This is a genomic window from Ensifer sp. 4252 (assembly GCF_050434565.1).
Taxonomy (GTDB): Bacteria; Pseudomonadota; Alphaproteobacteria; order Rhizobiales; family Rhizobiaceae; genus Ensifer.
Genome location: NZ_JBNDIU010000001.1, coordinates 57,672 through 171,430 on the forward strand (window position 1 = coordinate 57,672; position 113,759 = coordinate 171,430).

Genomic DNA, 113,759 nt, shown 5'->3' on the forward strand with positions numbered 1-113,759 from the left:
CCTTGTAGCCGCCCACCGAGCGGGCAAAGTAGTTGTAGATAATAACTGCCGGGATAGCTGCAACGAGACCGATTGCGGTCGCCAGCAGTGCTTCGGCAATACCGGGAGCAACGATCGCCAGATTGGTCGTCTGTGCTTTGCTGATGCCGATGAAGGAGTTCATGATGCCCCAGACGGTTCCGAACAGACCGACGAACGGGCCGACGGAGCCGATCGAGGCAAGAATGCCCGTTCCGCTCGTCATCCGCTTGCCGGCGCGAACCTCGATGCGCGTCAGCAGCGAAGCGACGCGCTCCTTCAGACCTGCGGCCGGCGCGTGATCGAGCACAGCCTCCGAGCGCACCATCTCGTCGATCGCAGCGGCAACCATTTCCGCAGCAGGGCCGGACTTGCCGTCGAATGTGGACTTAAGCTCTGCCAACCCGTTTGCAGCGGAGAGCTGACGGACGGCGCGGCTGAGACGTGCCTTGGCGGCGAAGAGTTCAAACGACTTGACCACGAAAATCGCCCAGGTGATGACTGAGGCAAGCGCCAGCCCGATCATCACAGCCTTTACCACCATGTCGGCAGCAAGGAACATGCCCATCGGCGAAAGGTCATGCGGCAGAACCGGATTTGCCGCAACTTCGAGCGGTGCTTCGACCGCTTCTGCTGCGGGCGTATCAACCGATACAGCCGGTGTTTGTGCGCCGGCTTCAGACGCGGTGGCCGGAAGATCGCCGGCAGTCGGCTGCCCCTCGGCGGCCGGTTGAGTGGCAGCGGGCTGCGCGGTCGAGGGCTGAGAAGCCGTCGGCTGCTCGCCCTGGGCTACAGCATCGACGTTGGCCGGTGCCCTTGCTGGCGGTTCGGCATTTTGAACCTGACTGACCACGGGAGCCGTCGTTTCGGTTGAGGTTGTAGCCTGAGCAAATACGACCGTTGAGGAAACACCACACGCCAGCACCAATGTCGCTGCCGCCAACAAATTCAGCTTCGATCGGGTTCGGTTGGGCATCTTGTTCCTCGCGTACTGGTCCGTTTTGCCATCACAAAAATCACAGGGCGGCCGGAATTTTGGCCACCTCAACGTGCATTGGCCGCTCTTTACGACAAACTATGACCGAAACACAAGGATTTGTGGAGTATAGAAATCAAGAATAATTTCGGGCCTTCATTTCGGTCCCGGCCGTCAAAGGGCCGGTGAGCCATCGACGAAGCCGTCGCTTCGCCAGTCATAGGCGCGGTGACGCCCCCATGGGCGTTGCAGCGACGTGAACGACGTCTTGAAGCGCATTTTCGGATGCGCATCGCCGGCAACCGGCTCGGCGAAAATCTCGATCGCACCTGCCAATCGCAGCAGGCGTCCACTCAGGATCCGCGCGTGGCCGGACGAACAGGTCCGCTCGGTGAAATTTCCCGGAACGATCAGCAGATCGACCTGATTGCACAGCACCTCAAACAGGTTTGGATTCTCGACGAGAGCAACCGCCCAGCCGGCATGGCTTCGGGCGATGCACCATTCTTTCTCGCGGCAAGAAAAGACATTCGGCGACGCTTGGCTGAGCGTAGAGTTGATATCCTCACGGATAGCGGCGGCTGTCGCTGCATCGATGGCCCTCGTTTGCGCCTTACCGGACTGCCGTTTCGCCTCGGGATAAAGCCCATCAGCGACCACCGCTTGCGCGGGCATCGGAGCGACGTGGCTCTCGACCGCCAATGCTCGCTGCCATTGAGAGAAAAGGAAATCGGAGGGACGATCCCGGTTCGTCGCAATGGCGGCGTCGGTGACCAATCCGACGAGACGCCCATCTTCCGATACCACGATCGCCGGCAATTGCCTGTCTTCGAACGCAAGGCACACCAGTCCGGAAAAACAGGAGCACGGCTCCGAACCCAGCCAGCCAAGTGCGCAACACACATAGAATAACGCCGCCGGCAGCGATAAGAACGAATGCCAGCGGCCCGACGCGGCCGGTCAGAAACTCGCCATCGAGCGACGTGACGAAGCGGGCGATCACCAGCATTCCATCAAGACCCCACGCCATGACGACAAGCGGATACTGCTCGAGGCCGAAGGGCATCAGCAACATGGCAAACAGGCCAAACGGCATGATCACAATACTGATCAGCGGCGCTGCGAGGATATTGGCAATCAACCCATAGGCCGGCAGTCGCTGAAAGTAGGCGGCGGAATAGACCGCCGTCGCAAGACCACCGATCAATGAGGTCGCAAGAACGCCGATAACGAAACCCGTGAAAAGCCGCCTGCCCCACCAGCGCCCGGCGTCTGCCGGCTCTTCTGCTTCCGCACGCTCGCGCCAGCGTGCATAGCCAGCAACCAACGCCAGCGTGGCGGCGAAAGACATCTGGAAGCCCGGCCCCGCAACGGCAGATGGCGTGATCACGATGATGACAATCGCAGCCAGCGCGATATTTCTCAGGCTGATCGACATGCGGTCGAAGAAGACCGCTACCAGCATGATCGAAATCATGATCCAGGCGCGCACGGCGGATACGGCTCCACCGGAAATCAAGATGTAAAGGAAGACCATTGCCAGCGCGCCCGCAGCGGCAACCTTCTTGATCGCGACGCGCTGCGCCAACCCGGGAACCGCACTCAAGACGGTACGCGCTCCGATCAGAAACGTGCCTGCGGCAAGCACCATGTTGAGACCGGAAATCGCCAACACGTGCGCCAGGCCAGCCTGTCGCAGCATCTCGACGGTGTCGCGACCAATCGCTCTTTCTTCCGCCGTCACCAGGGCTGCAGCGAGCGCACCAGTGTCGCCACCGATTACAGTGCGGATCCGCTCGCCAACGCCCTCGCGCATTGAGGCCAAGCGTTCTGTCATCTGGGCCCAAAGCGAGCGGTCCGCCACCGCTGCACCACCATCGACTAGCGGGCTGCGCGGCGCACCGTAGAAATAGCCGACGGCGCCGATCTGCCGGAAATAAGAATCGAATGCAAAGTCGTTGAGCCCCGGCAGAGCTGGTCCGGAAGGCGGCGAAAGACGGGCCCTGCCCTCGATCGCTGCCCCGATCGCCAACGGCGCGTGCGGGCTGCGCGACAGCACGATGGCCCTCAGCGGTGCACGGCGCAACGTCGGCTTCGTCGTTTGCTCGATGAGGATGCCGTAGCGCCAATGTTCGCGATCATTCTTCTCGCGCGAAAATACCTTGCCGCGCAGGTTCGTCGTTACCGGTCCATCGAGAACGATGGTGTCGATGCGCGATGTCTCGATTGCCGCAAGCATCATTCCCGCCGTGAACAGCCCCGCTGCGATCACCGGCGCACGCAGGGCGCGCACACAGACGTTGAACAGCAAGGCGGCTATTCCGAAAACGCAAAGCAGCAGTGCAAGTTTGACGAGTCCGAGGTCATAGGGCAGCGAGAGCCACGTCAGCACGCCTGCCGCCAAAAGGACCGGAACGAACACCAATCCGTGGCCGAACGCCGATTCTTCTTCGACCGCGTCACGCCAGGATGCAGCAATAGCCTCACGTCGGAGGCGTGCACGCACGACCGCAGCACAAGATTTCAAAAAACGAAAACCGATATTGCCGCGTGCATTCGCAGGCGTTGCAGACATACCGCCGGTCGAAACCGGGACGGGTAGTGACGGAGCGACACGATCTGCATCCTGCATCAAAGACCGGACTTCGATCTCGCTCATCGTTCGACAACTCTCCCCCAAGCCAGTCGCGACGGATCATGCAACCAACAGCGCTCAACCGCAACCTGAACGCTATCTGCCGAAAAAAGCGGCAAACCTATATTGAATGGTACCGCACCATCCCGCTGACGATCATTGATCCCGTTGGACATATTGCTCTAACGTGCGATTATTGCGTCGCCATATGCACATTTTCGCATCGCACAATTTGCCTTTCGTACAGCTTGGCAGCCGAAAATAAATCATATAGCAAATTCGCAACGTTCATTTTCGTGGCATGTCTCTGTGCCACGTTGCCATAAGACGGAGGGTCCCATGACAGAAAAAAGCGCGGTCGTAACACTCGATGGAAAATCGGCGGAGCTACCAGTGCGATCGGGGTCCATCGGTCCTGATGTGGTCGATATCGGTTCACTCTACAAGCAGACCAAGATGTTCACCTACGACCCGGGCTTTACGTCGACGGCGTCGTGCGAATCCAAGATCACCTATATCGACGGTGATGAAGGCGTGCTCCTGCATCGCGGCTATCCGATCGAGCAGCTCGCAGAACATGGCGACTTCCTGGAAGTTTGCTACCTCCTGCTTTACGGCGAACTGCCGACGAAGGCACAGAAGGCTGACTTCGACTACCGCGTCACGCACCACACCATGGTGCATGAGCAGATGTCGCGCTTCTTCACCGGCTTCCGTCGCGACGCGCACCCGATGGCCGTCATGTGCGGCTGCGTTGGCGCGCTTTCTGCCTTCTACCACGACTCGACCGACATCACCGATCCGCACCAGCGCATGGTCGCGTCGCTGCGCATGATCGCCAAGATGCCGACGATCGCCGCGATGGCCTACAAGTACCATATCGGCCAGCCCTTCGTTTACCCGAAGAACGATCTCGACTACGCCTCGAACTTCCTGCGCATGTGCTTCGCCGTTCCGTGCGAGGAGTATGTCGTCAATCCGGTTCTGTCGCGCGCCATGGATCGCATCTTCATCCTGCATGCCGATCACGAGCAGAACGCTTCGACCTCGACGGTTCGCCTTGCCGGTTCGTCTGGCGCCAATCCGTTCGCCTGCATCGCCGCCGGCATCGCCTGCCTCTGGGGCCCGGCCCATGGCGGCGCCAACGAAGCTGCGCTCAACATGCTGGCCGAAATCGGCACGGCCGACCGCATTCCGGAATACATCGCCAAGGCCAAGGACAAGAACGATCCGTTCCGCCTGATGGGCTTCGGCCACCGCGTCTACAAGAACTACGATCCGCGCGCCAAGATCATGCAGAAGACCACGCATGAAGTGCTCGCAGAACTCGGCCACAAGGATGATCCGCTCCTCGAAGTGGCGATGGAGCTCGAGCGTATCGCGCTCACCGACGAATACTTCGTCGAGAAGAAGCTCTACCCGAACATCGACTTCTACTCCGGCATCACGCTGAAGGCGCTGGGCTTCCCCACCACCATGTTCACCGTGCTGTTCGCGCTTGCACGCACCGTCGGCTGGATCGCCCAGTGGAACGAAATGATCGAAGATCCGGAACAGCGCATCGGCCGCCCGCGCCAGCTCTATGTCGGCGCTCCGCAGCGCGACTACGTGCCGGTCTCCAAGCGTTAAGCGTCAAGCGGAAATCAGAAAATAAAAAAAGCCCGGTCAGAGATGACCGGGCTTTTTGTTTTGCAGGTAGGAGAAGACGATCTCGGCGCCCAATTCGCCCGGCGGTCGGCTGGTCGCCATGCGCTGCTGCACAACTGCGTAGCCGTCGAGCATCGATGCGCGCTGCGCTGTCGGGCCGGACAGCCGCTCGACCCAGCGGGTCAAGGCACCCGGACGAATGCTCTGGTTGAAATACTCAGGCACAATCGGGAAATCGGCGATCAGATTGGGAAGCGCCCCGCTCCAGATACGGATGCGGTTGTGCAGCAACCGCACAAGCCAGTCGGCGTCATAGGTGGAGACGACGGGAACGCCGGCAAGCGCAAGCTCGAGGATGACCGTTCCCGACGCGGCGATTGCCGCATCCGCCTTGTCGAAGGCAGCCCATTTTTCGGTGGCTCCCACCGATATTTCCGGCTGAACCGTCCAACCGGTCGTGATCTCGCGCACCAGTTTTTCCTGGCGCGGAACCGTCGGCAACAGGAAGCGCACGCCGGGATGCCGGCGAGCGAGCTCCTCGGTCATCTGCCCGAAGATCGGTAGCAGCCGCTTGATTTCGCTTGAACGCGACCCCGGCAGAAGCAGGCAGGAGGAAACCGCGTTGCCACTGGCGTCGTTCAGTCTTTCTCTTCGGCTGGCGCGGACGGCAAGCACATTGGCATCCGAGGCAAGCCGATGACCGATATAGGTCGTCGACGGTCCTTCAAGCTTGCGCATGGTCTCGGGCTCGAACGGCAGCACCGCCAGCACATGATCGACATAGCTGCGCATGCGCGGCGCGCGTTCCGGTTTCCAGGCCCATACGCTCGGGCAGACATAGTTGATGACAGGCAGGTTCGGCAGCGCAGCGCGGACCCGACGCGCGACACGATGGGTGAAATCCGGACTATCGATGATCAGCAGGGCATCGGGGCGCGCAGCGATAATGGCATTTGCCGTCTGGCGGATGCGCAGAATCAACTTTGGCAGACGCGCCAGCACTTGCGAGAAGCCCATGATCGACAGTTCGGAATAATCAAACAGCGATTTCAGACCTTCGGCCTCCAGGCCATCGCCGCCGACGCCGACAAGTTCGATATTGCCACCGCTCTGGGCGCGCAGTGCGCGCACCAGATCTGCGCCGAGCAGATCGCCCGATACCTCGCCGGCAATTACCGCCAGCTTATAGTCTTGTCCGCTCATGTCTTTCCCCGGCGACCGCTCCGCTCGACCCCAATGACAAACAGCCCCGCGCGGTTGGCAGCCTCGATCACCTCAGAGCGCTCGAGCACCAGGGCGCGACCGGCTTCTACGGCTATTCCGGCAAGCCCGGCTGCGACAGCGCCGGCGACGGTCGATGGTCCGATCGATGGCAGATCCGCGCGCAAGTCCTGCCCCGGCTTACAAAGCTTGACCAGAACACCACGCCGACGCGCGGAGACGCGCCCTTCGGTCTTGAGTGTCGCCACCCGCTCCAGCATCGCATCGGTGCCCTCGGCGCCCTCCAGGGCAACCACGCGACCACCGACGGCGATCGCGCCCTGCCCCACGTCGAGCTCGCCGAGCGCGTTGGCGGCAGCGATGCCGGCCTCAACGTCGCGTCTGTCATCGTCCGATGGAGCGATAGCGCCAATCGGCCCTGGATCGGCCAGAAGGTTCGGAACCACCTCATGCACGCCGATCACGTGGGCGCCGCTTGCTTCGATGAGTTGCATCGCCATGCGCAAAACAGCGTCATCGCCGCCGGACACCAGCGTCTTCAAAACGCTCGGCACTCTGGCGAGCGTTTTCAGCGTGGGGCGAATGTCACGCCATTCCGGTCTACGACGAACCCAGCCCGAAAGCACGACGCGGTCGATGCCTTCTTCTTTGAATGTGCGACTAATGCCCGAAAAATCACCAATGGCGAGCACACAGTGATCGAACCCGATCCAGTCGCTCTCTTCCGCTTCACGCGAGAGCGCAATGACGAAGGGGTCTTCTCCACGGGCGCGGACGGCCTCGGCGACATAATGCGGCAGCGCTCCGCCGCCGGCGATGATCGCGAGCCGGCCGCCATTTGCTGCGCGGCTCGCCGTGGCCGACATCACGATCAGGCCTTGCCGCGACTTGGGGACGACAGTGCCCTGTCACTTTCGGCAGCGATGAAATCGAGGATCTCGATGACAGGTGCACAGTCGGCATAATCAGCGCGAATGGCGGCGGCATTGGCGCGAACCGATTCTGACCCCTCGAAGATCTGCTTGTAGGCGCGGCGAACCACGTGGATCGTCGCCCGCTCAATGCCCGCCCGGGTCATGCCCACAACGTTCAGCCCGCTCAGGACACCGGGATTGCCATTGAGCATGCCATAGGGAATGACATCGTAGCTTACGGCGGATAGACCGCCGATGAACGCCTGCCGGCCGATGCGTGTGAACTGATGCACGGCACAGCCGCCGCCGAGGATGGCGCGGTCCTCGATCGTCACATGGCCGGCCAGCAGCACGTTGTTCGACATAATGATGTTGTTGCCGAGGCGACAATCATGCGCCACATGCGAATAGGCGAGGAACAGATTGTTGTTGCCGACAATCGTCGCACCGCCATATTCGACGGTTCCCGCATTCATCGTGACACCTTCGCGGATCGTGCAGTTGTCACCGATCTGCAAAGTGGTGTCGATCGTGCTGTGATGCACGCTTTGCGAATCTCCGCCGATGACGGCATTCGGGAAAATCTTGGAGCCCTTGCCGACCGTCGTGCGACCGGCGACGACGACGTGGCTCGCGAGCTCCATATCGTCTCCAAGAACGACCTTCGGCCCGATATGGCAAAACGGGCCGATTTTGACGTTCTCGCCGATGACCGCCCCATCTTCGATGATCGAGGATGGGTGGATCTTCGCTGTTGATGCAATCATGTTTAAGCGTCTTCCGTGCTGACTATCATCGCGCCGATATCAGCTTCCGCGACAAGTTGCCCGTCAACTTTTGCGTCACAATGAAACTTCCAGATATTGCCGCGCTGTTTCTGCTTCACGACATGAAACTCAACACGGTCACCCGGAACAACCGGCTTGCGGAAGCGCGCATTGTCGATGGTCATGAAGTAGACGAGGTTGGTGCCCGACGCGGTCTTGCGCGCGCAGATCGCGCCCGCCGTCTGCGCCATGCCTTCAATCAAAAGGACGCCCGGCATGATCGGCTTCTCCGGGAAATGGCCGGTAAAGTGCGGCTCGTTTGCCGAGACGTTCTTGATGCCGATCGCCGAATTGTCACCGTCAATCTCGATGATCCGGTCGACGAGCAGGAAGGGATAACGATGCGGAAGAAGCTTCAGGATCTCCTGAATATCCGCCGTACCCAGAACCGTTGCCGCCTCACTCATTCGTGCCACCCTTCTTTTTCTGTCTGTCACTTGCGCGCAAGGCCATTTCGGCGACATCGCGCAGGAAATCGCGCATGGGGCGCGCTGGAATACCGCCGTAGCGTTCGCCCGCAGGGACGTCGCTTGCAACGCCGCTCATCGCGGCAATCTGGACGCCGTCACCCACAGTGATGTGACCGTTGACGCCGCTACCGCCGCCGATCATCACGCCGTCACCAATCCTGGTGCTGCCGGCGATGCCGACCTGGCTGACTATGCCGCAATAACGGCCGATGCGGACGTTGTGGCCGATCTGTACAAGGTTGTCGATCTTCGTGCCTTCACCGATGACGGTGTCGTCCATCGTGCCACGATCGATCGTCGTGTTCGCGCCGATCTCGACATTGTCCTGAATGATCACACGTCCGACCTGAACGATCTTGATCATTCCACCCTTGGGGCCTGGCGCGTAGCCGAACCCATCCTGGCCGATCCGGGCACCCGGGTGAATGATGACACTGTTGCCGACAAGAGCGCAGAGAACGCTTGCGCCCGCGGCGATCGTGCAGTCTCGGCCAATGCGAACGCCTGGCCCGATAACGACGCCTGCGGCAAGTCTCGTTCCGCTACCAATTTCGGCGCCGGCCCCAACCACTGCCATCGGCTCGATCTCCACACCCTCTTCAAGACGTGCAGTCGGGTCAACGAAGGCCGCCGGCGACACACCGGCAAGGCTGGTATTGCGCGCCGGGCGCATGGCAGCCTCGTGCAACAGTGTACCTGCCAGCGCGAAGGCCGTATGCGGCCGCGCAGTCAAAAGAACGGGAATGTGAGACGGTACGAGCGGGGCGATCGTCTTGTCGCAGATAATCGCGGAAGCCTGGCAGCTTTCCAGCTCAGCACGGTACTTGCGCGAAAGCATGTAGCAGACGTCACCGGGCCTTGCCCGATTCACAGGAGCTACGGAGTGGATAGCGCGATCTGCCATCGCGCCATCCGTCAAATCCGCCCCAATTTGATTCGCCAGGTCACCCAGACGGATCCCTTGATGGGGCGGAAAAAACCAATTCTGTTCCATGGACACTCCAGAACGATCTACTTTTGGCAGTTCTGGACTGCTTCTTTATCAGAACGAGGAGGAAATACCGAACTTCAGGTTCTGAACCCGGTCGAAATCTTCCTTCGCGATCGGCCAAGCGTAGTCGACACGCAGCGGACCGAACGGCGATGCCCAGATCAAGCCGATACCAACGGACGCCCGCAGCGACGAGTCGTTACCCTCTACCGTTTCCGACGGCAACATTGCGACCTTGTTGCTGTAGAGCGTACCCGCATCGGCGAAGACCGCACCGCGGAAACCGCTGTCACGCGGAATACCCGGAAGGGGGAACGTCGCTTCGGCCGAAGCAGTGAAGTACGTGGTGCCACCAAGCGCATCGCCCGTTGCCTGGTCGCGCGGACCGATACCATTACGCTCGAAGCCGCGAATATCGTTGCTGCCGAGCTGGAACTGGTCGAAGACCTGTAGATCGCTGCCGGTTTCGAAGATATGGCCGGCACCACCGGCGAGCGAAGCAATGATGTCCGCCTCGTCGTTCACGGTGTAATACCACTTGGCCTTACCGGTGACCTTGTAGAAGTCAGAGTCGCCACCGAGGCCGGCGAATTCATGCGTAAACGTCGCCAGGATACCGTCATGCGGCAGCTGCGCATCATCGAGCGTGTTGTAGGTGATCGACTGCGATACCGACGAACGGACCCAGTTGCCACCCTCAACCGCTCGCACGTAAGGCGATGACAGCTCGGCAACATTACCGCTATAGTCAAACTGCGTGAGGTTATACCGCAGCGTGGTCGACAGGTTCTCGGTAATCGGCGCAGCTACACGTAGGCTGAAGCCCTGATCTTCATAGCTGTAGTTGTCGTCATCAAAGTCGTTTTCGTTCTTGAAGACGTCGAAGCCGGCAGCCAGACGATAACCAAGGAAATACGGCTCGGTGAACGAAACGTTGTAGGTACGGCTCTCATCGCCGCGACCCGCCGCGACGCGAATGTACTGGCCACGACCCAGGAAGTTCTTTTCCTCGATCGAGGCTTCGACGAGGAAGCCACCGCCACTGCCAGCAGAATAGCCGGCGCCGATACCGAACGAACCGGTCGACTGATCCTGTACGTCAACGATAACCACGACGCGGTCTGCCGCACTGCCCGGAGCCGTCGAGATATTGACGGTCGCGAAGTAGCCGAGAGCCTCAAGGCGACGCTTGGCGCGCGCAACCATTTCCTGGTTGAAGGCATCGCCTTCACCCATATCGAACTCGCGGCGAATGACGTAGTCGCGAGTTCGGGTGTTGCCGCGGATTTCGATGCGCTCGACATAGGCTCGCTCACCTTGGTCGACGAGATAGTCGACGGCAATCGTATGATTGCTCAGGTCGCGGTTACCACGCGGCGTCACGCGAGCAAACGGATAGCCAGCCGAAGCGACGCGCTTCGAGATCTCGCTCATCGTGTCCTGAATGTCCTTGGCCTTGTAGACCGAGCCTTCGCGGCTGAGCACGACACCCTTCAGCGATTCAGCATCCACACCTTCAACCGTCGATTCGACAGTCACTGCACCAAAGTCGTAGCGCGGACCTTCTTCGACGGTGATCGTCACGGTGTATTCGTTAGTAGCCTCGTTAAGAGAGGACTCGGACGAAACGACCTGGAAGTCGGCATAACCACGGTTGTAGTAGAACTGACGCAGCAGCTCTTCGTCAGCGCGCAGCTTGTCCGGGTTGTAAACGTCCTTGCGGGTCAGGAACGAGAAGATACCCGATTCCTTCGTCGCAATAATGGATTGCAGACGACCATCGCTATAGGCTTCGTTGCCAACGAAATTGATCTGCGAAATCTTGGTGCGCTCGCCTTCGTTGATGACGAAAGCAAGATTGACGCGACCTTCAGCGATCGGAACGACCTGGGTCGTTACGGTAATATCACTGCGACCGATCGCGGCGTAGGCGTCTCTGATCGACTGAATATCCGTTTCGACCGTCGCTTCGCTGTAGGGACCGAGCGGTTGCGTACGGACGATGCCCTGAAGCTTGTCGTCCTTGATCTTGCGGTTGCCGTTGAAGACGACCTGGTTGACAAGCTGATTCTCGCTGACAGTAACGACAAGCGTACCGCCCACAACATTGATGCTGACGTCGGAAAAGTAGCCCGTCGCGTAAAGACGCTTCACGGAGGCATCGATTTCAGCGTTGCTGAAGCTCTTGCCAGGGACAATCGTGATGTTCGCACGAACCGTTTCAGCGCTGACGCGCGTGGCTCCGCGGACTTCAACACGACTGATGGTCGCGGCCTCTGCGACGGAAGCGCCTGCGAGCAATCCAACACCAGCGCCAGAAACCACCATACTCGTGGACAGCGCAAACGCCGACACCGCGTTCAAAAACCTTGAACCAGCTTTCATGTTCAAATCTTACCTTTTCCCAACGTCGCGCGGCAATTTCGTGCCGACTCCGGTCACGGTTGCCGTTTTACCCGCTTTTCCCATACAAGCAAGTCAGCTCGTTAATTTCTGTTTACTTCAATTCGAACCGTGGCTTAACGGCCACTACAGATTCGAGTTATCGTAAACAAATCCTTGCTGGACAAGCCATTGAAATCCAATCGTTCACAGTATCGGTCGTCGTTCCCCACAGACGCTCCCCGGCCGAACGCTAGCCAAAGAACATCGAAATGTCGTTCCAGGTCGCAAAAACCATGAGCATCAGCACCATGGCAAAGCCGATCCGATAAGCGACATCCTGCGCAGCTGCTCCAACCGGCTTTCCGCGCAAGGCCTCAACCGCATAGAACATCAGGTGGCCGCCATCAAGCACCGGAACGGGCATGAGGTTAAGCAATCCTATGGAAACTGACAGGACGGCCGCAAGCTGCAGCACGGCAGCCACACCCAGTGTCGCCATTTGGCCCGAGGCCTGAGCTACACGGATCGGACCGCCAAGCTGGTCAGCCTTCATACGCCCCGTAACGAGATTCGCCAGATAATCGAATGTACCGGTAACGATGTGCCAGCTTTGCAGCGCGCCCTGCCCGATGGCCTCGATCGGCCCGTAGGTCACCAGTCGGAAATTGCCGGCATCCTGATCGGTGACGATACCGATGATTCCGACCTCCATCTTGTTGCCGAACTGGTCCGATATCTCGGTCCGCTCAGGCACCATCGGAAGATCCAGGAATGCACCGTCCCGCTCGATCCGGATCTTGATCTCCAGCTCTGGCCGCACGCTGACATAGCGGCGAACGTCGTCGAAGGTTGCGACCGGCGTTCCGTCGATGGCGATCAACCGATCACGCGGAAGAATGCCGGCCTTGGCGGCGGCACTGTTCTCTTTCACCTGAGCGACGACCGGGTCGGCCACCGAACGTCCGTAAACGGCGAAAAGAACAGCAAAGATGGCGATGGCAAGGATGAAGTTGGCGATCGGACCGGCCGCAACCGTCGCTGCCCGCTTCCACAGCTTGGCCCCCAGGAAGGTCCGGGACCGCTCTTCGGGCGAGATCGCCTCCAGCCGTTTGTAATCCGGCGTGCTGGCCGCATCCTCGTCGCCATAGAACTTGACGTAGCCGCCAAGCGGTATTGCGCAGAATTTCCACCGGGTGCCATGCTTATCGGTCCATCCAAGCAGTTCCGGCCCGAAGCCAACCGAGAATGCAAGGATCCGAATGCCCGACCAGCGGCCAACGAGATAGTGTCCCATTTCGTGCACGAAGACCAAAAGGGTCAGCACCAGCAGAAAGGGAATGATGTAACCGGTCACGAATTGCAGGGCATCAAGCAGATATGTCATGAACTTTCCTTAAGTGCCTGCCGGCAGCATTACAGGCCGAGGAGGACCGACCCGAAGGCGATCTGACGCCCCTCGCTGAGCACATACTGTATCAGGACCAGGACCAGCGTGGCGATGCAGGCAAACACCAAACCGTCGACCCGATCCATGACCCCACCATGCCCAGGAATGAGATGGCTCGAATCCTTGACGCCGAATCGGCGCTTTATGAAGGATTCGAAGAGGTCTCCGATCTGGCTCGCAACGGAGAGAACCAGCGCCACAGCCGGGACACGCAGATCTTGCAGCGGAAAATATGCCATAAAAACGGCAGTGCCGGCCACAACGCCGGAAATCGTCCCGCCGATGGCGCCCGACCAGGTTTTGCCGGGCGAAATGCGCGGCGCGAGCTTCGGGCCGCCGATCGCCCGACCGACGAAATAGGCAAGAATATCGGTTCCCCAAACGACGGCGAAGACGAACAAGGTGGCGATCAGACCGGCCTGGTCAACCCCGCGCAGGGCCGCCAGCGAGATACCGGTCAATCCTGCATAGACGATGCCGCCGGGCAACCACCAGCTGCCCTTCTTGAGCGACACCCAAAGCACTGCGATAACGACCGCAATGAGCAAGGTCGGCAGACTGTAGCCGATATATCCGAAAAGAATGAGCGCCGCGATTATCGCCAGCGACAGCCAACCGAAGGCATTGCCCTGAAAATCACGCTCCGGCAGACCGGTAATCGTCGACCATTCGTAGTAAACGAGCAGTGCGATCAGGACCGAAAGAAGCTGGAAGGCCAAACCGCCGAACCAGGTCGCACCGAGGGCGACCGCCGCGAGCACCACTCCCGAAGCGATGCGAAGCTTGAGTTCTGTTTGCATTACGAACCAACCGCTAACGTCGGCTGCGCCAGACCGCCGAAGCGACGCTCGCGGCAGGCGAATTTCTCGAGCGCGGACAGGAACGTCTCGCGCGTGAAATCTGGCCAGAGCTCCGGAACGAACAGCAGTTCCGAATAGGCGCCCTGCCACAAAAGAAAGTTTGAAAGCCGCTCTTCGCCGCTGGTGCGAAGAATGAGATCCGGATCGGGAATGCCGGCCGTATCGAGCGAAGCGGCGATGCGCTCAGGCGTGATGTCCTCTGGCCGCAGGCGGCCTTCGGCAACTTCGGTTGCCAGGCGGCGCATGGCGCGCGTCAGCTCGTCGCGCGCACCATAGTTGAAGGCGATCACCAGCGTGATGCCGGTATTCCCGCTCGTTGTCTCCTCGGCCTCGATCAGCAGAGGCAGGATGTCACCACGCAGGTTCGAACGCTCCCCGATGATGCGGATACGAACGTTCTCGCGGTGCAGGTCCGCAAGGTCGCGGCGAATGAAGGCCTTGAGCAGGCCCATCAGATCGGTGACCTCGGCCTGTGGCCTGTTCCAGTTTTCCGACGAGAACGCGAAAAGCGTAAGATAACGGATGCCCGCTTCTGCCGCTGTCTTCACCGCGTCGCGAACCGCTTCAACGCCCTTGCGGTGTCCCATCGTGCGCGGCAAACCGCGCGCATTCGCCCAGCGCCCGTTGCCATCCATGATGATGGCAACGTGTTCCGGAACGGTGATCGGGATGAGATTTTGCATAAGGCGTCCGCGAAAGGAGACTCAGATCAAGAGCAGATCAGACCTGCATGATTTCCTTTTCCTTATCGACGAGCAAGCGGTCGATATCGGAAATCGTTTCATCGGTCATCTTTTGCACCCGCTCCGACTGAGCACGGCTGATATCCTGCCCGATGTCGCCGTCCTTTTCGGCTTTTTTCAGGTCGTCCATGCCATCGCGACGAACGTGCCGAACGGCGACCTTGGCCTTTTCGGCATAGTCGTGAGCAACCTTGACCAGCGACTTGCGGCGCTCTTCGTTGAGTTCCGGCAGCGGGATGCGCAAATTCTGGCCGTCGATGATCGGATTCAGGCCGAGGTTCGATTCGCGGATGCCCCGATCGACGGCGCCGACCATCTGCTTGTCCCAGACCGAGACGGACAGCATGCGCGGTTCCGGCACGGTGATGTTTGCCACCTGATTGAGCGGAACGCGCGAGCCGTAGGCTTCGACGGTTACCGGATCGAGGACATTCGCCGACGCACGGCCGGTGCGCAGCGACGCAATATCGCTCTTGAATGCGGAGATAGCGCCGTCCATGCGACGCTTCAGTTCCTTCAGGTCTACACCTTCACTCATGGCTGGAAACTCCCGTTCTGTCTTTCATCGGCCGATAGCCGTCTTGCAGCTCTTAATTGTCGGTAACGATGGTGGCGCGGCCGCCACCCGTCAATATTTCAGCGAAGCCGCCCTTCTCGTGGATCGAGAAGACGACGATCGGAATGGCATTCTCGCGTGCGAGCGCCACTGCCGCCACGTCCATGACCGCGAGACCCTTTTCAAGGACCGCACTGTGGGTCAGCCGGTCGAAACGCGTGGCCGTCGGATCCTTCTTCGGATCGGCCGAATAAATGCCATCGACCTGGGTGCCTTTGAAGATCGCCTGTGCGCCCATTTCGGCGGCGCGCAGGGCAGCGGCAGAATCGGTAGTGAAGAACGGATTGCCCGTGCCGCCTGCAAAGATCACAACGCGTCCGAGCGACAGATGGTAGAGCGTTGCGCGCTGCGAGAAGCTCTCGCAGATCTCCGGCATTGCGATTGCCGAGAGCACCACCGTGTCGATGTCGAGCTTGCGCAAAGACGTCGCCAGCGCCAGCGCGTTGATGACGGTCGCCAGCATGCCCATATGGTCGCCGGTTACCCGATCACCGCCCTTGGAGGCAACGGCCACGCCGCGGAAGATGTTGCCGCCGCCAACGACGACGCCCACTTCGACGCCCATGGCGCGAGCTTCGGCAATGTCCGCGGCAATGCGGTCGGCAACCGCCACATCGATACCGAAGCCCTGGCTTCCCATCAGGGCTTCACCGGAGGCTTTGAGTAGAACACGCTTGTAGATTGGCTCGGCCGACATCATCGCTCCTGAACAGATCGGTACGCGTGCGCGCAAAAAGGCGCGCTGCGTATAAGGACATATTGCGCTACCCGGTTTCAACCGCTGCAGAGCATTTTCCGGCGGGTCCGGCGCATTGACGAAGCCGGATACACGAAGGGCATCGCGTTGTCACGCGATGCCCCAAGGTTTTCCAAACAAGGGTGAAGAAATCAGCCCTTTGCGACCGCCGCAACTTCGGCTGCAAAGTCCGTTTCTTCCTTCTCGACGCCTTCGCCGAGCAGAAGACGCGCCATGCCGGTCACTTCGATCGGAGCGCCAGCGAGCTTTTCAGCATCCTTGACGGCCTGGCCGACGGTGATTTCCGGGTTCATGACGAAGGCCTGCGACAGCAGGGCAACTTCTTCGAAGAACTTGCGCATACGGCCTTCGACCATCTTTTCGATGATGTTGTCCGGCTTGCCCGAAGCGCGCGACTGCTCGATGAACACGTTGCGCTCGCGCTCGGCGACAGCGGCGTCGACTTCGTCGGCGCGGATTGCCAGCGGGTTGGTGGCAGCAATGTGCATGGCGACCTGACGACCGACCGAGAACAGAACTTCCTTGTCACCGACCGACTTCAGAGCGACGAGAACGCCGAGCTTGCCGATGCCGTCGCCGGCAGCGTTGTGGATGTAGGTGGCAACGACGCCATCTTCGACCTTGAGCGCGGCTGCGCGGCGAAGCGTCATGTTCTCGCCGATCGTGGCGATCGCGTCCTTGATCGTCTCGTCGACCGACTTGCCGGTTGCCGGGTAGTTGGCATTGGCAATGGCTTCAACAGAACCGTCGGTGCCGAGCGCGACGTTGGCAACGCCACGAACGAGTTCCTGGAAGGCTTCGTTGCGAGCAACGAAGTCGGTCTCGGAGTTGACTTCGACGACAACGGCCTTGACGCCGCCGCTGACAATACCGATGAGGCCTTCAGCAGCCGTGCGGCCCGACTTCTTGTCGGCCTTGGCGATGCCCTTGGCACGCAGCCAGTCGATCGCAGCCTCCATGTCGCCGTTGGTTTCGGCGAGCGCCTTCTTGCAATCCATCATGCCTGCGCCGGTCTTTTCGCGCAGTTCCTTCACCATTGCTGCAGTTACACTCATCTTTTTGCCTCTTTGTCTGTTTGGCTGGCGCGCTGCCCGCAAGTGGCGCGGCACCAGGAGGTGTGGCAGGGGAATGGCTTGCGTATGTGACACCGTGATGAACGCGCCCACCGCGATGATACCCGGGGCGCGGATCGCTGGCCCAAGCCGCTTCATCCCTCGCTGAAAAGAACAAGGCCGTTCAGACTTTTCATCACAAACGGCCTCGCCCCGACATTAGATTGGTGCGGCGGTTCTATGCCCGCCGCGCCTTGATCAGGCTTCGGAGGCTTCGTCGAGCGCCGGCTCGATCATAGCTTCAGCCGATGCGCCGAGATCGCGGCCCGATGCGCCCTGCTGACGGGCAATGCCGTCGATGGCTGCACGAGCGATGAGATCGCAGTAAAGAGCGATCGCACGCGATGCGTCGTCGTTGCCCGGGATCGGGTAGTCGATCTGGTCCGGATCGCAGTTGGAGTCGATCACGGCAACAACCGGGATGCCAAGGCGCTTGGCTTCGTCGATTGCGATCGATTCCTTGTTGGTGTCGATGATGAACATCAGGTCCGGTGTGCCGCCCATGTCGCGGATACCGCCGAGAGCGCGGTTGAGCTTTTCACGTTCGCGCTCGAGGTTCAGGCGCTCCTTCTTCGTGAAGCCCGAAGCTTCCGAAGCGAGGATTTCGTCGAGCTTGCGCAGGCGCTGGATCGAGTTCGAAATCGTCTTCCAGTTGGTCATCATGCCGCCGAGCCAGCGAGCATTGACGTAGTACTGGGCCGAACGCTTGGCAGCGTCAGCGATGATTTCCGAAGCCTGGCGCTTGGTGCCGACGAACAGGACGCGGCCGCCGTTGGCGACGGTGTCGCTGACGATCTGCAGGGCGCGCGACAGCATCGGAACCGTCTGTGCGAGGTCGATGATGTGAACGTTGTTACGATCGCCGAAGATGTAGGGCTTCATCTTCGGGTTCCAGCGATGCGTCTGGTGGCCGAAGTGAACACCAGCTTCAAGCAGCTGGCGCATGCTAAAATCAGGCAATGCCATGCCTTTTCTCCTTTTCCGGTTGAACCTCCGCGAGACGTCGAGCTCATCTTTCGAAAAGCCCACCGGCGGAACGATCCGGATTTCTCCCGGAACATCCCATGCCTCACGTGTGGAATGGGCAGCCCCTTACCGGCTACTGCCCGACAAATCAAGACTTGAAGTCTGTTTTTGTCATATCGACTACTTGCATTCTTCCGATTTGAAGACTTCGAGATCGGCAAGCTTCCCGCTCAGCACGAAGTCGCCGTAATCCATCGTCAGGTCGCGGGTGATGCCGTTTTCGTAGAGTTTGAACGACATGCGGTAGATCGGCAACGCGTCGCCGCTGTTGTCGTCGTTGAAGTAAGAGATGGTGACCGGCCAATAATTCTCAGTCCCGAGCTTGCCGGCCTTGCCTGCATCCGGCTCATCGGGCGTCGGTTTACGCGACTTGCCGACGAAGGTCGAGGTGATCAGCGTCTTGTCACCCGAATCGGAACCATCGAAGATCCGTGCCTCGAAGAAGCTCTCGCCCTTCTTGGCGCGATCGATGACTTCAACCATGTGCTCGGTCGGAAACCGGCTTGCTGCCAGTTCGACCTCGCGCTTGTCCGGCGCAGTCAGTTCGACCTTGACGCCAGTCTTGTCGTCATGGGCCGTGCCGCGCACTTCCTTGTCGAGCTTTTCGTCAGTGAAAGAGCGGGTCAGAAAGCGGAAGTTGCCCGACTTCATATCCTCATAGGTAGTCGTCTGCTGGTCGGTCATGCGCGTTTCTTCGCCGGTATTCACCTGCGTCACGAAGCGGAAGCTGACTGTATACCCTTCGCAGGCCGATCCGTTGAACTCGTAGACCATGCGGCCGTACATGCCGGAAATACCCGAGCGGTCGGATGCGTCCTTGAGTTCGAGATCGTAGACCGCCCGATGCGGCACGAGGACACTCGCGCTCGCGGCACTGACGCCCGAAACCGTCATCACCGCGAAGCAGGCGCTGCCTAAACTGGCGAGACCGAAGCCTTTACGAAACATCCGTTTCCTCCTGTTGGACTCGCCGGCAATGCTATAAACAAGCTTCGGCAGAAGCGAGGCGTCACCACATTTAAATGCCGCGTCCCGCTGCGATCCGGTCTGAATGCCGGATTTTAACACAAAAGACAACAACGGAGCCTTCCATGTCCGCAGAGATCGAAACGCGCCTCAAGGACCTTGGCGTCACCCTTCCCCAGGCAGCAGCCCCAGCGGCGAACTACGTGCCATACGTCATCAGCGGCTCGATGCTCTACATCTCCGGACAGCTGCCGATGGAGGGCGGAAAGATCGCCGTTACCGGCCATGTGGGCAAGGACGTTGACGTTGCAGGCGCCCAACGCGCAGCCGAACTCTGCGCCATCAATATTCTCGCGCAGGCCAAATCCGCGCTTGGCGGCGACCTCGGCCGCATCCGCAGGCTGGTCAAGATCAACGGCTTTGTTGCCTCCACGCCAGAATTCATCGAACAGCATCTCGTGCTCAACGGCGCCTCCAACCTGCTTGCAAACGTCCTTGGCGACGCCGGCAAGCACGCGCGCGCTGCCGTCGGCATGGCCGCCCTGCCCTTCAATGCCGCCGTCGAGATCGACGCGGTCATCGAGATCGCGTGATCGGGTGCCGGGCATGACGGATATTTCCTGGCTGAAAGCTCAGCCGATCGCCCATCGCGGCTATCACGACATGAACAAGCAGGTCTGGGAAAACACGCTTTCGGCGTTTTCCCGTGCTGCCGATGCCGGCTTTGCGATCGAATGTGACCTGCAATACACCGCCGACAGCGTGCCGGTCGTCTTCCACGACGACGACACCGAGCGGCTGTGCGGCATCAGGGGTGACGTGCGATCGAGGACGGCCGGAGAACTCAGCTTGATGTCCATCGGCGGAACCAAGGACAAGGTGCCAACGCTGTCGCAAATGCTTCGGCTCGTCAAAGGACGCGTACCGCTCGTCATCGAACTCAAGGGGCGCAAAGACGACGACGAGGGATTTGCGGCCGCCGTCCTGGAAACGCTCGAAGGCTACAAAGGCCATGTCGCCCTCATGAGCTTCGACCATTGGCTGCTCAAGGATCTGAAAGCGCTCGATGCGCCCTATCCGCTCGGGTTGACGGCCGAGGGGGCAAGGCCGGAGACCTTCTTCGTCCATGAAGAGGCCATGCAACTCGGGCTCGACTTCATCTCCTACCACTACGGCCATCTGCCGAACCCGTTCATCACAAAGGAACGCACGCTCGGCCGAACGATCATCACCTGGACCGTTCGCGACAAGCAGGCTGAAGAATATACCTATGCCAACGCCGATCAGATGACCTTCGAGGGTTTCGACCCGCGGGAGGCATTGATTTCCTAAGCTCATGTCCGACGCCGTTACCATCCGCATAGAGCAATCCTTCTCCGCGATACCGGCGGCGCGCTGGAACATGCTTTCCGGCGCGACAAAGGGACCGTGCGGCACGGTCTACAATCCGTTTGTCTCGCACGCCTATCTCTCGGCGCTGGAGGAATCGGGCTCGGCCACGGCCAAGACCGGTTGGCTCGGTCAACACCTGCTGATGGAAGGCGCCGACGGAAGGCTCCTCGGGGCACTCGTGTGCTATCTGAAAAACCACAGCCAGGGCGAATATGTCTTCGACCACGGTTGGGCGGATGCGTTCGAGCGTGCCGGCGGCCGCTACTATCCCAAGCTTCAAGGCTCGATTCCCTTCACGCCCGCAACCGGACCGAGGCTGCTGACGGTTTCGAGCCAAGACGGCTCGCCCGTACAGGACGGGCTTGCGGCAGGCCTGAAGGAGCTGACACGGCGGCATGACGCCTCATCGGCGCATGTGACCTTCGTGCGCGACGTGGAGATACCGGTTTTCGAACGGGCCGGTTTCCTGCATCGTACCGACCAGCAGTTCCATTTCCTGAACGAAGGTTATGGGACCCACGGCGAATTCCTCGAAACGCTTGCATCCAGAAAGCGCAAGGCCCTGAAGAAGGAGCGTCGCGCCGCACTCGAAAACGGCATCACGATCGACTGGTTGACCGGCAGCGATCTGACGGAAGCGATCTGGGACCAGTTCTTCACATTCTACATGGACACCGGCAGCCGCAAGTGGGGGCGCCCCTATCTCACGCGCGCCTTCTATTCGCTGATCGGCGAGCGCATGGCCGACGACATCGTGCTGGTGATGGCACGACGCAACGGCCGCTATATCGCTGGCGCGATCAACTTCATCGGCGGCGACGCGCTTTATGGCCGCCACTGGGGCTGCATCGAGGAGCACCCCTTCCTGCATTTCGAAGTCTGCTATCACCAGGCCATCGATTTCGCCATCGCAAAGGGCCTCAAGCGGGTCGAAGCCGGAGCGCAGGGCGAGCACAAGCTTGCCCGCGGCTACATGCCGGTCACGACGCATTCAGCGCATTACATCAGCCATCCCGGCCTCGCCCGGGCGGTCTCGGACTATCTCGTTCGCGAACGGAGGGATGTGGAGGAGACGGCTGAGTTTCTTGCCGAGCACGGCCCTTTCCGCAAAGGTGAGCGCCAGGACGATTGAACCGCTCTCCGGCGTTGGCCGGATCCAATCCAAGAGGAAAAACAATGAGCGTTTACGACACCAACAACATCTTCGCCAAGATCCTGCGGGGCGAGATCCCGTCGCACCGGGTCTACGAGGACGACGCAACGATCGCCTTCATGGATGTGATGCCGCAGGCTGAAGGCCACATACTCGTCGTCCCAAAAGCCGCTTCCCGCAATCTGCTGGATGCCGACGCTGCGAGCCTGCCGGCACTGATCGCCGCCGTTCAGAAAATCGCTGTCGCAGCCAAGGAAGCCTTCGACGCCGACGGCGTGACGATCATGCAGTTCAACGAGGCTCCCGCCGGCCAATCCGTCTTCCACCTGCACTTCCACGTCATCCCGCGGCGCGACGGAATTCCGCTGAAGCCGCATTCCGGCACGATGGAAGATGGCGCGGTATTGGCCGCCAACGCCGAGAAAGTGCGCCAGGCGCTTTAAATGCGAATCTGACGGCCACACCAGCGGCCGTCACCGACTACGGATTGATCTCTAGAAACCCAGCCACCATAGCCCGACGGCCAAGGTGGCAATGGTTGTCGCTATTCCGATTGCCGGTTTGCGACCGAGAAGGAAGAAGGCTGTTGCCCCAATCGCGACGGCTCCCAGGCGCAGCCATAACGGCGATTGCTCAAGAACGCCTGTCGGATAGAGGATGAGTTTTGCAATGACGGCTGCGACGAGCGCAGTCGCCACCGCCCTCACCCAGTTCAATGCCTCGGAATCGTCGCGCAGCCGGTTTCCGGCGATGACACCCAGCCAGCGCCAGATGTCGGTCGCGAGCCAGCCGGCGATCGCGATGAAGGCGTAGGCCCACCAGCCGTCCTGCCAGGTCATGCGCCGATCTCCCGGCGACGGCGCCAGAGCCGCTCCACCGCCCAGGCCAGCGTGCCACCGCCGACGCCGGCAAGCAGGATGTCGAATTCGGGGGCGAGCCAAAAGAACAACGGACCGGCGACCAGACCGAAGAGCAGCGCGATATAGACGACCGGATGACGTGCGGAGTGCCAGATCGAAGCCAGGAAGTAGATCGGCGTCAGGAAGAACAGGCAGCCGGCGACGATCGGCGGAAAATCGGCGACGAAGTGATAGACGACGGCGACCAGCACCATATTGGCGACCACCAGCGTGATGCCGAAACCGGCGAAGAAAGCGACACGCTTCTCGCGAGGCACCGCCTGCACCTTCTCCATCGCAAAGACCCAAGCCGTGATCGCAACAAAGTGCGACAAAAACAGCAGTAGCCATGTCGGCGTTTTCGCCGTGCGCAACTCCGGAATGAGTGCTGCAACCATCGGCATCAACCGGACAGACGAAAGCGACACAGCAAGGAAGGCAGCCGCCAGACTGGCACCACTCATCATCGAACTGACGAGAATGACCTTGGCCGGCAGCGCCCATACCATGCCGGTCATAAAGACGACCTGCTCCGGTGGAATCCCGGCCTGAGCCGTCAGGGAACAGAAGCCGACGAAGGACAACATGAGGATAAAGGCCGGAAGGCTGAACAGGCCACGCATGCCGGTCAGAAACCAGACGACCGACGACTGGTCGTTTTCATCACTCTTCATTAGCCGTTCCGGAGTTGTCTTCATTCAGAAAAACGCTGCCGGATGTTTCCATCCGGCAGCGCATAACATCGGGTCCGATCGGACTACTTCTTACGTGGCACCTTCGGCACCGTCTTGCCCTTTCGCGGGCTCGCCTCGCTGGCAGCCTTGCCGTCGGCATCCGAAGACGACTTGGTTGCTACCTTCTTCGGCTTGGCCTTCGGTGCCTGTTCAGCCCCGACGGCTTCCTTTTCCTCGGCCTTTTTCGGCTTGGCGCTCTTCATCGCCGGGCGTGTCACTTCCGCCTTCGGCTTGATCGGCGCGGTTTCCGGTACGGCATCGAGCAGCAGCCCCTTGGTTCCGTCGGCCTTCGTGCCGATCGTCACGCGCAGGACGCCACCCTTCTTCAGCTTGCCGAACAGAATTTCGTCGGCGAGCGGCTTCTTGATGTGCTCCTGGATGACGCGGGCGAGCGGCCGTGCACCCATCTTCTCGTCGTAGCCCTTCTCTGCAAGCCAGGCGATCGCATCGGGCGCCAGATCGAACGTGACGTTGCGTTCGGCGAGCTGGGTTTCCAGTTGCATGACGAACTTCTGCACGACCTGATGGATGACCGGAGTCGGCAGCGATGCGAACGGGATGACCGCATCGAGACGGTTGCGGAACTCGGGCGTGAACAGGCGGTTCAACGCTTCCTCGTCCTCGCCGGTGCGCTTGGATGAGCCGAAGCCGATCGCAGCCCGTGCCATTTCCGAAGCGCCCGCATTGGTCGTCATGATCAGGATGACGTTGCGGAAGTCGATCTTCTTGCCGTTGTGATCCGTGAGCGAACCATGGTCCATGACCTGCAACAGGATGTTGAACAGGTCCGGATGCGCCTTCTCGATTTCGTCGAGCAACAGCACGCAATGCGGATGCTGGTCGACGCCGTCAGTCAGAAGACCGCCTTGGTCAAAGCCGACATAGCCGGGAGGTGCACCGAGCAGCCGCGATACCGTGTGCCGCTCCATATACTCCGACATGTCGAAACGCAGCAGCTCGACACCGAGCGACGTTGCCAGTTGCTTGGCGACTTCGGTCTTGCCGACGCCCGTCGGGCCCGAGAAGACGTAGCAGCCAATCGGCTTGTTCGGTTCGCGCAAGCCCGCGCGGGCGAGCTTGATCGACGAGGCAAGCGCCTCGATCGCCAGATCCTGACCGTAGACGACGGAGCGCAGCTCCTTCTCCAGGTTGGCCAGCACCGCTTCGTCGTCCTTGGAGACGGTCTTTGGCGGAATACGGGCCATCGTCGCGACGGTGGCTTCGATCTCCCGTTCGGTGATCAGCTTGCGGCGCTTGCTGACCGGCAACAGCATTTGCGCTGCACCGGATTCGTCGATCACGTCGATCGCCTTGTCCGGCAACTTGCGGTCGTTGATGTAGCGGGCCGAAAGCTCGACGGCGGCCTTGATCGCCTCGTTCGAGTATTTCAGGTGATGGTAGTCCTCGAAGTACGGCTTCAGGCCCTTCATGATCTCGATCGTATCGGCGATCGTCGGCTCGTTGACGTCGATCTTCTGGAAGCGACGCACCAGTGCACGGTCCTTTTCGAAGAACTGCCGGTATTCCTTGTAGGTCGTCGAGCCGATGCAGCGGATCGCACCCGACGAAAGCGCAGGCTTCAACAGGTTCGACGCATCCATCGCGCCGCCCGAGGTGGCGCCGGCGCCGATGACCGTGTGAATTTCATCGATGAACAGCACGGCGCCCGGATAGTCCTCGAGCTCCTTGACCACCTGCTTCAGGCGCTCTTCGAAATCGCCGCGATAGCGTGTGCCCGCCAGCAACGTGCCCATATCGAGCGAAAAGATCGTCGCGTCCTGGAGGGCTTCGGGCACCTTCTTTTCGATGATGCGCTTGGCAAGACCTTCGGCGATCGCCGTCTTGCCGACGCCGGGGTCACCGACATAGAGCGGATTGTTCTTGGAACGGCGGCAGAGAACCTGGATCGTGCGGTTGACCTCGGCGTGGCGGCCGATCAGCGGATCGATCTTCCCGGATTTCGCCTTTTCGTTGAGGTTGACGCAATAGGCCGTCAGGGCATCCTGCTGCTTCTTGGCGCTCGCCTCTTCGTTTTCACGCGCAGGCTTCTGCTCGGATTCGTGTTCCTCGGCGCCGCGCACCGGACGTGCCTCGGAGCTTCCCGGCCGTTTGCCGATACCGTGCGAGATGAAGTTGACCGCGTCGTAGCGCGTCATTTCCTGCTCCTGCAGGAAATAGGCGGCGTGGCTCTCGCGCTCGGCGAAGATCGCAACGAGCACGTTTGCACCCGTCACTTCCTCGCGCCCGGACGATTGAACGTGAATGACGGCGCGCTGGATGACCCGCTGGAAACCGGCGGTCGGTTTTGAATCCTCGTCATAGCCAGTGATCAGGTTCGACAATTCGTTGTCGACATAGTCTGTCACGGTCTTGCGCAGCGTCTCGAGATTGACGTTGCACGCGCCCATCACGGCCGCTGCGTCGGCATCGTCGATCAATGCCAGAAGCAGATGCTCAAGCGTCGCATATTCGTGGTGGCGCTCGTTGGCAAAAGTCAGTGCCTGGTGCAGCGCCTTTTCGAGGCTGGGCGAAAATGTTGGCACGTTAGTTCCTCATTTCTTTTCCATGACGCATTGCAACGGATGCTGATGCTGGCGGGCGAAATCCATCACCTGCGTCACCTTCGTTTCGGCGACTTCGTACGTAAAGACGCCGCACTCCCCGACACCGTGATTGTGGACGTGGAGCATAATGCGAGTCGCCTCTTCCGGATTCTTCTGAAAAAAACGTTCCAGAATGTGGATGACAAACTCCATTGGTGTGTAATCGTCATTCAAAAGCAGAACGCGATACAAACTCGGCTTCTTGGTCTTCGGCTTGGTGCGCGTGATGACGGAGGTGCTGCGATTGCTTCCACCTCCTTCGTCGTCGCTTCCTTGCTGCATCCGGACCGGCATGGCGATCATTCGTGTCTTTTCCTTAGTACAAGCCGCGGATCCATCTGATGTGGCCGCAGCGTGCTTGCCCTTTATCTAATGGTTCGTTTCTAGATTTTAAGACCGAACCAACGCACTGCAATCATAATCGCACGGAGAGGCATAAGATTGATCAACTTTCTTCGATCCACCGCGAAGTGTCCGAAACAGCAAAAAGGCCGGTCGCTGTATCGGCGACCGGCCTTCCAATGACGGCAATGATCCGTTGCGTTACGCGGCAGCGGCAGCCTTGACCGCTGCGGTCGCCTTGGCAACCGGCGCTTCGTACGGCTTGTAGGCGTCCTTGGCGAGGTCGGCATACATCTCGCCGATCTTCGTCGCCTCGGCGAAGAAGCCTTCATAGCTCGACTTCAGGAAATTGGTCTGCAGCTCAAAGGCCGTCTCGACACTCTTGACGCTGGAGAGCTTCTCCACATGCGCAACGCTGTCTTCGAAGGACTTCTTGGAAAAATCGGCAGCCTCGGTCGCAATGGCCTGAAGGCCCTTGGTCCAGGCGGAATAGCTTTTCACAGCCACGTCAATGGCTTCTTTGCTTTTCTTGTTTGCATCATCGAAGTTGAACATCGGGTGTCTCCTTAGTGACGGCCTGATCTGGAGGCTTCAGTTTATGTGCACTGCACAAAAAGTCAAGTCGAGCGTGCAGTGCAATAAAACACAATACTTGCAACAGCTTGATGAAGAAACGCCGTTGAAGCGCAAAATTCTTCGGCGTTGCGCCCTGAAAAACGTGAAAGCATAGAAAAACCCGGCGCGATCGCTCGCCACCGGGTCACTTCCTGAAACCATCGATCAGCGACTTAGAGGTCGATGTCGAGGATTGCCATGGAGAAGTTGTACGACAATTCGCCATCTTCTTCGTCGCGGAAGACGACGCCGAGGAATTCGTCACCGAGATAGACTTCAGCCGACTCGTCCTTCTTCGGGCGAGCCTTGACGACCATCGACTGGTTGAACGTGCGCTTGAGGTAGGCTTCAAGCTTGCGGATTTCTTCGGGCTTCAAATGTCTTCTCCGTAGCCGTTTTTGATGTGCGGCGCTTCTCGCACGCTGCATTGGCGGGTGTAAACCCCTCGAAAGCGGCTACGCACCGGTTCCCGATGGTTCAGATTTCGAAGCTGGTCAGGATCTGGTCCATCTGGCGCGACGGTTCGGAACACCCGGCTTCGCCCACGACCTTGGCCGGAACGCCGGCAACCGTCGTTTTCGGCGGCACCGGTTTCAGGACGACCGAGCCAGCGGCGATGCGCGAGCAGTGACCGATGTGGATATTGCCGAGGATCTTCGCGCCCGCCCCGATGAGCACGCCGTCGGCGATCTTCGGATGACGGTCGCTGCCTTCCTTACCGGTGCCGCCAAGCGTCACCCCATGCAGGATCGAGACGTTGTCGCCGATCACGGCGGTCTCGCCGACCACCAGGCCGGTGGCGTGATCGAGGAAGATGCCGCGGCCGATCCGGGCAGCCGGATTGATGTCGGTCTGGTAGACGCTGGATGCCCTGCTCTGCAGATAAAACGCGAAATCCCGGCGCCCGCGCTTCAAAAGCCAATGAGCGAGACGGTGCGTCTGGATCGCATGGAAGCCCTTGAAGTAAAGCACGGGCTCAAGGAAGCGGGTGCAGGCCGGGTCACGATCGTAGACGGCCTGGATGTCGACGCGCAGGATCGTGCCCCATTCCGGCCAATCCTCCAGCATTTCGGCGAATGTCTGGCGCAGCAGGTTCGCCTGCAGATCGGGATGATCGAGGCGCTCGCAGATGCGGTAGATGACGCTTTCTTCCAGCGAATGCTGGTTGACGACCGTGGAATAGAGGAATGCTGCCAGCATCGGATCCTGCTCGGCGGCCAGACGGGCCTCCTCGCGCAGGCTGCTCCAGATCGGGTCCATCAACTTGAGGGATTCCGTCTGACGAAGTTCGGTCGTCGCGACCATCGTCGCACTCCTTCTTAATCGGTCTATGCCTTCAATATAGGGGAAATCCGGCAGGACATAAATGGCCAGGCCCCAGTTCGACCAAAGGTCGTAGACACGCCTAAGCTCGCCCCACCTCGTCGAGGAATTCGAGCACCGCCTTCTTGAACACCCGATCGCCGACCGCAAGCATATGGTCCCTGCCCGGAATATCAAGCGCGCGGGCATTCGGCATCAGATCCGCAAGTTCCTGCGGCGAGCCGGCGATATCGTCCTTGGTGCCGACGCCGATCAAAGTCGGAATGTCGATGCGGCCCATGTCCTCGGCGGTCAGAAGGTCGCGGGACGTCGATATGCAGGCGGCCAGCGCCTGGCGATCGCTCTTGGTCTGGTCGGCAAAGGCGCGGAACATGCGCCCGCGCGCATGCGTCACCACGTCGAGCGACGGCGCCACGAGCGCGTCGGCGATCGGATCCCAATCGCCGACCCCGGTCACCATGCCGATACCGAGGCCACCGAACACCAGAGAACGTACACGGTCGGGATGGGCCAACGCCAGGAATGCGGAGATGCGCGCGCCCATCGAATAGCCCATCACATGCGCCTCGGCGATGCCGAGATGCCCGAGCAATGCGACCGCATCGCCTGCCATCTGCTGGGGATGATAGAGTGCAGGATCATAGGGCTTGCTGCTTTTGCCATGACCGCGGTTGTCGAACGCGATCACCCGGTAGCCGGCATCGCCAAGCGTCTTCAGCCAGCCGGGAAAAACCCAGTTGACGTTGGCGCTCGAGGCAAAGCCGTGAATGAGCAGGATCGGCGTACCGGAAGGATCGCCCTCGTCGAAGAAGGCGATATCCAGTCCTTCATGCGTGAAGTGCGAAAACGGCGGCGGATTGAGATCCATCATTCTAGTCCTTGAGGCGGCATCGGTTTGGCGCAACCTAATTTGTCGTCCCGAAGAGGGAAACCCCGACCCGGCAAAAACCACAGGTGCGGCGTGTTTGCAGCTACACTTTTGCAACAAAGCTCACTATGGTGCCGGCAAATTCCACCCTCAAAGACTTGCATACATCGGAGCATGACATGGCCGGCCACAGCATCCCCCATTTCCAGAATGACGGCGGACATCAGGCAATCGAGATCGGCGTCAAGGAATTCATGTGCACCGGCGCGTCCGTTCCCTACGACCACCCGCACATCTTCATCGACATGGGCGACGACAATGAAAAGGTCTGCTCGTACTGCTCGACGCTCTATCGCTACAATCCGAAGCTGAAGACGACCGAAACCAACCCACCGGGCTGTCTCTTCACCTTCCAGGCAGCCTGATTCCCACGCGGATGTCAGCAGCGGTCGCGATCGTCGGTGGCGGCATCGGCGGGCTCACGGCGGCATTGTGCCTCGCGCATCGCGGCTTCGACGTCGACATTATCGAACAGGCGGCCGTTCTGACCGAGGTCGGCGCCGGACTTCAGCTGTCTCCGAATGCATCGCGCATCCTCGGCGAACTCGGCTTGCTCGACGCGCTCGAATCCGTCTGGACCGAGCCGGATGCGATCACGCTCGTCGATGGAAAGTCCCTTCGCGCGCTTGCACGCGTTCCCTCAGGGCGTTTTGCCCGTGACCGCTGGCGGGCGCCCTATGGCGTGCTGCACCGGGCAAGCCTTCAAAGAATCCTGATTTCCGCCGTCACGGCCGAGCCGCGCTGTCGTCTCCACCTGGGACACCGCATCGAAGGCGATGCGGAACAGGCGATTGCCACCATTGTCGGGCGGACACCGGCGCTGATCATCGGCGCCGATGGCATCTGGTCCCGCCTGCGCAATGCAATTGCGGGTGCCGGTACCGTCCAGTTTTCAGGCAATGTCGCTTGGCGCATGACAGTCACCCGCGATGCCGCCGCCGGCCTTCTGCAGCCGGATCGCGTCACGGCCTTTCTTGGCGCGCGGGCGCATCTGGTCGCCTATCCCTTGCGGGAAATTGACGGCTTCAACCTGGTTGCGATCATCGAAGGCAAGGAGACCGACGGCGTCTGGGTCGGCAAGGATTCCGAAGTCAGGCGTCGCGACTATCTTGAAGCCTTCTCCACCTGGAATAACGACCTGCAAACATTGTTGAAAAACGCCGAGGCGCCGACCTATTGGCCGCTTTGCACAGTGACCGACGGTGCCTGGCAAGATGAGCAAAAAACCGTTCTGATCGGCGACGCTGCCCATGCGATGACGCCGTTTGCGGCGCAAGGCGCTGCCATGGCGATCGAAGATGCAGACGCACTTGCAGCCTGCCTCGGCGACGCAAACGACATCGGCGAAGCGCTGAGAGCCTTCGAGGCCACACGCCGGCCACGCATCGCCCAAGTGCGCCGCCGCGCCGCCTTCAACCGCTTCGCCTATCACGCCCGTGGCCCGTTCCGGCTCGGGCGGGATATCGTCCTGTCGATGAAAGCTCCGGAAGCGCTCGCAGCCGATTTCGATTGGCTCTACGGCTACGGCGCTCCTGAACGCTGAAACGGTCAGACTGCCCTTGCTGCGGCAAGCCCCGCCTCGATATCCCGGCGAATATCGGCAACATCCTCAAGACCGATCTGCAGGCGAAGGACCGGCCCCTCGGTCGGCGCCAACGCCACCTTTCGATCCGACAGGCCGACGTGAAGCGCCAGACTTTCGAAGCCGCCCCAGGAATATCCAAGGCCGAACAGCGACAGTGCGTCGAGGAACGCGTGAGCCTTCGCTTTGAAGCGCTCAGGGCTTTCAGCTTTCAGCACAAAGGAGAAGATGCCGCTCGCGCCGGTAAAATCGCGTTTCCAGAGCTCGTGGCCGGGGAAGCTCGGCAGCGCCGGGTGCAGGACGCGGGCAACCTCGTCGCGCCCTTCCAGCCATGTGGCAAGCGACAGCGCGCTTTCCTGGTGCCGCTCAAGGCGAATACCCATGGTGCGCAGGCCACGCAGGATCTGGTAGCTGTCATCCGGAGACACGCACACGCCGAGCGTGACCATCGCTTCCGTCAGCGCCGGCCAGTGGGCGGCGTTGGCCGAGACCGTGCCCAACAGCACGTCGGAATGACCCGAGGGATATTTCGTGGCGGCATGGATCGACACGTCGACGCCATGGTCGAGCGGTTTGAAATAGATCGGTGTCGCCCAGGTGTTGTCCATGGTGACAACGCAGCCGTGGCGATGCGCGACGTCCGCGATCGCCCGGATGTCCTGCATCTCGAACGTATTGGAGCCTGGCGCTTCCGTATGAACCAGGCGCGTGTTCGGGCGAATCAGGCTTTCGATCGCCGCACCGATCATCGGGTCATAATATTCGACGATAACGCCGAGACGCTTCAGCATCGTGTCGCAGAAATGGCGGGTCGGGAAATAGACCGAATCGACGATGAGCGCATGGTCGCCGGACGAGAGATAGGCCAGGAACGGCACGGTGACGGCGGCAAGCCCGGAGGGAACGAGGATCGTGCCAGCAGCACCCTCGAGCTCATTGATCGCGTCGCAAAGCGCATCCGTCGTCGGCGTGCCGCGGGTGCCGTAGGTGTATTTCTGCTCGCGCGTCTCCATCGCCCTGGCGTTTGGAAACAGCACCGTGGACGCGTGAACGACCGGTGGATTGACGAAACCGAAATAGTCGGAGGGGTTGTTGCCGGTATGGGCCAGTCGGGTGTTGATGCCCATCTTGCCGTTCACATTGCCACTGTCTGCCATTGAATATTCCGATGTTGAAAAACCGATCCTGAACTCTTCGAACGCCCTACAACCGGGGTCAAGTGGCAAAATCCGACAAAGGCGCTTTGCGATCGAATGCACGGGCAATTGGCGAATTTTCGCTCAGCGATTGCCCTTTTTTCGCAAAGCCTGCCTAAACTTCTGGCTTATTTCAGGTTTTTCACTCGCAAGTTCAGAAAATCGGCAACGTCTCTTGACCCTCATTGATTTTGAGCATGAGATAGATTGCACTCGCGCCATGAGGGTGGCGGAGGCTGCACGCGCAGGGAGACGCGCTGGTGCAGACGGGAACTAACGACAACAGAAAAAGGTTCTAAAAAATGGCAAGAAGAATTCTGACAGCTCTCGTTGGCGCTGCTGTCATGGGGATTGGCGCACATGCGGCTTCGGCTGCGACACTCGATGACGTGAAGGCCAAGGGCTTTGTCCAATGCGGCGTGAACACCGGCCTCGCCGGCTTCGCTGCCCCGGACGCTTCGGGCAACTGGAGCGGCTTCGACATTGATTATTGCAAGGCGATCGCCGCCGCGATCTTCGCGGATGGCTCCAAGGTAAAATACACACCCACTTCGGCCAAGGAACGTTTTCCGGCGCTGCAGTCCGGTGAAGTCGATGTGCTTGCCCGTAACACCACGTGGACGATCAACCGCGACACCGCTCTCGGCTTCAACTTCCGCCCGGTCAACTACTACGACGGCCAGGGCTTCATGGTCCGCAAGGGCCTGAACGTTAAGTCGGCGCTCGAACTCTCCGGCGCTGCCGTCTGCGTACAGACGGGCACCACCACCGAGCTCAACCTTGCCGACTATTTCAAGTCCAACAACCTGCAGTACAACCCGGTCGTCTTCGAAAAGCTCGACGAAGTGAACGCGGCCTATGACGCCGGTCGTTGCGACGTCTACACCACCGACCAGTCGGGCCTTTATTCGCTGCGCCTGACGCTTTCCAAGCCCGACGATCACATGATTCTGCCGGAAATCATCTCGAAGGAGCCGCTTGGTCCGGCCGTCCGCCAGGGTGACGACCAGTGGTTCGATATCGTCAGCTGGGTTCACTACTCCCTGATCCAGGCCGAAGAGTTCGGCGTCACGCAGGCAAACGTCGAAGAAATGAAGAAGTCCACCAACCCGGACGTTCAGCGCTTCCTCGGCGTCGAAGCTGACAGCAAGATCGGCACCGACCTCGGCCTCACCAACGAATGGGCCGTCAACGTCATCAAGGCAGTCGGCAACTACGGCGAAGTCTTCGACCGTAACATTGGCGCCGGCAGCCCGCTGAAGATCGAACGCGGCCTCAACGCGCTGTGGAACAAGGGCGGCATTCAGTACGCTCCTCCGGTCCGTTAATACGGCCCGACACGACAGGGGGAAGCGGCGCGCCGCTTCCCCATCCCAACGATAAAAACACCCAAAAGGGTGACAAGGGGAAAGAGGCATTGCATGGCGATTGGCGTCACAACTACGCCTGAGAAAAGCAAACCTTCGGGCTCGATCATCAACGACCCGCAAGTGCGCGGGATATTTTACCAGGTCATAACCGTCATTATCCTCGTTGCCGTCATCTATTGGATAGCGGACAACACGATCGAAAACCTCAAGCGCGCGAATATCGCGTCCGGCTACGGCTTCCTCAAGGGGCGCGCCGGTTTCGACGTCGGACAGTCTTTGATCGCCTATACCAGCGATTCTACCTACGGGCGCGCGCTCGTCGTCGGTTTCGTCAATACGCTGCTGGTTGCCGTGACCGGCATCATCACCGCAACGATCATCGGCTTCATCGTCGGCATCGGGCGGCTCTCGCACAATTGGCTGATCGCGAAACTGTCGCTCGCCTATGTGGAAGTGTTCCGCAACATCCCGCCGCTGCTGGTCATCTTCTTCTGGTACAGCGGCGTTCTGGCGGTGCTTCCGCAGCCGCGGGAATCGGCCGCGCTGCCGCTCAACATCTTCCTCAACAACCGCGGCATCGCCTTTCCGAAGCCTGTCTTCGGCGACGGCTCGCAGTATGTCTTCTACGCGTTCGTGATCGCCGTCATCGCCAGTTTCTTCGTGGCCCGCTATGCGCGCATCAAGCAAGAAGCAACAGGACAGCGCCTCCCGGTTCTGTGGATGGTGCTAGGCCTCGTCGTCGGCCTCCCGCTCCTTGTCTTCCTTGCAACGGGTTCGCCGATCACCTTCGACGTGCCCGTTGCCGGCAAGTTCAATCTCACCGGCGGCTCGGTCATCGGGCCGGAATTCCTGTCGCTGTTCCTTGCGCTTTCCTTCTATACCGCAGCCTTTATCGCCGAAATCGTTCGGGCAGGTATCCGCGGCGTGTCAACGGGACAGACCGAGGCAGCCCACGCGCTCGGCGTCCGGCCCGGTCTCACGACCCGCCTCGTCGTCGTGCCGCAGGCGATGCGGATCATCATTCCGCCACTCACCAGCCAGTATCTCAACCTGACCAAGAACTCGTCGCTGGCGATCGCCATTGGCTACGCAGACTTGGTTGCCGTCGGCGGAACGATCCTCAACCAGACTGGTCAAGCGGTCGAGATCGTGTCGATCTGGATCATCGTCTACCTGTCGCTGAGCCTGTCGACGTCCCTGGTGATGAACTGGTTCAATGCCCGAATGGCTCTGGTGGAGAGATAAGATCATGAACACGCACCAGGGAAATTTCGTCCGCGCCTCGATGATCGAAGCTGCACCGGCCCCGATACAGACGGGCGGCCTTGCCTATTGGCTTCGCAAGAACCTCTTTGCGACGCCCAAGGATTCAGTACTGACGATCATAAGCTTGCTCGTGCTCGCCTGGCTCGTACCGCCGGCAGTGCAATGGCTCTTCATCGATGCCGCCTGGACCGGCGGCGGGCGTGGGGTCTGCGCCACCGTCGCACAGGGCGGCTCGCAGCCGGACGGCTGGAGCGGTGCCTGCTGGGCCTTCGTCAACGCCAAATTCGATCAGTTCCTCTTCGGGCGCTACCCGATCGAGGAGCGCTGGCGGCCGGCTCTTGTCGGCATCCTGTTCATCCTGTTCCTGACGCCGATGCTGATCCCGAAGGTTCCCTACAAGAACATCAACGCGATCCTGCTTCTCGGCGTATTGCCGATCCTGGCGCTTATCCTGTTGCCGGGCGGTTGGTTCGGGCTGACCTTCGTCGAAACCCCACTGTGGGGCGGTCTGATGGTGACGCTGGTGCTGTCGTTCGTCGGCATCGCGGTATCGCTGCCCCTCGGCATCCTGCTTGCGCTTGGCCGAAAATCGACCATGCCGGTGATCAAGATGCTCTGCACGTTCTTCATCGAAGTCGTGCGCGGCATCCCGCTCATTACCGTTCTGTTCATGGCCAGTGTCATGCTGCCGCTGTTCCTGCCGCAGGGCGTGACCTTCGACAAGTTCCTGCGCGCACTGATCGGCGTGTCGTTTTTCGCCTCAGCCTATATGGCCGAGGTGGTGCGCGGCGGTCTGCAGGCGATCGGCAAGGGACAATATGAGGGCGCCGATTCGCTCGGCCTCAGCTACTGGCAGAAGATGAACCTCATCGTGCTGCCGCAAGCGCTGAAGCTGGTGATCCCCGGTATCGTCAACACCTTCATCGGACTGTTCAAGGACACGTCGCTGGTCTCGATCATCGGCATGTTCGATCTGCTCGGCATCGTTCGACTGAACTTCTCGGATGCCAACTGGGCCTCGGCAGTCACGCCGATCTCCGGGCTAATTTTCGCAGGCTTCATATTCTGGCTTTTCTGCTTTGGTATGTCGCGCTATTCAGGCTTCATGGAACGTGTGCTCGACACGGCCCATAAACGATAAAAAGGGGGGAACCGCATGGCGAATACAGCCGCTGCTTCCAAAATGACCGTATCCGCGACGGACGTCGCGGTCGAAATCACTGGAATGAACAAATGGTACGGGGACTTCCACGTTCTCCGTGACATCAACCTGAAGGTTATGAAGGGCGAGCGCATCGTTATTGCCGGCCCGTCGGGCTCCGGCAAATCGACGATGATCCGTTGCATCAACCGGCTGGAAGAGCACCAGAAGGGCAAGATCGTCGTCGACGGCATCGAACTCACCAACGACCTGAAGAAAATCGATGAAGTGCGCCGCGAAGTCGGCATGGTGTTCCAGCACTTCAACCTGTTCCCGCACCTGACGATCCTGGAAAACTGCACGCTTGCACCGATTTGGGTTCGCAAGATGCCGAAGAAGCAGGCCGAAGAAATCGCGATGCACTTCCTGAAGCGCGTCAAGATCCCTGAGCAGGCCAACAAATATCCGGGCCAGCTTTCGGGCGGTCAGCAGCAGCGCGTGGCGATCGCCCGCTCGCTGTGCATGAAGCCAAAAATCCTGCTGTTCGATGAGCCGACTTCGGCGCTCGATCCGGAAATGGTCAAGGAAGTGCTCGACACCATGGTCGGCCTTGCCGAAGAAGGCATGACCATGCTGTGCGTGACCCACGAAATGGGCTTTGCCCGCCAGGTCGCCAACCGCGTGATCTTCATGGACCAGGGTCAGATCGTCGAACAGAACTCGCCTGCCGAGTTCTTCGACAATCCGCAGCATGAGCGCACCAAGCTCTTCCTGAGCCAGATCCTGCACTAGGCTAGGCATCGCCGCTCAGAACTTGAACAGAAAGCCCGCCTGCTCGGCGGGCTTTTTGCTATCCGGTTCGTCGCGACAACGGTCACTCGACGTGGTAGCGCAAGATGCCGACCGACCAGCGGATGCCGCGTTTGTCCAGGTCGTCAGTCCAGGTCTTCTGCAACCGCGAGACGATTTCGCTCAAAGCTTCACGCGCGTTGAGCTCCACCTTGAGCCCCCGCGTCTTCGGCGCGACGTCAACCAGATCGACGGCATCGTTGACCACCAGGGCAACGAACGCACTCTCGCCTTTGCCCGACGCTTCGAAGTCGAAGCCGTAGTACTCGTCCGGCAGTGTAAACGGCACGTGAGCGCTGAGCGGCGTAATCTTCTGCGCGAATTCGTTGGGAAAGATCTGGGTTGCAGCACCGTTCGCGTTGACGTCGAGCAGGATGAGGCTCCCGGCAACCTTGCTTGCGACCGTCAGCTTGAACACATCACCGACCTTCATCAACGTCGGTCGGTCGAGGCTGATGGCGACGTCGCCAGCGTCTATCTTACCGACGATATCGCCGACCGCATCGACTGCATTCGCATCCTGATAGCTTGCCTTGCCGGTTCCGTCGCCGGTAACCGGCTGATACCGTGCCATTGCTTGTGCACCTGCCTGTGCCGGCGCTACAGCACTGCCACCGAGGTTCTGCGCCTTCGTCTCCAGTTGCGGATCGAGGGTCTCGCACTTCTCCTGCGAGGCGCAGTAAGCGGCCGAGTGCGCGGTGACGTATTCAAAAAGCTCGGCGTTGCTCGTCAGGCCGTTGGCGTTGGCGTCCGCCGCCGCGTCCATCTGCCCGGCGACATAGGCAGCGGTGAAGACACCCTGACGGCTTTCAGCGGGTAGCCGCACATCGTCCCAAGCGACCTCGTAGGGTGCGCTTGCACTCCAGGCGACGATGCCGCTCTCGTTGACGCGGGCCGGCTTGTCGACGGCGCCGAGGTCGATCCGGAGCCCACGCGTCAGCGCCTGCTGCACCGGTTTCGCCTCCGGGTGCGGCAGGAAACGTGCGCCGTCGATGCCTGCGGATACATCGTCGGAGAGCGACCGTGAGATCGTGCCTGAGTAACAGGCATCGATCACCAGAGTCACCGCCCTGCCCTTCAAACGCTCGAGGATGGCATCGAGTTCGTCATCGGTGATGGCACCGTCCCGATCCTTGTCCTTGGCGACAAGATCGAAAGGCGCCAGCGCCTCGTCCATGCCATCGTCCTCGTCGCCATCGAGATCCGTAACCTGAAGGCCGTGACCCGAATAATAGAGATAGGCCCGGTCGCCGGGCTCTGTGCCCGCGATCAGCCACTCGTCGATCGATGACAGGACGGCTGCACGCGTCGCCTGCTCATCCTTCAGGACCCGGATCGAGGAACGCGTGAAGCCGAGTGTGCCTGTCAGCAGTCCTTCCATGGCAACAAGGTCGTTTTTCGGCCCGTGCAGGAAAAGCTTTGGCGACAGGTTCTGATAGTTTCCTATCCCGATGAGCAAGGCCCGGTCCGCAGCCAGTGCCGGCGAACAGATCCCCACCGCCATCAGCGGCAACACGGAACGCCAGGCCTTGACGCCGCCGCTCATTGCCCACGCTCCCGCGTGTAGAGCGGCTGGATGGCGACGGCAGTGTCGGTGCCGTCCAGCCTCTCTTCCAGAAGGCGCAGAAACTTAGATGCGTCGACACCCGGACTGGATAGGGCCGCAGCCACCGCATCGATCGGTGCGCTCGTCGAGATGACCACCAGATGATCAGCGCCGAAAGGCTTGACCACTTCCAGGTCCCGGAGCTTGAACACATGGCTGCCCGAGCCTGCGATCTGGGCATCGAGAAGCTGGACTTCCCCGGTATTGGCCAGATTGAACACCAGCATGTTTGCGTATCCGGACTGCGGCGCGTCGAAGTTCAGGCGGTCGCCTGACGAATAGATGTCCTTGACCGGCGTCAGCGAGACTTTGCCAGGGTTCTGTGCGGCGAGCACCTTCAGGAAGTCGAGAAGAATGAATTTGTCGACCACGCCCTGCACCATGTCGGCAGCCACATGCTCGCCGGCAACATCGCCGTTCGGCGTGTAGAATGTGCCGTTGGCAGCATCCCATCGGTAGGGTACGCCGCTGCCGCCGACATTTGCAAGCGTCGGCGCTTTGCCGTCGACGCTGAGCGCCAGCTTGCCCGTCCAGCCCATGTCCCGAGCCGGTTTCAGCTTTGCAGATCGACCGGTTGCGGCTGCGCCATTGCCATCCGCCAGCGTCGCGCTTCTGGGCAACGACAGGACGATCTCCCTGTCCGATCGCGGCACCTGCGGCGTGAAGTTCGGCACCTGCAGCGCCTCGGACTGGAGCTTGACGTTGGAGAAGACGTAGTCCTCGAGTTCGACGCGAGAAATCAGGCCGTCGCTATCGCGATCGGCAGCCCCCTCAAGCGCCCGGGCGAAACTCCAACTGAGCGCCCCGCGTGGCTCGCCTTCAATCACAACCTCCGGCGTCGGCTGGCTCTCAAGCGATGCGGCGAGGATCGTCACTTGCGACAAATCCGCATCCTTGACCGCCGCGCCAGAAACCGCCTCTTGCGATGGCGGCGGCAATTGCGCCCGCACCGTCGGCGCAAGTCGCGTCTTGCCGGAGATCGACCGGTTCATGCCGCCGGAATAGCAGCTGTCGGAAACAAACAGCACCTGGACGCCCTTGGCCTCAGCCTCCGCGAACCAGGCATTGAGTTCGTTGTCGACGATGATCTCCTTTGCCGTCGCTTCGGCACGGCTGCGATCGAAGCCGGGCAGCTCCAGAAACTCGTCAAGCCCATCCGGCTCGCTGCCGGCGACGAGTTCCGGCATCTGGGCGCCGTGCCCGGCATAGGTGAAGATGATCATGTCGCCTTTTGTTGCGGCACCGACAAGCTCCAGCCAGGCGGCGCGGATCGCGTCCTTCGTCGCCTTTTCGTTGATGAACTCGCGGATGGTGCCGACATCCGCCGTCGTCAGCGCCTGGGCAACGTCGCGCGCATCCTTGACCGCGCCATCGAGGCTGACCTCATGCGGATAGATATCGACACCGACGACAAGCGCCGACGTGGCCGCCAACGCGGGCGGAGCCGATAGCCCAAGGAATACGCACGAAATCAGAGCCTTGTGCAGCACGCCTATTTCTCCACATCAACTTCGACACGGCGATCCAATTGATGCAGCATCGCTTGGTCATAGGCGCTCGGATCATCCGGCTTGAACGGTTCATCCTCGCCCTTTCCAACCGTCGTCCATTTGCCCTTGTAGCCGGCATCGACAAGATAGTTCGCAAGCGCTTCTGCCCGTGCCAACGACAGCTTCCTGTTCGCCTCGGCGCTGCCGACCTGATCCGTATGCCCGATCAAGGTAATCGCTTCGGGCTTTGCCGATTTCAGGCATTCGAACAGATCCTTTGCCGACTGCAGCCCTTCGGGCGTGAACTCAGCCGTTCCGAAGACATAGCGAACCGGCGTCGCCTTCTTCCTGATCGAGACGCCGCGATAGGAAAACTTGCAGGCGCCGCGCATCGCGAGCTTCACCGGCCTGGCCGCCGCAAGCCGCATCTCCGAGGCGAGCCTGTTGAGGCGCAGAATGTATGCCTTGTCCGGCGCCATCCACTCGGGCGTCAGTTCCTCGTTGGCCGCATCCTCCAGCGCCTGCTGGTAATAGGTCGCCGCACGTTCATAGTGCTTTCGCTCCCGGTCGATGTCGCCGAGCGCGTCGAGGATCTGCCATGGCCCACCGACGTCGCTGCGCACAGCTTCAAGCTCACCCTCGAAAGTATCGAGCCTGGCACCAGCCCCGACTGCGTTGGCAATGCGATTGAAGGTGGCCAGTGCCGCGACGCGCTGTGTAAGCGCCGCCTCTGTACTCGAACACGCCTTCGTACTCGCCGGTGCGGCAGCCGAACGTGCCCCCACCTCATCGCCCCTGTTGAGGGCCTCCGAGGCCTTTACCAGCGCATCGCAGGCACTGGCCGGATAGGCGAGCGGCAGCAGAATGGCGGATGCGATGATCAACCCTTTCATCAGTTTACCCATCGTCGCCCGCTATTCCCTAATCTCGAAAGTTACCATCTGTACGCTGCTGGCGCCGTTGTCGGCTTGCGCCTTTTTGGCGAGATTGACCGCCAGGCCGCGTGTCGGCGGCAATTTTGATTGGGCGACGAATTCCCGTGCTTTCTCCACTGTGAGCCTTTGGTCGGCGAGGCCACCAACCCTACAGAAGGCAAGCATGGTTTCGGCGGGCGCTGCCGTATCGAAGGTCAGTGTGCCGGTCCCAGGCTGTGGGATCAGCCTGCTTTCGCCGGGCTGCAGCGTCGTGTTGCCGATCATCTCATTCGGGATGACTTCGACATTGCCGTTTTCCTCCACATAGAGGATCTGCAGTTCGCAGGGCTGATTGACGCTGAGCTCGAACGACAGCTGGTCGCCGACCCTGACCGTCGTCGTCGGCACCCTCAAGGCGAGCTCAAGCTTGTTGCCGCCAGCCTTTTCCTGCTTGCGATAGTCAGGCACGGCCGCGGCTACGGATTGCGGTTTTTCCTCTGGTTGCTGCTCCGCGCCGACAACAACGATCGCGCCGGTATCGAGCGGGCGCCGCTGGGCGAGCGGCTCCAGCAACAGGGCATATTGCTGTTCGACTTCGTTGCGCGGAACTGTCCCGCCAGCTTCGAGCGTCGTGACCCAATCAAGCCCGAGACGCAGGACATCCACTTCCGTCACTCGCTTGATCGCCTCAGAAAACTGCTGCGGTGTCATGTCGAACTCCGCCGCCAGAGCGTCGAAGTCGAGCTCATCTTCATACTTGTCGGCAAAATAGGTGACGATCTCGGCGTCGCCGGGTGCATGCTTGCTCTGAAGCCCGCCATCCGGTGTCGGCTCGGTCACGCCGAGCTTTTGCAACGCATCGACGAAGCGTTCGCGATCCTTGCGGTAGGCTTCATCCAGATCCTCCTGTTTCACGTACATGGCCAGCAGCACGTCCTGCTGGTCCTTGCTGAACAGCGTCGATGTGGCGATATGCTCGCGTAACTGATCGCGCTTCGACAGAATACCATCGGCGTGGCAATCGAAGCAGGAGCGGGCGTTGACGATTTCCACCCCCTTGCCGATTGGTCGCTCGCGGAACGAAACGATGGTCGTCGGCCCGACATCGAGCTGCTTGCCCGCCGCGGTCGATAGATAATAACCCTGCATGCCGTTGGGCAGTGAAAAGATCATCTCGCCGCCATCGTGCTCGAACGGCACCAGGCCGGCGTCGAGCGCACCCAATTCCTTGGGCCCATGCGGGAAACGCTTCAGCACCTGTTTGCCGACATCGCCAGCAAAATCGTAGGATTTCCAGTAATAGCCGCCAAACGGCATGTCGTGCCGCTCGAGCATGCGATTGTGATCCGATACGCCTGACGAGCCATCCGCAAAACCGGCACGCAACACGTTGCGCCGCCTTATGTTGTCGTCCACATCGATCTTGAAGCGCGTCTCCAACTCGCGAATATGGATCGGCAGCTTCATCAGCCGGTTGTAGACCTCCGGCCGGGCGCCATTGCTCATGAACCAGTCGATCCGCATGATCGGCAGTTGCGTGTGGGTTTCGGTGGAAAGTGCCTGAAGCGACGCTTCGCTTTTCGGATCGACACCGTAGAAATAGCGCTTGATCAGGAAATCGTAGTCGGCAGCATCCCACTGCAGCTCGCGCAGATCGACCCGCACGAGCAGACCGTTGGTGCCGTCCACCTCCGCCGGCACCACCAGCTTCGGGCCATAGGATAAGGAATTCAGCAGCTTCTTGAAGCCACCGGCCAGCACGTCCATACGCTTCATGAACGTGGCGTCGTCTTCGCAGCCCATCATGCCGTTGTACTGGTCACGATAGGAGAAATAGCGCATGTGCTGACGATCGAGCGCGCTGACTTTGGAGATGTCCTTGAGCGCCGCCTCGACGAACTGATCGTAGGACAGCATCGGGCGCGATCGAACGGGCTTGGTGGCCGCCGTCTGCGGCAGGTTCTTTTCGCTGAGTGAATTGATCCAGTCCTCGAGCACCTTGACCTCTTCGTCCGTCGGGCGCTTGCCAAGCGGCATGCGACCGCTGGTGACGGAGGTGAAGAGGCGCGATTTCGCAGCATTGCCCGGCGTGACGAAATTGGCATCGGCGGCGATCGACGTCAGCTCACCCGCGGGGTAGCTGCCTTGAGAACTTTCTCCCGGACCATGGCAGTTACGGCAATACTTGCCGATGAAGGCATCGGCCTGTTGGGCGAGTGCGGCGTTGTCGCCGCTCAGCGCCGTCGAGGCCGTGGTCTCCTTGCACACTGCCGTCACAGACTGCGCTACCGGCGCCGGCGCCTTCACCTCGCGATCGGACAGGAAAGCATAAATCGCTCGTCGATCGTCGTCGCTGAGTACCGAAAGTCCCTTGGCGATGCGCCGCATGACGGGGTCGCTGATCGGTGCGCCTGACAGCTTCTTGCCTTCATCGATGAGGCCTGCGGTAAAGACCTCCGGCGCGGTGAGCCCCGCCATCTTCGCCTTGCCAATATCCGGCGCGACAGCACCGGTCAGCCCCTTCTCGCCTTGATAGGCTCTTTCCAGGTCGAGTCCGTAGGTCGTCGTGCGCGGCGTGTGGCAATCGCCGCAGCCCCCGACATTTTCGACCAGATAGCGGCCCCGCTCCATCTGTGTCTCTTGGCGCGACTGGTAGGCCGGAACGGTGAAATTGCTGCGTTTCCAGAGGGTTATCGTCGTCTGCCGACTAAAGGGAAAAGCGATCTCATGTTCTTTCGAGACGGCGTCGGACTGCGGCAAGGTCTCGACATAGGCCTTGATATCGAGCACGTCCTCCGGCTTCATCCCGCCATAGGATGTATAGGGCATGACCGGATAGAGGTTGTTACCGTCGCGATCGAGCCCGACCAGTACGGCGTTGAGGAACTGGGCGTTGCTCCAGCCGCCGATCCCGTTGGCATGGGGCGAAATGTTCGGCGCGTAGAAGGTGCCGATCGCCGTGTTCATCTCCATGCCGCCGGACAACAGCTCGGTTTCATCGCCCGATCCGTGGCAGGCGCCGCAGCCTGCGGCGTTGAACATGTATTTGCCGTTCTCGACATTTGCCTTGTAGGTCGAAAACGCATCTTCGGCGAAAGCGTCCCGCGCCGACGCGCCGCCGGGACAGAGCATGGTGGCCAGGAGACCAGCAGCCAGTGCCAATCGGCGCCTCTTGCGGATGCCGGCACCTGACGAGACGTTCGCTCGCATTTCACGCGGACTGCGCATGGCCGTACTCCCTAATCCAAAATCTTGGATAAAACTGCTATCGAAACTGAAACTGTTCGAACTCGACGCGACGCGGCTTCTTTCCAAGCTCTTTCAAACCCTTGACGATCGCTTCCCTCAGCGGCGCAGGACCGCAGAACCAAAGATCGGCCTCAGCCGGGTCGATGGCACTGCCCGCCGCCAGCTTGGCTGCGTCCAGCCGCCCGTCCCTGGCCGAATCGTGCAGCACGAAACTGAAGTTGCCGAGCTTTTCCGCCTGCGCCTCGAAGGTTTCAAGGCCAATCGCTTCCCTACGGTCGCGCACGCAATAGACCATGTGGATGTCCTGGCCTTCGTCGCCTTTCAAATGGCGGGCCATGGCGAGAAACGGCGTGACCCCGATTCCTCCGGCGAGCCAGATCTGCTTCTTCGCGCCGCGTCGATGATTGAAATGGCCGTATCCGCCTTCGAGTTTCAGCCGATCGCCCACGGCAATCTTGTCGCGCAAAGCCTGCGTATAGTCGCCAAGCGGCTTGATGGCGAAGCGCACCGTGCCGTCACCATCGATGCCGGCGATGGTGAAGGGGTGCGGCTCCCGCAGGCCAGCCTTCACCACCCGCAGGAAACCGAACTGACCCGGTTTGGCCCTCAGCGCGCGCCCCGTTGGGCGCGCCGAAATGATCGTTGCACCATCGTGTCTTACGACCTCTGAAACCTCGTAACGGCGCGTCCGCAGCCACGGCAGAAGCTGCGTATAGGCATAACTCAGGATCCCGAGCGCTGCGAACGCATTGAGATACACCGCCAGCAGAGCCGTGCCGTCATAGGGGCGCTTGATGAACATCTGGTGGAACGCGACGAGTACGAACAAGAGCCCGATGAACCGATGAGTATAGCGCCACAGGTGATAGGGTATCTCGATCTTCGTCTTCGGGATGATCTTGACGATGCTCAGAACAAGCAGTGCGGTCAGCCCGTAGAATGCATATTCTCCGGCGGAGGCGGCAAGCTGGTTCAAACCGCTGGTGAAGGACAGCCCCTTGAAATCAGGCGTCAGGAAGTAGTGGACGAGAATGAGCATCAGCACGCAAATGCCGATCCTGCGGTGGAGGTGATAGATGCGATCAAGCCCGCCGAACAGCGGTTCGACGACGGGCGGACGAGCCGCCATGAACTGTGCAATCGCCATTCCGACGAAAGCCATCGAGGACGCCATCAGCGAGAACGTCGTCTGCGCGTTCGTATGGCTGACCGCCGGGACGGCAAGCAGCCCCGCAAACACAATCAGCGACCAGACCAGAAACGCACCCACCTTCAGCCCAAGCCCCTCAACGCCGATTTCTGACGCTCTTTTTGGAGAAGACTGACAAGCAGTGTCCCCTTCGTCAACATCATTCAAGGCTGGAACGGCCAATCGAGCACTTTTATTCAGGCCATTGAAATCTGAAGCTTTTATCGACTGATAGTGATTACTTCGACCAGCATAATCCTTCCTGATTAGTGGTTATCAGTTCGTTTGCCATCGAACCGAAACTATGCCACGTTCTGATATATCAGAAACTGTGGGATGCGTATGTCGGTTCACTCTCAGGCCCACCTCGCCTATCTCGCCCTCGAGCGACTGATCGTCACGCTCAAGCTTGCGCCCGGCATGCTGCTGACGGAAAAGCAGCTGATCGAGCTTGCCGGTCATGGCCGCACGCCGGTGCGCGAAGCCATCCAAAAACTCGCCTGGCAGGAACTGATGGAGGTTCGCTCTCGTGTCGGCCTGCAGATAACGACGATCGGGCCGGACGATCGAGCGCATCTGATGCAAACCCGTCAGAAGCTGGAACCGCTCGCGGCAAGCCTGGTGGCCGAGCATGCCAACGCGGATACCCGCCGAGCCATGAAGGAATGCGCCTCAGAGATGAGCCGATGCGCCGATGCCGGCAATCTCGAAGGCTTCCTCGTCGCCGACAAGGTCTTCGATGAGCTGATGGAGGAGGCCTGCCCCAACAGGTTCCTGACGGCCGCGCTCGCCCCGCTGCAGACGCACGCCCGGCGCATCTGGTTTGCCAGCGCGTCCGTCGAGCGGATGCGCGGATCGGTCGAACGCCACATCGAGGTGATCGACGCCATCGCGCTTGCCGACGCCGAGGGTTCGGCAGCGGCGATGTCAGCCTTGATGAGCTACCTCGCGAACGATTAGGCCTTCAGGCGCCCGGCAGCATGCTACCTGTTTTCAGTCGGCGGACATGCCAGTCGAAGGCCTCCTCGAGGATATGCGGCGTCTGCCCGGCACGCGTTGCAACCGCCCGCTTGAAATAATCCGTTAGCAGTTCGCGGTAGGCAGGGTGGCAACAATTGCGGATGATGATTGGCGCACGCTCGCGCGGTGCAAGCCCGCGGAGATCTGCAAGCCCGTGCTCGGTGACCAGAATGTCAACGTCATGCTCCGTATGGTCCACATGAGACACCATCGGCACCACCGAAGAGATCGCGCCGCCCTTGGCGACCGACTTGGCGACGAAGATCGAGAGGAAGGCGTTGCGGGCGAAATCGCCGGAACCGCCGATGCCGTTCATCATGTCGGTACCGCCCACATGGGTCGAATTGACGTTGCCGTAGATATCGAACTCGAGCGCGGTGTTGATGCCGATGACGCCGAGGCGACGGATGATTTCCGGGTGATTGCTGACCTCCTGCGGTCGCAGGATCACCTTGTCCTTGTAGGCGCGGATATTGCGGAAGACGCGATCGGCCCAGGCGCTGCTGAGCGTCATCGACGACGCCGAGGCAAAGCTCAACTTGCCGGCCTCGAAAAGCTCGAATGTGCTGTCCTGCAGCACCTCGCTATACATGCGCAGATCATGGAACGGGCTGTCGACCAGGCCGCTCAGGACCGAATTCGCAATGACGCCGATACCCGCCTGCAACGGGTTCAACGTCATATCGAGCCGGCCCTTGCGCACCTCGTCCTGGAGAAAGCCGATCAGGTGGCCGGCGATCGAAACGGTCTCGGCATCCGGCGGCGAAATGCGCGCGGCGCTGTCCTGCTTTTCGGTGATGACGATGGCTGCAATCTTGTCCGGATCAGTGGGGATATAGGGCGAGCCGACGCGGCTGTCGCAGGCGACGACCGGGATCGGCGTGCGCGATGGACGTTTCGCCGGGATGTAGATGTCGTGCAGTCCCTCGAGCTCCGGGCTGTGGCTGAGATTGAGCTCGACAATCACTTTCTTGGCGAGGATCGCGAAGCTCGCGGAGTTGCCGACCGAGGTCGAAGGCACGATGCCGCCATCCTCGGTAATCGCCACGGCCTCAACGACCGCGTAATCGATCGGGCTGATCTGCCCGGAGCGGAGCTGCTCGACCGTTTCAGACAGATGCTGATCAATGAACATGACCTCGCCGCGATTGATAGCCGCGCGCAATACGGGGTCGGACTGGAACGGCAGGCGGCGCGCAAGCACCCCCGCCTCCGTCAGCATCTTGTCGATGTCGTGCCCGAGAGACGCCCCAGTCATTAAGGTGATGCGAAACTTCTCCTGCGCCGCACGCTGCGCCATGGCCAGCGGCACCGCCTTGGCATCGCCCGCCTTGGTAAAGCCGCTCATGCCGATCGTCATGCCGTCCTTGATGAGCGCCGCTGCCTCCTCCGGCGTGACGATCCGATCGTGCAATGATTTGCGGCGAATTCTGGTATCAAGGCTCATGGGCCACTCCCTGCAAGATCCGCTGTCGCCGGCGATCTCCGGCGGGGACCTTTTCTTGGTGCGGTCGTTCCGCGTGGATGTGGTCGACCGACATGTCAAAATGCTGGGGAACGATAGTGCCTGCGAAAGGCTGCCGGTACGCTGATTGATCAGATCGGGGCTTCCGCAAACGCATAGCTCATCCGCCGGTGCGACTGTCGCACAGGTGCGAAAAAGGCGCATCCAGTGATGCGCCTTTTGGAAGACCACTTGTCTTGACGGTTAGCGTTTTGCCGCCATTCAGCCGACGAAGGCCCGTTCAATGACGAACTCGGCCGGCTTGTTGTTGGAACCCTCGGTGAGGCCTGCCGCCTCGAGGATTTCCTTGGTGTCCTTCAGCATAGCCGTAGAGCCGCAGATCATGCCACGGTCGATGACCGGGTCGAGCGGCGGCAGGCCGAGATCGGCGAAGAACTTGCCGTTGACCATCAGATCGGTCACGCGGCCCTTGAACGGGTAGTCCTCGCGGGTCACGGTCGCATAGTGACGAAGCTTGTCACCAACAATCTCGTTCAGGAATTCGTGATTGCGAATTTCCTCGACGAGGTCGAAGCCGTATTTGAGTTCGGCCACATCGCGGCAGGTGTGCGTGAGGATGACTTCCTCGAATTTCTCATAGGTCTCGGGGTCGCGGATCAGGCTGGCGAAAGGCGCAATGCCGGTGCCGGTCGAGAACATGTAGAGCCGGCGGCCGGGAACCAGCGCGTCGAGCACCAGCGTGCCAGTCGGCTTCTTGCGCATCAACACCTTGTCGCCAGGCTTGATCGCCTGCAGGTGCGAAGTCAGCGGGCCATCGGGAACCTTGATCGAGAAGAATTCGAGTTCTTCGTCCCAGGCAGGGCTTGCAATCGAATAGGCGCGGTAGACCGGCTTGTCGCCGACCATCAAACCAATCATCGCAAATTCGCCGGAGCGGAACCGGAACTCCGCAGGACGGGTCATGCGGAAGCGGAAGAGCCGATCCGTGTAGTGGGTGACACTCGTCACAGTTTCAACGAAGACACCGGCGGGTGCCTGGATCGCGAAATCTTCCGTTTTTGCCGGAGCATTCATCGTGGCTACAGTCCTGTAAATGATGACCCTGTCTATCAACAATACGCGAATATTCCAAGCCGCGCTCAACGGGAAGGAATTCCCTTCTAAATATAGTCGCTTTCGCGCATTTCGGCGTGCTTCACACTGTCGCGGTCAGCGCCACCTTCAAGAAACGCGCCGCCAGCTATAGGACCTGGCGTCATCAGAGGGCCTCGCGGTCGGCTGATAGTGATTGGCAATGCCCGGCAGCCGGCCTTCCGTCAGACGCTTCAGGGCCGTCGCATTGGTTACCGCGAAACTGTCGATGCCGCAACGCAACATCAACGGGATCTGATCGATCAGGACATCGCCGACTGCCCTCACCTCGCCGGCAAAAGCAAGCCGCGCCCGCAGCAGCGACGCATGGCTGAACGCCCGCCCGTCATTGAAGGCCGGAAATGCGACGGCGACCAGCGCAATGCGATCGAGATAGGGCTGCAGCTTCGTAACGTCATCCGCCGGAGCGACGACCACGCCCAGGCCGGTCTCTTCCGTCTCGGCCACCTTGGCGAGAAAAGCCTCGAGGGCGAGGATCGCCTTCTCGTTCGAGCCAGCCTTGCTCTCCTCGTTTTCGATGATCCAGGGATCATCGCTCACGAAGCCGGTTTCTTTCCAGATTTTTGTCATGTCCGTTCCTTGCGCCTCAAGCGGCTTCCTGTGCACTGCCGCCGTAGAGAGCGTCCTTGAAGGGCTGCGGGCCGACACGACGGTAAGCCGCAAGGAACGTCTCCGATTGGTCGTTGCGCAGCCCGAGATAGGTGTCGACAATCGTTTCGATCGCGTCGGTTACCTTTTCCGGCTCGAAGCCGCGACCGATGATTTCGCCGATCGACGTGTTCTCGTCGCCGGAGCCGCCGAGCGTGATCTGATAGAGTTCCGCGCCCTTCTTCTCGACACCGAGCAGACCGATATGGCCAACATGGTGGTGGCCGCAGGCATTGATGCAGCCGGAGATCTTTATCTTCAGTTCGCCGATTTCGGCCTGACGCTCGGGCGCACCGAAACGGGTTGAGATCTCCTGTGCGACGGGAATAGAGCGCGCGTTTGCAAGCGCGCAGTAGTCCAGCCCGGGACAGGCAATGATATCGGTGATCAGCCCGGCGTTAGCGGTCGCCAGACCGGCAACAACAAGCGCACGGTAGATCGGCTCAAGATCAGCCAGAGCCACATGCGGCAGGATCAGGTTCTGCTCGTGGCTGACGCGGATCTCGTCGAAGGCATATTCCTCGGCGATATCGGCAACCGCCTCCATCTGCGCGTCGGTCGCATCCCCCGGGATGCCGCCGATCGGTTTCAGCGAGATCGTCACCATGCCGTAATCAGGATGCTTGTGCGGCTGCACGTTCTGGTGAACCCAGCGCGAGAATTCCGGATCGGTCTTCTTCCAGCGCGCCAGGCTTTCCCAGCCCTCGGCACGCGGCTCCAGCGCCGGCGGCGCGAAATAGGTGGAAATGGCCTGGATATCGGTTTCCGGAAGCTTCAGCTCCGTGTCCTTCAGCGCCGCGAACTCTACCTCGACCTGACGGGAAAGTTCCTCGGCGCCGGTTTCGTGAACAAGGATCTTGATGCGCGCCTTGTACTTGTTGTCGCGACGGCCATGCAGGTTGTACACGCGCATGATCGCCGTCGTGTAGGACAGAAGATCCTCTTCCGGCAGGAAGTCGCGGATCTTCTTGGCGATCATCGGGGTACGGCCCTGTCCGCCACCGACATAGACGGCAAAGCCGATACGGCCGTTCTCATCCTTTTTCAGGTGCAGGCCGATGTCGTGCACCTGGATCGCGGCGCGATCGCGCTCGGCACCGGTAACGGCAATCTTGAACTTGCGCGGCAGGAACGAGAATTCCGGATGAACGCTCGACCATTGTCTGAGGATTTCTGCATAAGGCCTTGGATCGGCAACCTCATCGGCCGCAGCGCCAGCGAAATGGTCGGCCGTCACGTTGCGAATGCAATTGCCCGAAGTCTGCAGCGCGTGCATCTCGACGCTTGCCAGCTCGTCCAGGATATCCGGTGTGTCGGAGAGGCGCGGCCAGTTGTACTGGATGTTCTGGCGGGTGGTGAAATGGCCATAACCGCGGTCATACTTGCGGGCGATGTGCGCGAGCATGCGCATCTGTCGGCTGGACAACGTGCCATAGGGGATCGCGACGCGCAGCATATAGGCATGCAGCTGCAGATAGACGCCGTTCATCAACCGCAAAGGCTTGAATGCATCCTCGGCCAGTTCGCCACTCAGGCGGCGCTCGACCTGGTCGCGGAACTGGTCGACACGCGAGGAAACGAAGGCATGATCGAATTCATCGTAACGGTACATGTTGTATCGGTTCCTCAGGCAGCAAAGTTCGGGCCGGCGAGGCCATTGTATCCGGCGGCATAGGGGATCGAGGGGCCTTCGGCACGGATGCGTTCACGCATGCGCAACGGCCGCAGCGTGCCGTTGACTTCCTCGACGTCGACGACATTGGCGTCGACGACCTTGTTGTCGTCGAAGGCAACCTTGCCTGTCGCTTCCAGTGCGGTGACCGCCTCGGCATGGCGGGCGATGAAGGCCTGCTGGAGCGATTCGACCCAGTTGCCCGAGGCATCCAGCCAGACGGATATGCCATCCGAGAGCCGATTTGCCGTCAAAACCTTGTTCACCATGACGTTTCCCTTAGTTCAGAATCTGTTCGCTGCGCTCTGCGGCAGCTTCGATCTTCGTTTGCGTGGGCGGGCGCTTGCCTGCCACCAGAGGCTCGGAGCGCTCGAAATTCGCACCGGCAACCGCATCGCCGATAATGACCATGACCGGGCCGGAAAGTTCGGTGCGGCCCTCGAGGTCCGGCAGATCCTTGAGCGTGCCATGCAACAGGCGGCGATCGGCACGGCTGGCGTTCTCGATCACAGCCACGGTGGTTTCTGCCGGCAACCCTGCCTGCATCAGGCGACCGGCAACCGACGCAGCGACGGTGCGGCCCATATAGACTGCGATCGTGGCACCCGATACGGCAAGCCGCGCCCAGTCGGGCAGCACTTCACCGGTCAAATCATGGCCGGTAGTGAAGACCAGCGACGATGCGACGCCGCGCAAGGTCAACGGCAGTTCGAAATCGGCAGCAGCCGCAAAGGCGGAGGTGATACCGGGCACGATCTCATAGGTAATATCAGCGTCGCGCAGCGCTGCCATCTCTTCGCCAGCGCGGCCGTACACGAGTGGGTCGCCGGACTTCAGGCGAACGACGCGCTTGCCCTCGCCCGCGAGCTTCACCAGCAGTTGGTTGATCTCGTCCTGCGACTTCGTGTGGCAACCCTTGCGCTTGCCGACCGACAGCCTTTCCGCATCGCGGCGGCCCATGTCGACGATCGCCTGCGGCACCAGCGCATCATAGACGATCGCATCGGCTTCCATCATCACGCGCTGCGCCCTGAGCGTCAGCAGGTCTTCGGCGCCAGGACCAGCACCGACCAGCCAGACATGGCCCGAGGCGGCATAATGCGCGGCATCGAGCAAGCGAGAAGCTTCGCGGCGCGCGGCGGCGACATCACCACGTGCCACCTTATCTGCGACCGGCCCCTGGAAGAACCGGCGCCAGAACAGGCGGCGTGCAACACCCCGCGGCACCAGTCGATCGACGGCGTCACGGTAGCTGGCGGCGAGCGACGCAACGCGCCCAAGCGACGGCGACAGCAGCTGGTCGATCTGCGCCCGGATCATCTGGGCAAGCACCGGACCCGCGCCTTCCGTCCCGATCGCGACGGCGACCGGGGCGCGATTGACCAGCGCCGGCGTGAAGAAATCGCAGTAGTCGGGCTGGTCGACGGCGTTTGCCGGGATTTTCTGCTCGCGCGCCGCAATAACGATCTGCCGATCTTCCGCCGCGTCGCCGGTCGCGGCAAACACCAGGACAGCGCCTTCGAGCTGTTGCGGGTTGAAGGGCTCGCGAATGGTCGCAATTGAACGATCACGCAGGAATGCCGCCAAGTCAGCCTCGGGGCCATCGGCATAGACAACGATCGCCGCTTCGGTGTTCAGCAACAATCGCACTTTTGCGAAGGCCTCATCGCCATTGCCGAACACCGCCACGCGCTTTTGCGCGACGCGAAAGAATGCGGGAAAGACGGAGAGCTGCTGCGGCATGTTCTTGCAATCTGTTCCTTCTACAGGCTGCGCTGAATATCCCGCATCGCCCAGAGCAATTGAAGAAACAGAAATTTCAATGGCTTTGAGGCCACGTATTGTTTTGCTCGACCGTGCGGCATTTTGAGCAAATATCTCCGGAAAAGCCGGTTGATGGCCCTGCCCGTGGCCATTGCGCCCGATGGGCAACCTCCGTTAAATGCCGCTACACATCTGCCGGAGACTAGAGAGATGATGCAATCCGAACTGGCCGAGCGGCTACTGAACGTGATCGAGCAGGACGTCCTGCCCCTGACCGAAAAGGGTGTCGCGGCGGGCAACAAGGTGTTCGGCGCCGCGATCCTGCGCAAGTCCGATCTTTCTCTCGTTCTCGCCGAAACGAACAACGAGACCGAAAACCCGCTGTGGCACGGTGAAGTGCACACGCTCAAGCGCTTCTACGAGATGGCGGAAAAGCCTGATACACGCGATCTGATCTTCCTTTCCACGCACGAGCCCTGCTCGATGTGCCTGTCGGCGATCACCTGGGCAGGATTCGATAATTTCTACTACTTCTTCAGCCATGAAGATTCGCGCGACAGCTTCTCCATTCCGCACGACCTGAAGATCCTGAAAGAAGTATTCCTGCTTGAACCCGGCGGCTACGCGCAGAACAACGCGTTCTGGAAGTCGTCGTCGATCGCAGCGCTCGCCAAGGACGCCGACCAAGCAACGCAAGAGAAGCTTGCTGCCCAGGACGCGCGCATCCGCGACCGCTACCAGCACCTGTCCGACAGCTACCAGTCGGGCAAGGGCGACAACACCATTCCGTTGAACTGATCCCATGGAACCATCACGCGACATCAAGGGCCTTCTCGACATTATGGAGGCGCTCAGGCAGCCGGAAACCGGCTGCCCATGGGACGTCGTCCAGACGTTCGAAACGATCAAGCCCTATACGATCGAAGAAGCCTACGAAGTTGCCGACGCGATCGAGCGCGGCGACATGCATGACCTTTGCGACGAGCTGGGCGACCTGCTGCTGCAGGTGGTGTTTCACGCCCGCATGGCCGAAGAGGCCGGTGATTTTGCCTTCGGCGATGTCGTCGAGGCAGTGACGCGAAAGATGATCCGTCGTCACCCGCATGTCTTCGCCCGTTCGGACGCCGACACTCCGGAAGCCGTCAAGAACCAGTGGGACAAGATCAAACAGGCCGAAAAGGCGGAGCGCCAGGCGCGGCACGCCAAACGCGGCTTGCCGTCCGACGGCGCTGCCAGTCATCTGGGTTCGATCCAGCGCAGCTTCCCGGCCCTCGTCGAAGCACTGAAACTGCAGGAGCGTGCCGCCAAGGTCGGTTTCGACTGGTCGGAGCCGGAACCGATCCTCGACAAGATCGAGGAAGAGATCGGCGAACTACGCCAAGCATTGCGCGAAAAAGACCGTGCAAAGGTGGCCGATGAACTCGGCGACCTGATCTTTGCGGTGGTGAATATCGGCCGACATGTCGGCACCGACCCTGAAATGGCGCTGCGCGGCACCAACACCAAGTTCCGCCGCCGTTTTGCCCATATCGAGCACGAGCTTGAAGCTCACGGAGAAACGCTCGAAGCGGCTACGCTGGAACGAATGGAAGAACTCTGGCAAGCAGCCAAGGCAATCGAACGGCAACTGGCCTGAGGCGACAACCGCGCCTCAGACAAAAGCGTTTACCAGTCTTCCGCCACGGGCTTCGGCCCGTTGCCGAGACGCCGCTCCAGTTCCAAGGCCTCGTTTTCGGTCAGGCGAAGATCGAGACTGACCGTGCCGTCCTCGAGATCTTCGCGGCCGTCGACGATCGCGTGTTCGTAGACCCAGGGCAGAAGCTGCAGCTGGTCGACACCGAGAACGACGGTGCATTCGGTCAATACGCCGGACAGGCGACGACCGATCTCGGCAAGCAGCACATCGACGCCCTCGCCTGTAATCGCCGAGACCGCCACGGTGTTATCAGTGCTTGCAGCCTTGTTCGTGAGGGCTTCGCGCGCTTCCGGCTCAAGCCGGTCGATCTTGTTCCAGACCTCGACGAGCCTCGCTGCCGCTTCCTTCTCGTCGATACCGAGATCGGCAAGGATGCGCAGAACGTCGCTTGCCTGCGCCTGATTGTCCGGATCGGAAAGATCGCGCACATGCAGGATCAGGTCGGCCTCAAGCACCTCTTCAAGCGTCGCACGGAAGGCAGCGACAAGATGCGTCGGCAGGTCGGAGATGAAGCCGACGGTGTCGGACAGGATCACCATGCGGCCATGCGGCAGCTTCAGCCGCCGCAACGTCGGGTCGAGCGTTGCAAACAGCATGTCCTCTGCCAGCACGCCGGCTCCGGTCATCCTGTTGAACAGAGTCGATTTGCCGGCGTTGGTGTAGCCGACAAGGGCCACGATCGGGTGAGGAACCTTCTTGCGCTTGGAGCGGTGCAGTTGCCGCGTGCGGCGAACCTGCTCCAACTCGCGCTCGAGCTTGACGATGCGGTCCTGCAGCAAGCGCCGGTCCGCCTCGATCTGGGTTTCGCCGGGGCCGCCCATGAAGCCGCCACCGCCGCGCTGACGCTCAAGGTGGGTCCAGCTTCGTACGAGCCGGCCCTTCTGGTAGTTGAGATGCGCCAGATCGACCTGCAGCGTGCCTTCCTTGGTGGAGGCGCGGCGCCCGAAAATTTCAAGGATCAGGCCCGTCCGGTCGATGACCTTGGCGTTCCATTCCTTTTCCAAGTTTCGCTGCTGCACCGGCGTCAGCGGGTGATCGACGATGACCAGGCCGGCATCCTGTTCGACGAGGATGTGACCGATCTCTTCGATCTTGCCGGTGCCCAGAAGCGTTCCCGGCTTTGGCTGCGCCACCGAAACGATGGCGCCATGAACGACGTTCAGGTCGATCGCCCGTGCCAGGCCCGTCGCCTCCTCCAGCCGACTTTCATCGGTGCGGGGGCTGGTTGCAGAGAGAGTTTCAGCCGCCTGCCTGCCGGTCTTTTTCAGAACCGGCACGATCACGACCGCGCGCATGTCGTCGCGGAGCGTTTCAAGCTCCGGAATGATCGACGACGACTTTGAATCCCGTTTGGTAATGTGCCTAACGTCCCGTCAGGATGCGGCTTCTTCGTTCTCGAACATCTGCAGCGGCTGGCCCGGCATGATGGTCGAGATCGCGTGCTTGTAGACGAGCTGCGAATGACCATCGCGGCGCAACAAGACACAGAAATTGTCAAAAGACGTGACGACGCCCGTCAATTTGACGCCATTGATAAGAAAAATTGTCAGAGAAATCTTCTGTTTGCGGACCGTATTAAGAAAAAGATCCTGCAAGTTCTGAGAACGTTCCGCCATCGCGCCGATTCTTTCTTATTTGCCGACGTCTCGCGCCGGTGCATTTTGTCTGTTTTTTCAATCAGAGGCGTCACAAGTACGCTTCCCCCGACACCTCTGTCAGTTTGGTATCAAATCAATGTCTTTTCCGCAACGTCGAAAAAGGCTTCACGAATATTCTGTGCTATGCTTCCCGGATGACCGTTGCCGATCGGTTTGCCGTCAATGGAAACGACCGGAAAACAGATGCTCGTTGCGGCGGTGATGAAGACCTCGCGCGCTGCGAGCATGTCGTCGACGGAGAAGGCCCGTTCCTCGATCTTGATTCCAAGAGGCCCTGCAACATCCCTCAGCGTCGTGCGGGTGATGCCTCTGAGAATCCCGTGATCGGCCGCGCGCGTGCGCAAGACGCCATCGCGATCGACGATCCAGACATTGGTGGCGGCCCCCTCCTTCACCGTGCCATCGGGATCGACGAAGATCGCCTCGTGGGCGCCCTCTTCCTTCGCCTTCTGGCGGGCAAGCACGTTCGGCAGCAGGCCGACCGACTTGATGTCGACGCGATCCCAGCGGTTCTCCGGGACCGTGATTGCCGAGATGCCTTCGGCATTCTTGCGGGCGATCGCGGCCGCATCGGTGCGCTTTGCCGTCACCACGATAGTCGGAACGGTACCCTTTACCGGAAACACGTGGTCGCGCCGTGCGGTCCCGCGCGTGACCTGCATGTAGAACAGGCCGTTTCGCACCCGATTGCGGCGCAGCACCTCGCGAATGACGTGGATCAGCGCGGCACGGCTCATCGGCCAATCGATGCGAAGTTCACTTAGGGATCTGCTGAGGCGGTCGAGATGCCGGGTCAGATCGACGATGAAGCCATGACGGATCTCGCAGACTTCGTAGACCCCGTCGGCGAACTGGTAGCCGCGATCTTCGATGTGGATGGCAGCATCGGCGTGCGGCACGTAGGCGCCGTTGACATAGGCAATTCTCGGCATGGCGTTTGTTTAACCTCAGAAGAACTGGATGCTGACGCGGAAAAGCTGCTCGACATGGCGCACCGCATCGGCGGCCGCAAAGAGCACCACGCGGTCCTTGGCCTTGATCTTGGTGTCGCCGTGCGGGCGAATGAATGTCTGGTCCCGATAAAGCGCGCCGATGCGGATGCCGCCGGGCAGATCCAGTTCGCGCAGCGCCTTGCCGACCAGCGGCGACGTCTCCAGCGCTTCCGCTTCGATCACTTCCGCCGTCCCCTTCTGGACGGCATAAACCGAGCGGATGCGCCCCTTGCGCACATGCTGGAGCACGCGCGAGATCGTGACCGCACGCGGGTTGATATAGGCATCAACGCCGGCGGTTCCCGCAAAATCTTGGTAGGACGGCTCGTTGATCAGGACGAGTGTCGATTTGGCGCCCAGGCGTTTTGCCATCATGCTGCCGAGGATATTGATTTGGTCGTTGTTGGTCAGCGCCACGACCAGGTCTGCGTCCTGCACGTCGGCCTGCATCAGGATGCGCTGATCCATCGCAGAACCGTTGAGGACCACCGTGCTGCTGAGCTTGTCAGCCATCATCACGGCCCGGTCGCGGTCGCTTTCGATCAGCTTGACGCGGGTTCTCGGCTGGTTTTCCTCAATCGCCTTGGCAACGAAATAACCGATATTGCCGCCGCCGAGGATGACGATGCGACGCGCTTCCTGTTCCTCGTGGCCGAACAGAGACAGCGTCCGGCGCGCATGATCGCGGTCGCAGACGACATAGGCAAGGTCGCCGGTCTGCAATTGATCCGACGAATGCGGCACGATTAGCTTGCCGTTGCGAAAGATACCGGTCACGGTGGCCTGCAGATCGGGAAACAGCTCGCTCAACTGCTGCAGCGGCGTGTCGACTACCGGGCAATCTTCCATGCATTCGATCGCCACCATGGCGATACGGTCGTCGGCGAAACGCACCACATCCGTAGCGCCCGGGAACGATATGCGCCGCAGCACCAATCGTCCGACTTCGACCTCTGGCGAAATAGTGACATCGATCGGCACGTTCTCGCGGGAGAACAGGTTGGCGTATTCCGGCGCCAGATAATTCTGCGCTCTGATACGGGCGACCTTGGTCGGCACGCTGAAGATCGCATGCGCCACTTCGCAGGCGACGATGTTGACCTCGTCGAACAGCGTGACCGCAATCAGCATGTCAGCCTGGTCGGCGCCGGCTTTTGCCAGCACATCCGGATGGGCGCCGTGGCCGACATAGCCGCGCACATCGAGGCTTTCGGTAATGTTGGCAATCAGCGCCGCCGAGGTATCGATCACCGAAACGTCATTGTCTTCTTGGGCAAGCCGCTCGGCGATGCCGTAGCCGACCTGCCCCGCGCCGCAAATGATCACCTTCATGTCGTTCTTTCACTCAAGGAACAGGCGGCCACCAGCCGGAAGGAGTTTATCGCTCAAACGCCCAGCGACTTCAGCTTGCGGTGAAGCGCCGACCGCTCCATGCCAACGAATTCGGCGGTACGGGAAATGTTGCCGCCGAATCGGTTGATCTGAGCGATCAGATAATCGCGCTCGAACATTTCGCGAGCCTCGCGCAGCGGCAGCGTCATGATGTGCTGGTCGCCCTGCGCGGAGATCTTCGGCAAGGTATCACCAACTTCGGTCGGCAGCATGTCGGCGGAGATCGGGGTATCCGGACCGTCACTGCGGGCAAGGATCATCAGGCGCTCGATATTGTTGCGCAGCTGGCGAATGTTGCCCGGCCAGTCATGGGCCTGCAACACCGCGAGCGCATCGTCGCCGATCTTGCGCGGGCGAATGCCCGCCTGCTCGCTGACCTGGCGCATGAACATATCGACGAGAAACGGGATATCCTCGCGACGCTCGGCCAGCGCCGGCACCCGCACGGGGATGACGGCCAGCCGGTGGAACAGATCTTCGCGGAAGAGACCCTCGGAGATCATGTTTTCGAGGTTGTAGGCCGTCGAGGAGATGATGCGGACATCGACCTTGACGCGCTTGGTGCCACCGACCCGCTCGAACTGCTGATCGACGAGAACACGCAGGATCTTGTTCTGCGTTTCACGCGGCATTTCGCCGACCTCGTCGAGATAGAGGATGCCGCCATGCGCCTCTTCGAGTGCACCCGTTCGACGCGGTTGCCCCGGCGTTCCCTCGGTTCCGAAGAGCGCAATTTCCATGCGATCGGGCGTGATCGCTGCGGCGTTGAGCGCCACGAACGGGCCGGTCGACCGGGTCGACTTGCGGTGGATCATCCGCGCCACCAACTCCTTGCCGGAGCCGGACGGTCCCTGGATCATGATACGGCTGTTGGTCGGCGCCACCTTTTCCACGGTCTGGCGGAGCTGCGAAACGGCAACCGAGGTTCCGATCAGCTCGACCGGATCACCCGACTTCTTCTTCAGCTCCGAGACTTCGCGTTTCAGCTTGGAGTTCTCGAGCGCCCGCTCGGCGATCAGGATCAGGCGGTCGGCCTTGAACGGCTTCTCGATGAAATCGTAGGCGCCGCGCTTGATGGCGTTGACGGCCGTCTCGATGTTGCCGTGACCCGAGATCATCACAACCGGCAAGTCAGGATGACGCCCCTTGATCTCGTCAAGCAGAGCGAGGCCATCAAGACGGCTGCCCTGCATCCAGATATCGAGAAAGACGAGCCGCGGCACGCGGTCGCTGATCGCTGCGAGCGCACTGTCACTGTCGAAAGCCGTGCGGGTCTCGTGCCCCTCGTCGGACAGGATGCCGGATACGATCTCGCGAATGTCTTCCTCATCGTCCACAACCAGAATGTCAGCGGCCATCGCTCGTACCCTTACCCTTCAAAGTGTCTTCGCCCCCGGCTTCTCCGGCGGGCGGCAGGATCACGCGGATCATTGCTCCGACGCCGCCATCGAAATCGGCCGGTGCGTCGTGCAATTCCAGTTGTCCGCCATGGTCCTCAATGATCTTCTTGACGATGGCGAGTCCAAGGCCCGTGCCCTTCTCGCGCATCGTCATATACGGTTCTAAAATTCTGTGTCTGTTCTCGGTCGGAAGGCCTTTGCCATTGTCGATGACATCGACGATAAACCGGCCGCCCGTTGCGTCCCGCTGCGCACGCACGAGTACTTTCGGCTCGCCACGGACGGCATCTGTCGCTATCGCTTCGATCGACTCCACGGCATTCTTGACGATATTGCCGAAAGCCTGACCGAGCATGCGGCCATCGAACATGCCTTCGAGCGGTTCGTCGCCAAACTCGCGAATGAAGCTGATGTGGTTGTTGCCCATCTCGCGCAGGAACACCGCATCCTTCAGAATGGCGCGCAGATCCGCCTTCTCTTTCGTCGGCTTCGGCATGCGGGCAAAGGCTGAGAACTCGTCGACCATCCGGCCGATATCTTCGACCTGGCGGACGATCGTGTCGGTGCATTGGTCGAAAACAACCCGGTCCTCCTGATCGATCTGCTTGCCGTAGCGACGCTTCAGGCGTTCGGCAGAGAGCTGGATCGGCGTCAGCGGGTTCTTGATTTCATGTGCGATACGGCGCGCGACATCGGCCCAGGCGGTCGAACGCTGCGCAATCACAAGGTCGGTGATGTCGTCGATTGTGATGACGTAGGACTCGTTTGCCTCGCCGCCTTCTTCGCGCGTCACCTGCACGTTGAGCGTGCGCTCGGTTCCGCCGCGCATGATATTGATCTGCTTGCGGAAGTTGTTGCGGTATCGGCTTTCCGCTTCGACCAGCACTTCCTCGATCTCAGGCGCGACCACCCGCAGATCGGCACCGAGCAGATCCGGCGCTGTCTTTTTCAAAAACTCTTCCGAAGAAGAGTTGGCAATGGTGATCTGCCGATCGCGGCCGACACCGATGACAGCTGCCGTGACGCCTGAAAGCACGGCCTCGATGAACCGCCGCCGATGGTCGACCTCATCCTTGGCCTCCAGAATCTGCTCCTGCTGGGTGCGGATTTCCGAAACCATCTTGTTGAACGTGCGCGAAAGATTGCCGACGTCGCCGTCGACGGCCCGCACCGGCACCACGACGTCGAGGTTGCCCGAGGCAACGCTGTCGGCGGCACCGATCAACTGCCTGATCGGTCGGACGATACGGTCAGCAACCGCGATTGCCGTCCAGATTGCCGCCAGCAGCACGATCAGTGCAAAGCCGATGTAGAGAACGCCGAAGGCAATCTGCGTAAAGGCGCGCCCGGCCTCCAGGGTCTTATATTCGGCGGTGTTTTCTTCCATCAGCCGCAACGAGCGCATCACTTCTGGATCGACGTTGCGGACGGTGTAGAGATAGGTGCCGGGAATGTCGTCAAGCGGGATAACCGCGCCCACCAGATTGGTAATCCCTGGTGGTATCAATGTCGGCTGGCCGGAAATCGAGCTTTTCAGTGCGTCCGGCGGGATCGCCGGCAAGGGCTTTTCCGTCGAGATATTGGCCTGGAGAATGGCACTGCCATCGGCACGGACGAGGAAGGCGCCAAGCATGCCGCGGCCCCTCGCCTGGCGCGTCACCAACTCGGTAAAGCCGGTTCGGTCGAGACTGTAGAGCTGCCGATTGCGCTCCAGATCGTTTGCCATCGATACGGTCTGGCCCTGAAGATAGCTGGCATTCTCGAGCACATAGGCCTGGGCGACACTGATCGACGACCGAACGATGGCCTGCGTGCGCAGCGAGAACCAGCGGTCAAGGCCGACATCCAGCGTTATGCTGGCGAAGATCGCGACCAGAATGGCAGGTGTGATGGCGACGATCGAAAACAGCGCGACGATGCGCACGTGAAGCCGTGCGGCGGCGCGGCCCTTGCGACGCGCGCGAAGCAATCTGAGGATCTCGCGAACAATGAGATAGATCAGCCCGACCACGAACAGGCCGTTGATCGCGGCGCAGGCAATGAAGACGTTGCGCTCCAGACGGATCGGCGTCAGCCCAAGCAGAACGAGGAGAGACAGGGTTGCGCAGACCAGTGCGCCGATCGCCAGCATCAGGCCCGGCAGGGCAAAGGACGCGCGGCGGTCCTGCGCCGCGACTCCGTCATCTGTGCCCAGCGGCAAGGCCATTGCATCCACCATGTAAAAGCATTCCCCCAACCGGCGCCCACAGGCACCGGCAATTCTCACTTAAATTCCGGGTCAAGGTGTTGACCGGACCGTCAATCGGAGTTGTTGCACATGAGCCACAGCTCCAGAGGCCAGGCAAAGCGGTGCAACACCGCTCGATTCGGCGGTCATAACACGTTCAAGCAACGCATTGTGGCGAAAATGCAACGGTGGCTATGAGCAAGTCAAGCCGTGCGCGAACTGCGATAGACCGAGACGCCCAATTCGCGGATTTTCTTGCGCAGCGTGTTGCGGTTGAGGCCGAGGAGATCGGCGGCCTTGATCTGGTTTCCCCGCGTCGCCGTCAATGCCGCAAGAATCAGAGGATACTCCATCTCGGCAAGCACGCGCTCGTAAAGACCGCTTGGGGGAAGCGCGTCACCGAAGCTGGCAAAATATTGCCGCATGTTCTCCTCGACGGCCTGCGAGATCGACAGCGAACCGCTGCGCGCTTGCGTCTTTTCAATGGGGCTGTCGGGGATCTCGGAGCGCAACTCGTTTTCGATGATTTCCCGCGTGATGACGTCCTGCGGATAAAGTGCGGTCAGTCGGCGCACGAGGTTTTCGAGTTCGCGCACGTTGCCCGGCCACGGATGCGCCTTCATCAATTCGAGCGCCTCCTGGTCGAAACGTTTGACGTCCAGACCTTCCTTCTCGGCCTGTTGGACGAAGTGGCGCACGAGGTCGGGAATGTCTTCCGCACGATCGCGCAGCGGCGGCAGGCGCAACGGCACCACATTTAGCCGATAATACAGATCCTCGCGGAAGAGGCCCTGGTTGATCGACTGCTTCAGATCCTTGTTGGTTGCCGCGACGATGCGCACGTCCGAGCGGATCGGTGTGCGGCCGCCAACCGTCGTGTACTCGCCCTGTTGCAGTACGCGCAGCAACCGCGTCTGCGCGTCCATCGGCATGTCGCCGATTTCGTCGAGGAAGAGCGTGCCGCCTTCGGCCTGCTCGAAACGACCGGTCGAGCGCGTCTGCGCGCCGGTGAAAGCACCCTTTTCGTGACCGAACAGCTCCGATTCGATCAGATCCCGTGGGATTGCGGCCATGTTGATGGCAACGAAGGGCCCGTTGCGACGCTTGCCGTAGTCATGCAGCGCGCGTGCGACCAGCTCCTTGCCGGTGCCGGATTCGCCGGTGATCATCAGTGTGAGATCGGTCTGCATCAGGCGGGCGAGAACACGGTAGATTTCCTGCATTGCAGCCGAACGGCCGACGAGCGGCATGCCGTCCTGCGAATCGTCGTCGATCTTGGGCGGGCGGCGCTTCGGTTCGGCAAGCGCCCGACCGATAATGCCGATCAGCTCGGTCAGATCGAAAGGCTTTGGCAGATAATCGTAGGCGCCTTTTTCGGAGGCCTTGATCGCCGTCATGAACGTGTTCTGCGCGCTCATGACAAGAACCGGGAGGTCCGGGCGCGCCTTCTTGATGCGCGGCAGCAGATCGAAGGCATTCTCGTCGGGCATCACCACGTCGGTGACGACAAGGTCACCATCGCCAGCGGAGATCCAGCGCCAGAGCGTCGCCGCGTTCGACGTGATGCGGACGTCGTAGCCGGCGCGGCTCAGCGCCTGGTTGAGCACGGTGCGAATGGCTGCGTCGTCATCCGCGACGAGGATCGTGGCACCCGTCATGCAATGTTTCCTTTTGTCATAAGCATGTCGTCTTCATCCGCCGCCTGCCCCTTGGAGGCCGGCATCAGGACGCGGAAAGTCGTACGGTTCTGCTGGCTGTCGCATTCGACAATGCCGCCATGCCCGCCGATGATCTTGGCGACGAGCGCCAGTCCAAGGCCCGAACCATTGGTCTTGGTGGTGATGAACGGATCGAACAGGTGCGGCAGCAGGTCGGAGGGCACGCCCGGACCGTTGTCATGCACGCAAAATTCGAGCGGCAGCGAAATCTTCTCGCGGGTGCCAGCGACCGAAAGGCGGATGCCCGGCCTATAGGCGGTCGTGAGCATGATTTCGCCTTCGGGCCGATCGCCGATTGCTTCCGCCGCGTTCTTGATGAGATTGAGAAACACTTGCACGAGCTGGTCGCGGTTGGCAAAGACCGACGGAAGCGATGGATCGTAATTCTCCGTCACCTTGATGCGGCGCGCAAAGCCCGCCTTGGCGATCGCCTTCACATGATCGAGCACCGAGTGAATGTTGAGCGGTACGCGATCGACGGGTCTCTCGTCGGAAAACACTTCCATCCGATCGACCAGCGAGACGATCCGGTCGGTCTCGTCGCAGATCAGCCGCGTCAGCGCCCGATCCTCGTCGTTGACGGAGGTCTCCAGCAATTGCGCGGCACCTCGAATGCCGGAAAGCGGGTTCTTGATCTCGTGTGCCAGCATCGAAGCAAGGCCTGTGACCGAACGCGCCGCCGCTCGATGCGTCAGCTGACGATCGATCTTGTCGGCCATCGACCGTTCCTGGAAGACGACCACAACGGAGCCAGGCTCGGAAATGACCGGCGCCACATAGAGATCAACCAGCTTGTCGGCGCCGAGGCGCGGCGAACTCAAATCGACGCGATACTCGTTGACCGGCGCCTTGCGCTCGCGCACCTGCTCGATCAGCGTCAGCAGCGGGCTGCCAAACGGTATAAAGGCGCTAATGTCGTGGCGGGCCAGATGGTTGGCACTGGCGCCGAAGAAGGACTCGGCTTCCCAGTTGGCAAAGGCAACGAGACCGTTTTCATCAACCAGGATCACCGGGTTCTGGATGGCGTTCAGCACCGCCATCGACAGCCCGCTAGCAGCAGCCGAGGCTTCCGGAATATTGGGCTTTTCGGTCATGCTGCGATCCCTTCCGCAGGGATGATCGCCTGTGAACTGCGAATGGCATCGGCAGCACGCGCTGCAACGGATTTGGGATCGGTCGACGTCAGGATCGCCCCCTTATCTGCTCCAGCAAGATCGGGCGCGAAACGGTCGAGATACCAGCCCACATGCTTGCGCGCATGCCGCAAGCCGGTGTCGACACCGTAAAATTCGAGCATCATCTCATAGTGCTCCGCGAAAATGTCGGCGATCTCCGCCTGGTCGGGATGGCTTACAGCACCGGCGAGAACGCCGACATGCCACGGACGCCCTTGCGAAGACCGGCCGGCCATGACGGCGTCGGCGCCGGAACGCCTGAGGATTTCTTCCGCATCCGCCACCGTGTCGACGTCGCCATTGGCGACCAGCGGCACGGAAATGACCTCGCGCACCGCACGGATCGCGTCCCAATCGGCTCTGCCGGTGTAGAATTGCATGCGGGTGCGGCCGTGCACGGTAATTGCCTGGACACCGGCCTCCTGCGCCCTTCTTGCTATCAGCGGCGCATTGATCGAGTTTTCGTCCCAGCCGAGCCGCATCTTCAGGGTGACCGGCACATCCACGGCGTTCACCGTTGCCTCGACCAGGGACAGAGCATGGTCAGGATCGCGCATCAGCGCTGAGCCGGAATAGCCGCCCGTCACCTTCTTTGCCGGGCAACCCATGTTGATATCGATGATGTCGGCACCGTTTGCGGCTGCGATTTTTGCCGCCTCGGCCATCCAATGGGCCTCGCGTCCGGCAAGCTGGACGATGTGCGGTTTGATGCCGGAGTTCTTCAGCCGGGCCCAGGATTCCGACGCGTTGCCGACAAGTTCACGGCTCGCCACCATTTCCGTCACGACAAACCCCGCGCCGAAGCGCCACGCCAAGGTGCGAAACGGCAGGTCCGTCACACCAGACATTGGGGCGAGCGCCACCCGGTTGCGGATTTCTATATTCCCGATCCGAAGCAGTGATGACAGAGCCGGAGCTGGCAAATGCATATCTTTCAGGCACATGTTGTTCTTGCACTATTTTTAGACATAGTTCTTTGGCTTGCCAAGCGATTTCGATGCATCGGGCAAATTTCCCTGCTCGGCTGGCAAAGCATGGACCTTCGCGGTACATCACGGCGAAGATTGGCGAAATCCGGGACCACATACAGAAGATGCAGCCTGAAGAACAGCTTTCCTGCGGCGTAGTGATCGTTGCAGCAGGGCGCGGCGAACGCGCGGGACAGTCGGCCGAAGGGCCGAAGCAGTACCGCACCATCGGCGACAAGCCCGTTATCGCCCATACGCTTGACACTTTCGCGACATGGCCGGGGACCGGGCCGATCGTGGTTGTCATCCATCCCGATGACGAGGATTTTCTGGCGGCGGCACGCAGGCGATCGCCGGCGCGCGAGCTGATCGTGGTTCACGGAGGAGCAACGCGGCAACAATCGGTTCTCGCAGGTCTTGAAGCCGTGGCGGCAAGAGGCTCACGTTACGTCATGATTCACGACGCCGTGCGCCCGTTTGCCGATCACGCCCTGTTGTCGCGCTGCGCCGATGCGCTGACAAGGGGAGCCCGTGCCGTGCTGCCGGCAATTGCCGTGTCCGACACGCTCAAGCGTGCCGACGCGACCGGCATGGTGACCGAAACCGTTTCGCGCAATCACCTTCATGCGGCACAGACGCCGCAGACATTCGACCTCAAGACCATTCTCGACGCCCACCGAGCCGCAGCGACAAGCGGACGAACGGATTTTACCGACGACGCCTCGATCGCCGAATGGGCAGGCATCCCGGTCGTTCTCGTCGAAGGCACGGTCGACAACGTCAAGCTCACACTGAAAAGGGACATCGCCATGGCCGACGAAAAACTCAAGCGGCATCTCATTCCGGACGTTCGCACCGGCAATGGCTATGACGTGCACCAGCTGGTCGAAGGTGATGGCGTGACGCTTTGCGGCGTGCTGATCCCGCACACCAAGAAGCTCTCCGGCCATTCCGATGCCGACGTTGCCTTGCACGCGCTCACCGATGCGCTGCTTGCGACCTGCGGTGCCGGCGATATCGGCGACCACTTCCCGCCATCCGACCCGCAATGGAAGGGTGCCCCCTCGCGAATCTTCCTCGAACATGCCGCAAACATCGTGCGCCAGCGCGGCGGCACGATCACCAATGCAGATATTTCGCTGATTGCCGAGGCGCCCAAGGTCGGGCCGCATCGCCAGGCAATGCGGGAGAACCTTGCCGACATGCTCGGCATCGAACTCGACCGCTGCTCGGTCAAGGCGACGACGAACGAGCGGCTCGGTTTTGTCGGCCGCGGCGAGGGTATCGCCGCAATCGCCACCGCAACCGTTGTCTACACATCAGGGGGAACCCACGATGTGGCCGATTGATATCCAAGCGACGGCTGGCAGGATCATTGCCGATTTCACCGCGCGCGGCCTCAAAGTCGCTACCGCCGAATCCTGCACGGGCGGACTGATTGCCGGTGCACTGACGGAGATTTCCGGATCGTCCGCCGTCGTTGACCGCGGTTTCGTCACCTATTCCAACGACGCCAAGATCCAGATGCTCGGCGTCGATCCGGCAACGCTCGCCGCTCACGGCGCCGTTTCAAGGCAGACGGCCATCGAAATGGCGCGCGGCGCGGTCGCGCGCTCCGAGGCTGACTTTGCCGTCGCCGTGACCGGCATTGCCGGCCCGGGCGGCGGATCGATGGAAAAGCCGGTCGGCCTGGTGCATCTGTCGGCAACAGGGCGCAACGGCACTGCCCTGCATCGCGAGATGCGCTACGGAGATATCGGTCGCGACGCCGTGCGGCTGGCAACTATCCGAACGGCGCTAGAGATGCTGACAGAGGTCGCTCAGACGGCGTAGATCTTGTCGGCACGCTTCTCGAACGCATCGGAGAACATGCGGAAGGCGCGGTCGAACATCGAGCCCATCAAGGCGCCGAGGATGCGGCTCTTGAACTCATAGTCGATGTAGAAATGCACGATCGACTGCCCCTCGCCCGCCGGCTCGAAGCGCCAGCGATTGTCGAGATACTTGAACGGGCCGTCGATGTATTTGACCTCGATCAGGCGCTCGGCCTTGTTGAGCAGAACCTGCGTCGTGAATGTCTCGCGGATCGCCTTGTAGCCGACCGTCATGTCGGCCAGCAGCAGCACCTTGCCATCCCTCTCCTTGCGCGTGCGCACTGTCAGCGCCTCGCAGAGCGGCAGGAACTCCGGATAGTGTTCGACATCGGCGACGAGATCGAACATCTGGTCGGCCGTGTGCTTGACGACATGGTTCGTTTCAAAGTGCGGCATAGAGGGGAGTTAAGCGGGCACGCCGAGAAGATCAAGAAGCCTCTGCATCTGGCGCCGCGATTTCAACTGCAGAACCGGCACATTCGGGCCATGTTGGGCAATGCCTGCGACGATACGCGGCGAGAACTCGTCCTCGAAGGTCCAGATGAATTCGAGAAACTCCCAGTCGACCTTCTCGATGCAGCCCGGCGCCATCTCCGGGCGGGTGCGCCCGAGATATTTCAGCCAGCGGGTGACCACACCCCAGACACAGAGAAGCCGCGGCATGCGCACCCAGATGACGACATCACTTCTTGGGACACGGACGTCGAAGGTGGAAGGGTTGGTACCATCCATGATCCAGTGGTCTGCCGCTATGCTTTCGACGATGCGCCGGCGCTGCTCGGCCCGATCGCGTTGGACCCAGCCGGGCAACCACAAAATATCGCGGTCGATCGAGATGTAGGTAAGGTGGAAGTGTCGAGCCAACTTCTGTGAGAGCGTCGACTTGCCGCCGCCGGAGCACCCGACCACGAGGATACGCCTGGCACTGCGGATATGATCGGCAGCCGCGGCATCGTCGACATAGTTCATCTTTCCAGACGCTATTGACTGATCCATCGAGAAACTCCCCCGCAAGCAATCCCGGTCCGTGGTCGGTTGCATCGTAGTCACGATCGAAAGCTCACGATCGGTCGCCAGTCCCCGGCGTGCGCTCTTCAACAGAACAGCGCCGTCCTGGTTCGATCTGTATCGAGACGTCGGCATTTCGATCAAGGAAGAGGGAACAGCCGATACGCGATCGGCCAAAAAAAACGCAAGTTCCGCGCGCAACTGAGAAGCAACGCCCACCGCCCGAGATGAGTGATCTTCAAACGAAAACTCCGGCGCTGGGGCCGGAGTTCCTGTTGTTTCGAAATGCCTCAGCCCTATTGGGCCGCAGCCAGCAGCTTCTTTTCGCGCGCTGCCCGCAGGCGGGCGAAATCGTCGCCGGCATGATGCGACGAGCGGGTGAGCGGGCTCGAGGCGACCATGAGGAAGCCCTTGGTGTAGGCGACCGTCTCGTAGGACTTGAATTCCTCCGGCGTGACGAACTTCTCGACTTTGTGGTGCTTGCGCGTCGGTTGCAGGTACTGGCCGATGGTCATGAAATCGACGTCGGCGGTGCGCAGATCGTCCATCAGTTGCAGCACTTCGTTACGCTCTTCGCCGAGGCCGACCATGATGCCGGACTTGGTGAACATCGTTGGATCGAGTTCCTTGACGCGCTGAAGCAAGCGGATGGAGTGGAAGTATCGGGCGCCTGGACGGACGGTGAGATAGTTGCCCGGTACGGTTTCCATGTTGTGATTGAACACATCAGGCTTGGCGGCGACGACGCGCTCAAGTGCGCCAGGCTTCTTCAGGAAGTCGGGCGTCAGGATTTCGATTGTCGTCTGCGGCGAAGCGGCGCGGATCGCCCAGATCACCTTTTCGAAATGTTCGGCGCCACCGTCGGCCAGGTCGTCACGGTCTACGGAGGTGATTACGACGTGGGAGAGGCCCATCTGCTTGACGGCCTTGGCAACGTTCTCGGGTTCCGCCATGTCGAGCGCATTCGGCTTGCCGGTCGAGACATTGCAGAAGGCGCAGGCGCGAGTACAGATCTCGCCCATGATCATGAAGGTGGCGTGCTTCTTGTCCCAGCATTCGCCGATGTTCGGGCAACCAGCCTCTTCACAGACCGTGACGAGATTGTGCGAACGCACCAGCTCACGCGTCTCCTGATAGCCCTTCGAGGTCGGCGCCTTGACGCGGATCCACTCCGGTTTGCGCAGCATTTCGGTATCGGGCTTGTGGGCCTTTTCCGGATGGCGGACGCGTTGCGCCCGGTCAGAGACGGCATCGAACACCGTTACCATACTGTCTTCCTCGTCGCGGCGGCTGCGGCTTCGTGCCGGCAGACCCTTTTTCGATCTATATAGATGGCTCGACGAGAAATGTCAGGCCACCTTTTGCTCGACAGCCCGACCGCTGGCGCTGGAAGCGTCGCAGGCTATCGTTTGACAGCGCGGCCGACGGCAATCAGCAGGCAGGCGCCGATGAAGCCGATGACCAGATAGGCGAGCCAGCCGGCAAAAGCCATGCCGAAGGCTGCCAGAATGAAGTTCAGCACCACCGCTCCGATGATGCCGAGCGCTATGTTCATGAACAGCCCCATATCGCTGCTCATGAACCGCTCCGCGAGCCACCCGGCCAAACCGCCGATGATGATCGCAGCCAGGATGCCGACGCCGTTCAAGCTCATGATGATCTCCGTACATTGAGGACAAGGTCGGGTCCTCAATGCGGGATCGAGCCAAAAGTTCCGGCGACGGCCAGTCCCATCAGGCGTTCAGCGCACGCCCATAGGCATCGAGCACGCTTTCCTTCATCGTCTCCGAAATCGTCGGATGCGGGAAGATCGTGTGCATCAGGTCTTCTTCTGTGGTCTCCAGGTTCATGGCGACGACGAAACCCTGGATGAGCTCGGTCACCTCGGCGCCGACCATGTGCGCACCCAGCAGTTCACCGGTCTTCTTGTCGAAGATCGTCTTGACCATGCCTTGGTCTTCGCCAAGCGCAATGGCCTTGCCATTGGCGACGAAGGGGAAGCGGCCGACGCGGATCTCGCGGCCTTCCGCCTTTGCCTTGGCTTCGGTGAGACCGACGGAGGCGACCTGCGGGTGGCAGTAGGTGCAGCCCGGGATCTTCAGCTTGTCCATCGGGTGGACATTCGGCAGGCCAGCGATCTTCTCGACGCAGATGACGGCCTCGTGTTCGGCCTTGTGCGCGAGCATCGGCGGACCGGCGACGTCGCCGATCGCGTAGACGCCCGGCACGTTGGTCTTGCCGTAACCATCGATGGCGATGAAGCCGCGATCGGTCTTCACGCCGAGCGCCTCAAGACCGATATTCTCGATATTGGCCTGCACGCCGACGGCGGAAATCATCCGGTCGGCCGTGATCTTTTCGACCTTGCCGTCCTTCATCTCGACGTGGGCGGTGACCGAATTCGCGCCCTTCTCGACCTTCGTCACCTTGGCTTCGAGGTGGATCTTCATGCCCTGCTTTTCGAACTGCTTCTTGGCAACGCCGGATATTTCGGCGTCCTCGACCGGCATCACGGTCGGCATGATCTCAACCACGGTTACGTCAACGCCCATGGTGCGGTAGAACGATGCAAACTCGATGCCGATTGCGCCCGAGCCCATGACCAGCAGAGACTTCGGCATTTCCTCAGGCTTCATCGCCTCGAAATAGGTCCAGATCAGCTTACCATCCGGTTCGATGCCCGGCAGTGCCCGCGGACGGGCGCCGGTGGCGATGATGATGTGCTTGGCGGTGTAGGTGCCTTCGCCCTTGGTGTTCTTCGGCAACGGCGCCTGCGGCTGGACGATAGCCTTCGTCATCTTGCCGACGACGATCTCGCCGGGCTTGGTCAGCTTGGCCTCACCCCAGATGACGTCGACCTTGTTCTTCTTCATGAGGAAGCCGACGCCGCCGTTCATGCGTTCGGCAATGCCGCGCGAGCGGGCAACGATCGCCTTGAGATCCGGCGTCACCGCGCCCTCGATCTTGATGCCGTAGCTGCCCGGATGCTGGGCGTAGTGCAGCACCTCGGCCGAGCGCAGCAGCGCCTTGGTCGGAATGCAGCCCCAGTTGGAGCAGATGCCCGCCAGGTGCTCGCGCTCGACAACCGCGGTCTTGAGGCCCAACTGTGCCGCACGAATGGCGGCGATATAGCCCCCCGGACCCGAACCGATGACGATGACGTCGTAATTCTCAGCCATGTGTTTCCTGCCTTTGTCTCAAGCGACCTTGCGGGTGAAGAGCACCCAGTCGTGTTTTCTGCTGGCTTCGAAGAGCGGCACGGCCTCAGCCCGAGCCGCCTCCTCGAAACCGTTTTTCCTGTAGAGTGCCTGCGCCGTGTCATTGTGGCTTTCGGTGATCAGGCTCACCGGCGCCGAGCCGGCGCGTGCAATTTCATGTGCTAGCAATCTGCGTCCGATGCCGCGGCCGCGCCGGTGACGATAGACGCCCAAACTATCGATGAACCAGTGACCGACCACCTGCCGCTGCAGTGCCAGCAAGGGTTCGAGCACAGCATGCACTGCTTCGGTCTCAACCGCCGATGCGTCGATGCGGTAGCCGATCGACACGCCTGCAATTTCATCGTCGACATCGGCAACGATTGCATCCTGCCAGTGTCCCGGCCCTATATCTTCGCGCAGTTTGTTGCGCCCGCGCTCGAACGCCGTATCGGCCGCGCCGGCGAGAACTGCGCCGGACCACAGCCAGGCGGCAAAGCCGTGCGAGGCGATATCGACGAGAACCGCGAGTTCGGCCGCCTCATTTCGTTCCGCCCGTCTGATGGTGACGTTATCCGCCATCTCAGATACCAAGCATCATCCGGACGACCGGCTCGAGACCACGGCCGATCGCACGGGTGTTTTCAGCGTCGAGGTGCACACCATCGAGCGGCGTTGTCCTTGCAACCGATCCGGCATCGAAGAACCCGCAATCGAGTTCGTCGGCAAGGTCGCGATAGAGCGGCGCCAGCATCGCCGACTGTTCGATGCCGTCGGCGAACATCGCCGCGAACGCACTGTTTGCCGTCTCGCAAAGCTGCGGCGGCGAAACGATCAGGATTTCAGGACCTTCCGCCGTTTCAACCGGCCAATCGTGACGGCGCACGAGATTGACCAGGCGCTCGATGCCCTTCACCGCACCGAAAGCCGTGCCATGAATGATCGGCTTCATGTCGTTGGAGCCGAGCAATATGACCATCAGATCAAGCGGCGCATGACTGTGAAGGACGGTGGGTAGCACGCGTGCGCCATTACGGTCGCAATCGGCAAGGTGATCATCATAGGCGGTCGTGCGTCCGTTCAGCCCTTCGGCAACGACGTGAACGTCCGGCCCGAGCGACTTCTGCAGCACGCTCGGCCAACGGTCTTCCAGCGCATGACGGCCGAAACCGGACGCGTCATAGCCCCATGTCAGACTGTCACCGTAGCAGAGAACTGTTTTCATCGTCCGGGCCCGCCTTCGGCGTTGCGATCAAGGAACGGACCGGCCCGAAGGCCGGTCCTTGTCCAAATCAGACCAGCATGCCCATCGGGTTCTCGATGTAGCGCTTGAAAGCTCCGAGCAGTTCGGCGCCGAGTGCGCCATCGACGCAGCGATGGTCGGTCGAGAGCGTAACCGTCATCACAGTGGCGATGACCATCTGCTTGTTCTTGACGACGACGCGTTCCTCGCCGGCACCGACCGCAAGGATCGTGGCATGCGGCGGGTTGACGACAGCGGAGAAGTCCTTGACGCCCATCATGCCCATGTTGGAGACCGCCGTGGTGCCGCCCTGATATTCCTCGGGCTTCAGCTTGCGGTCCTTGGCGCGTTTGCCGAGGTCCTTCATCTCGTTGGAGATGGCAGACAGGCTCTTCAGCTCCGCCTGACGAACGATCGGGGTGATCAGCCCGCCCGGGATGGACACGGCAACGCCGACATCGGCGTGCTTGTGCTTGACCATGTTGCTGTCGGTCCAGGACACGTTTGCATCCGGAACATCGCGCAATGCCAGCGCCAGCGCCTTGATCACCATGTCGTTGACCGAGAGCTTGTAAACCGGCTTGCCGTCTTTTTCCGGCGACGCAGCGTTAAGTTGGGCCCTGAGCGCCAGAAGCGCATCGAGTTCGCAATCGACCGAGACGTAGAAGTGCGGGATCGTCTGCTTGGATTCGACGAGACGCTTGGCGATCGTCTTGCGCATGCCATCATGCGGCACGAGCTCGTAGGAGCCGGGCTCGAACAGCTTGAGAACGGCGTCTTCCGACATGCCCTTGGCAAGCGGCGCTGCAGCGGGAGCTGCGGCACCTGCTGCTGGCGCAGCGGCCGGCTTGGCCCCGCCACCGGCAACAGCGGACTCGACGTCTTTCTTGATCACGCGGCCATGCGGGCCAGAGCCGGCGATTGCCGAAAGATCGATGCCGGCATCCTTGGCGAGGCGACGTGCGAGCGGCGACGAGAAGACGCGGGTGCCAGTGTCCGCCTTGGCCGCCTGCGGCGCTGCCGCCACCGGTTGAGCTGCGGCAGGTGCCGGAGCGGTCGCGGCTGCGGGCGCTGCCGCCGTCTCTTCCTTCTTTTCGGCCGGGGCTGGTGCCGCTACGCCGTTGCCGCCCTTGGCGGCCGCGGCAACATCTTCGCCGTCGGCTGCAAGAACTGCGATCAGCGCATTGACCTTGACGCCTTCGGTGCCGGCAGGAACGACGATCTTGGCAACGGTGCCTTCATCGACGGCCTCGACTTCCATCGTCGCCTTGTCGGTCTCGATCTCGGCGATCACGTCGCCGGACTTGACCTTATCGCCTTCCTTGACCAGCCACTTGGCCAGATTGCCTTCTTCCATCGTCGGAGAGAGGGCAGGCATTGTGATGTTGATAGGCATCGAAGGGCCCTCCCCTTATTTGTAGCAAACGGCTTTCACCGCATCGACGACCTCTGCGACGTTCGGAAGCGCGAGCTTCTCGAGGTTCGCGGCGTAAGGCATCGGCACATCCTTGCCGGCGATCGTCAGGATCGGGGCATCGAGATAGTCGAAGGCCTGCTGCATGACGCGGGTGGCGATCTCGGTGCCGACGGAAGACTGCGGATAGCCCTCTTCGACGGTGACCAGACGACCGGTCTTCTTGACGGATTCGATCACCGTCGGCAGGTCCATCGGACGGATGGTGCGAAGGTCGATCAGCTCGACGTCGATGCCCTGCGCTTCGAGCTCAGCAACCGCCTTGACCGCGTAGGTCATGCCGATACCGAAGGAAACGATGGTCGCGTCCTTGCCGACCTTGTGGATGCGGGCCTTGCCGATCGGCAGCACGAAATCGTCGAGCTTCGGCACTTCAAAGGAGTGACCGTAGAGGATTTCGTTTTCGAGGAAGATGACCGGGTTCGGGTCGCGGATGGCCGCCTTCAGCAGACCCTTGGCGTCGGCTGCCGTGTAGGGCATGACGACCTTGAGACCCGGAATATGGCTGTACCAGGCGGCATAGCACTGCGAGTGCTGGGCGGCGACGCGGGCCGCAGCACCGCTCGGGCCACGGAACACGATCGGCGCGCCCATCTGGCCGCCGGACATGTAGAGCGTCTTGGCGGCGGAGTTAATGATCTGGTCGATCGCCTGCATGGCGAAATTGAAGGTCATGAACTCGACGATCGGGCGCAGGCCGGTCATGGCAGCGCCGACGCCGACGCCGGCAAAGCCGTGTTCGGTGATCGGCGTGTCGATGACGCGACGGGCGCCGAATTCCTGCAACAGGCCCTGCGTGATCTTGTAGGCGCCCTGGTATTCGGCGACTTCTTCACCCATGACGAAAACGTCGTCGCTCAAGCGCATTTCTTCGGCCATGGCGTCGCGCAGAGCTTCGCGCACGGTCATCGTCACCATTTCGGTGCCTGCCGGGATCGCCGGATCGGCCGCGACTTCGACGTTCGGCTGGGCGGCAACCGGTGCCGGCGCCGAAGCTGCGGCGGCCGGTGCTTCGCTTGCGGCGGCAGCCTTGGGCGCTTCGGCCTTCGGTGCGGCGATATCGCCAGCACCTTCGCCGTCCTGCAGCAGGACCGCGATCGGCGTATTGACCTTGACGCCCTCGGTGCCAGCCGCAATCAGCAGCTTGCCGATCGTGCCTTCGTCGACGGCTTCCACTTCCATGGTGGCCTTGTCAGTCTCGATCTCGGCAATGACGTCGCCGGAGGAGACCTTGTCACCTTCGTTCTTCAGCCATTTCGAGAGCGTACCTTCCTCCATCGTCGGGGAAAGGGCGGGCATGAGAATTTCTACTGGCATGTTTGAGCCTCCCCGGATCAAAGCAGGATATCGGTGTAGAGCTCGGATGCATCCGGCTCCGGATCGGCCTGGGCAAAATCGGCGCTGTCGGCGACGATGTCGCGGACGTCCTTGTCGATCTGCTTCAGCTCGTCCTCGCTCGCCCAACCCTTCTCAGTCAGACGCGCCTTCACCTGCTCGATCGGATCGTGTTCCGACCGCATCTTCTGCACTTCGTCCTTCGAGCGGTACTTCGCCGGGTCGGACATGGAGTGACCGCGGTAGCGGTAGGTCTGCATTTCCAAGATGATCGGGCCCTTGCCCGAGCGGCAATACTCGACAGCCTCGTCGCCCGCTGCCTTGACGGCACGAACGTCCATAGCATCAACCTGGAAGCCGGGGATGCCGAACGAAACACCGCGCTTCGAAAAATCGGTCTGCGCCGATGCGCGGGTGACCGAGGTGCCCATGGCGTAGCGGTTGTTCTCGATCACGTAGATCACCGGAAGCTTCCACAGCTGCGCCATGTTGAAGCTTTCGTAGACCTGGCCCTGGTTGGCCGCGCCGTCACCAAAATAGGCGACGCTGACATTGTCATTGCCGCGATAGCGATTGGCAAAGGCAAGGCCAGTGCCGAGCGACACCTGGGCACCGACGATACCGTGACCGCCGTAAAAATGCTTTTCCTTGGAGAACATGTGCATCGAGCCGCCCTTCCCCTTGGAAAGACCGCTGCGACGACCCGTGAGTTCGGCCATGACGCCACGAGCGCTCATGCCGCAGGCCAGCATGTGGCCGTGATCACGGTAAGCGGTAATGACCTGGTCGCCTTCTTTCAGAGCCATCTGCATGCCGACGACGACAGCTTCCTGGCCGATGTAGAGGTGACAGAAGCCGCCGATGAAACCCATGCCATAGAGCTGGCCGGCCTTTTCCTCGAAACGCCGGATCAGCAGCATTTCGCGGTAGGCTTTCAGTTCGTCTTCTTTGGTGAATTCGGCGATATTGCCGCCGCTCAGGTCCTTCTTGGCCGGCTTTGCTGCGGTCTTACGGCTGGAGACGGACGCGGTTTTTCGCGGAGCCATTCATTCCTCCCAATGGTTAGCCTTTGAGGGTTACCATAGGGAAAGAAAAGCGCCACAGCAATGCCATATTTGCATGGCTCACATTCCGCGCAAGTTATTGAATTTAAACGTGAAACATCAATTAACCGAATTTCGGTTAATTCGTCATGCGGTGGAAAATAACGATTTCGTCGCTCCGCGACATATTGAGCGCGAGGCGAGCTTTCTCATCCAGCATGTCACGCTCCAGCGAACCGTCGCTCATCAGCTGAACCTCCTTTTCGAGGGTCGTGCGCCGTTTGGTAAGCTCGTCCAGCCGTGCCTGCCGCTCGACAATCTGGCGATCGAATTGCTCCGTCGCCTTCAAGCCGTAGCCGCCGTGAATGGAATGATAGCCGAAATAGGAGAGAAAGGCGACCGCGATCAGCGGCAGCACCAGCCGACCCAGTTTCCGTTTCTTATGATGCCGTGTCCACATCCCGTCCACACCCTGATACGCAATAGGGAGAGACTAGCGGGCATTGATTAACCGACCGTTGACCATGAGTGACCGGATAAAGCAAAACCCGCCCACGGCAGCCGTGAGCGGGTCGAATTTTCAGCGATGGAGCGAGGCTATCAGCCGCGCAGGATCGAACGGCCGGCGTACTTGGCCTGCAGGCCGAGCTGCTCTTCGATACGGATCAGCTGGTTGTACTTTGCGAGCCGGTCGGAACGGGCCAGCGAGCCGGTCTTGATCTGGCCGCAGTTGGTGGCAACCGCGAGGTCGGCGATCGTCGCGTCCTCGGTCTCGCCCGAACGGTGGGACATGACCGCAGTGTAGCGTGCCTTGTGTGCCGTCTCGACAGCGTCGAGCGTTTCCGACAGCGATCCGATCTGGTTGACCTTGACGAGGATCGAGTTGGCGACACCCATCTTGATGCCGTCGCGCAGGCGCGCGGAATTGGTGACGAACAGATCGTCGCCGACGAGCTGGCACTTGTTGCCGATGAGGTCGGTCACAGCCTTCCAGCCATCCCAGTCGTCTTCCGCCATACCGTCTTCGATCGAAAAGATCGGGTACTTGCCAGCGAGTTCCGCCAGGTATTCGGCCATTGCGCCCGGCTCGAGCGTGCGGCCTTCACCTTCGAGCACGTACTTGCCGTCCTTGAAGAATTCGGTCGCGGCGCAATCGAGCGCGATGAACATGTCTTCGCCCGGCTTGTAGCCAGCCTTTTCGATCGACTTCATGATGAAGTCGAGTGCTGCCGGCGCGGACGCCAGACCCGGTGCAAAGCCGCCTTCGTCGCCGACATTGGTGTTGTGACCGTCGGCTGAAAGCTGCTTCTTCAGCGTGTGGAACACTTCCGAACCCATGCGGACCGCATCACGCATCGTATCGGCACCAACAGGAACGATCATGAATTCCTGGAAGTCGATCGGGTTGTCGGCATGGGCGCCGCCGTTGATGATGTTCATCATCGGAACCGGAAGCACGTGCGCGTTCGGGCCGCCGACGTAACGGTAGAGCGGCAGGCCGGAAGCTTCCGCCGCAGCCTTGGCGACGGCAAGCGACACGCCGAGGATGGCGTTGGCGCCGAGGCGCGACTTGTTGGCAGTGCCGTCAAGCTCGATCATCGTCTTGTCGATCTGGATCTGGTTTTCCGCATCGAGGCCGCCGATCGCCTCGAAGATCTCGCCGTTGACGGCGTCGACGGCGCGCTCGACGCCCTTGCCGAGGTAACGAGTTCCACCATCGCGCAGTTCGACCGCTTCATGCGCACCGGTCGAGGCACCCGACGGCACGGCTGCGCGGCCGAAGCTTCCGTCTTCCAGATAGACGTCGACCTCGACGGTGGGGTTGCCGCGGCTGTCCAGAATTTCCCGGCCGATAATGTCGATGATTGCAGTCATGATCTCTTCCCTGCTTGAGGACGGTGGTGGGTCGGGCCTGTCATAAGCGAAGGCCCGGGAATTTCAAAGGCGCGCAAGATGTAAAAACAGCCGCGCCACCGGGGTTCATGAAAATTTCACGAGCCTGTCTCAGCCCTTGGCGACGGCATCGAAGGCGAGCAGCTTTTCGAGCAGCCGCGGCATGTCTTTCAGATGCACCATGTTGGGGCCATCCGAAGGCGCATTATCCGGATCCTCGTGGGTTTCGACGAACAGGCCGGCAATGCCGACGGCAACGGCCGCCCGCGACAGCGTTTCGACGAACTCGCGCTGACCGCCGGTCGAACCGCCCTGCCCGCCCGGTTGCTGCACCGAGTGAGTGGCGTCAAAGACGACGGGGGCGCCGAGCGAGGCCATGATCGGCAGCGAGCGCATGTCTGAAACCAGTGTGTTGTAGCCGAAGGACGCGCCACGCTCGCACAGAAGAATGTTCGGATTGCCGCTTTCGGTGAACTTGGCAAGCACGTTCTTCATGTCCCAAGGCGCCAGGAACTGGCCCTTCTTGACGTTGATGGCGCGGCCGGTCTTGGCAGCAGCCACCAGAAGGTCGGTCTGGCGCGACAGGAAGGCCGGGATCTGCAGGATATCAACGGTCTTAGCGACGACCGCACACTGTTCTTCGGTGTGGATATCGGTCAGGACCGGGAAGCCGAACTCCTTCTTGAGATCGGCAAAGATCTCCATCGCCGTGTCGAGGCCGATGCCGCGCTTGCCCGACAGCGACGTGCGGTTGGCCTTGTCGAAGGAGGACTTGTAAACGAGGCCGATATTAAGCGACTTGCACAGTTCGGCAAGCTTTCCCGCCATCATGAAGGCGTGCTCGCGGCTTTCCATCTGGCAAGGGCCGGCGATCAGCGACAACCGCTCCTTCTGCGAGAAGGCGACCTGCTTGGCACCTTCACCGACGACTACTCTGGCATTCGTTTCCATCATCAAGCTCCAAACGCGAAGATCACCCCTTGCCCCGCGATTTCGGGAACAATGAGGCGTCCGCCCATTTCTGAAAATTCGATATCGTTTCGCGCAAAATGCGCGCGCGTCACTTCGAGGTCCGCGACACGGAAAATCACGGCGCGACCGCGCAAGCCGCGCTCGGCGCTGCTAACAGAGCGACCGAAGAAGGCCTCCATACCTGCCGCGCTCAGCACCGAGATCCTGGCGTTGGTCGTCTCGATATCCATACCGAAGGAATGCGCTTCGACTTGGCGCTCATCGACCGCCTCTTGCAGCAGGTACTGAAAGTCGGTCGGGTTCGTCTCCGAAAGCACGACCTCGGAAATGCCGAGCACGCCGTTTTCATGCCGCTCGAGCGCGCTGCGATCCGTTGGAAGCGCGCGCACCCGCTGACAGCTGAACAGGAAGAAATCCGGCGAGCGCAGGTCGGCGGCAAAGGCGAGCCGGAACGAGCCGAGCCCTTCCCGGCCGTCCGGCAGCCGCATCGGCCGCGAGAACTCCAGCATGTCGCCGCCCGAGATGCCACGGGCACGGAACCGCATGTGGTCCATCGCGGCATCTTCAGTGCCGAGCACGATCGCCGACAGACCCTGCGGCCCCTGACGGAACCGGAACGCCTGGTCGCGCGCAACGAAGGCATTGCCATCGAGTGCTGCAGCCTCGCACTCTTCGCGGGACGCGACCGCAAGCGGTTCGAGATAGGTGCCATCGGCAAAGAAGACGCAGGCGTTCTCGGTGCCAAAGGGATGGCGCGCATCTTCCGCTACGGTGAAGCCGAGATCAACAAGCCGACGGCGCGCCTGCGAAAGCGTATCCACCGGCAGCACGAGGTGATCGAGCGGGCGGGTGGTGCGCTTGGAGAGGCTCATGGCGTGTTCCCTGATGGTTCGCCGCTGTTTGCAACTTTTGGCCGACGAATGCAAGCCGGCTGGCGGTCAAGACGCCGATTGGCCACCTGGACCAAACATCGGCAAACAGGAGCCGTCCGCGCCGGGCGCCGCCCGCCGCGGATTTATGCTTGCCAGCAGATGGCAAGCCGCCCGAGCGTCAATAGTAGCCTGGAGCCGCCGTGGCGTTGCCCGTATTCGAGGCCCCGAGACCGGGGGCAAATGTTTGCGGCTGCGCGTAGGTCGTATTGCTCGAGGACGTCGTGGCACAGCCCGAAAGCCCCAGCAGAGCGATCGTCAAGGGCACAAACAACAAAGCTATGAAGCGCATATTTCCAGATCCTTTTCAGTTTGCCAGATGAACAGAAAAGAATGAAAACCGCAGCCTTGGGGAGTACGTAACAGTAACGCCGCGTAACAAGTCACGCAGATCGACGCTCGCGTATTGCGAAAAGCAACCGCAGCACCGCGACGGGCATTGCGGCTGTTCGGCTTCGTCCGGTGCGTTCAGAAAGCTGCGCACCGACATCACATCATTGACCGAGATCGCTTTTGATGGCGCAGGTCGCGATAAAGATCGGCAGGAACTCGTCGATCAGGAAACGCGGCACAGGCTGCCGGTCCTCGTGGAAGCCCGCCAGCACGAAGCCTGCCCGTAGTTGGCCATCGATCTGTTCGGCCAGACTATGTCCGAACACCAAAGCTTCGCCTCGGTCGATCTTGGCACGCACCAGATCGGGTGCGAGATGCTCGGCCTCGACAAAGGGAAGCGCATAGGCCGGCCGAATGAGGCCCTGTTCGGCGTAGCTCGGGTCGCGATCGCCGATGAAAACCACCGGATTGTAGAAGCTTGCCAGCAGACGACCACCCATCTTCAGCACCCGGTGGCATTCGCGCCAGACCGGCTGGATGTCGGGCACATGGAGGTTCGATATCGGATGGAAGATGATGTCGAAGGTGCCATCGGCAAAAACCGAGAGGTCGCGCATGTCGCCCTGGGCGACTGTCAGCGGCAGGCCCTCCCGCTCCGCCACCAGCCGGTCCTGATCGAGCTGCCGTTCCGAGATATCGAAGACGATGACCTCGGCGCCCGTCGCCGCCAGAATAGGCGCTTGCTGGCCGCCGGCCGAGGCCAGGCACAGGATCTTCTTGCCGCAAATGTCGGACAGCCAGCCCTTCGGCAAATCACCGGGCGTCAGTCGCGCCTGCCACTGTCCGCTGCGGGCGGCGGCGATCAGTTCCGGCGTCACCGGTCGCGACCCTTGGAGGATATGTTTTGCATAATCGGTCCTTGGAAACCTGTCCAAATACGACCGCTCACGGTGGAGAGAATAGAGATCGAAGGCAAAAGATGCCTCGGCGTCTGTCCGTCGGTTGCGGATCGAGCAATGCCATCGTCCATCCCCTTCGCGAGCGAAGTTGAGGCGAGATCGGTTTTCACCGGGCATTACTGGCGCATTGGACGACGCTCCTCTTGTTGCGCTTGAAAATTAGCGGCTGAGTTGCAAGCGGTCAACGCTCGATGGAGTCCGCCTTGGGCCAAAGGCTGCGGTGTGGCGTCGCATGATTTCCGGCGCGCCAGCTAAAAACATGCCGGGATCGAAGAATCTACGCAGCCCGCACGTCATCATCCCAGGAGCGATTTCGGCCGCTTGTGAAGCGGACGCAATCGCGTAAAGTCGACCGATGCAGCCTGGGGTTACGACGGGTCGCAAGTTTGAGGGGCAACATTTGATCATTTTATTGCAGGGCGTGAAACGCATGCGAACACGATGGGCAAGGCGCCCCTCGACACCGGCATATCTTCCAGTTGGGATCAGGGCCGCATGATTCGCCATCTGCTTGCCAAAGTCGCTTCTGTCGCCATCATGATGTTTGCCCGCGCACTGACGGCGGCCCGGGCGCTCTGGCACGAAACCGGCCTGCCGCCGAAGCAAAGTATCTATTTCGCCAACCACTCCAGCCATGGCGATTTCATCCTGATCTGGGCGGTGCTGCCGCCCTGGCTGCGCGAACGCGCGCGCCCCGTCGCCAGCGCCGAGTACTGGCTGAAGTCGAAGCTGACATCCTTCATCGGCCGCGACGTCTTCGATGCCGTGCTGATCGAGCGCGACCCCGCCGCACGCACCAGCGATCCGGTCGAGCAGATGGCGACGGCACTGGACGAAGGTGCCTCGCTGATCGTCTTTCCCGAGGGCACCCGCAACCAGACCGAGGCCAAGCTGCTGCCGTTCAAGAGCGGGCTCTATCACCTCGCGCGCAAGCGGCCGGACGTGGCTCTTGTCCCGGTCTGGATCAACAATCTCAATCGCGTGATGCCGAAGGGCGAGTTCGTGCCGATACCGCTGATCTGCACGATCAACTTCGGCGAACCGCTGAAGGTTGAACCAGACGAGAGCAAGGAAGACTTCATCGCCAGGGCGCAAGGCGCACTCATTTCCCTCGCCCCGGCACAGACGGACAACGACGCATGAGTACGACGACTTCCGACATGGTCACTTTGCTGCTCGGCGTCGGGGGCATCCTGCTGTTCGCCTCGTCAGTCGGTTACGTGCTGCAGCGAAAGCTCTCGCCCGACGGCTCCAATGGCGCGATCGAGAACCTCAACGCCCGCATCAAGGCCTGGTGGGCAATGGTCTTCCTCATCGCCATTGCCTTCATCGCCGGACGTGCCGGGGTGCTGCTACTTTTCGCCTTCTGCTCGTTTGCAGCGCTGCGCGAATTCATCACGCTGATCAACACGCGGCGCGCCGACCATTGGGCGATCGCCGCCGCCTTCTTCCTGGCCCTGCCGATCAACTACTATCTGCTCTGGGCGGAAGAATATGGCATCTACGCGATCTTCATTCCTGTCTATGCCTTCCTGCTGATGCCGATCATCGCGGTCCTGCGGGGCGACACGCAAAACTTCCTGCTGCGGATCTCAGAAGTGCAATGGGCGCTGATGATCTGCGTGTTTTGCGCCTCGCATGTGCCGGCACTGCTGACACTACAGATACCCGGCTACGAGGGGCGAAATGTACTGTTGATCGCCTTCCTGGTGATCGTCGTGCAATCCAGCGACGTGCTGCAATATGTCTGGGGCAAATTGTTCGGGCGGACCAAGATCGCGCCGAAACTTTCGCCATCAAAAACAGTAGAGGGTTTCGTCGGCGGAGTAGCCAGCGCCACGCTGCTCGGCGCCTCGCTCTGGTGGATCACGCCGTTTACGCCGCTTCAGGCCGGGGTGATGTCGTTCATCATCACGATGATGGGCTTCTTCGGCGGGCTGGTGATGTCGGCGATCAAGCGCGATCGCGGGGTGAAGGACTGGGGCCACCTGATCGAAGGCCATGGCGGCTTGATCGACCGGTTGGATTCGGTCGTGTTCTCGGCGCCGATCTTCTTTCACCTGACGCGATACTGGTGGTCGCTGACATGAGCGGCAACTTGCGCGCCCTTTCCCGCAGCAGCATCGTCCATGTGCTTTTTGCTTTCCTGGCCATGGGCGGCTGGGCACTGTTTGCCAACAGGCACCACCCAATGCCGCGGCCACTCGTCGCCGGCCTGGTGCAGGGCGCGCTTTCGGCAGGTCTGACGCTTTGCCTGAAATCGACGATCGACGCGCTGTCTCTTCGTTTCCGCGGTACCTCGCAGCTTTGGATGCCGCCGCTCCTCGCCTGCCTTGCCTCTACGAGCATCCTCGTCGCCGTGCACGCGGCAGCCGGAACACCAGAAATTCTCAAAACCATTGCCGTGCCGCTGTTGGTATCGAGCAGTTACGCAGTGCTCTACAACTATTCGATAAGCCGCGGGGAGCTTGACCAATGACAGAAACCGGCGATCGAAGGCCGTTGGCCAGCCGCAACACCCGCTGGGCGCAGGCAATCGCCCGGCGCCTCGCCGCGATGGCGATCACGCCCAACCACATTTCGCAGGCAAGCATAGCCGCCGCCGCACTGGCAGGCATTGCCTTCTGGCTGACAAGCGAAGCCCAAGACGGACTTCGGTCCCTGCTTTTCATCGCGGCTGCCCTGTTCTGCCAGATGCGGCTTCTCTGCAATCTCTTTGACGGAATGGTCGCCGTCGAGGGCGGCAAGGGTGCACCTGATGGGCCCTTCTGGAACGAGTTTCCCGACCGGGTCGCCGACCTCTTCATTCTCGTCGGCGCCGGTTATGGCATCGGCCTGCCCGCGCTCGGCTTTGCCGCAGGCGCGTTCGCCGTGCTCACCGCCTATGTTCGCGAACTCGGACGCGCCAATGGTGCACCGAGCGATTTTTCCGGCCCGATGGCAAAACAGCACCGCATGGCAGCGATCACGTTCGCCGCCGTCGTCTCCGCTTTTGAAGGGCTGTGGCTCGGCGATGGCGAAGTGCTGCTCGTCACCCTTATCGTCATCTCTGTCGGCGCCGCCTTTACGGCACTGCGCCGCGCGCGGCGCCAGACCACCTGGCTGAGGGCCAACGCCACAGGCAAATAGCGACCTCCAGCGGACCGCATCCTCCAGACCTCATCCATTTTCCACTGTTGCCCGTCGGCTCGGCGAGAGCCTTGACGTTATTGGCGTCCATTATGCCTGGGTATTCAAGGGGGCCCACTTCTTCGTGTTGACTCTAATTAGATATTTGTCTAACTAATAGATAACAACGGATCATGGCCCATGCGGATCAACACCGTCTTCGAAGCGCTTTCGCACCCGGTGCGGCGACAAATTCTGACACTGCTGAAAAGCGGCCCGATGAGTGCCGGCGAGCTCGCCGGCCATTTCGACCTGACCAAACCGACCCTTTCGGTGCATTTCAACAAGCTGCGCGATGCCGAACTGGTCGCGGTCGAACGCCGTGGCACGAGCCTGATCTATCATCTCAACATGTCCATCCTGGAAGAAGCCTTGAGCGGACTTCTCGGCAAGAAGGATCAAACGCCATGACATCGGTGCTGCGTTCTCCCCTCGTGCTGCCTTTGGCCGCCGCGCTCGTCGCCGCGACGCTCGCCGGCTATCTCATGGTACCACCCAGCACCGAGCTTCCGATCCATTGGGGCGTCGACGGCAAAGCTGATAGATTCTGGCCACGTGACCGAGCGCTGCTGATGGCGCCAATCGGTGCAACGGTCGTTCTGGCGTTGATGGTTTTCGCCGACCGTTTCGCACCCGGACGACAGGCCGGCCGCCATGTTGCCGCCGCCGCATCCACCGGCATTCTTGCACTCTTTACGGCGATACAGACCGTCATCGTGCTCGTCGGCCTCGGTGTAGACGTGTCGATGGTCCGGGTCATCGCGTTCGCCATGGGTCTGCTTTCCGTCGTCATCGGCAATGTGATGCCGAAATCGCAGCCCAACGGCTTCGCCGGTCTCCGCCTGCCGTGGACACTCGCCGACCCAGCCAACTGGGCGGCGACGCATCGGCTCACCGGTCGCCTGATGCTGATATCCGGCAGCATTCTGATGCTGGCCACATTGGCACTAAACGCCGGGCCGCTGCTCGCGGTGGTGACGATCACAGCTTTCACGCTGCCGTTCGTCGTCGGCAGCCTCTACAGCTACATCTTCTCGTGCCGTCAAGGGCAGTCGCCAAGTCGGTGACGGCGCCCCGTCAGCATTCCGTTCCGCCGTGCGGATGTCGAGCATGGCAAGGACAGTCGCGATCGCGGTCGCAACCTCCCTTGGCGTCTCGATCGGCGAGAAATGCCCTACACCTTCCAGAACCACGAAACTCGCCCTTGTCATGCGACAAGATGGGCGATTGACGTTCTCCTTATCCTGCGTGCAGTTTTCGTCTGAAATGACATTCTTCCAATGATTTAAGACACACATGCATATTGGTTTCTTCGTATTTTCACGATTCGAATTGCTCGATCTGAGCGGCCCGCTGGCCGCCTTCGGCATTGCCAACCGGTTGGGTCAGGGAACATACCGACTGAGTGTGGTCTCCGCCGAAGGCGGCACGGTCTTCGACCTGAACGGCGTCGGCGTAAGCAGCGAGCGCCTCGCCGACCAGCGCTTCGACAGCCTGATCGTCGTCGGCGGCCCGGCCGAACCGGCCTGCGGAGCCCGGGCCGAAACCGTCGACCTGTTGCGGGCAGCAACGGATGGTATCCGGCGCGTTGCCAGCGTCTGCACTGGCGCCTTTCTTTTAGCGGCGATCGGATCGCTCGACAGCCGGTATGCCACGACCCATTGGCGCCATGCACCGCAGTTGCAGGCGCTCTACCCCAAGGTCCGGGTCGAGGCCGACCGCATCTTCGTCAAGCACGACCATGTCTGGACCTCGGCCGGTATCACTGCGGGCATCGACCTGGCGCTGGCGCTGATCGAAGAGGACCTGGGCATCGAGGCGGCCCGCGCGGTGGCGCGCGATCTCGTCGTCTACCACCGGCGGCTCGGCGGACAATCACAGTATTCGACCTTGCTCGACCTCGATCCGCCGTCAGACCGTATTCGAAAGACGCTCACCTTTGCCCGCTCGCATCTGCATCAGCGCCTTTCGGTCGAACGGCTTGCCGAAGCCGCCCACCTTAGCCCGCGGCAGTTCAGCCGAGCATTCTTCCGGGAAACGGGGCAGACACCCGCCAAGGCGGTGGAGCGCCTGCGTGCTGAAACGGCGCGGCCGCGGGTCGAGGAAGGCATTGAAAACCTGGCTGTCATTTCCCATGCGGTCGGCTTTGCCGATCCTGAGCGCATGCGGCAAGCCTTTATCCGCTGCTTCGGCCAGCCACCACAGGCATTGCGACGCGCGGCGCGCAACGCACCTGATGGTATCGACACACCGAATTCGTCCTGAAACGAGGGAAATACGTCATTTCAGCCATGCACCCTTTCGGCCAATGTTGGCACGCAAACAACAGCATTGGAACGGAACGATGACAGACGAACAACGATATGGCCTCAGCACCGACTCAATGAGGGCACTCGCCGCCAACTTCACCCCTCCGGGCGGTCGGCGCCTGAAGATCGGTATCTTCGTGTGCCCCGGCTTTATTCCGATGGATATTATCGGCGCGCAATCGGTCTTTGGCATCGTTGGCGCCGAGATCCACCTGATCTGGAAGCGCATTGAGCTGGTCGAGGGATTCCCAGCCTATCCGACAATGCCGACTACGACGTTTGCGGATTGCCCCGACGACCTGGACGCTGTCGTCGTCGGCATGATCCCGCCGGAGATGGTGGCCGATCCGGATGTCATCGACTTCTTCCTCCATCAAGGCAAGAAGGCCAAGAACATCATAGCGACCTGCTCCGGCGTGCTGGTTGTCGGTGCGGCGGGTCTGCTGAAGGGGCGACGGGCAACCAGCAACGCCAATGTCGTCGGCTATCTCGCCGACCTCGGCGCAACGCCGATACCGGGAAGCGACGTTGTGATCGATGGGAACCTCTATACGTCGGGACCGGCGACCGGCTCGTTCGACGCGAGCTTGCTTCTGCTTGCTGCTCTTTGCAGCGAGGACGTCGCACGCTACGTCGAACTGGCGCTAGAATATGATCCGCGCCCGCCGTTCAAGACGGGCACGCCGGAGCTCGCTGGATCGGAACTGGCTGAACGGGGCAGACAGGACATGCTGCCGTTCAACTCGGCATTTCACCGCGCTTCGGTCGCGGCCTATGGCCGCGTGACGAACGGCTGAAACGGCGATCCGCGCGACGGCATAGCTCTCTAAGTCAAAACGGTTATAGGGAGAAAATTATCCTGTGCGTTTAAAGTGAACGCCGCGCATCCCGCTGTCACACAACACTGAAACGAAAACGGCCGGTCACGAGGGACCGGCCGTAATTTTCAGAACCGCATCAACGGATCAAACGAAGCGCGACTGTTCCAGCGCCGCTTCGACGAAGCTCGCAAACAGCGGGTGCGGATCAAGCGGGCGCGATTTCAGCTCCGGATGATATTGCACGCCGATGAACCACGGATGATCAGGGTACTCGACAGTCTCAGGCAGGATGCCGTCCGGCGACATGCCCGAGAAGACGAGGCCGCAGGATTCGAGCTGTGGTTTGTAGTCGACGTTCACTTCGTAGCGGTGGCGATGACGCTCCGAAATATCGGTCGTGCCGTAGATGTCGGCAATCTTCGTATCGGCCTTCAGCGACGCGCGATAGGCGCCTAGGCGCATGGTGCCGCCGAGATCACCGGAAGCGGAGCGCTTCTGGAGTTCGTTGCCCTTGACCCATTCGGTCATGAGGCCGACGACCGGCTCCTTGGTCGGGCCGAACTCGGTCGAGGAGGCCTTGTCGATGCCGGCGAGATTGCGCGCCGCTTCGACGACCGCCATCTGCATGCCGAAGCAGATGCCGAAATACGGTACCTTGCGTTCGCGAGCAAAACGCGCTGCGTTGATCTTGCCCTCGGAGCCACGCTCGCCGAAGCCGCCGGGAACCAGGATGCCGTGCACCTTTTCAAGGTACGGCGCCGGGTCTTCCTTTTCGAAGACTTCCGACTCGATCCACTCGAGCTTGACCTTGACCCGGTTGGCAATGCCGCCGTGGTAAAGCGCTTCAGTCAGCGACTTGTAGGCATCCTTGAGGCCGGTGTACTTGCCAACGATCGCAATGGTCACTTCGCCTTCCGGCGTGCGGATGCGATCGGCAACTTCTTCCCACGCTTCCATGCGTGGCTTCGGTGCCGGCTCGATGCCGAAGGCGGCCAACACCTCGTTGTCGAGGCCTTCCTTGTGGTAGGCGATCGGCACGTCGTAGATCGAGGCAACGTCGAGCGCCTGGATGACCGCCGACTGGCGGACGTTGCAGAACAGCGACAGCTTGCGACGTTCGGCCTCGGGGATTTCGCGGTCGGCGCGGACGAGCAGGATGTCGGGATGAATGCCCAGCGCCTGCAGTTCCTTGACCGAATGCTGTGTCGGCTTGGTCTTCAGTTCGCCTGCCGCCGGAATATAGGGCATCAGCGTCAAGTGGACATAGACTGCGGTGCCACGCGGCAGGTCGTTGCCGAGCTGGCGGATCGCTTCCATGAACGGCATTGCTTCGATGTCGCCGACGGTGCCGCCGATCTCGCACAGCACGAAATCATAGTCGTCGTTGCCTTCGGTAACGAAGTTCTTGATCTCGTTTGTAACGTGCGGGATCACCTGGACGGTTGCGCCGAGATAGTCGCCGCGGCGTTCCTTGTCGATGATGTTCTTGTAGATCCGGCCAGTGGTGATGTTGTCGGTCTTCGTCGCCGAACGCCCCGTGAAGCGTTCATAGTGGCCGAGATCCAGATCGGTCTCGGCGCCATCGTCGGTGACGAACACCTCGCCATGCTGGGTCGGGCTCATGGTGCCCGGATCGACGTTGAGGTAGGGGTCGAGCTTGCGCAGTCTCACCCGGTAGCCACGCGCCTGCAGCAACGCTCCAAGAGCGGCCGCAGCGATGCCTTTTCCGAGGGAGGAAACCACGCCGCCAGTGATGAATACATATCGCGCCATGGGAGTCACCGGATACCTTTTAACAAACGATTCCGCCACCGAAAAATTCGTCTATCCGAACTTTTCCGCCTTCGAAGGGAATCAGATTTCACACAAAACAAAACCGGCGGATGGTGCCATCCGCCGGCAGATTCTTCTGAATTGCGACCTTATTGGCCGCTGGGAACTTGCGATCCCGTATTGCTGTTGGCGCCGCCGGCAGGCGTTTGCGTATTGCTGTTGGCGCCGCCGGCAGGCGTTTGCGTTGTCGTGGCGCCGCCGGCCGGAGCCTCGCCTGTCGTGGCGGGCGCCGGTGCTGTGGCGCCATTGCCGGTCGCCGGCTGCTGGGTTGCGCCACCGGCCGGAGCCGTGGTGTTGCCGCCGCCGAGCGAATCGAGGACGCCACCGCCCGAGCTGGTGCCCGGAATACGGTCAAGGATATCCGTCGCCTGCGGCTGGTAACGGGCGAGGATACCCATCGCCAAGGCCAGTACGAAGAAGAGTGCCGCGAGGATCGCCGTCGTGCGGGTCAGCGCATTGGCCGTGCCGCGTGCGGACATGAAGCCCGAGCCGCCGCCGATGCCAAGGCCACCGCCTTCGGAGCGCTGAATGAGAACGACGCCGATCAGGGCAACGACGACCATGAGATAGATGACGAGTAGTACGGTCTGCATCAGCTTCCAGTCCTGCCCTTTGGGCAAACGAATCAAATCTTGCGCAGACTCGGGTTTTCCCGGGCGCAATTTTCGCGCCTCTTTATACCAACCTGTCCGCTATTCCAACCCCCTGCCCGGCTCGTGCCGGACAATCAGGCCGTCAAATCTTCATAAGCCCGGTAGATGGCGAGGAAGTCTTCGGCTTTCAAGCTCGCGCCACCGATCAACGCGCCATCGACATTGGCAACGCCCATGAGTTCGCGGGCATTGGACGGCTTGACCGAACCGCCATAGAGAATGCGCATCTTGGCCCCGGCATCGGCAAAGCGCGACATCAGTTCCTTGCGCATGAAAGCGTGCGCCTCTTCAACGTCGGCAGCCGTCGGCGTCAGACCCGTGCCGATCGCCCAGACCGGCTCATAGGCAATGACCGTGTTTTCCGCCGTGGCGCTGTCGGGCAGGCTTTCGGCGAGCTGGCGCTTGAGCACGTCGAGCGTCTTGCCCGCCTGGCGCTCGTCACCGGTCTCGCCGATGCAGACAATGGCGATCAGATCGGCGGCATGGGCGGCGTCCGTCTTGGCGCGGACCAGTCCGTCCTGTTCTGCGTGATCCGTGCGGCGCTCGGAATGGCCGACGATCACGTGCGTGCCGAAGCAATCGGCAATCATCTCGGCCGAGACTTCACCGGTGTGTGCGCCGGACTGTTTCTGGTGGCAATCCTGGGCACCGATCATCAGGGGGCTGTCGTCGCAAAGCGCCGTCGCCACATAGAGCAACGTCGCAGGCGGGCAGATCAGCGTCTCGACCTTGCCGGAAAGATCGCCCTTGACCCCTTCGGCCATCGCCTTGATTTGATCGAGCGAGGCGCGCGTTCCGTTCATCTTCCAGTTTCCGGCGACGAGCGGGCGGATGTCAGGCGTCATGAAATTTCCTCCGGTCAGGTACTTTTTTCTCCGGAAAGCGGCCTAGCAAATGCCACCGGCAAAGGAAAGCATCCGTCGCGGAATATTCCGGCAGGGCCAAAAGGAGTGGCCCTGTCGGTCGTCGGTAGCATCAAGAGGAGCGGGCCATGTGGATCACCGCGAACGGCAATCCTTCGTCGTCCGTCTCCTGGCGCCCCGTTTCGACAAAGCCGCGACGGCGATAGAACTCGACGGCGGTGGCATTGTCGGCGTAGACGCCGACCTCAAGCCGTCCAAGCCTCCTCGCTGCGTGCTCGATCAGCCCGCGGCCGATGCCGGCGCCATGGATCTCTGGATCGACGAACAGCCCGCCGATGAAACTTCCGATCAGGCCGATGAAGCCTGCCGGACGCCCACCGATCTCGGCGACCCAATTGTCGGCCATCGGCAGATAGGTGTCGCGGACCATCTCGAGCTGGGCGAGCAGACGCTCTTCGCCCAGGAAGGGGTGTCCAATGCGCGAGGCGGACAGCCAGATGGCGGACAGCCTGTCACGATCCTCAGCGCGATAGGGTCGGATCACCGTTTCTGGCCGCGCCGCCACTGACGCAACCGTCTTCGGCTTCGTCGCTGCAAGCGCATACATCAGCGGAATGCTCGGCATGGTTTCGGGTGGCAGCATCCGTCCGCCGCCGGAATCTCGCATGCCCTCAAAACCGGCCCAGCCGTTGGCATAGGGGTATTCCTTCAGGCGCTCGATCTGGAGGCCGGCGGCGATCAAGGCCTGCACGACGTCCGCGATACCCCAGTTGAATTCGAAGGAGGGGTGCGGATTGTCGAAATCCACAACGCCCTGCCCGTAGCCATCCGGCGCCAACCCTGTCCCGGACGCAGCGACATAGTCACCAACACCCGCTTCCGAGATCGGCTCTTTCGGTGCGTAGTCGTAGCGCGGCGTCCATTTTTCATCGAAAACCATCGCAAACGGGTGAAACTCGATGAAGGCAAACCGCCCGCCGGGCTTCAGCACCGAAGCGATGCCTCGAGCCCAAGGGCCGAGGTCGGACAGCCAGCATATCGTGCCATAGGACGCAAAGACGCGATCGAACGCCAGGCCGTGCGTTTTAGCCTCCTCGAACCAGTGGAATAGGTCGGCACGCTCAAATGTCGCCTCAACGCCGCTTTCACTCGAAAGCCGCGTGGCGAAGGCGATCGCCTCGTCGGAAATATCGACGCCGGTCACCTTCGCACCGAGACGGGCGAGGCTCAAACTGTCCTGGCCGGAGTTGCATTGCAGATGTAGCAGATCAAGGCCGGTCAGGTCACCGAGCAGCTCGATCTCTTCAGGATAAAGCGTCGAGCCGCCATTGCGGAAGAACGCCGCTTGGTCACCCTTGTGGCTATTGTGCGCGACGGTCGCCGCGTTCCATGAGAGCCGATTGGCCTCGTGTAGGTCGTTTTGCATGTCTCTCTCGTAAAATATTCTGAGCGGCGACGCGTCGAGCGCCGCCAATGATATATCGTTCAGGCCGCAAACTTGAGTACGGCCTCCGGCTCTTCGCCGTAGCTGTCGCCTGTTGGAACAAAACCCAACCCCTTGTAGAAACTTTCGGGGCTCGCCTCACCCAGACCGTAGCTCGTATAGAGTTCGCGGATGCCACGCGCCTTGAGGTCGCGCACGACAAGTTCGATCGCCTTTTTGCCGATGCCCTTGCCCTGAAACGGGCGGGCGATCATGAAGCGCCAGAGATAGACGCCAGGGCAATCGATGCCATCGTCCCAATCCGATCCCTGGTGCAGCATGATGAAGCCGACCAGCGTCTCCTCGGCGTAGATCGCTCGGAACCAGGCATTCTCCGAGAAGTGCGCTTCCGCGATCGAGGTGCCGTTGTCGGCAACCATATTGCGCTGTTCTTCGCTCAGGGTTTCGCTGAGCTCGCAAACCTCGCAGACGGTAAGGGCAGAGATGCGGCGGAAGGTGATCTCGGCATCGGACGGCAATACATGTTCGCTCATGGGCGGCTCCTGAAAATCAAATGGATGAAAACGAGGACCGAGCCAAAAAGGCCGGCCGCGGTTTTAGATCGTCCGCCAACGATTTGAGCCAGCGCTCAAATTGGACATATGATCAAATCTGCGCTATGTCAATCGCATACAACCGGAGACTGAATATGGTGTACCTGACCCGCCTCGCCCGGCGCGAGGCGATCATTGCGGCGGCCATCGCCGTCATGCTGAAGGACGGCTTTGACGGGATGACGACACGTCGGGTCGCAGCCGAAATGGGAGCGGCCAACGGCATCATCCACCATCACTTCAAGACGGCAAGCGAACTCAAATGCGCGACTTTCCTGCATTACGAAGCTACGGCCCGTAGCGAGTTCGTCAAAATGCGTCCTGCGCTCTGTCCGACGGCAGCACTCAAGCTCTTCGTCAGCGACCATACGGACGATGCGCGCGAGATCGGCATGCGTTTCTGGGCGGAGGCGTGGCGGGCGGCGCAGGCCGACACAGAATTGGCTGGCGCTTACGCCCAGGCCATCTCCAGCTGGCATGGTCTGCTCTGTGGCATTATTGCGGACGGCATCTCGTCGGGTGAATTCCGCGCGGGCGCGTTGGCGGAAACGATCGCCTGGCGGATCCTCGGTCTCGGAATTGGCCTTTCCAGCATGGCAGTGCTGCCTGTGCCGCTGCTATCGCCGACGACCGTGCGCAGCCTGATGATGCAGGCCGTTGCCGACGATCTCGGCATTTCTCTCCAGGAGATGACTGGGGCGTCCTGACTTAGGCCTTTGCCGCAAGCGCCCTGCGGATATCAGCCGCGTATCGAACAGGCCGAATACCTCGTCCCCGGTCAACCGATGAACGTCCTGAATATGAGGATAGGCATTCCCGGCCTCGCCGAGCGCCAGATAGGCGCGGGCCATGGTCATCGATGCGAGCGGCTGGCGCAGCGAAAGCGTCCACGCGCGAACGAGTTTCGAAACGGCAATGCTCTCGCGGTAACGACCGACATCACAGAGCGCTGCGCCGTGGCCGCCCTTGACCCAATAATAGAGGTCTTCACCCTCGAAATTCGCGTCCGCCAGTTGCGCCGCGAGCCGCCATTGCTCGAGGGATTCTGCGAACCGGTGCTCCGCCCCCAGCGCAATGCCGGCGTTCGCATGCTTCAGCACCACGTTTTCTAGGGGGATCATCTCGGTCGTCGAGCTATTCTCGGTCATCTCACGTTCCGCAATAAGTTGGATTTGCAACCAGTCAGACCAGCTCGCCGTCTGCCCTGTGTAGAGCAGATGAGAGATCTTTCGACTGCATCAACATGATCAGCCCGCAAATTTACGGTATCGTCGGAGAATAAAAGCCGAGGCCAATGGGTCCTATCCGGGCAACGAAGGCGAAATCGAAGATTTCGTCCGAACGCCGCAGGAGCTTGCCATGCTGCAAAACAGCAAGTCTGCATTCGGCTGGGTAACGATCATCCTCCATTGGCTGATCGCCGTGTCGATTCTTGGCCTCCTGGCGCTCGGCTTCGTCATGCGCAGACTATCCCTGGATCCGAGCCTGCAATTCTCGCTCTACCAATGGCACAAATCCTTCGGCTTCACCGTGCTTGCGCTCGCCGCGCTGCGCGCCGCCTGGCATGTGCTCGATAGGCAACCGGAGGCGCCTGCCGGCCTTTCGCTGCTTGAACGACGCGCAGCCCGGACCACGCACGCAATCCTGATCGGTCTGACCATAGCAGTGCCCCTCGCCGGTTGGGCCGTCGCGTCGACCTCGACGCTGAACATTCCGAGTTTCTATTTCGACTGGTTCGTCATCCCGCATCTGCCGATGGCGAAATCCGAGGCAGCCGAGAGCTTGTGGATGTCGACACACGCAATCCTCGCCTACGCGACGCTGGGTCTCGTCGCGCTCCACGCGATGGCTGCGCTCTACCACCATCTGGTGCGTCATGACGAGGTTCTGGTCCGCATGCTGTCCACACGACAGCAGCGACGCGGGGAGTTCGAAAAGACCAAGGGCAGTCAGGTCACTGCCAAGAGGAAATGAACCATGATCAAGCAGCAATCGAAGCCATCACGGGCGGTATTGGCACTCTGCACCGTGTTTGCCACGACATTCGGGCCAAGTGCCGCAAGTGCCAGTGCGCCGCAACTCTCGGACGCTGCCGGCAGCTACGGCATCACCGGCGCGTCACGCGTGCGTTTCTCCGTTGCGCAAGTCGGGGGCGGTGGCATTGTTGGCGACTTCGGCAAATTCTCCGGCAATTTCCGCATCGATGGCAGCAACATCGCCCGCTCGTCGGTCGAGTTCACCCTCTACCCGGAAAGCGTCGAGACGGGAGAAAGCCGCGTCGAAGAGTTCCTGAAGTCGAGCGCCGTCTTCGACAGCGCGACCTACCGCACCGTCACCTTCCGCTCGACCAGCGTCAAGCAGACCGGCCCGGACACCGCGGCCGTCGAAGGTACGCTGACAGCGCGCGGCAAAACGCGGAAGGAACGGTTCTCGGTCAAGCTGACGGACTGGAACAGTCGGTCGATCTCCTTCATGATCCGCGGCAGCATCTTCCGCTCGCCCTACGGCATGGACGTCGGCACGCCGATCTATTCCAATGTCGTCGAGTTCGACATGAATATAAAGGGGCAGAAGCGCTAGACGCTCCTGCCCTTCAAGTCAGTCGTCGGATCCCGTCAGCCGCCGATCTGGGTGCCGACGAAATCCTTGACGATGCGCACGATGCCGCGGCCAAGAAGCTCGTCGAGCGCCGCGATGAACTGGTCGACATGAGCGCGCTCGCAAATCAGCGGCGGTTCAAGCCGAATGACGTTGCGATTGTATTCTGTAAAGGCCACGAGCACGTCGTAATCGCGCAGAAGCAAGGCACCGATGAAGCCGGAGAGCGAGCCCTTCAGCTTGTCGTCAAGCACGGAAACGACCGGACGCAGCACCATCGGCAACGTCTGGCTGAAGTCCTGGAATTCCAGGCCAACCATCAGCCCCTTGCCGCGCACGTCCTTGATGATCTTCGGATACTTCTCCTTCAGCGCCTGCAGGCGTTCAAGCAGATAGTCGCCGCTGTCGGCCGCGCGATCGATCAGATGATCGTCGTAGAGCACATTGATGCCCTCGATCGCGGTGACGCATGCTTCCCCCATGCCACCGAAGGTCGCCATGGCGTGGATCATCGCCGTCTTCGACGTGCCGTACGCCTTCATGTAGACTTCGCGGCGCGCGATCATCGCGCCAACTGCCGCTTTGCCGGCACCGAGCGACTTGGCGAGTGCGGTGACGTCAGGGACGACGCCATAATGCTCGAAGGCGTAGAAGCGACCCGAGCGGCCATAGCCGCACTGCACTTCGTCAGCGACCCACAGGACGCCATAACGATCGCAGAGCGCGCGCAGTTGCTGCCAGTATTCGGCCGGCGCCTGGATGATGCCGCCGCCGCCCTGGATGGTCTCCAGCACGATGACGCCGATCTCCGGGTCGGACTTGAAGGCATTCTCCACGGCCTCGATATCAGCGAAGGGAACGCGCACCGTGTTGTCGGTAAGCTTGAAGTCGGCGCGGTAGAGCTGACCATCGGTGATGGCAAGCACCCCCTTGGTCTTGCCGTGGAAGGAGTTTTCCGCATAGACGACCTTCGGGCGCTTCGGGCCGGCGGCGCGCTCGGCGAGCTTGACGGCCGCCTCCATCGCCTCGGAACCGGATGAACCGAGAAAGACCATGTCGAGATCGCCCGGCGAGCAGGCGGCGATGTTCTTGGCAAGCGCCGTGGCATATTGCGACATGAAGGCAATCGCAATTTCGTGGCGTTTCTCGTCCTGGAACTTCTGGCGCGCCTGGAGAATACGCGGGTGATTGTGGCCGAAGGCCAGCGAACCGAAGCCACCGAAGAAGTCGAGAATCTTCCGACCGTTCTGGTCGGTGTAGTACATCCCCTCGGCGCTTTCGATCTTCACCTTGTGAAAGCCGAGCAGCTTCATGAAATGGAGCTGGCCAGGGTTGAGATGGTCCTTGAAGGCGGTCGTGATGTCACCGATCGACATGGCTTTCGCCTGCTCGACCGTGAGCAGATCTGGCCTTGCGACCCCACCTTCGAGCGACGGCGCCGAGACGGCTGCGCGGTTCGGTCTATCCAGCATTGTCATTCCCCTCACTCGGCCGGCACGGCGGCGGCGTTTTGCATTGCAGCGCCGGACTTCTTGGCCCGATACTCGTCATAGGCGGCAATCAGCATGTCGCCATCGTTGAACTGCGGCCGCCAGCCGAGCTGATGCTTCAGCTTGCCCGTCTCGCGTACGCATAGCTCGTCGGCAATCAGGTATTGCTCCGGATCCATGATCGGCTTGTTGATGAGGTCAAACAGCGCCAGCGTCTGCTTCACCGCGAAGGCCGGCGTCGGCAGCAGGAAGGACTTTGAGCCAGCGTGCTTGATCAGGTTGCTGAGCAACGCTCGCACCGACGGCGGATTGTCGGAGCCGAGATTGTAGGCCTCGTTGTGTACGCCACCCTTCCAGGCAAGCCGTGCGGCTTCAGCGCAATCGAAGACCGAGATGAACTGATACGGTACCTTGCCCGAGCCAATCATCGGAACCGGTAGGTTCATATCGATCAGCTTGAACAGCTTTTCGAGAATACCGAGGCGTCCGGGACCGATGATCAGGCGCGGCCTGAAAATCGAGATGTTCATGCCCTGCTTGCGCCATTGCATGGCCAGCTGTTCGGTCGCCCACTTCGACTTGCCGTATTCGCCGAGCGGCTTTGCCGGATGGTCCTCGGTCTGCGGCGACTGCACTGTGTGACCGTAGATCATGTCCGTGGTGAACTGAACGAGGCGCGACGCATTGGCTGCGCCCATCCCCTTCATGATGTTCTCGGCACCGTAGTAGTTGACGGGCCAGAAGAAATCCCAACGCTTCGAACGGATCTGCAACGGCGACAGCATCTTGGCCGCCATGTTGTAGACCATGTCGTCCGGGCCGATACCGACCTTCAGCACATCGCTCATCTGCGTCACGTCGCAATGGACGAAGCGGGCGCGATTGTAGTGCGGCAGATCGGACTTGACGATATCGGCGACCACGACCTCCTCGCCATCCTGAACGAGGCGCTGCGCCAGATGTCGGCCGACGAAACCGTCGCCACCAAAAATAATATGCTTCATGACTCGCTCCCGAAATCTGCTGTTCTTGCGCCAGCCGTATCGGCCGGCTTTTCGTCGTTATGGGATGACATGCCCGACTGGGCGATCAGGACCGTTCCGACGCAAATCAGCGCGATGCCGGCGATGCGCCAGGCATTGAGGTCCTCGCGGAAGACAAAGTAGGCGAAGATCGCAACCGCCACGTAAGCCAGGCTCAGGAACGGATAGGCGAAGGAAAGCTCTACCTTCGACAGCACATAGAGATGCGAAGCCATGGAGATGGCGAAGGTCGCGAGACCCGCGAAAACCCAAGGATTGAAAATGATCTGGAACAGGCGGACGATGGCCGTCTCCGCCGTCATCGAGATCGGCCCGAGCGACATCATGCCCTGCTTCAACATCAGTTGTGCCGCCGCATTGGTCAGCACAGTGAAGAGAATGAATGGAATATATTTCATAGTTTTACTCCCAGCCCCGGGAATGTACCTACACGCGAGAGACGCATATTCAGTGAAGTTCGCGTATTTAATTTAATCAAATTGTCTGCATTCTCATTTTGGCAAAGCCAGCGCCGTGCGGCGCCAGAAGTTCGACACCAACGCCGGATCGCGCAACGCCTCAAGCGATCTCCAGGAACTGAACGACTTTTCAAAGACTTGCGGGCTCATGCGGGCATCCTTGTAGGGATTTATCGCGCCTCCGGCCTCGACAACGATCGCGTCGAGGCGGTCCAGCAGCTTTACTGTCCGTTCACCCTGATTGGCGAAGTCGAGCGTCAAAGTAAAACCAGGTCGCGGAAACGACAGGAGACCGCGCGAGGCGACATCCCCGAAGCGCTTCAGGACGGTGAGGAAAGATGCGTGTCCGGCACGCCGTGCGGCGTCCATCAGCATCGCGGTGATCTCCCGCGCATTCTCAGAGGGATAGACGCTTTGGTGCTGATAGAGCCCTCTCGGGCCATAAAGCCTGTTCCACGCGCCGACGGCGTCGAGCGGATAGAAATAAGACGTCCACGGCACCGTCGAAATGGTCTCGCCGGGCTTTTCCTTGCGGAAATAGTATTCGTTGAAGGCCTTGAGCGTCGCCGAATTGAGAAGGTTGAAGGGCGGTGAGAACGGCACCGAGAGCTTCATTCCCTTCGGCATATCGGGAAACTCGCAGGACCCATCAGCATGATCGCCGGCCAGCAGAATGCCACGGCCCATACGCCGGCCGGTGGCAAGCTGGTCGATCCAGGCGACGGAATACTCGTGTTCTTCATCCACGCGATCGACCAGCCCAAAATACTCGTCGAGATTGTCGAAGCGGATCGCATGCTGTTGCACATGCGGCGACGGTACCTTGCTGAGCCGAAGACTGACGGTCAGGACCAGACCCGTCAGCCCCATTCCGCCGATCGTGGCTGAAAACAGGTCCGGGTTCTCCGCCGGAGTGCAGACCAGGTGCTCACCATTGGAACGCAGCAGCGTAAAGCCAGTCACATGATTGCCGAAGGTACCGCGGGCATGGTGGTTCTTGCCGTGAACATCGTTGGCAAGCGCGCCACCAACGGTGACGAAGGCCGTGCCTGGCGTCACGGGAAGAAAGAAGCGGTGCGGAATGGCGCGGGCCAGAACGTCGCCAAGCGTAACACCCGCTTCGCAGGTCATCATCCCTGTGCCCGGATCGAACGCGATTATGCGCGCGTGTCGACGGTTGTCGATCAGCATGCCGCGATCGTTATGGCAGCTGTCGCCGTAGCTGCGGCCGTTGCCGAACGGCAGGAAGGCATCCGGCTCGATAGAGCCGATGCGATCTTCGTAGTCGTCAGGTGAAATGCCCTGCCGTGGCCGACGGTCGAGCCGGCCCCAGCTTTCGTAGTCTTGCGTGTTCATTGCGGCCCGACGGCTCCGAAAAGAATAAGTAACGCCCCAATCAGCATGGTCAGCTGGCTGCGCCAATCGCGCATGATGAAGACCACGGGATCCTCGTGCAGCATGCCACGGCGCGCCAGCATCCAGATCCGCAACAGCATATAGAGCACCAACGGGCAGAGCGGCCATAATGCCCACGGCGTCGTGTACATTTCCTGCAGTTCCTTGCTGTGCACGTAAAGCGCAAGCACCAGAGCGGAAGTGAATGCGGAGGCCACACCTGCCTGCCCGACCATCTCGAAATCAACAGCGAGATAGCCGCGCCCGGGAACGGCACCGCCGTCCTTGTCCTCGAATTCATGCAGCTCGACGTAACGCTTCACCAGAGCCAGGCTGAGGAAGAAGAAGATCGCGAACGACACCAGCCAGAAGGAAAGTTCCGTTCCGGTCGCCGCCGCACCGGCAACGATACGGGTCGTGTAGAGGCCGGCAAGCGTGAAGACGTCGACGAGAAGCTTGCGCTTGAGCACAAAGGTGTAGGCCGTCGTGGCACAGGCATAAAACGCCAGCACGCCTGCAAACTTCCAAGGAAGGAGAAAGGTCAGCGACACCGAGGCCAGGATCAGGCAGACGACCAGCACCAATGCCGTCGGCACCGACATCTGGCCGCTGGCAAGCGGCCGGTGGCGCTTCTTCGCGTGGCGCCGGTCATTCGCCAGATCGGAGAGGTCGTTGATGACATAGACGGCGGAGGCCAGGAAGCTGAACGCGAAGAATGCGATGATAACACTCAACAGCGCATCCAGATGCAGAACCTCGTGATTGAGGATCATCGGCACGCCGATCAACACGTTCTTCGCCCACTGATGGACGCGGATCGATTTCAGCGGGGCAAGCATGCTCACCTTGCCGGTATCGAGCTTTTCGGCATCGTGGTTGCGGCGCCATTTCTCCGTTGCCGCATCGGGAGCCACGACGATCGCCCGGCGCGAGACCTCAAACACGGCGATATCGTCACGACTGTTGCCCATATAGTCGAAACCGCCTTCGCCGAACCGTTGCACCATCGCATCACGCTTTCGGCTGCTCGTCAGATTGAGCGTGTCCGACGAATGCATGATCGAAGAGAAGAGCCCGACATGCGCTGCGACCTCTTGGGCGACGGAAGGTGCCGCACCGGTGACCAACACGATGTCGCGCCCGTCAACCTTTTCCGCAGCCAGTCGAGCCAGGACAGCCTGGCGGTACGGCCAGTCCGCCGCCATGCGTCCGGAGCGCAAGGCGACCTCATGTTTCAGGCGCGCCTTGCCCTGCCACAGCCACATGAGCATCGGGAAGAGCATCAGCGGATTGCGCAACAGAATGATCGCAGCGCCTTCCCACAGCGTATCGGCGGCCAGCAATGTGCCGTCCAGGTCGACACACAGCGGAACCTGCCGTGTTTCGGTACGCACATCCATGAAATATACCCCAGCAATATCTGCCGAGGATCATCGCGCCGATCACTTTCAAAGGTGGAAACAAGCGGACGGTCTGCACCCGCAAATTGCCGGTCTGGTTAACAAATGCCGAGCATCGAACGGTACGCGTCAGCGCTTGCCAATCCAGTTCAAGGCGTCCCGCCAGTCGGTCATGCGGACCGGCGTTCCATGTGATCCGGTATCAAAGAGCACGAAGCGGGCCGGATACCCCTGCCCTTTCAACGCGCTGTAGAGCGCCTTCTGGCTCTCGGCCGGATAGACACTATCCCGGCTGCCATGACTGAAGAATATCGGCAGCTTCGCCTTGTAGGCAGCGCTCCTGATAAAATCTGGATCGGCAACGCCGCCCATGATCATTATGCCGCCAAGCGCCGTCACTGCCTCCGCGTCACGGGACACACCCCAGCAGATGAAACTCCCCATGGAAGCGCAAGCCAGCACGACCGGCCGCCCGCCGGAGCGCTCGGCAGCAAGTTTGACCAGGCCCGTAACGTCGGCTGCCCCGGCGGCATCGAAGGACCGCACGCTCGGTGCGTAATAAGCGCCACCATTGGCAACCGCGAGGTTCTTCAGCCGGTTGAAGTTACCGCCGAAGGAAAAATCGTTGGCGCCGAGGCGCCGGTCCCCACCGCGCCCATGGATGAAAATCACAGTGAATGCAGCGCCGCGCTCCCGGCCGACGCGTGTCACATCGAGCGAGCGTCCGCCGACATCGAGCGTCTCGTTGACCTGTTCACTGTTGACGCCCCGCGAGACGAAGGCACGCTTGACCCGCCGCTCCGGAATTTCGTCGCGCTCATTGATGTCGCGCAGTTCCTGATAGTCGACGACGCGGTAGTCACCGCCGTCGCTTTCTTCCAGGACCTTGCCGTAGGAAAACAGATCGTCCTTGTAGGGCTTCAGCACCTGCGCCTCGACGCAAACGATCGAGCCTGCAAAAAGGCCGACGGACAGAAAAATGGCGGCAAGCCGGCGAAAGCAAAAATGAGCTGTGGACACGGACAACGAAGGGCTCCCTGGTTCGCGGCAAAGCCTTGCCATCAGCCTGGAGCCAAAGCAACAGTCGGTGACAGACGCAGACACGGGGCTTTATTTTGCAGGCATCCGGCACCGCTATTCTCCTTTTGTTCGCACAAACGGCAAGACTCTGGCAGAATTCGGGTGATTCGAATGACTGGGGATGGCGACAAGACCTCGGTCTTGCTATGGCCTTCCGCACCTCCGCACGACAGGAATGATCTAAACGCCCAATGGACGACAATAACGACCTCTTCTCCGCAATGCCCGAACAACCGAAGCCCGTTGTGGCAGACGCCGCGCCTGTTGCGCGAACGGCGCCGGCTCCGCGGGAAGAACCGCGCCCTGCTCCCAAAGGCAGCGATAGCGGCGACTATGATGCTTCGGCGATCGAGGTGCTGGAGGGGCTGGAACCTGTCCGCCGGCGTCCGGGCATGTATATCGGCGGCACCGATGAAAAGGCGCTGCACCATCTCTTCGCGGAAGTCATCGACAACTCGATGGACGAAGCGGTAGCGGGGCACGCCAACTTCATCGAAGTCCACCTCGACGCCGACGGCTATCTGTCGGTAACCGACAACGGCCGCGGCATTCCGGTCGAAAACCATCCCAAATTCCCGGGCAAGTCGACGCTCGAAGTCGTCATGACGGTTCTGCATGCCGGCGGCAAGTTCGACGGCAAGGCGTACGAGACCTCCGGCGGTCTGCACGGCGTCGGCGTCTCCGTCGTCAACGCGCTGTCGGACGACCTCGAAGTCGAGGTTGCCAGAAACCGAAAGCTTTATCGCCAGCGCTTTTCGCGCGGCGTGCCGCAAGGCGGCCTGGAAGAACTGGGCGACGTCCACAATCGGCGCGGAACGCGGGTTCGTTTTCATCCCGATCCGCAGATCTTCGGACCGCATGCTCGCTTCGAGCCGGCGCGGCTGTTCCGCATGGCGCGCTCGAAGGCTTATCTCTTCGGCGGCGTCGAAATCCGCTGGTCATGCGATCCGTCGTTGCTGTTGGAAGGCTCCGAGATTCCGGACCGAGCCGTCTTCCACTTCCCCGGCGGTCTGAAGGACTATCTGGCCGCAACGCTCGGCAAGGAGTTCACGGTCACCCGCGAGATCTTTGCGGGCAAGTCCGAGAAGTCGAACGGCCACGGCTCACTCGAATGGGCCGTCACCTGGTACGGTGGCGACCAGCAAGTCCATTCCTATTGCAATACCATTCCGACGCCCGAAGGCGGAACGCACGAGGCGGGCTTCCGGATCGCGCTCACCAAGGGTCTGAAGAACTACGCCGAACTGACGCAGAACAAGCGCGCCGCGATCATCACCACCGATGACGTGATGATTTCGGCCGCCGGCATGCTCTCAGTCTTCATCCGCGAGCCGGAATTCGTCGGCCAGACGAAGGACAAGCTCGCGACCGTCGAAGCACAGCGCATCGTCGAAAACGCCTTGCGCGATCCTTTCGACCATTATCTCGCCGACAACCCGGCCGAGGCGGCAAAGCTGCTCGAATGGGTGATCGAGCGCGCCGACGAACGCGTCCGTCGCCGCAAGGAAAAGGAAGTCAACCGCAAGACCGCAGTGCGCAAGCTGCGCCTGCCCGGCAAGCTTGCCGACTGCTCGCAGAACACTGCCGAAGGTGCCGAACTCTTTATCGTCGAAGGCGACTCAGCTGGCGGCTCGGCCAAGCAGGCGCGCAACCGCGCGAACCAGGCCATCCTGCCGCTTCGCGGCAAGATCCTCAACGTCGCCAGTGCCGGCCGGGAAAAGCAGGGTGCCAACCAGCAGATCGGCGACCTGATCCAGGCGCTCGGCTGCGGCACGCGCAGCAAATACCGCGAGGAAGACCTGCGCTACGAACGCATCGTCGTCATGACCGACGCCGATGTCGACGGCGCGCACATCGCCTCGTTGCTAATCACCTTCTTCTATCAGGAAATGCCGGAACTTATCCGCGGCGGCCACCTCTATCTCGCCGTCCCGCCGCTCTACCGCCTGAGCCAGGGCTCAAAGACGCTCTATGCGCGCGACGACGCCCATCGCGAAGAACTGATGCGCACCGAGTTCAACGGTCGCGGCAAGGTCGAAGTCGGCCGCTTCAAGGGTCTGGGCGAAATGCTGCCGGCGCAGCTCAAGGAAACGACGATGGATCCGAAGTTCCGCACCCTGCTAAAGGTCCAGATCGACGACGTCGATTTCGAAGGCACGCGCGAAGCCGTCGACAGCTTGATGGGTACCAAGGCCGACGCACGTTTCCGCTTCATCCAGGAGCGGGCCGTATTCGCCGATAATCTCGACATCTGATCGGCTGCTACGTCGCGGCACCCGCTTGTTCCAAGCAAACGGGCACGGAATGTGGCGTCAGTAACTACAGGTTCCGGCTTATCGGCAAGGCATCTTCAATGAAGTCCTGCCGATTATCGGTTGAGATCGGCAGGCGCGCGCAACGCCTTCTCCATGAACAGGCTCAGCGGATCCGGCTGATAACAGCCGAAGGGCGGGCGCTCGACATATCCAGCCGCCCGGTATAGCCCGATTGCTTCGGGCTGGTGAATACCGGTTTCAAGCCGGATCACATCAAGCCCGAGGCTCTCGCCGTGCCCCTCGATTGTCTGCAACAGACGTTTCCCGACCTTCAGTCCCCGCGCTTCCGGATCGACGAACATGCGCTTGATCTCCGCCGTGCCATCGCCGGCTTCGACCAGCGCGCAGCAACCGGCGGCAGCTCCATCAAAACGCGCGACGAAGAATGATACGCCCGGCTGCTCCAGCGTCGACACATCGACAAGGTGATTGCTTTCCGCAGGATAGAGCGACGCGGCATAGGCGTCCGACATTTCCAGCAAGCGCAGGATTTCCGGCTGGCGCGGCAGTTCTTCGGCGATCGTGACGTCAGGCAATTTTCATCCTCGGCAATGGCTCGGGTCGCTTGCGGTTCTGAAGTGAGACTATCGCCTCGGGCACGGGCAACCAATACGTCAAATTGCGCAAGGAGCAGACCTGCCCCATCAATCCGAATGACGCGGCGAAACAAATTGTTTCCGCGCGTTCAAGCCATTGCCCCATTTCCGGAAGAATCACACAGGCATAAGTTGATCGCAGAACGCGTACAATCGAAGCCCAAATGGATACAGCCAGACCATGAAAGCCGCCCTGATCGTCATGACCATTCTTGGCTGTGACCACGACGTCAACCAGTGCCAATATATCTCGACGGTCGACGGGACATGGCCCTCGATTGCCCAATGCGATACGGATTCGCAGAAACAGTTGCCGCGGTTCTCCAACGCCAACTATCCCGTGGTCGTTGCCGTCTGCGAGAGTTCCGGCCCCGGGCTCGCCACCAATGACGCCCAGCCGGAGGTAGCCGTTCCGCTGTCCGAGACGCCGGCGCCGCAGGCAGCAGAAGAGCAGCCGGACCTGCCGAAGCGCGCGCTAGCGTTTCTCTCCGGCGCCGTCCCCGACCGCGAGAAGCTGAAGACCCTGGTCAGCAAGCCGGTTCACTATATCGAGGACGGCTATTCCTGGGTGGCACGGCGGTTCACCGACTGACGCAATCAGACGAGACCTGCTGCAATCAGGCTTTCGGCGCTCGCCTTGATCGCCTCCTCCTCGGTTCTTGGCGTCCAGCCGAGAATGCGACGGGCCTTGTCATTGGAGATACGCGAATCGCGGCCAAGCTCTCGAACGACAAGGCGGAGCCCGGGATCGAAGCGTGCGGCGATCAAAGCCATCCAGTTTGGCAAGGTGATCTTCGGCAACTTGCCGGCATAAACAGGGAAACTCCGGCGCAGTACCGCAGAAATATCGGCCAGCGACAGCGCCGCGCCGCCGATGAGAAACCGCTCGCCGGCCGCTTCGGCGACGGTCATTGCACGTAGGTGGGCATCGGCGACATCGCGCACGTCGACGATGGGAACGCTGAATTTCGGCATGGCCGGATATTTGCCCCGCAACAGGTTGCGAACGACACCGACGGAGGTCCCGACTTCCCCGCCGAGCAGCGGACCGAGGATCATCGACGGATTGATCACCGCGAGTTCGAGCCCGCTCTCCCGTGCATAGGCCCAGGCGGCGCGTTCGGCAAAGGTCTTAGATCGGTAATAGGGCGTAGCGAAGGGCGATTCCGGATCGCTCCAGTTTTCCTCGGTGAAGGGTGCGCTGCCATCGCCATAGATCGCCGCTGCGATCGACGACGTCAGCACGACCCGACGGACGGCGGCGGCGCGGGCAGCCTTCAATACGCGCAGCGTACCGCTCCGCGCCGGCTCGATCAGATCGGCTTCCTCACCGGGCACGCTCGCAGGGAAAGGCGAGGCCGTGTGCATAGCATAGACGGCACCGGAAAACGCCTCTGCCCAGCCCTCGTCGCCGAGCAGATCGGCAGCGGCAAATGTCAGCCGCCCGGCCTCTGTTCCGCCGGCCCCACGTATCGCTCGCTCGATCTCCTGCGTTCGCCCCAACGTGCGCACCGTCCCGCGCACGTCGTAGCCCTGACGCAGCAGCGTTGCGGCGACATGCCGGCCGACAAAGCCGCCGATACCGGTAACGACAACAAGCTCAGGTGTTTTGGCGTTCATGTTTTCGCGTCCTCTTTCACTCTGCCCGCCAAGCTGACGAACTGACATTTTCTATCCATAATGTCAGTTTGACAATATTGATCCATAATGTCAACGATCCGAAATGGACACGAAGAGACACCATATCCTCAATGCCGCCGTCGAGGTCTTCGGCCGATTTGGCTACCGCAAGACCTCCATGCAGGATGTAGCCGAAGCAGCCGGCATGTCGCGCGCCGCACTTTATTTGCATTTCAGGAACAAGGATGACCTGTTTCGCGCGCTGATGGAAAGACATCACGCGACTTCGATTGGCGAAGCCGAATCCGGCTTTGCGCAGATGGCGCCATTTGAGCGCCGCCTCTCCACGGGGTTGAAGGCATTCGTGCTTTCGGCGATGGCGCCGGTGAAATCCAGTCCCTATGGCCAGGAACTGTTCGAGGCAAACAACGCGCTTGCCGACGATCTCAACGTCGCGACGGCAGCAAGATTGCGTCAACTGACGGAAACCACGATTGCAGAGGCAATTGCATCTGGCGAGATTGCACTTGGTAAGGTAGCGCTTTCATCGAGCGCTCTTGCCGAACTTGTTCTCTGCGCCGTCGACGGCATCAAGAAGGGGTCCGAGGGGCTCGATCAGATCGAGCAGCGGATCGATGCACTGGTCCGCGTCGTGGGCTCAGCAACCGGCACAACCGGCTAAGTCGCCTCTCCGAGGAAACGTCCTCAGGCGGCCTGCCGCACCGCCAGGTGGGCATAGTCGCGGGCCGACTGTCGCTGCTCGGCAAAGGCCAGTCGCTCGAGAATTTCCGCCATTGCATTGCATGCCGGCGAAGGCGCCCTTTGACCGCGCAAGCTTGCGAGGAGCGCGGCACAGACGGAGGCGCGGCAATCGTCAGCGCCCGTCGTGCCGTTCTTGCGCCAGAGTAGGACCGCCTCGGCGAACGCTTCGCTGACGTCGCGTCCGAGACCGGCGCTCTCGAACAAGGCACGAATGGAATGGATGCGGCCACTCGAGAGGATCGAGCGAACGCGCTTTTCGGTGACGCCGGAGAGGTCGACGATCGCCGCCGAGAAAAACTCCGCCCGGCCGGTGACAAGCGCGTGCAACAGAAAGGCTGGCGTCAGGCGACCGGTCTCGCGCAGATGGGCGACGAGCCCCGGCAATTCATCCACGGCCAAAGCGCCAGCCATGCCGACCGCTGCGACATCGCAGGCCTCACGCGTGATCCGCTCTACCCGTGCCGTCCCGATCGCCATCTGCACCAGACCGAAGGCGGCTAGAGCTGCCCCCACCTCTTCGACAAGAGTGTGCCGGGCGTCGCTTGGCAAATCGGCGCGGTCCAGCAGCAGATCGCGGATGGCAGCGGAATAGCCGAGACGCTCAGCGATCCGCTTCAACGACCGGCGCGGCAGCTGGGCGCCGCCATTTTCCAAGAGAATCAGCATTTCTTCTTCGCCGCCGATTTCAGCGATGGCGGCTGAGACCGAACGCGACACGAACGCGCGGGCCGCAATCAGCGCCCGCGTTTCGACCGAGCCCCGGGCCGCAAGGTCGACAAGATCCTCGTCGGTCAGAACGGGAGAGCGGGAAATGACGATGTAGGCGACTTCGGGCTGGTCTTCGGCAAGGCCGAGAATGATGGCGCGGGGAATATCGCAGGATGGGGCGAGCACTTCGGCCAGAGCCGAACGCACCTTTGGCGAGGGATCGTCAAGCAGGAAGGTCATGGCCATTTCAGCGGCCTGACGATCGATACCGTTCATCTGTGCGTCGACATAGGCGCGACCGAGGGCCCGGGCAGCGCGGGCACGGTCGCCCGTTCTCGCCGTTTCCACCCAGCGAAGAAATGCTTGTATGATCACCGACGCCCCACTAGACACCCAAAGCCACCTGATGTTGGAAGCCTAGCTGGCAAAGGTTTAAGATTGGTTCACCATGTCCGTTAACCGCTTCAAAACCATGAAACCGCTGCTGTTTCAGAGCGTCGGCGCGCCGCTACCGACGTCCGTCGACCTCAAGGCGTTCGGCGGCATCATTGTCGATCTCGGTTTTGGTAACGATGCACTTGCTCAACTGGTGGCAGTTGCGAAAAGTGCCTGTCACGTCTTCGCACGGATCGCTCCGGTCAACCGCCTGACGGAAAACGAACTGATCTCGCTTCTTCGACAGGACATTGATGGCGTCGTTCTTTCCGGATGCAGGAGCCGCATGGATGTGCAGAGGCTCGACGTCATGCTGCGCGTTGCGGAGGCAAGCGCCAGCAGCCGCGCACAACACGTGGCTATCCTTGCCGAATATGGCACGGTTCCCGAAAGCGTACTTTCGCCCTACTCCCTTGGCGAAGGCTCGCAGCGGCTCGAGGGACTTATTTTTGATGGCTCCGAGCTAGCAGGGGCAATCGGCGGCAGACCATCGACGGAAGCGCAGAATGAGGTCCCGGTCGCACCGATCACCGCCGGGCGCGCCGTTGCTGTTCTTCGCGCCCATGAAGCGGGTCTTGCCTGTTACGAAATGCTGCCGCAAACCGCTGTGACTGAAAAGGCCGTCCGGCGCGCCTTCGCTGCCAGTCGCGCCAATGGCTTTTCATCCGTGGTCTGCCGCTCGTCGGAGCAAGCGGCATGGCAGGACACTGACGACTGACGTGGTCCGTTCGGCCGCCCCACCTCAGCGCGTGGGACGCACCATCTGGAAGACGTCGCCGCCGTCGCAGTAATCCATGTAGCCGAGGCGGGCGAGCGGCCGCACCGTCGCCATGTCAAAACGACCGTCTCGGATCGCCTCGTCGCGAATGTGAATACCGACCACCTGGCCGATGACGACGTAATTGTCCGAGGGCTCGCCATCGAGCCCCTTTGGCTGGAACATCTCGGTCATCCGGCACTCGAGCGCGGCATAGGCTTCCCCCACGAACGGCGCCTTGACCAAGGTCCCTTCAACAGGCGTCAATCCGGCGATCGTAAACTCGCTGTCGCCATGGGGAGCTGCAATCGAGGTTTTGTTGACGGCCTCGCTCAGATGCCGGCTGGCGAAGCTGGCGGTGAATTCGCCCGTTGCTTCAATGTTGCGCACCGAATCCTTGTAGCCGCTCGAGGAAAACATCACGAGTTTCGGCCGGTCGCCGATCGCATTGAAAAAGGAATAGGGCGCGACATTCAGCGAGCCGTCCGTGGCGCGTGTGCCGATCCAGCCGATCGGCCGCGGCGAGACGATGGCCTTGAACGGATCATGCGGCAGGCCATGCTTGTTCGCGGCCGTCTCGTAGAACATCAGGCGTCTTCTCCGACCCAGGTAACGATCTCGGCCAGTTCCGGGCGCGGACGCTCCGTTGGCGGGACAGTGGCGGTGCCGATGTGGATGAAACCGGCGATCTTTTCACCGGGCTCGACGCCGAGCAACGGATAGGCAGCTTCGTCGAAGGCGTACCATTCGGTCAGCCAGTTGGAGGCATAGCCGAGCGCGTTGGCCGCCATCAGCAGATTGAGGCAGACGGCGCCGGCCGACATCTGCTGCTCCCATTCCGGGATCTTGAAGTGCGGAGCAGCCTTGCTGACGACGGCGACGACCACAGGCGCCCGCGACAATCGCGTCTCCTCAACCTTGATCATCTCTTCAGACAGATCGGGCTTCTTGGCGAGCGCCATCGTCTTCAATTCGCCGCTGATGCGCGCGCGCTCTTCGCCGCGGTAAACGATGAACCGCCAGGGCGCCAGCTTGCCGTGGTCCGGCACACGCGAGGCGAGCGTCAGCATTTCCTCGACTTCGGCCCTGCCCGGCCCTGGACCACCCATCTGAAAGGCCGGAATGGATCGGCGGGATGCGAGATAGTCAACGAGCTTTATTTCGGTTTTCATATTGGGTGAATTCCACTATTTTGCCGCCGACCGGCAGCCACGAAAATGCCATACCGGCGTCTCAAGTGGAGTCCCCCAGTCAGGAAGTCAACTGCTCTCATGCGCACCTGCCCTCGTATTTTCATCAGAACCGGTTTGGCGGTCGCACTCGCAAGCATCACCGCCGGCAGCGTCCTGGCGCAGGACGCGACGGAGGCCTTCGAGAGCTTTCCATCGATCTCTGGAACCCGCAAGATGCCGAAGCTGACCGGCTTCAGCCCGCTGACCACCGACCCGACACAGGACGGTACGCTGAAGGATGTGAAGCTCGAAGCACTTCTGACCGGCAAGGGGCAACCGGTCGAAGCGGGCCTGACCTGGCGCGTGTTCAGCCCTATCCCCGGAAGCGACGGCAAGCTGCCGCTGCTGGCGACGTCCGAAGGCGGATCGACCGCCTTCAGCCTGGTGCCGGGCGAATATTTCGTCAACGTCGCATTCGGCCGTGCGGCCGCGACGCGCAAGATCCGCATTCCTGAAGACGGCGTGCTCGACAAGCAGGTGCTGGTGCTCGATGCCGGCGGCATGACGCTGAATGCGGTTTCCGGCAGCGATGTACGCATCCCGCCGGGCGAACTCAGCTTCTCCATCTATTCGTCCGAAACGCAGAGCGATGGCGAACGGGCGTTGATTGCCGCCGACGTGAAACCCAGCACCGTCCTTCGCCTGGGCGCCGGCACCTATCATGTCAGCTCCAACTACGGCACGACAAATGCGGTGATCACCGCCGACATTCAGGTGGAAGCCGGCAAGCTGACCGAAGCGACGATCCAGCACAAGGCGGCAAAGCTGACGCTGAAGCTGGTCTCCGAGCCGGGCGGCGAAGCCATCGCCGACACCGGCTGGTCGATCCTCACTTCGGCTGGCGACATCGTCGACCAGGAGGAAGGAGCGTTCCCGACGCTTGTTCTTCTCGAGGGCAACTATACGGCCGTGGCGAGAAACAAGAACAAGATCTACCAGCGCGATTTCACGGTGAAGGCCGGTGTCAACACCGATATCGAAGTGCTTCTGACCAATGGCGGTGCAGCCGCAAGTCCGGAAGCAGCCGCGGAAGCACAGGATTGATCTGACGCCGTAACACTGTCGATACGGCAGGCGCCTGACGCTACGTCAGCCAGCACGCCTGAGGAAACGGCGACGCGGCGGTGCCATCGAAAACACCGCCTCGTAGATGCGACCGAGCAGGTCCTTGCGATCAGCATGCAAGCAAAGCTCTTCCCAGGTGAGGATGTGCCCGATGCGGGCCGCGATCGTCGTGCCCGACAGCCTGCGGAATTCGCGGATCAACAGCGAGATCCGAAGCGTCAGCGAGACCTTGCTGGCGAGATGGAAGATACGGCCGTTCTGCCCCTCGAAGTAGATCGGTATGACGCTTGCGCGCGCGGCCTGGATCAGCTTGGCCGGAAAAATCTTCCACGGCAGATCCTCGGCCCTGCCCCAGCCCGAGCGCGCGGTCGCCACACCACCGGCCGGAAAGATCACGATCGTCACGCCTTCCTTCAGCAGCCGCACCGCCTCGTGGCGCGTCGCCATGTTCAGCGCCAAGGC

Annotated in this window: 109 protein-coding genes and 1 pseudogene (2 of these 110 cut by a window edge); 32 read left to right on the forward strand and 78 right to left on the reverse strand. The window is 60.9% G+C overall.

The features are described from left to right. A protein-coding gene (gene exbB / locus ABIE33_RS00265; RefSeq protein ID WP_429119971.1) for a tonB-system energizer ExbB crosses the window boundary here: on the reverse strand, positions 1-994 show its 5' portion. It extends 140 nt beyond the left edge of the window; only the first 994 of its 1,134 coding nucleotides appear in the window; the start codon lies at positions 992-994; the stop codon falls past the left edge of the window. A gap of 174 nt (positions 995-1,168) precedes the next feature. Then, a pseudogene (locus tag ABIE33_RS00270) lies at positions 1,169-3,653 on the reverse strand (ComEC/Rec2 family competence protein). 315 nt (positions 3,654-3,968) lie between these two features. On the opposite strand from ABIE33_RS00270, the gene gltA reads away from it, so the two are divergent. Continuing rightward, a complete protein-coding gene (gene gltA, locus ABIE33_RS00275) occupies positions 3,969-5,258 on the forward strand; it encodes a citrate synthase (protein WP_053247305.1) in 1,290 nt (429 codons plus the stop codon). A gap of 36 nt (positions 5,259-5,294) precedes the next feature. Here gltA and lpxB read toward each other — a convergent pair whose 3' ends face one another. The 14 genes from lpxB to ABIE33_RS00345 form a co-directional block, all read right to left on the reverse strand. Continuing rightward, positions 5,295-6,479, reverse strand: a complete 1,185-nt coding sequence (lpxB, locus tag ABIE33_RS00280; protein WP_429119974.1) for a lipid-A-disaccharide synthase — start codon at positions 6,477-6,479, stop codon at positions 5,295-5,297. Continuing rightward, positions 6,476-7,363 (reverse strand): LpxI family protein, encoded by an 888-nt coding sequence (locus tag ABIE33_RS00285; RefSeq protein ID WP_429119977.1) that lies wholly within the window; start codon positions 7,361-7,363, stop codon positions 6,476-6,478. The genes lpxB and ABIE33_RS00285 overlap by 4 nt, the downstream gene beginning before the upstream one ends. 5 nt (positions 7,364-7,368) lie before the next feature. Next, positions 7,369-8,178 (reverse strand): acyl-ACP--UDP-N-acetylglucosamine O-acyltransferase, encoded by an 810-nt coding sequence (gene lpxA, locus ABIE33_RS00290; RefSeq protein ID WP_429119980.1) that lies wholly within the window; start codon positions 8,176-8,178, stop codon positions 7,369-7,371. 2 nt (positions 8,179-8,180) lie between these two features. Beyond that, positions 8,181-8,645, reverse strand: a complete 465-nt coding sequence (gene fabZ / locus ABIE33_RS00295; protein WP_025426827.1) for a 3-hydroxyacyl-ACP dehydratase FabZ — start codon at positions 8,643-8,645, stop codon at positions 8,181-8,183. Beyond that, positions 8,638-9,702 carry a UDP-3-O-(3-hydroxymyristoyl)glucosamine N-acyltransferase gene (lpxD, locus tag ABIE33_RS00300; RefSeq protein WP_429119983.1) on the reverse strand — a complete coding sequence of 355 codons (1,065 nt, stop codon included), beginning with the start codon at positions 9,700-9,702 and terminating at the stop codon, positions 8,638-8,640. The genes fabZ and lpxD overlap by 8 nt, the downstream gene beginning before the upstream one ends. A 48-nt stretch (positions 9,703-9,750) precedes the next feature. Then, positions 9,751-12,084, reverse strand: a complete 2,334-nt coding sequence (gene bamA, locus ABIE33_RS00305; protein WP_429119986.1) for an outer membrane protein assembly factor BamA — start codon at positions 12,082-12,084, stop codon at positions 9,751-9,753. Between the two features lie 250 nt (positions 12,085-12,334). Beyond that, a complete protein-coding gene (gene rseP / locus ABIE33_RS00310) occupies positions 12,335-13,468 on the reverse strand; it encodes an RIP metalloprotease RseP (RefSeq protein ID WP_429119988.1) in 1,134 nt (377 codons plus the stop codon). A 29-nt stretch (positions 13,469-13,497) separates the two neighbouring features. Next, the gene (locus ABIE33_RS00315; protein ID WP_429119991.1) at positions 13,498-14,331 is read right to left on the reverse strand and encodes a phosphatidate cytidylyltransferase; all 834 of its coding nucleotides are present in this window, start codon (positions 14,329-14,331) and stop codon (positions 13,498-13,500) included. Beyond that, positions 14,331-15,074: an isoprenyl transferase gene (locus ABIE33_RS00320; RefSeq protein ID WP_429119993.1), complete on the reverse strand. Its 744-nt coding sequence runs from the start codon at positions 15,072-15,074 to the stop codon at positions 14,331-14,333. The genes ABIE33_RS00315 and ABIE33_RS00320 overlap by 1 nt, the downstream gene beginning before the upstream one ends. A 37-nt stretch (positions 15,075-15,111) precedes the next feature. Continuing rightward, the gene (frr, locus tag ABIE33_RS00325) at positions 15,112-15,672 is read right to left on the reverse strand and encodes a ribosome recycling factor (protein ID WP_025426821.1); all 561 of its coding nucleotides are present in this window, start codon (positions 15,670-15,672) and stop codon (positions 15,112-15,114) included. Between the two features lie 52 nt (positions 15,673-15,724). Further along, entirely contained in the window at positions 15,725-16,447 is a 723-nt protein-coding gene (pyrH, locus tag ABIE33_RS00330; RefSeq protein WP_025426820.1) for a UMP kinase, read from the reverse strand. 191 nt (positions 16,448-16,638) lie between these two features. Then, positions 16,639-17,562: a translation elongation factor Ts gene (gene tsf, locus ABIE33_RS00335; protein ID WP_429119998.1), complete on the reverse strand. Its 924-nt coding sequence runs from the start codon at positions 17,560-17,562 to the stop codon at positions 16,639-16,641. A gap of 255 nt (positions 17,563-17,817) precedes the next feature. Continuing rightward, entirely contained in the window at positions 17,818-18,585 is a 768-nt protein-coding gene (gene rpsB / locus ABIE33_RS00340; protein WP_038576045.1) for a 30S ribosomal protein S2, read from the reverse strand. 180 nt (positions 18,586-18,765) lie between these two features. After that, positions 18,766-19,593, reverse strand: coding sequence for a cell envelope integrity EipB family protein (locus ABIE33_RS00345; protein WP_429120001.1), 828 nt, complete (start codon positions 19,591-19,593; stop codon positions 18,766-18,768). Positions 19,594-19,736: 143 nt separating this feature from the next. On the opposite strand from ABIE33_RS00345, the gene ABIE33_RS00350 reads away from it, so the two are divergent. Genes ABIE33_RS00350 through ABIE33_RS00365 form a run of 4 tightly spaced genes read left to right on the forward strand, consistent with a single transcriptional unit; the run spans position 19,737 to position 22,599 of the window. After that, entirely contained in the window at positions 19,737-20,204 is a 468-nt protein-coding gene (locus ABIE33_RS00350; protein ID WP_025426816.1) for a RidA family protein, read from the forward strand. A 13-nt stretch (positions 20,205-20,217) separates the two neighbouring features. Then, positions 20,218-20,943, forward strand: a complete 726-nt coding sequence (locus tag ABIE33_RS00355; RefSeq protein WP_429120004.1) for a glycerophosphodiester phosphodiesterase — start codon at positions 20,218-20,220, stop codon at positions 20,941-20,943. Between the two features lie 4 nt (positions 20,944-20,947). Next, positions 20,948-22,135, forward strand: a complete 1,188-nt coding sequence (locus tag ABIE33_RS00360; protein ID WP_429120007.1) for a GNAT family N-acetyltransferase — start codon at positions 20,948-20,950, stop codon at positions 22,133-22,135. A gap of 44 nt (positions 22,136-22,179) precedes the next feature. Further along, positions 22,180-22,599: an HIT family protein gene (locus ABIE33_RS00365; protein ID WP_429120010.1), complete on the forward strand. Its 420-nt coding sequence runs from the start codon at positions 22,180-22,182 to the stop codon at positions 22,597-22,599. 51 nt (positions 22,600-22,650) lie between these two features. Here ABIE33_RS00365 and ABIE33_RS00370 read toward each other — a convergent pair whose 3' ends face one another. The 8 genes from ABIE33_RS00370 to ABIE33_RS00405 form a co-directional block, all read right to left on the reverse strand. Next, entirely contained in the window at positions 22,651-22,995 is a 345-nt protein-coding gene (locus ABIE33_RS00370) for an AzlD domain-containing protein (RefSeq protein WP_429120013.1), read from the reverse strand. Next, positions 22,992-23,729: an AzlC family ABC transporter permease gene (locus tag ABIE33_RS00375; protein WP_429120016.1), complete on the reverse strand. Its 738-nt coding sequence runs from the start codon at positions 23,727-23,729 to the stop codon at positions 22,992-22,994. The genes ABIE33_RS00370 and ABIE33_RS00375 overlap by 4 nt, the downstream gene beginning before the upstream one ends. An 83-nt stretch (positions 23,730-23,812) precedes the next feature. Then, a complete protein-coding gene (gene clpA, locus ABIE33_RS00380) occupies positions 23,813-26,332 on the reverse strand; it encodes an ATP-dependent Clp protease ATP-binding subunit ClpA (RefSeq protein ID WP_429120019.1) in 2,520 nt (839 codons plus the stop codon). A gap of 9 nt (positions 26,333-26,341) precedes the next feature. Next, complete coding sequence (clpS, locus tag ABIE33_RS00385; RefSeq protein ID WP_025426809.1) at positions 26,342-26,695, reverse strand: ATP-dependent Clp protease adapter ClpS; 354 nt, start codon at positions 26,693-26,695, stop codon at positions 26,342-26,344. Positions 26,696-26,935: 240 nt separating this feature from the next. Beyond that, entirely contained in the window at positions 26,936-27,289 is a 354-nt protein-coding gene (locus tag ABIE33_RS00390; RefSeq protein WP_025426808.1) for a phasin family protein, read from the reverse strand. Between the two features lie 233 nt (positions 27,290-27,522). Further along, positions 27,523-27,726 carry a DUF3126 family protein gene (locus tag ABIE33_RS00395; protein WP_003535016.1) on the reverse strand — a complete coding sequence of 68 codons (204 nt, stop codon included), beginning with the start codon at positions 27,724-27,726 and terminating at the stop codon, positions 27,523-27,525. Between the two features lie 100 nt (positions 27,727-27,826). Next, a complete protein-coding gene (gene cysE, locus ABIE33_RS00400) occupies positions 27,827-28,654 on the reverse strand; it encodes a serine O-acetyltransferase (RefSeq protein ID WP_065781213.1) in 828 nt (275 codons plus the stop codon). A gap of 100 nt (positions 28,655-28,754) precedes the next feature. Further along, complete coding sequence (locus tag ABIE33_RS00405; RefSeq protein WP_429120027.1) at positions 28,755-29,540, reverse strand: alpha/beta fold hydrolase; 786 nt, start codon at positions 29,538-29,540, stop codon at positions 28,755-28,757. A gap of 179 nt (positions 29,541-29,719) precedes the next feature. Between ABIE33_RS00405 and ABIE33_RS00410 the strand changes: the two genes are divergently transcribed. Both ABIE33_RS00410 and ABIE33_RS00415 read left to right on the forward strand, forming a co-directional pair. Beyond that, on the forward strand, positions 29,720-29,965 hold the full coding sequence (locus tag ABIE33_RS00410) for a zinc-finger domain-containing protein (protein ID WP_429120030.1): 246 nt from the start codon (positions 29,720-29,722) through the stop codon (positions 29,963-29,965). A gap of 11 nt (positions 29,966-29,976) precedes the next feature. Continuing rightward, the gene (locus ABIE33_RS00415; RefSeq protein ID WP_429120032.1) at positions 29,977-31,143 is read left to right on the forward strand and encodes an FAD-dependent monooxygenase; all 1,167 of its coding nucleotides are present in this window, start codon (positions 29,977-29,979) and stop codon (positions 31,141-31,143) included. A gap of 5 nt (positions 31,144-31,148) precedes the next feature. Here the strand turns inward: ABIE33_RS00415 and ABIE33_RS00420 are convergent, their stop codons facing one another. Continuing rightward, positions 31,149-32,339 carry a cystathionine beta-lyase gene (locus ABIE33_RS00420; protein WP_429120035.1) on the reverse strand — a complete coding sequence of 397 codons (1,191 nt, stop codon included), beginning with the start codon at positions 32,337-32,339 and terminating at the stop codon, positions 31,149-31,151. Between the two features lie 341 nt (positions 32,340-32,680). Between ABIE33_RS00420 and ABIE33_RS00425 the strand changes: the two genes are divergently transcribed. From ABIE33_RS00425 to ABIE33_RS00440, 4 genes are all read left to right on the forward strand, one after another. Beyond that, positions 32,681-33,706: an amino acid ABC transporter substrate-binding protein gene (locus ABIE33_RS00425; protein ID WP_429120038.1), complete on the forward strand. Its 1,026-nt coding sequence runs from the start codon at positions 32,681-32,683 to the stop codon at positions 33,704-33,706. Between the two features lie 93 nt (positions 33,707-33,799). Next, positions 33,800-34,993, forward strand: a complete 1,194-nt coding sequence (locus tag ABIE33_RS00430) for an amino acid ABC transporter permease (RefSeq protein WP_429120041.1) — start codon at positions 33,800-33,802, stop codon at positions 34,991-34,993. Between the two features lie 4 nt (positions 34,994-34,997). Further along, positions 34,998-36,155: an amino acid ABC transporter permease gene (locus tag ABIE33_RS00435; protein ID WP_429120043.1), complete on the forward strand. Its 1,158-nt coding sequence runs from the start codon at positions 34,998-35,000 to the stop codon at positions 36,153-36,155. 15 nt (positions 36,156-36,170) lie between these two features. After that, a complete protein-coding gene (locus ABIE33_RS00440) occupies positions 36,171-36,947 on the forward strand; it encodes an amino acid ABC transporter ATP-binding protein (RefSeq protein WP_429120045.1) in 777 nt (258 codons plus the stop codon). An 82-nt stretch (positions 36,948-37,029) separates the two neighbouring features. On the opposite strand, the gene ABIE33_RS00445 is transcribed toward ABIE33_RS00440, so the two are convergent. Genes ABIE33_RS00445 through ABIE33_RS00465 form a run of 5 tightly spaced genes read right to left on the reverse strand, consistent with a single transcriptional unit; the run spans position 37,030 to position 45,533 of the window. Next, entirely contained in the window at positions 37,030-38,550 is a 1,521-nt protein-coding gene (locus ABIE33_RS00445) for a caspase family protein (RefSeq protein WP_429120048.1), read from the reverse strand. Beyond that, entirely contained in the window at positions 38,547-40,100 is a 1,554-nt protein-coding gene (locus ABIE33_RS00450; protein ID WP_429120051.1) for a caspase family protein, read from the reverse strand. Before ABIE33_RS00450 ends, ABIE33_RS00445 begins: the two co-directional genes overlap by 4 nt. Positions 40,101-40,102: 2 nt before the next feature. Continuing rightward, the gene (locus ABIE33_RS00455) at positions 40,103-40,993 is read right to left on the reverse strand and encodes an OmpA family protein (RefSeq protein ID WP_429120054.1); all 891 of its coding nucleotides are present in this window, start codon (positions 40,991-40,993) and stop codon (positions 40,103-40,105) included. A gap of 21 nt (positions 40,994-41,014) precedes the next feature. Further along, complete coding sequence (locus tag ABIE33_RS00460; RefSeq protein WP_429120057.1) at positions 41,015-44,242, reverse strand: c-type cytochrome; 3,228 nt, start codon at positions 44,240-44,242, stop codon at positions 41,015-41,017. Between the two features lie 37 nt (positions 44,243-44,279). Further along, a complete protein-coding gene (locus ABIE33_RS00465) occupies positions 44,280-45,533 on the reverse strand; it encodes a ferredoxin reductase family protein (protein WP_429120059.1) in 1,254 nt (417 codons plus the stop codon). Positions 45,534-45,794: 261 nt separating this feature from the next. Here ABIE33_RS00465 and ABIE33_RS00470 point away from each other — a divergent pair, with 261 nt between their 5' ends. Continuing rightward, a complete protein-coding gene (locus ABIE33_RS00470; RefSeq protein ID WP_429120061.1) occupies positions 45,795-46,412 on the forward strand; it encodes a GntR family transcriptional regulator in 618 nt (205 codons plus the stop codon). Positions 46,413-46,416: 4 nt separating this feature from the next. Here ABIE33_RS00470 and ABIE33_RS00475 read toward each other — a convergent pair whose 3' ends face one another. The 6 genes from ABIE33_RS00475 to cysG all read right to left on the reverse strand — a co-directional run bounded on the left by ABIE33_RS00475 (position 46,417) and on the right by cysG (position 53,152). Next, positions 46,417-47,919 (reverse strand): acetyl-CoA hydrolase/transferase family protein, encoded by a 1,503-nt coding sequence (locus ABIE33_RS00475; protein ID WP_429120064.1) that lies wholly within the window; start codon positions 47,917-47,919, stop codon positions 46,417-46,419. Between the two features lie 279 nt (positions 47,920-48,198). Next, entirely contained in the window at positions 48,199-49,011 is an 813-nt protein-coding gene (locus ABIE33_RS00480; RefSeq protein ID WP_429120066.1) for a ferredoxin--NADP reductase, read from the reverse strand. 147 nt (positions 49,012-49,158) lie between these two features. Next, a complete protein-coding gene (locus ABIE33_RS00485) occupies positions 49,159-49,659 on the reverse strand; it encodes a DUF934 domain-containing protein (RefSeq protein WP_429120069.1) in 501 nt (166 codons plus the stop codon). A gap of 16 nt (positions 49,660-49,675) precedes the next feature. Continuing rightward, positions 49,676-51,349 (reverse strand): nitrite/sulfite reductase, encoded by a 1,674-nt coding sequence (locus ABIE33_RS00490; protein WP_429120072.1) that lies wholly within the window; start codon positions 51,347-51,349, stop codon positions 49,676-49,678. Positions 51,350-51,363: 14 nt separating this feature from the next. Then, positions 51,364-51,678 (reverse strand): DUF2849 domain-containing protein, encoded by a 315-nt coding sequence (locus ABIE33_RS00495; protein ID WP_025426788.1) that lies wholly within the window; start codon positions 51,676-51,678, stop codon positions 51,364-51,366. Positions 51,679-51,688: 10 nt separating this feature from the next. Further along, positions 51,689-53,152, reverse strand: a complete 1,464-nt coding sequence (gene cysG / locus ABIE33_RS00500; RefSeq protein ID WP_429120075.1) for a siroheme synthase CysG — start codon at positions 53,150-53,152, stop codon at positions 51,689-51,691. A gap of 231 nt (positions 53,153-53,383) precedes the next feature. Between cysG and ABIE33_RS00505 the strand changes: the two genes are divergently transcribed. Together ABIE33_RS00505 and mazG are read left to right on the forward strand one after the other, a co-directional pair. Beyond that, positions 53,384-53,971 (forward strand): nucleoside deaminase, encoded by a 588-nt coding sequence (locus tag ABIE33_RS00505; protein ID WP_429120078.1) that lies wholly within the window; start codon positions 53,384-53,386, stop codon positions 53,969-53,971. 4 nt (positions 53,972-53,975) lie between these two features. Continuing rightward, positions 53,976-54,809, forward strand: a complete 834-nt coding sequence (gene mazG, locus ABIE33_RS00510) for a nucleoside triphosphate pyrophosphohydrolase (protein ID WP_429120081.1) — start codon at positions 53,976-53,978, stop codon at positions 54,807-54,809. A gap of 29 nt (positions 54,810-54,838) precedes the next feature. Here mazG and hflX read toward each other — a convergent pair whose 3' ends face one another. The 9 genes from hflX to dusB form a co-directional block, all read right to left on the reverse strand. Beyond that, entirely contained in the window at positions 54,839-56,164 is a 1,326-nt protein-coding gene (gene hflX / locus ABIE33_RS00515) for a GTPase HflX (RefSeq protein ID WP_429120084.1), read from the reverse strand. 78 nt (positions 56,165-56,242) lie between these two features. Further along, entirely contained in the window at positions 56,243-56,485 is a 243-nt protein-coding gene (gene hfq / locus ABIE33_RS00520) for an RNA chaperone Hfq (protein WP_003535434.1), read from the reverse strand. 110 nt (positions 56,486-56,595) lie between these two features. Further along, positions 56,596-57,459, reverse strand: coding sequence for a D-amino-acid transaminase (locus ABIE33_RS00525; RefSeq protein WP_429120087.1), 864 nt, complete (start codon positions 57,457-57,459; stop codon positions 56,596-56,598). Between the two features lie 15 nt (positions 57,460-57,474). Next, positions 57,475-58,851 carry a Trk system potassium transporter TrkA gene (gene trkA / locus ABIE33_RS00530; protein WP_429120089.1) on the reverse strand — a complete coding sequence of 459 codons (1,377 nt, stop codon included), beginning with the start codon at positions 58,849-58,851 and terminating at the stop codon, positions 57,475-57,477. Between the two features lie 53 nt (positions 58,852-58,904). Further along, positions 58,905-60,269 carry a two-component system response regulator NtrX gene (gene ntrX / locus ABIE33_RS00535; protein ID WP_025426781.1) on the reverse strand — a complete coding sequence of 455 codons (1,365 nt, stop codon included), beginning with the start codon at positions 60,267-60,269 and terminating at the stop codon, positions 58,905-58,907. Continuing rightward, positions 60,259-62,529, reverse strand: a complete 2,271-nt coding sequence (locus ABIE33_RS00540) for an ATP-binding protein (RefSeq protein WP_429120093.1) — start codon at positions 62,527-62,529, stop codon at positions 60,259-60,261. The genes ntrX and ABIE33_RS00540 overlap by 11 nt, the downstream gene beginning before the upstream one ends. 212 nt (positions 62,530-62,741) lie before the next feature. Continuing rightward, positions 62,742-64,196 carry a nitrogen regulation protein NR(I) gene (ntrC, locus tag ABIE33_RS00545; protein ID WP_429120096.1) on the reverse strand — a complete coding sequence of 485 codons (1,455 nt, stop codon included), beginning with the start codon at positions 64,194-64,196 and terminating at the stop codon, positions 62,742-62,744. Next, positions 64,193-65,350, reverse strand: a complete 1,158-nt coding sequence (locus ABIE33_RS00550) for a two-component system sensor histidine kinase NtrB (protein ID WP_429120099.1) — start codon at positions 65,348-65,350, stop codon at positions 64,193-64,195. Before ABIE33_RS00550 ends, ntrC begins: the two co-directional genes overlap by 4 nt. Then, the gene (gene dusB / locus ABIE33_RS00555; protein WP_429120101.1) at positions 65,347-66,375 is read right to left on the reverse strand and encodes a tRNA dihydrouridine synthase DusB; all 1,029 of its coding nucleotides are present in this window, start codon (positions 66,373-66,375) and stop codon (positions 65,347-65,349) included. The genes ABIE33_RS00550 and dusB overlap by 4 nt, the downstream gene beginning before the upstream one ends. 149 nt (positions 66,376-66,524) lie before the next feature. On the opposite strand from dusB, the gene ABIE33_RS00560 reads away from it, so the two are divergent. Both ABIE33_RS00560 and ABIE33_RS00565 read left to right on the forward strand, forming a co-directional pair. Next, positions 66,525-67,748 (forward strand): bifunctional 2-C-methyl-D-erythritol 4-phosphate cytidylyltransferase/2-C-methyl-D-erythritol 2,4-cyclodiphosphate synthase, encoded by a 1,224-nt coding sequence (locus ABIE33_RS00560; protein WP_429120103.1) that lies wholly within the window; start codon positions 66,525-66,527, stop codon positions 67,746-67,748. After that, complete coding sequence (locus tag ABIE33_RS00565; RefSeq protein ID WP_429120105.1) at positions 67,735-68,232, forward strand: CinA family protein; 498 nt, start codon at positions 67,735-67,737, stop codon at positions 68,230-68,232. The genes ABIE33_RS00560 and ABIE33_RS00565 overlap by 14 nt, the downstream gene beginning before the upstream one ends. On the opposite strand, the gene ABIE33_RS00570 is transcribed toward ABIE33_RS00565, so the two are convergent. From ABIE33_RS00570 to ABIE33_RS00640, 15 genes are all read right to left on the reverse strand, one after another. Beyond that, positions 68,220-68,669 (reverse strand): type II toxin-antitoxin system RatA family toxin, encoded by a 450-nt coding sequence (locus tag ABIE33_RS00570; protein WP_429120107.1) that lies wholly within the window; start codon positions 68,667-68,669, stop codon positions 68,220-68,222. The genes ABIE33_RS00565 and ABIE33_RS00570 overlap by 13 nt on opposite strands. A 9-nt stretch (positions 68,670-68,678) precedes the next feature. Continuing rightward, a complete protein-coding gene (locus tag ABIE33_RS00575) occupies positions 68,679-69,269 on the reverse strand; it encodes an AAA family ATPase (protein WP_429120110.1) in 591 nt (196 codons plus the stop codon). A gap of 308 nt (positions 69,270-69,577) precedes the next feature. Further along, positions 69,578-70,549, reverse strand: coding sequence for a lipoyl synthase (lipA, locus tag ABIE33_RS00580; RefSeq protein ID WP_429120113.1), 972 nt, complete (start codon positions 70,547-70,549; stop codon positions 69,578-69,580). Between the two features lie 134 nt (positions 70,550-70,683). Beyond that, complete coding sequence (locus tag ABIE33_RS00585) at positions 70,684-70,935, reverse strand: GlsB/YeaQ/YmgE family stress response membrane protein (protein WP_429120116.1); 252 nt, start codon at positions 70,933-70,935, stop codon at positions 70,684-70,686. Positions 70,936-71,014: 79 nt separating this feature from the next. Next, complete coding sequence (lpdA, locus tag ABIE33_RS00590; protein WP_429120119.1) at positions 71,015-72,460, reverse strand: dihydrolipoyl dehydrogenase; 1,446 nt, start codon at positions 72,458-72,460, stop codon at positions 71,015-71,017. Between the two features lie 18 nt (positions 72,461-72,478). Next, on the reverse strand, positions 72,479-73,060 hold the full coding sequence (locus tag ABIE33_RS00595) for a GNAT family N-acetyltransferase (protein WP_429120122.1): 582 nt from the start codon (positions 73,058-73,060) through the stop codon (positions 72,479-72,481). Between the two features lies 1 nt (position 73,061). Next, positions 73,062-73,703: an SGNH/GDSL hydrolase family protein gene (locus tag ABIE33_RS00600; RefSeq protein WP_429120125.1), complete on the reverse strand. Its 642-nt coding sequence runs from the start codon at positions 73,701-73,703 to the stop codon at positions 73,062-73,064. 67 nt (positions 73,704-73,770) lie between these two features. Further along, positions 73,771-75,117: a pyruvate dehydrogenase complex dihydrolipoamide acetyltransferase gene (locus tag ABIE33_RS00605; RefSeq protein ID WP_429120128.1), complete on the reverse strand. Its 1,347-nt coding sequence runs from the start codon at positions 75,115-75,117 to the stop codon at positions 73,771-73,773. 15 nt (positions 75,118-75,132) lie between these two features. After that, a complete protein-coding gene (locus ABIE33_RS00610) occupies positions 75,133-76,512 on the reverse strand; it encodes a pyruvate dehydrogenase complex E1 component subunit beta (RefSeq protein WP_429120131.1) in 1,380 nt (459 codons plus the stop codon). 17 nt (positions 76,513-76,529) lie between these two features. Next, positions 76,530-77,576, reverse strand: a complete 1,047-nt coding sequence (gene pdhA, locus ABIE33_RS00615; protein ID WP_429120134.1) for a pyruvate dehydrogenase (acetyl-transferring) E1 component subunit alpha — start codon at positions 77,574-77,576, stop codon at positions 76,530-76,532. Between the two features lie 136 nt (positions 77,577-77,712). After that, the gene (locus tag ABIE33_RS00620) at positions 77,713-78,033 is read right to left on the reverse strand and encodes an FtsB family cell division protein (RefSeq protein WP_025426764.1); all 321 of its coding nucleotides are present in this window, start codon (positions 78,031-78,033) and stop codon (positions 77,713-77,715) included. 140 nt (positions 78,034-78,173) lie between these two features. Next, positions 78,174-79,448 carry a phosphopyruvate hydratase gene (gene eno / locus ABIE33_RS00625; RefSeq protein ID WP_429120138.1) on the reverse strand — a complete coding sequence of 425 codons (1,275 nt, stop codon included), beginning with the start codon at positions 79,446-79,448 and terminating at the stop codon, positions 78,174-78,176. A 129-nt stretch (positions 79,449-79,577) separates the two neighbouring features. After that, positions 79,578-80,420 carry a 3-deoxy-8-phosphooctulonate synthase gene (gene kdsA / locus ABIE33_RS00630; protein WP_429120141.1) on the reverse strand — a complete coding sequence of 281 codons (843 nt, stop codon included), beginning with the start codon at positions 80,418-80,420 and terminating at the stop codon, positions 79,578-79,580. Next, entirely contained in the window at positions 80,420-81,310 is an 891-nt protein-coding gene (locus ABIE33_RS00635; RefSeq protein WP_429120144.1) for a VOC family protein, read from the reverse strand. The genes kdsA and ABIE33_RS00635 overlap by 1 nt, the downstream gene beginning before the upstream one ends. Before the next feature lie 551 nt (positions 81,311-81,861). Then, complete coding sequence (locus ABIE33_RS00640; protein ID WP_429120147.1) at positions 81,862-82,578, reverse strand: class I SAM-dependent methyltransferase; 717 nt, start codon at positions 82,576-82,578, stop codon at positions 81,862-81,864. 576 nt (positions 82,579-83,154) lie between these two features. Between ABIE33_RS00640 and ABIE33_RS00645 the strand changes: the two genes are divergently transcribed. From ABIE33_RS00645 to ABIE33_RS00680, 8 genes are all read left to right on the forward strand, one after another. Further along, on the forward strand, positions 83,155-83,802 hold the full coding sequence (locus ABIE33_RS00645) for a lysophospholipid acyltransferase family protein (RefSeq protein ID WP_429123012.1): 648 nt from the start codon (positions 83,155-83,157) through the stop codon (positions 83,800-83,802). After that, positions 83,799-84,749, forward strand: coding sequence for a phosphatidate cytidylyltransferase (locus ABIE33_RS00650; protein ID WP_429120150.1), 951 nt, complete (start codon positions 83,799-83,801; stop codon positions 84,747-84,749). The genes ABIE33_RS00645 and ABIE33_RS00650 overlap by 4 nt, the downstream gene beginning before the upstream one ends. After that, positions 84,746-85,138, forward strand: coding sequence for a hypothetical protein (locus ABIE33_RS00655; RefSeq protein WP_429120152.1), 393 nt, complete (start codon positions 84,746-84,748; stop codon positions 85,136-85,138). The genes ABIE33_RS00650 and ABIE33_RS00655 overlap by 4 nt, the downstream gene beginning before the upstream one ends. Beyond that, positions 85,135-85,788: a CDP-alcohol phosphatidyltransferase family protein gene (locus ABIE33_RS00660; RefSeq protein ID WP_429120155.1), complete on the forward strand. Its 654-nt coding sequence runs from the start codon at positions 85,135-85,137 to the stop codon at positions 85,786-85,788. Before ABIE33_RS00655 ends, ABIE33_RS00660 begins: the two co-directional genes overlap by 4 nt. 180 nt (positions 85,789-85,968) lie before the next feature. Next, positions 85,969-86,238: an autorepressor SdpR family transcription factor gene (locus ABIE33_RS00665; RefSeq protein ID WP_202596037.1), complete on the forward strand. Its 270-nt coding sequence runs from the start codon at positions 85,969-85,971 to the stop codon at positions 86,236-86,238. Next, positions 86,235-86,894 carry an SdpI family protein gene (locus ABIE33_RS00670; RefSeq protein WP_429120158.1) on the forward strand — a complete coding sequence of 220 codons (660 nt, stop codon included), beginning with the start codon at positions 86,235-86,237 and terminating at the stop codon, positions 86,892-86,894. Before ABIE33_RS00665 ends, ABIE33_RS00670 begins: the two co-directional genes overlap by 4 nt. A 229-nt stretch (positions 86,895-87,123) precedes the next feature. Continuing rightward, entirely contained in the window at positions 87,124-88,092 is a 969-nt protein-coding gene (locus ABIE33_RS00675; protein WP_429120161.1) for a GlxA family transcriptional regulator, read from the forward strand. 79 nt (positions 88,093-88,171) lie between these two features. Then, positions 88,172-88,933: a DJ-1/PfpI family protein gene (locus ABIE33_RS00680; protein ID WP_429120164.1), complete on the forward strand. Its 762-nt coding sequence runs from the start codon at positions 88,172-88,174 to the stop codon at positions 88,931-88,933. 168 nt (positions 88,934-89,101) lie between these two features. Here ABIE33_RS00680 and ABIE33_RS00685 read toward each other — a convergent pair whose 3' ends face one another. The 5 genes from ABIE33_RS00685 to ABIE33_RS00705 all read right to left on the reverse strand — a co-directional run bounded on the left by ABIE33_RS00685 (position 89,102) and on the right by ABIE33_RS00705 (position 94,283). Beyond that, complete coding sequence (locus ABIE33_RS00685; protein WP_429120167.1) at positions 89,102-90,739, reverse strand: CTP synthase; 1,638 nt, start codon at positions 90,737-90,739, stop codon at positions 89,102-89,104. 140 nt (positions 90,740-90,879) lie between these two features. Beyond that, the gene (secG, locus tag ABIE33_RS00690; protein WP_429120170.1) at positions 90,880-91,383 is read right to left on the reverse strand and encodes a preprotein translocase subunit SecG; all 504 of its coding nucleotides are present in this window, start codon (positions 91,381-91,383) and stop codon (positions 90,880-90,882) included. Positions 91,384-91,517: 134 nt separating this feature from the next. Beyond that, positions 91,518-92,288, reverse strand: a complete 771-nt coding sequence (gene tpiA / locus ABIE33_RS00695) for a triose-phosphate isomerase (protein WP_429120173.1) — start codon at positions 92,286-92,288, stop codon at positions 91,518-91,520. A gap of 130 nt (positions 92,289-92,418) precedes the next feature. Then, positions 92,419-93,732, reverse strand: a complete 1,314-nt coding sequence (locus tag ABIE33_RS00700; RefSeq protein WP_429120175.1) for a GNAT family N-acetyltransferase — start codon at positions 93,730-93,732, stop codon at positions 92,419-92,421. A gap of 59 nt (positions 93,733-93,791) precedes the next feature. Beyond that, entirely contained in the window at positions 93,792-94,283 is a 492-nt protein-coding gene (locus ABIE33_RS00705; protein WP_429120177.1) for a GNAT family N-acetyltransferase, read from the reverse strand. A gap of 155 nt (positions 94,284-94,438) precedes the next feature. Here ABIE33_RS00705 and ABIE33_RS00710 point away from each other — a divergent pair, with 155 nt between their 5' ends. Then, complete coding sequence (locus tag ABIE33_RS00710; protein ID WP_429120180.1) at positions 94,439-95,050, forward strand: TetR family transcriptional regulator C-terminal domain-containing protein; 612 nt, start codon at positions 94,439-94,441, stop codon at positions 95,048-95,050. On the opposite strand, the gene ABIE33_RS00715 is transcribed toward ABIE33_RS00710, so the two are convergent. Then, positions 94,961-95,491 (reverse strand): hypothetical protein, encoded by a 531-nt coding sequence (locus ABIE33_RS00715; protein ID WP_429120183.1) that lies wholly within the window; start codon positions 95,489-95,491, stop codon positions 94,961-94,963. The genes ABIE33_RS00710 and ABIE33_RS00715 overlap by 90 nt on opposite strands. 211 nt (positions 95,492-95,702) lie before the next feature. Here ABIE33_RS00715 and ABIE33_RS00720 point away from each other — a divergent pair, with 211 nt between their 5' ends. Both ABIE33_RS00720 and ABIE33_RS00725 read left to right on the forward strand, forming a co-directional pair. Further along, on the forward strand, positions 95,703-96,317 hold the full coding sequence (locus ABIE33_RS00720; protein WP_429120185.1) for a cytochrome b: 615 nt from the start codon (positions 95,703-95,705) through the stop codon (positions 96,315-96,317). A gap of 6 nt (positions 96,318-96,323) precedes the next feature. Then, positions 96,324-96,923, forward strand: a complete 600-nt coding sequence (locus tag ABIE33_RS00725; RefSeq protein WP_429123014.1) for a YceI family protein — start codon at positions 96,324-96,326, stop codon at positions 96,921-96,923. A 35-nt stretch (positions 96,924-96,958) separates the two neighbouring features. Here ABIE33_RS00725 and ABIE33_RS00730 read toward each other — a convergent pair whose 3' ends face one another. From ABIE33_RS00730 to ABIE33_RS00755, 6 genes are all read right to left on the reverse strand, one after another. Then, complete coding sequence (locus ABIE33_RS00730; RefSeq protein WP_429120188.1) at positions 96,959-98,413, reverse strand: aspartate aminotransferase family protein; 1,455 nt, start codon at positions 98,411-98,413, stop codon at positions 96,959-96,961. Between the two features lie 11 nt (positions 98,414-98,424). Continuing rightward, on the reverse strand, positions 98,425-99,435 hold the full coding sequence (locus tag ABIE33_RS00735) for an NAD-dependent epimerase/dehydratase family protein (RefSeq protein WP_429120191.1): 1,011 nt from the start codon (positions 99,433-99,435) through the stop codon (positions 98,425-98,427). Next, a complete protein-coding gene (locus ABIE33_RS00740) occupies positions 99,432-99,872 on the reverse strand; it encodes a transporter (protein WP_429120194.1) in 441 nt (146 codons plus the stop codon). Before ABIE33_RS00740 ends, ABIE33_RS00735 begins: the two co-directional genes overlap by 4 nt. Before the next feature lie 93 nt (positions 99,873-99,965). Further along, positions 99,966-101,288 carry an FAD-binding oxidoreductase gene (locus ABIE33_RS00745; protein ID WP_429120197.1) on the reverse strand — a complete coding sequence of 441 codons (1,323 nt, stop codon included), beginning with the start codon at positions 101,286-101,288 and terminating at the stop codon, positions 99,966-99,968. Continuing rightward, on the reverse strand, positions 101,285-102,727 hold the full coding sequence (locus ABIE33_RS00750; RefSeq protein WP_429120200.1) for a UbiA family prenyltransferase: 1,443 nt from the start codon (positions 102,725-102,727) through the stop codon (positions 101,285-101,287). The genes ABIE33_RS00745 and ABIE33_RS00750 overlap by 4 nt, the downstream gene beginning before the upstream one ends. A 129-nt stretch (positions 102,728-102,856) precedes the next feature. Next, positions 102,857-103,789, reverse strand: a complete 933-nt coding sequence (locus ABIE33_RS00755; RefSeq protein WP_429120203.1) for an alpha/beta hydrolase — start codon at positions 103,787-103,789, stop codon at positions 102,857-102,859. A 209-nt stretch (positions 103,790-103,998) separates the two neighbouring features. On the opposite strand from ABIE33_RS00755, the gene parE reads away from it, so the two are divergent. After that, a complete protein-coding gene (parE, locus tag ABIE33_RS00760; RefSeq protein WP_429120206.1) occupies positions 103,999-106,062 on the forward strand; it encodes a DNA topoisomerase IV subunit B in 2,064 nt (687 codons plus the stop codon). A gap of 113 nt (positions 106,063-106,175) precedes the next feature. Here parE and ABIE33_RS00765 read toward each other — a convergent pair whose 3' ends face one another. Then, positions 106,176-106,658: a GNAT family N-acetyltransferase gene (locus ABIE33_RS00765; protein WP_429120209.1), complete on the reverse strand. Its 483-nt coding sequence runs from the start codon at positions 106,656-106,658 to the stop codon at positions 106,176-106,178. A 241-nt stretch (positions 106,659-106,899) separates the two neighbouring features. Here ABIE33_RS00765 and ABIE33_RS00770 point away from each other — a divergent pair, with 241 nt between their 5' ends. Next, positions 106,900-107,310, forward strand: coding sequence for a hypothetical protein (locus ABIE33_RS00770; RefSeq protein WP_429120211.1), 411 nt, complete (start codon positions 106,900-106,902; stop codon positions 107,308-107,310). Between the two features lie 5 nt (positions 107,311-107,315). On the opposite strand, the gene ABIE33_RS00775 is transcribed toward ABIE33_RS00770, so the two are convergent. Then, complete coding sequence (locus tag ABIE33_RS00775; RefSeq protein WP_429120214.1) at positions 107,316-108,338, reverse strand: NAD-dependent epimerase/dehydratase family protein; 1,023 nt, start codon at positions 108,336-108,338, stop codon at positions 107,316-107,318. Positions 108,339-108,441: 103 nt separating this feature from the next. Here ABIE33_RS00775 and ABIE33_RS00780 point away from each other — a divergent pair, with 103 nt between their 5' ends. After that, positions 108,442-109,020, forward strand: a complete 579-nt coding sequence (locus ABIE33_RS00780; RefSeq protein WP_429120217.1) for a TetR/AcrR family transcriptional regulator — start codon at positions 108,442-108,444, stop codon at positions 109,018-109,020. Between the two features lie 23 nt (positions 109,021-109,043). Here the strand turns inward: ABIE33_RS00780 and ABIE33_RS00785 are convergent, their stop codons facing one another. Beyond that, the gene (locus ABIE33_RS00785; protein WP_429120219.1) at positions 109,044-110,183 is read right to left on the reverse strand and encodes a DUF2336 domain-containing protein; all 1,140 of its coding nucleotides are present in this window, start codon (positions 110,181-110,183) and stop codon (positions 109,044-109,046) included. Between the two features lie 73 nt (positions 110,184-110,256). On the opposite strand from ABIE33_RS00785, the gene ABIE33_RS00790 reads away from it, so the two are divergent. Beyond that, positions 110,257-110,961 (forward strand): aldolase, encoded by a 705-nt coding sequence (locus ABIE33_RS00790; protein ID WP_429120221.1) that lies wholly within the window; start codon positions 110,257-110,259, stop codon positions 110,959-110,961. Positions 110,962-110,985: 24 nt separating this feature from the next. On the opposite strand, the gene ABIE33_RS00795 is transcribed toward ABIE33_RS00790, so the two are convergent. Both ABIE33_RS00795 and ABIE33_RS00800 read right to left on the reverse strand, forming a co-directional pair. Further along, complete coding sequence (locus tag ABIE33_RS00795; RefSeq protein WP_429120224.1) at positions 110,986-111,588, reverse strand: flavin reductase family protein; 603 nt, start codon at positions 111,586-111,588, stop codon at positions 110,986-110,988. Then, positions 111,588-112,172, reverse strand: coding sequence for a nitroreductase family protein (locus ABIE33_RS00800; RefSeq protein WP_429120227.1), 585 nt, complete (start codon positions 112,170-112,172; stop codon positions 111,588-111,590). Before ABIE33_RS00800 ends, ABIE33_RS00795 begins: the two co-directional genes overlap by 1 nt. A gap of 99 nt (positions 112,173-112,271) precedes the next feature. On the opposite strand from ABIE33_RS00800, the gene ABIE33_RS00805 reads away from it, so the two are divergent. Continuing rightward, positions 112,272-113,276, forward strand: a complete 1,005-nt coding sequence (locus tag ABIE33_RS00805; RefSeq protein ID WP_429120230.1) for a hypothetical protein — start codon at positions 112,272-112,274, stop codon at positions 113,274-113,276. Positions 113,277-113,321: 45 nt separating this feature from the next. On the opposite strand, the gene ABIE33_RS00810 is transcribed toward ABIE33_RS00805, so the two are convergent. Next, positions 113,322-113,759: the 3' portion of a lysophospholipid acyltransferase family protein gene (locus ABIE33_RS00810; RefSeq protein WP_429120233.1), read on the reverse strand. It continues 402 nt past the right edge of the window; only the last 438 of its 840 coding nucleotides appear in the window; its start codon lies beyond the right edge, outside the window — the gene reads right to left on this strand; it ends in the stop codon at positions 113,322-113,324.

Coding starts and splice junctions, on each gene's coding strand:
- tsf (WP_429119998.1), bottom strand. CDS start 17,562: ATGAGTGTAACTGCAGCAATGGTGAAGGAACTGCGCGAAAAGACCGGC.
- ABIE33_RS00285 (WP_429119977.1), bottom strand. CDS start 7,363: ATGTCGGCCACGGCGAGCCGCGCAGCAAATGGCGGCCGGCTCGCGATC.
- ABIE33_RS00700 (WP_429120175.1), bottom strand. CDS start 93,732: ATGCAAAACGACCTACACGAGGCCAATCGGCTCTCATGGAACGCGGCG.
- ABIE33_RS00480 (WP_429120066.1), bottom strand. CDS start 49,011: ATGAATGCTCCGGCAAAAACGGAAGATTTCGCGATCCAGGCACCCGCC.
- lpdA (WP_429120119.1), bottom strand. CDS start 72,460: ATGGCTGAGAATTACGACGTCATCGTCATCGGTTCGGGTCCGGGGGGC.
- ABIE33_RS00375 (WP_429120016.1), bottom strand. CDS start 23,729: ATGAAGAGTGATGAAAACGACCAGTCGTCGGTCGTCTGGTTTCTGACC.
- ABIE33_RS00805 (WP_429120230.1), top strand. CDS start 112,272: ATGCGCACCTGCCCTCGTATTTTCATCAGAACCGGTTTGGCGGTCGCA.
- ntrX (WP_025426781.1), bottom strand. CDS start 60,269: ATGGCCGCTGACATTCTGGTTGTGGACGATGAGGAAGACATTCGCGAG.
- ABIE33_RS00490 (WP_429120072.1), bottom strand. CDS start 51,349: ATGTACCGTTACGATGAATTCGATCATGCCTTCGTTTCCTCGCGTGTC.
- parE (WP_429120206.1), top strand. CDS start 103,999: ATGGACGACAATAACGACCTCTTCTCCGCAATGCCCGAACAACCGAAG.
- ABIE33_RS00605 (WP_429120128.1), bottom strand. CDS start 75,117: ATGCCTATCAACATCACAATGCCTGCCCTCTCTCCGACGATGGAAGAA.
- ABIE33_RS00665 (WP_202596037.1), top strand. CDS start 85,969: ATGCGGATCAACACCGTCTTCGAAGCGCTTTCGCACCCGGTGCGGCGA.
- ABIE33_RS00440 (WP_429120045.1), top strand. CDS start 36,171: ATGGCGAATACAGCCGCTGCTTCCAAAATGACCGTATCCGCGACGGAC.
- ABIE33_RS00635 (WP_429120144.1), bottom strand. CDS start 81,310: ATGAGCCTCTCCAAGCGCACCACCCGCCCGCTCGATCACCTCGTGCTG.
- ABIE33_RS00675 (WP_429120161.1), top strand. CDS start 87,124: ATGCATATTGGTTTCTTCGTATTTTCACGATTCGAATTGCTCGATCTG.
- gltA (WP_053247305.1), top strand. CDS start 3,969: ATGACAGAAAAAAGCGCGGTCGTAACACTCGATGGAAAATCGGCGGAG.
- ABIE33_RS00570 (WP_429120107.1), bottom strand. CDS start 68,669: ATGCCGCACTTTGAAACGAACCATGTCGTCAAGCACACGGCCGACCAG.
- ntrC (WP_429120096.1), bottom strand. CDS start 64,196: ATGACGGGTGCCACGATCCTCGTCGCGGATGACGACGCAGCCATTCGC.
- ABIE33_RS00345 (WP_429120001.1), bottom strand. CDS start 19,593: ATGTTTCGTAAAGGCTTCGGTCTCGCCAGTTTAGGCAGCGCCTGCTTC.
- ABIE33_RS00645 (WP_429123012.1), top strand. CDS start 83,155: ATGATTCGCCATCTGCTTGCCAAAGTCGCTTCTGTCGCCATCATGATG.
- ABIE33_RS00370 (WP_429120013.1), bottom strand. CDS start 22,995: ATGACCTGGCAGGACGGCTGGTGGGCCTACGCCTTCATCGCGATCGCC.
- ABIE33_RS00745 (WP_429120197.1), bottom strand. CDS start 101,288: ATGAACACGCAAGACTACGAAAGCTGGGGCCGGCTCGACCGTCGGCCA.
- ABIE33_RS00800 (WP_429120227.1), bottom strand. CDS start 112,172: ATGAAAACCGAAATAAAGCTCGTTGACTATCTCGCATCCCGCCGATCC.
- ABIE33_RS00595 (WP_429120122.1), bottom strand. CDS start 73,060: ATGGCGGATAACGTCACCATCAGACGGGCGGAACGAAATGAGGCGGCC.
- ABIE33_RS00660 (WP_429120155.1), top strand. CDS start 85,135: ATGACAGAAACCGGCGATCGAAGGCCGTTGGCCAGCCGCAACACCCGC.
- ABIE33_RS00350 (WP_025426816.1), top strand. CDS start 19,737: ATGTCCGCAGAGATCGAAACGCGCCTCAAGGACCTTGGCGTCACCCTT.
- ABIE33_RS00475 (WP_429120064.1), bottom strand. CDS start 47,919: ATGAGCCTTGATACCAGAATTCGCCGCAAATCATTGCACGATCGGATC.
- ABIE33_RS00715 (WP_429120183.1), bottom strand. CDS start 95,491: ATGACCGAGAATAGCTCGACGACCGAGATGATCCCCCTAGAAAACGTG.
- eno (WP_429120138.1), bottom strand. CDS start 79,448: ATGACTGCAATCATCGACATTATCGGCCGGGAAATTCTGGACAGCCGC.
- ABIE33_RS00320 (WP_429119993.1), bottom strand. CDS start 15,074: ATGCAAAATCTCATCCCGATCACCGTTCCGGAACACGTTGCCATCATC.
- ABIE33_RS00650 (WP_429120150.1), top strand. CDS start 83,799: ATGAGTACGACGACTTCCGACATGGTCACTTTGCTGCTCGGCGTCGGG.
- trkA (WP_429120089.1), bottom strand. CDS start 58,851: ATGAAGGTGATCATTTGCGGCGCGGGGCAGGTCGGCTACGGCATCGCC.
- mazG (WP_429120081.1), top strand. CDS start 53,976: ATGGAACCATCACGCGACATCAAGGGCCTTCTCGACATTATGGAGGCG.
- frr (WP_025426821.1), bottom strand. CDS start 15,672: ATGAGTGAAGGTGTAGACCTGAAGGAACTGAAGCGTCGCATGGACGGC.
- ABIE33_RS00410 (WP_429120030.1), top strand. CDS start 29,720: ATGGCCGGCCACAGCATCCCCCATTTCCAGAATGACGGCGGACATCAG.
- pyrH (WP_025426820.1), bottom strand. CDS start 16,447: ATGTCGGCCGAGCCAATCTACAAGCGTGTTCTACTCAAAGCCTCCGGT.
- ABIE33_RS00525 (WP_429120087.1), bottom strand. CDS start 57,459: ATGCCGAGAATTGCCTATGTCAACGGCGCCTACGTGCCGCACGCCGAT.
- ABIE33_RS00425 (WP_429120038.1), top strand. CDS start 32,681: ATGGCAAGAAGAATTCTGACAGCTCTCGTTGGCGCTGCTGTCATGGGG.
- tpiA (WP_429120173.1), bottom strand. CDS start 92,288: ATGACGCCTGACATCCGCCCGCTCGTCGCCGGAAACTGGAAGATGAAC.
- bamA (WP_429119986.1), bottom strand. CDS start 12,084: ATGAAAGCTGGTTCAAGGTTTTTGAACGCGGTGTCGGCGTTTGCGCTG.
- lpxD (WP_429119983.1), bottom strand. CDS start 9,702: ATGGAACAGAATTGGTTTTTTCCGCCCCATCAAGGGATCCGTCTGGGT.
- ABIE33_RS00575 (WP_429120110.1), bottom strand. CDS start 69,269: ATGGATCAGTCAATAGCGTCTGGAAAGATGAACTATGTCGACGATGCC.
- ABIE33_RS00355 (WP_429120004.1), top strand. CDS start 20,218: ATGACGGATATTTCCTGGCTGAAAGCTCAGCCGATCGCCCATCGCGGC.
- ABIE33_RS00415 (WP_429120032.1), top strand. CDS start 29,977: ATGTCAGCAGCGGTCGCGATCGTCGGTGGCGGCATCGGCGGGCTCACG.
- ABIE33_RS00775 (WP_429120214.1), bottom strand. CDS start 108,338: ATGAACGCCAAAACACCTGAGCTTGTTGTCGTTACCGGTATCGGCGGC.
- clpS (WP_025426809.1), bottom strand. CDS start 26,695: ATGATCGCCATGCCGGTCCGGATGCAGCAAGGAAGCGACGACGAAGGA.
- ABIE33_RS00780 (WP_429120217.1), top strand. CDS start 108,442: ATGGACACGAAGAGACACCATATCCTCAATGCCGCCGTCGAGGTCTTC.
- ABIE33_RS00670 (WP_429120158.1), top strand. CDS start 86,235: ATGACATCGGTGCTGCGTTCTCCCCTCGTGCTGCCTTTGGCCGCCGCG.
- hflX (WP_429120084.1), bottom strand. CDS start 56,164: ATGCGCGCGGTCGTGATCGTGCCGGTTCTGAAAAAGACCGGCAGGCAG.
- ABIE33_RS00735 (WP_429120191.1), bottom strand. CDS start 99,435: ATGAAGCATATTATTTTTGGTGGCGACGGTTTCGTCGGCCGACATCTG.
- ABIE33_RS00420 (WP_429120035.1), bottom strand. CDS start 32,339: ATGGCAGACAGTGGCAATGTGAACGGCAAGATGGGCATCAACACCCGA.
- ABIE33_RS00600 (WP_429120125.1), bottom strand. CDS start 73,703: ATGAAAACAGTTCTCTGCTACGGTGACAGTCTGACATGGGGCTATGAC.
- pdhA (WP_429120134.1), bottom strand. CDS start 77,576: ATGGCTCCGCGAAAAACCGCGTCCGTCTCCAGCCGTAAGACCGCAGCA.
- ABIE33_RS00405 (WP_429120027.1), bottom strand. CDS start 29,540: ATGGATCTCAATCCGCCGCCGTTTTCGCACTTCACGCATGAAGGACTG.
- ABIE33_RS00770 (WP_429120211.1), top strand. CDS start 106,900: ATGAAAGCCGCCCTGATCGTCATGACCATTCTTGGCTGTGACCACGAC.
- ABIE33_RS00680 (WP_429120164.1), top strand. CDS start 88,172: ATGACAGACGAACAACGATATGGCCTCAGCACCGACTCAATGAGGGCA.
- ABIE33_RS00455 (WP_429120054.1), bottom strand. CDS start 40,993: ATGAAAGGGTTGATCATCGCATCCGCCATTCTGCTGCCGCTCGCCTAT.
- ABIE33_RS00315 (WP_429119991.1), bottom strand. CDS start 14,331: ATGCAAACAGAACTCAAGCTTCGCATCGCTTCGGGAGTGGTGCTCGCG.
- ABIE33_RS00485 (WP_429120069.1), bottom strand. CDS start 49,659: ATGACAAAAATCTGGAAAGAAACCGGCTTCGTGAGCGATGATCCCTGG.
- ABIE33_RS00435 (WP_429120043.1), top strand. CDS start 34,998: ATGAACACGCACCAGGGAAATTTCGTCCGCGCCTCGATGATCGAAGCT.
- cysG (WP_429120075.1), bottom strand. CDS start 53,152: ATGCCGCAGCAGCTCTCCGTCTTTCCCGCATTCTTTCGCGTCGCGCAA.
- rseP (WP_429119988.1), bottom strand. CDS start 13,468: ATGACATATCTGCTTGATGCCCTGCAATTCGTGACCGGTTACATCATT.
- rpsB (WP_038576045.1), bottom strand. CDS start 18,585: ATGGCATTGCCTGATTTTAGCATGCGCCAGCTGCTTGAAGCTGGTGTT.
- lipA (WP_429120113.1), bottom strand. CDS start 70,549: ATGGTAACGGTGTTCGATGCCGTCTCTGACCGGGCGCAACGCGTCCGC.
- ABIE33_RS00360 (WP_429120007.1), top strand. CDS start 20,948: ATGTCCGACGCCGTTACCATCCGCATAGAGCAATCCTTCTCCGCGATA.
- ABIE33_RS00795 (WP_429120224.1), bottom strand. CDS start 111,588: ATGTTCTACGAGACGGCCGCGAACAAGCATGGCCTGCCGCATGATCCG.
- ABIE33_RS00705 (WP_429120177.1), bottom strand. CDS start 94,283: ATGAGCGAACATGTATTGCCGTCCGATGCCGAGATCACCTTCCGCCGC.
- ABIE33_RS00610 (WP_429120131.1), bottom strand. CDS start 76,512: ATGCCAGTAGAAATTCTCATGCCCGCCCTTTCCCCGACGATGGAGGAA.
- ABIE33_RS00790 (WP_429120221.1), top strand. CDS start 110,257: ATGTCCGTTAACCGCTTCAAAACCATGAAACCGCTGCTGTTTCAGAGC.
- ABIE33_RS00565 (WP_429120105.1), top strand. CDS start 67,735: ATGTGGCCGATTGATATCCAAGCGACGGCTGGCAGGATCATTGCCGAT.
- ABIE33_RS00655 (WP_429120152.1), top strand. CDS start 84,746: ATGAGCGGCAACTTGCGCGCCCTTTCCCGCAGCAGCATCGTCCATGTG.
- secG (WP_429120170.1), bottom strand. CDS start 91,383: ATGCAGACCGTACTACTCGTCATCTATCTCATGGTCGTCGTTGCCCTG.
- ABIE33_RS00730 (WP_429120188.1), bottom strand. CDS start 98,413: ATGCTGGATAGACCGAACCGCGCAGCCGTCTCGGCGCCGTCGCTCGAA.
- ABIE33_RS00540 (WP_429120093.1), bottom strand. CDS start 62,529: ATGGTGGATGCAATGGCCTTGCCGCTGGGCACAGATGACGGAGTCGCG.
- ABIE33_RS00750 (WP_429120200.1), bottom strand. CDS start 102,727: ATGGATGTGCGTACCGAAACACGGCAGGTTCCGCTGTGTGTCGACCTG.
- dusB (WP_429120101.1), bottom strand. CDS start 66,375: ATGTGCCTGAAAGATATGCATTTGCCAGCTCCGGCTCTGTCATCACTG.
- ABIE33_RS00620 (WP_025426764.1), bottom strand. CDS start 78,033: ATGTGGACACGGCATCATAAGAAACGGAAACTGGGTCGGCTGGTGCTG.
- lpxB (WP_429119974.1), bottom strand. CDS start 6,479: ATGAGCGGACAAGACTATAAGCTGGCGGTAATTGCCGGCGAGGTATCG.
- ABIE33_RS00720 (WP_429120185.1), top strand. CDS start 95,703: ATGCTGCAAAACAGCAAGTCTGCATTCGGCTGGGTAACGATCATCCTC.
- ABIE33_RS00740 (WP_429120194.1), bottom strand. CDS start 99,872: ATGAAATATATTCCATTCATTCTCTTCACTGTGCTGACCAATGCGGCG.
- ABIE33_RS00505 (WP_429120078.1), top strand. CDS start 53,384: ATGATGCAATCCGAACTGGCCGAGCGGCTACTGAACGTGATCGAGCAG.
- ABIE33_RS00710 (WP_429120180.1), top strand. CDS start 94,439: ATGGTGTACCTGACCCGCCTCGCCCGGCGCGAGGCGATCATTGCGGCG.
- lpxA (WP_429119980.1), bottom strand. CDS start 8,178: ATGATTGCATCAACAGCGAAGATCCACCCATCCTCGATCATCGAAGAT.
- ABIE33_RS00755 (WP_429120203.1), bottom strand. CDS start 103,789: ATGGCAAGGCTTTGCCGCGAACCAGGGAGCCCTTCGTTGTCCGTGTCC.
- ABIE33_RS00445 (WP_429120048.1), bottom strand. CDS start 38,550: ATGAGCGGCGGCGTCAAGGCCTGGCGTTCCGTGTTGCCGCTGATGGCG.
- ABIE33_RS00495 (WP_025426788.1), bottom strand. CDS start 51,678: ATGGTGAACAAGGTTTTGACGGCAAATCGGCTCTCGGATGGCATATCC.
- ABIE33_RS00390 (WP_025426808.1), bottom strand. CDS start 27,289: ATGTTCAACTTCGATGATGCAAACAAGAAAAGCAAAGAAGCCATTGAC.
- fabZ (WP_025426827.1), bottom strand. CDS start 8,645: ATGAGTGAGGCGGCAACGGTTCTGGGTACGGCGGATATTCAGGAGATC.
- ABIE33_RS00550 (WP_429120099.1), bottom strand. CDS start 65,350: ATGACCGAAAAGCCCAATATTCCGGAAGCCTCGGCTGCTGCTAGCGGG.
- ABIE33_RS00470 (WP_429120061.1), top strand. CDS start 45,795: ATGTCGGTTCACTCTCAGGCCCACCTCGCCTATCTCGCCCTCGAGCGA.
- kdsA (WP_429120141.1), bottom strand. CDS start 80,420: ATGATGGAAACGAATGCCAGAGTAGTCGTCGGTGAAGGTGCCAAGCAG.
- ABIE33_RS00585 (WP_429120116.1), bottom strand. CDS start 70,935: ATGAGCTTGAACGGCGTCGGCATCCTGGCTGCGATCATCATCGGCGGT.
- ABIE33_RS00560 (WP_429120103.1), top strand. CDS start 66,525: ATGCAGCCTGAAGAACAGCTTTCCTGCGGCGTAGTGATCGTTGCAGCA.
- cysE (WP_065781213.1), bottom strand. CDS start 28,654: ATGGTCGCGACGACCGAACTTCGTCAGACGGAATCCCTCAAGTTGATG.
- ABIE33_RS00365 (WP_429120010.1), top strand. CDS start 22,180: ATGAGCGTTTACGACACCAACAACATCTTCGCCAAGATCCTGCGGGGC.
- hfq (WP_003535434.1), bottom strand. CDS start 56,485: ATGGCGGAACGTTCTCAGAACTTGCAGGATCTTTTTCTTAATACGGTC.
- ABIE33_RS00430 (WP_429120041.1), top strand. CDS start 33,800: ATGGCGATTGGCGTCACAACTACGCCTGAGAAAAGCAAACCTTCGGGC.
- ABIE33_RS00460 (WP_429120057.1), bottom strand. CDS start 44,242: ATGCGCAGTCCGCGTGAAATGCGAGCGAACGTCTCGTCAGGTGCCGGC.